Source organism: Winogradskyella sp. SM1960 (assembly GCF_020179375.1).
Lineage (GTDB): Bacteria > Bacteroidota > Bacteroidia > Flavobacteriales > Flavobacteriaceae > Winogradskyella > Winogradskyella marina.
The window spans coordinates 73,031-188,373 of the sequence record NZ_JAICBG010000002.1; the positions used below are offsets into that span (position 1 = coordinate 73,031).

A 115,343-nucleotide genomic window follows, 5' to 3' on the forward strand; every position below is an offset into this window, starting at 1 on the left:
GCTCTCCCCACAAATATTTTTAAAGGTTCGCTTTTGTAAAGTTGTATTTAAAAATTGTTTAGATTGGGTCATCAATCTAGGATTACCGAGTAAAAAGAAGTAATCTAAAATAAACATGAAAATTTGAAATATTGAATACCTTTTCAGAATGTAAAAATTTTGATAGAATGCGAGAGTAGCTCAGTTGGTAGAGCGTCAGCCTTCCAAGCTGAATGTCGCCGGTTCGAACCCGGTCTCTCGCTCTAAAAATTTACGAATTAAGACGCGTGATTTTCACTTCGTAAATCTAATTAATCGGTAATCGTAAATGAAATGCCGGTGTAGCTCAGGGGTAGAGCGTTTCCTTGGTAAGGAAGAGGTCACGAGTTCAATTCTCGTCATTGGCTCTTTTTTCTAAGTTACAAAGTTAGAACAACAATTGAACACTAATAATAATAAGATTAAAATAAATTAAACATGGCAAAGGCAACTTTCGATCGTTCAAAACCACACTTAAATATTGGTACTATTGGACACGTAGATCACGGTAAAACAACTTTAACTGCTGCTATTACTAAAGTATTAGCTGATGCAGGTTATTCAGAAGCAAGATCATTTGATCAAATTGATAATGCTCCAGAAGAAAAAGAAAGAGGTATAACAATTAATACGTCTCACGTAGAATATGCAACATTAAACCGTCATTACGCTCACGTTGACTGTCCAGGTCACGCGGATTACGTAAAGAACATGGTTACAGGTGCTGCTCAAATGGATGGCGCTATTTTAGTTGTTGCTGCAACAGATGGTCCTATGCCACAAACTCGTGAGCATATCTTACTTGGTCGTCAGGTAGGTATTCCTCGTATCGTTGTATTCATGAATAAAGTGGATATGGTTGATGATGAAGAGTTGTTAGAATTAGTTGAAATGGAAATCAGAGATTTATTATCTTTCTACGAATATGATGGAGATAATGGACCTGTAGTAGCTGGTTCTGCATTAGGTGCACTTAACGGTGAGCAAAAATGGGTTGATACAGTATTAGAGTTGATGAACCAAGTTGATGCTTGGATTGAAGAGCCAACTCGTGATATGGACAAGCCTTTCTTAATGCCAATTGAAGATGTATTCTCAATTACTGGTCGTGGTACTGTTGCAACTGGTCGTATTGAAACTGGTGTAGCTAACACAGGTGATCCTGTTGAGATTATCGGTATGGGTGCTGAGAAATTAACATCTACTATTACTGGTATCGAAATGTTCCGTCAAATCTTAGATAGAGGTGAAGCTGGTGATAATGCTGGTATCTTATTAAGAGGTATTGAGAAGTCTCAAATCTCAAGAGGTATGGTAATTACTAAGCCAGGATCTGTAACTCCACACTCTAAATTTAAAGCTGAAGTTTATATCCTTAAGAAAGAAGAAGGTGGTCGTCACACACCATTCCATAATAACTACCGTCCACAGTTCTACGTACGTACAACTGACGTAACAGGAAACATTGCGCTTCCTGATGGAGTTGAAATGGTAATGCCAGGTGATAACTTAACAATTACTGTTGAGTTGATTAACACAATTGCAATGAACGTAGGTTTACGTTTCGCTATCCGTGAAGGTGGTAGAACAGTTGGTGCTGGTCAGGTAACTGAAATTTTAGACTAAACTTTATAGTTAAAATATTTAATTAAGGTGTCTCGATATTTCGGGATGCCTTGATTATTGTTTACGGGTTTAGCTCAGTTGGTAGAGCACTGGTCTCCAAAACCAGGTGTCGTGAGTTCGAGTCTCTCAACCCGTGCAAAAGTATAATTGGATGCGTTTTACATCCGAAATAAAATTATAATCAAATGGCAGGATTAATAACATATATAAAAGAATCGTTCGGCGAGTTAAAGAACAATGTGTCATGGACACCTTGGCCAGAAGCTCAAAGGCTAACTGTAATCGTTGCAGTGTTTTCAATTATTTTTTCGTTAGCTATTTGGGGAGTGGATACTGTTTTTAGTAGAGCAGTAAAATCTTATTTTGATTTTATACACTAACAAATATACAAGAAGAAGATGTCTGAAAAAAAATGGTATGTTGTTAGGGCCGTAAGCGGTCAAGAAAACAAAATTAAAACTTATATTGAAAATGAAATTTCAAGATTAGGTTTAGATGATTTTGTAGATCAAGTATTAGTTCCAACCGAAAAAGTAATTCAAATTCGTAATGGAAAGAAAATAAATAAAGAAAAAGTTTATTTTCCGGGTTACATTATGGTTCAAGCTAATTTAAGTGGTGAGATTCCTCACATTATTAAATCAATCACTAACGTTATTGGTTTTTTAGGTGAAACAAAAGGAGGTGATCCTGTGCCTTTAAGACAATCTGAAGTAAACAGAATGTTAGGTAAAGTAGATGAATTGTCTGTAGAGGCAGATGCAAATGTTGCAATTCCATTTACTAAAGGTGAAACTGTTAAGGTAATCGATGGACCATTTAATGGATTTGATGGAACAATCGAAAAAATTAATGAAGAAAAGCGTAAGCTAGAAGTAATGGTGAAGATTTTTGGAAGAAAGACACCATTAGAATTAAGCTATATGCAAGTAGAAAAAGTATAATAATTGTTACATAAAGAGCGTATTATCTATGCTTCCAATTATAGATAGGCGTAATAAACATTAAGAAATGGCAAAAGAAATAGACAAAGTAGTTAAGCTACAAGTTCGGGGAGGTGCTGCGAATCCATCGCCACCGGTAGGACCCGCTTTAGGTGCCGCTGGAGTTAATATCATGGAGTTCTGTAAGCAATTCAATGCTAGAACACAAGATAAGCAAGGTAAAGTTTTACCTGTTGCAATCTCAGTTTACAAAGACAAATCATTTGATTTTGTAATTAAGACTCCTCCAGCAGCAGTACAATTATTAGAAGCGGCCAAACTAAAGAAAGGATCAGGAGAACCAAACCGACGTAAAGTAGCAAAAGTAACTTGGGATCAAGTTAAAGCGATTGCTGAAGACAAAATGGTAGATTTAAATGCCTTTGAAATCGGATCAGCTATGAAAATGGTTGCCGGTACAGCAAGATCGATGGGTATCACTGTTAAAGGAGGAGAAGCTCCAAACTAAATTTTTAGAAATGGCAAGATTAACAAAGAAGCAAAAAGAAGCAAGAGCAAAGGTTGATAGTAACAAAACTTACTCTTTAGAAGAAGCTTCAGCTTTACTAAAAGAAATTACATACACAAAGTTTGATGCTTCTATCGATTTAGCAATCAGATTAGGTGTAGATCCACGTAAGGCCAATCAGATGGTTCGTGGTGTAGTTTCATTACCACACGGTACAGGTAAAGACATGAAGGTTCTTGCGTTAGTAACACCAGATAAAGAAGCAGAAGCTAAAGAAGCAGGCGCTGATTATGTTGGGTTAGATGAATACTTACAGAAAATTAAAGATGGTTGGACAGACGTTGACGTTATCGTTACTATGCCAAGCATTATGGGTAAGTTAGGACCATTAGGTAGAGTATTAGGACCAAGAGGTCTTATGCCAAACCCTAAGACTGGAACAGTAACTATGGATGTAGCTAAAGCAGTTGCAGAAGTAAAAGCTGGTAAAATTGATTTTAAAGTAGATAAAACAGGTATTGTACATGCACCAATTGGTAAAGCATCGTTTGATACTGATAAGATTATTGGGAACGCTCAAGAATTATTGTCTACAATTATGAAGTTAAAACCAACTGCTTCAAAAGGAACTTATGTAAAGAGCATCTACATGTCTAGTACAATGAGTCCAAGTATAGCAGTTGATACAAAAATAGGATAGTAGTTAAACTTAGAATATTATGACAAGAGAAGAAAAATCCCAAGTAATTGAAGAGTTAACTGCTCAATTAGCAGATAATACAAATATCTATTTAGCAGATATTTCTGGATTAGATGCAGTAGCGACTTCAAATTTAAGAAGAGCATGTTTCAAGTCTAACATTAAGTTAGCTGTAGTTAAGAATACACTTTTAGAAAAAGCAATGGATGCATCGGAAAAAGATTTCGGTGACTTACCATCAACTTTAAAAGGTAATACGTCAGTAATGTATTCTGAAACTGGAAACGCTCCAGCCAAAGTAATTAAAGAATTCCGTAAAAAATCTGAAAAGCCTTTATTAAAAGGTGCTTTCATTGAGGAATCAATATACGTTGGTGACGATTTACTAGATGCCTTAGTTGATATTAAGTCTAGAGAAGAACTGATTGGTGAAATTGTAGGATTACTACAGTCTCCTGCTAAGAATGTTATCTCTGCACTTAAATCAGGTGGAGGAACCATTGCTGGTATCGTTAAAACATTATCTGAAAGAGAAGGATAATATTAGAATTACACAATAGAAAATTATTTATAACACACATTATTAAACAATAGAAAAATGGCAGATTTAAAAGATTTCGCAGAACAATTAGTTAACTTAACAGTAAAAGAAGTTAATGAATTAGCAACAATATTAAAAGATGAGTATGGTATCGAGCCTGCTGCTGCAGCAGTTGCAGTTGCTGCTGGTGGTGCTGGAGGTGGCGAAGCTGCTGAAGAGCAATCAGAATTCGATGTTATCTTAACTGGAGCAGGTGCTTCTAAGTTAGCTGTAGTAAAATTAGTTAAAGAATTAACTGGTTTAGGTTTAAAAGACGCTAAAGGTTTAGTTGATGATGCACCAAGCCCAATTAAGGAAGGTGTTGCAAAAGACGAAGCTGAAGCATTGAAAGCTCAGTTAGAAGAAGCTGGTGCTGAGGTAGAGCTTAAATAAGCTTATCATTCTACATTACAAGGTTTAGGTTTATCCCGCATTTTTTTGCGGGATAAGACTTAGACCATTTTATGTATATAAACGTTATATACATTTTTTAGTTTTTATTTATTAAAATCTCGTTCATCAATGTTAGCAAAAAAGGCTGAAAGAATTAATTTCTCTTCTATTGTAAATAGGACAGATTACCCAGACTTTTTGGATATCCAAATTAAATCCTTTCAGGATTTTTTCCAATTAGAAACAAAGTCAGAAGAAAGAGGTACAGAAGGTTTATACAACACCTTCATGGAGAACTTCCCAATTACAGATACACGTAATCAATTTGTATTAGAATTTTTAGATTACTTTATTGACCCACCAAGATATTCTATAGAAGAATGTATCGAAAGAGGATTAACTTACAGTGTGCCTTTAAAAGCAAGATTGAAGTTGTATTGTACAGATCCAGAACATGAGGATTTCGAAACTATTGTTCAGGATGTATATTTAGGTACTATTCCTTATATGACACCAAGTGGTACATTTTGTATCAATGGTGCAGAACGTGTAGTTGTTTCTCAGTTACACAGATCACCAGGTGTATTCTTTAGCCAGTCTTTCCATGCAAATGGAACCAAGTTATATTCAGCAAGAGTTATTCCTTTTAAAGGATCTTGGATAGAATTTGCTACTGATATCAATCAAGTAATGTATGCTTATATTGATAGAAAGAAAAAATTACCTGTTACAACATTGTTTAGAGCTATCGGTTTTGAACGTGATAAAGACATTTTAGAGATTTTTGACCTTGCTGAAGAAGTTAAGGTTTCAAAATCTGGATTAAAGAAAGTTATCGGTCGTAAGTTAGCGGCACGTGTATTGAATACATGGCACGAGGATTTCGTTGATGAAGATACAGGTGAAGTGGTATCTATTGAGCGTAACGAAATTGTATTAGATCGTGACACTGAAATCGATAAAGATAATATTGAAGAAATTCTTGAAGCAGAAGTAAAAACTATTCTTTTACATAAAGAAAGTGCGCAACAAGGAGATTACGCAATTATTCACAACACATTACAGAAAGATCCAACAAACTCTGAAAAAGAAGCTGTTGAGCACATCTACCGTCAATTACGTAATGCTGAGCCGCCAGATGAGGAAACGGCTCGTGGTATTATTGACAAATTATTCTTTTCTGACCAACGTTACTCTCTTGGTGAAGTAGGTCGTTACAGAATGAACAAGAAATTACAGTTAGATATCGGAATGGACAAACAAGTGTTGACCAAAGAAGATATTATAACGATTATAAAATATTTAATTGAGTTAATTAACTCTAAAGCAGAGATTGATGATATTGACCACTTATCTAACCGTCGTGTACGTACAGTAGGTGAGCAGTTATCTTCTCAGTTTGGTGTTGGTTTAGCTCGTATGGCACGTACTATTCGTGAGCGTATGAACGTTCGTGATAACGAAGTATTTACACCAATCGATTTAATTAATGCAAAGACCTTATCGTCTGTAATAAATTCTTTCTTTGGTACGAATCAGCTATCTCAATTTATGGATCAAACGAATCCTTTGGCAGAGATTACGCATAAGCGTCGTCTTTCAGCTTTAGGACCAGGAGGTTTATCAAGAGAAAGAGCAGGTTTCGAGGTACGTGATGTTCACTATACACACTACGGACGTTTATGTCCTATTGAAACACCAGAAGGACCAAACATTGGTTTAATATCTTCTTTATCTGTATTTGCGAAAGTAAATTCAATGGGCTTCATTGAAACGCCTTACCGTAAAGTTGAGGAAGGTGTTGTAGATATTAAAAATACACCAACATATCTAAGTGCCGAAGAGGAAGAAGATATGTTAATTGCACAAGCAACAATTAATGTTGATGATGATGGTAAAATTTTAGCAGATAAAATTATCTCTCGTCAAGAAGGTGATTTTCCTGTTATCGACCCTGTAAATGTTAACTATACAGATGTCGCACCAAACCAAATTGCATCGATTTCAGCATCTTTAATTCCGTTCTTGGAGCATGATGATGCCAACCGTGCATTAATGGGATCTAACATGATGCGTCAGGCTGTACCATTATTACGTCCTGAAGCACCTATTGTTGGAACTGGTTTAGAGCGTCAAGTAGCGTCAGATTCTAGAGTATTAATTAATGCTGAAGGAGCTGGTACTGTTGAGTATGTAGATGCTCAAAAAATTACTATTAGATATGAACGTACTGAAGAAGCTGCAATGGTTAGCTTTGATAGTGACACAAAAACATATCCATTAGTAAAGTTTAGAAAAACTAACCAAGGAACGTCTATCAACTTAAAACCAATCGTAGAGAAAGGTGATAAAGTTGCAAAAGGACAAGTACTTTGTGAAGGTTATGCCACTGAAAACGGTGAATTAGCACTTGGTAGAAATATGAAAGTAGCCTTTATGCCTTGGAAAGGGTATAACTTTGAGGATGCGATTGTAATTTCTGAAAAAGTAGTTAGAGAAGATGTATTTACATCTATTCATATCGATGAATATTCATTAGAAGTTAGAGATACAAAATTAGGTAATGAAGAATTAACTAATGATATTCCTAACGTTTCTGAAGAAGCAACTAAAGATTTAGATGAAAATGGTATGATTCGCATTGGTGCGGAAATCAAACCAGGTGATATCTTAATTGGTAAGATTACTCCAAAAGGGGAATCAGATCCTACTCCAGAAGAAAAACTTCTTAGAGCTATCTTTGGTGATAAAGCAGGTGATGTAAAAGATGCCTCTTTAAAAGCATCTCCATCATTAAATGGTGTTGTTATCGATAAGAAATTATTTGCAAGAGCACTAAAGGATAAACGTAAGAGAGCTCAAGACAAAGAAGATATCGAAAAGTTAGAAGATGCTTACGATAAAAGATTTGACGATCTTAAGAATATTGTTGTTGAAAAATTATTCAATATTGTTAACGGAAAAACAGCTCAAGGTATTTATAACGATTTAGGTGAAGAAATTATACCTAAAGGTAAAAAGTATACCTTAAAGATGTTAAATGCTGTTGATGATTATACGCACTTAACTTCAGGAAAATGGACAACTGATGACCATACTAATGAACTTGTTGCCGATTTAATCCATAACTATAAGATTAAAGAAAATGATCTTCAAGGATCATTAAGACGTGAGAAGTTTACAATTTCTGTTGGTGATGAACTTCCTGCAGGTATCATTAAATTAGCTAAAGTTTATATCGCTAAGAAACGTAAACTTAAAGTTGGTGATAAAATGGCAGGTCGTCACGGTAACAAAGGTATTGTTGCTCGTATCGTTCGTCAAGAAGATATGCCTTTCCTAGAGGATGGAACGCCTGTTGATATTGTATTAAATCCACTTGGTGTACCGTCTCGTATGAATATTGGTCAAATCTATGAAACTGTTTTAGGTTGGGCTGGTAAAGATTTAGGTAAAAAGTATGCAACGCCAATTTTCGATGGTGCTACTTTAGATCAAATTAATGGCTATACAGATGAAGCAGGTATTCCAAGATTTGGACATACGTATCTTTATGATGGTGGAACAGGAGATCGTTTTGATCAACCAGCAACAGTTGGTGTGATTTATATGATTAAGCTTGGTCACATGATTGACGATAAAATGCACGCACGTTCTATAGGACCGTACTCATTAATTACGCAACAACCATTAGGTGGTAAAGCACAATTTGGTGGACAACGTTTTGGTGAAATGGAAGTTTGGGCACTTGAAGCTTATGGAGCATCAAGTACACTACGTGAGATCTTAACTGTAAAATCAGATGATGTTATTGGTAGAGCAAAAACTTACGAAGCAATCGTTAAGGGTGAGCCAATGCCAGAACCAGGACTACCAGAATCATTCAACGTACTTATGCACGAATTGAAAGGTTTAGGATTAGATATAAGATTGGAGGAATAATTTTGAATAAATTATTCCGTACAGACAAGTCGCGATTTGTCTGTACAACGCGAAAATTTTTCGCAACAATCGAAAAAAACACAGGGCAGTTTGCAAAAACTGCCTAAACAACAAAAATAACATGGCAAGAAGACAAGATAAAAATACAGTTCAGAAATTTAACAAAATTTCTATCGGTTTAGCGTCACCTGAATCTGTTTTAGGAGCATCTCGAGGTGAAGTATTAAAGCCAGAAACTATTAATTATCGAACACACAAACCAGAAAGAGATGGTTTGTTCTGTGAGCGTATTTTTGGTCCTGTAAAGGATTTTGAATGTGCTTGTGGAAAATATAAAAGAATACGTTACAAAGGTATTGTATGTGACCGTTGTGGTGTAGAAGTAACAGAAAAGAAAGTACGTAGAGATCGTGTTGGTCATATTAACTTAGTAGTACCTGTAGCACATATCTGGTATTTCCGTTCGTTACCAAATAAAATAGGTTACCTTCTTGGATTACCATCTAAGAAATTAGATATGATTATCTATTATGAGCGTTATGTGGTTATTCAACCAGGTATTGCTATGAATGCTGAAGGTGAGCCAATTCAAAAAATGGATTTCTTAACGGAAGAAGAATATTTAAATATTCTTGAAACAATTCCTCAAGAAAATCAATATTTAGACGATACAGACCCTAATAAATTCATCGCTAAGATGGGTGCTGAGTGTCTTATCGATTTATTAGCTAGAATTGATTTAGATCAATTATCTTATGATTTAAGACATAAAGCTAATAACGAAACGTCTAAGCAACGTAAAACAGAAGCTTTAAAACGTTTACAAGTTGTTGAAGCGTTTAGAGATTCTAACGAAAATAGAGAGAACAGACCAGAGTGGATGATTATGAAGGCTGTGCCTGTAATTCCACCAGAATTAAGACCATTAGTGCCTTTAGATGGTGGTCGTTTTGCAACCTCTGATTTAAATGATTTATACCGTCGTGTAATTATCCGTAACAACCGTCTTAAAAGATTGGTTGAGATAAAAGCACCAGAAGTTATTTTACGTAATGAAAAACGTATGTTACAAGAATCAGTAGATTCATTATTTGATAACACACGTAAGTCATCTGCAGTAAAAACAGATTCTAATAGACCATTAAAATCATTATCAGATTCACTTAAAGGTAAGCAAGGACGTTTCCGTCAAAACTTACTAGGTAAGCGTGTTGATTATTCTGCACGTTCTGTAATTGTTGTTGGACCAGAATTAAAATTATTCGAATGTGGATTGCCAAAAGATATGGCGGCAGAACTTTATAAGCCTTTCGTAATTAGAAAACTAATTGAAAGAGGTATTGTAAAAACTGTAAAATCTGCAAAGAAAATTATAGATAGAAAAGAACCTGTAGTTTGGGATATATTAGAGAATGTTTTAAAAGGACATCCAGTGCTTTTAAATCGTGCTCCTACGTTACACAGGCTTGGTATTCAGGCTTTTCAACCTAAACTTATTGAAGGTAAAGCAATTCAGTTACACCCATTAGTATGTACGGCCTTTAATGCCGATTTCGATGGTGACCAGATGGCTGTGCATTTACCATTAGGACCAGAAGCTATTCTAGAATGTCAGTTGTTAATGTTGGCTTCACATAATATATTGAACCCAGCAAATGGGTCTCCAGTAACTGTACCTTCTCAGGATATGGTTCTTGGTTTATATTATATGACTAAACTTAAAAAAACAACGTCAGAGGTTATAGTTAAAGGTGAAGGTTTAACATTCTATTCTCCAGAAGAAGTGAATATCGCTTATAATGAGAAGAGAGTTGACCTTAATGCTGGAATTAAAGTAAGAACAACAGATTTTAATGAAGAAGGAGAGTTAACAACTCAAATTATTGAAACTACAGTAGGTCGTGTACTTTTCAACGAAAAAGTACCTGAAGCTGCTGGATATATAAATGAAGTTTTAACTAAAAAATCATTAAGAGAAATTATTCACGGTATTCTTAAAAAGACAAGTGTACCTGAAACAGCTGATTTCTTAGATGAGATTAAAACTTTAGGTTATAAGTTTGCATTCCAAGGTGGATTATCATTTAGTTTAGGTGATATTATTATTCCATCAGAAAAACAAGGAATGATCGATGCTGCTAACAAGCAAGTTGATGGTATTATGGGTAACTATAATATGGGACTTATTACTAATAACGAACGTTATAACCAAGTTATTGATATTTGGACATCTACAAATGCTGAGTTGACAGAATTGTCTATGAAGCGTATCCGAGAAGATCAACAAGGATTTAACTCGGTGTTTATGATGCTAGATTCTGGTGCAAGGGGTTCTAAAGAACAAATTCGTCAGTTAACTGGTATGCGTGGATTAATGGCTAAGCCTAAAAAATCTAATGCAGGTGGTGGTGAAATTATTGAAAATCCAATTCTTTCTAACTTTAAGGAAGGACTTTCAATTTTAGAATACTTTATCTCTACTCACGGTGCACGTAAAGGACTTGCAGATACGGCTCTTAAAACTGCCGATGCTGGTTACTTAACACGTCGTTTAGTAGATGTGTCACAAGATGTAATTGTATACGAAGAAGATTGTGGTACATTGAGAGGTATCGAAGTTTCAGCACTTAAGAAAAACGAAGAAATCGTTGAGAGTTTAGAAGGAAGAATTGTGGGTAGAACATCATTAAATGATGTTTATGATCCATTAACAGAAGAATTATTAGTAGAAGCTGGTGGTCATATTAATGACGCTATTGCTAAGAAAATTGGTGATTCGCCTTTAGATTCTATCGAAGTACGTTCTCCATTATCTTGTGAAGCTAAAAAAGGAATTTGTGTTAGTTGTTACGGTCGTAACCTTGCTACTGGTAAAATGGTACAAAGAGGTGAAGCTGTTGGTGTAGTTGCTGCTCAGTCAATTGGTGAGCCAGGTACTCAGTTAACATTACGTACATTCCACGTAGGTGGTATTGCTGGTAACATTTCTGAAGATAACAAGTTAACAGTTAAGTTTGATGGTATTGCAGAAATCGAAGATTTAAAAACTGTAAAATCTAAAGACAGTGAAGGAAAAGAAGTAGATGTTGTTATTTCTAGAACTTCTGAACTTAAGTTAGTAGATGCTAAAACAGGAATTGTTTTAAGTACAAATAATATCCCTTATGGTTCATTTATTTATGTGAAACCAGGAGATAAATTAAAGAAAAACGATGTAGTGTGTCAATGGGATCCTTATAACGGTGTAATTATATCTGAATTTGCTGGTCAAGTGAAGTATGAAAACATTGAACAAGGGGTTACATATCAAGTAGAGATTGATGAACAAACAGGTTTCCAAGAGAAAGTAATTTCTGAATCTAGAAACAAGAAGTTAATCCCAACCTTATTAATTGTAGATAAGAAAGGAGAAACAATACGTTCATACAATTTACCTGTAGGAGCACACATTATGATTGATGATGGTGATAAAATTGAAATCGGTAAGGTTTTAGTTAAAATACCTCGTAAATCTGCAAAAGCAGGTGATATTACCGGTGGTCTTCCTCGTGTAACAGAATTATTTGAAGCACGTAACCCTTCTAATCCAGCTGTTGTAAGTGAGATTGATGGTGTAGTTTCATTTGGAAAGATTAAACGTGGTAACCGCGAAATTATAATTGAATCTAAATTAGGTGAGGTTAAGAAATACTTAGTTAAATTATCGAATCAAATTCTTGTGCAAGAAAATGATTATGTAAAAGCTGGTATGCCGTTATCTGATGGTTCAATTACACCAAATGATATTCTTAACATTAAAGGCCCATCTGCCGTTCAACAATATTTAGTAAATGAAGTACAAGAAGTATATCGTTTACAAGGTGTGAAAATTAATGATAAGCACTTCGAAGTTGTTGTTAGACAAATGATGCGTAAAGTTAGAATTATAGATTCTGGTGATACTATTTTCTTAGAAAATCAATTAGTTCATAAATCAGATTTCATTGAAGAAAATGATAAGATTTTCGGAATGAAAGTAGTTGAAGATGCTGGTGATTCTGAGAATTTAAAATCAGGTCAAATTGTAACCGTTAGAGCGTTAAGAGATGAAAACTCTAGCTTACGTAGAGAAGATAAGAATCTTGTAACAGCAAGAGATGCTAGTCCTGCGACTGCAACTCCAATATTACAAGGTATTACTAGAGCTTCATTACAAACTAAGTCATTTATTTCAGCCGCATCGTTCCAGGAAACTACAAAGGTTCTTAACGAAGCAGCAGTAAATGGTAAAGTTGATTCACTAGAAGGACTTAAAGAAAATGTAATTGTTGGACATAGAATTCCAGCTGGTACAGGTGTTAGAGAATACGATAACATCATTGTAGGTTCTAGAGAAGAGTTTAATGAAATGATGAAAGCTAAGGAAGAGATGAATTTTAATTAATTCTCTAGTTTTCTTTCAAAATAATAAATGAATTAAAAGCCTTCTTGTATTTTTACATGAAGGCTTTTATAGTTTTAAAAAATAATTAATCAGACTTCCTTCTTTAAGGAAGCGTAAATAAGTTTACGATGGCAGACGAAAAAAAGAACCCAAACAATAAAAAGGGACAAATAAATATAGAATTAGACGAAAAAGTAGCAGAAGGTACCTATTCTAACTTAGCAATAATTAATCACTCGGTTTCAGAATTTGTGGTCGATTTTGTGAGTATTATGCCTGGTACGCCAAAAAGCAAAGTAAAGTCTAGAATAATATTAACGCCACAGCACGCAAAACGATTATTAAAAGCCTTAGGTGAGAATGTGACACGTTTTGAAAACGCCCATGGTGAAATTAAGGATTACGAGCAACCTCCAATTCCACTGAATTTTGGTCCAACCGGTCAAGCTTAATACGGAACTCAATTTTAATTAATTATTGAGTTAAGAGGTTTCTCGAAATATTTTATTACGAGCAACCTCCAATCCCATTGAATTTTGGACCAACAGGCCAAGCTTAGATAGAGTTATATTATATAATACTATTAGATATAAAAAAAACCTTTGAATTATTTGTTCAAAGGTTTTTCTGTTTAGTTCACTATTAAAATTTAAGCCACTTCCTTAGTGTTTAAATGATATTTTAAAGCTCCAGAAGGGCATTTGTTAATCTGCTTGATAATTACATCAGTTTGGGCACCTTCTAAATCAATCCAGGGAATCACAGAGCTTCTGAAAACACTTGATAATTGTTTTGCACAGAATCCTGCATTTGTACAGCAACGAGGTGCATAGGTTACAGTAATCTTACTGTTACTGAAAACGTTTTCGTTATTATCCATAATAAGTAGATTAGTTTGGGGTTAATCTTAATTTTATAGTATTGTTAATGTAGTAAACTTAAATAATATACGACTAAAATACAAAAAACTTCGATAAAGTGCGATGTATTTTAACGTATACATCAAAAATTACCACACTTCTTATTCAAATTCAGAGGTCATATGAAACGTAATACTTGGGTACTTTTGTTGCGTCATTTGTAAAGAAAACATAGAATCTGCTAAAAATACCAATTGATCTTTTTTGTCTCTGGCTAAGAAACGTTGTTTGACACGTAAAAACTCTTTAAATTCTTCACTTTTTTCATCGTCAGTTTCAACCCAACACGCTTTATGCACATTCAAGTTTTCATAAGTACATTTTGCTCCGTACTCATGTTCTAATCGGTATTGAATCACTTCATATTGAAGTGCACCAACTGTTCCTATTACTTTTCTGCCGTTTAAATCTAATGTAAATAATTGCGCAACTCCTTCATCCATCAACTGATCTATACCTTTGTAAAGTTGTTTAGACTTCATTGGGTCTGCATTATTAATGTACCTAAAGTGTTCTGGTGAAAAACTTGGAACACCTTTATAGTTTAATATTTCGCCTTCGGTTAAAGTATCGCCAATTTTAAAACTTCCGGTGTCCTGCAATCCAACAATATCTCCAGGGTATGATATGTCTACGATTTCTTTCTTTTCAGCAAAAAAGGCATTTGGGCTAGAAAATTTTAATTTTTTATTGTGCCTAACATGAAGGTACGGTGTGTTTCTTTTAAATTCTCCCGAAACAATTTTAATAAAAGCTAATCTATTTCGGTGATTGGGATCCATGTTAGCATGAATTTTAAACACGAAACCAGTAAAATTATCTTCTTCAGGTTCTACTAAACGTTCTTCACTATTCTTAGGTCGAGGTTTTGGCGCAATATCTACAAAACAATCTAATAATTCTCTTACACCAAAATTGTTTAATGCCGATCCAAAAAATACAGGTTGTTGCTCACCATTTAAATAGTCTTCTTTATTGAAGTTAGGATAAATACCTTCAACTAACTCTATTTCTTCTCGTAATGTATTTGCGGCTTTTTCACCAACTAGATTATCTAATTCTGAAGATGCTAAATCTGAAACCTCTATAGTTTCTTCAATATCTTTTCGACTATCACCAGAGAATAAATTAATGTTCTTTTCCCAAATGTTGTATATTCCTTTAAAGTCGTAACCCATTCCTATAGGAAAACTTAACGGCACCACTTTTAAACCTAATTTTTGTTCAATTTCATCTAATAGGTCAAAAGCGTCTTTACCTTCTCTATCCATTTTATTAATGAAAACAATCATAGGAATGTTTCGCATTCTACAAACTTCAACCAATTTTTCAGTTTGTTCCTCAACACCTTTGGCGACATCAATTACGACAATTACACTATCTACAGCAGTTAAAGTTCTAAAGGTGTCTTCTGCAAAATCCTTGTGACCAGGAGTATCTAGAATATTAATTTTAATACCATTATATTCAAAAGCTAAAACAGAAGTTGCTACAGAAATCCCACGCTGACGCTCAATTTCCATAAAATCACTGGTTGCACCTTTTTTTATCTTATTACTTTTTACAGCGCCAGCTTCTTGTATCGCTCCACCAAACAGAAGTAGTTTTTCTGTTAATGTTGTTTTACCAGCATCTGGGTGCGAAATGATTCCGAAGGTGCGTCGTCTGTTTATTTCTTTTAAAAAGCTCATAAATTGAATTAAAAAATCGAGTGCAAATATAGGAGTATAATAAGATAAATTATAGTACCGTAATAATTATATAAGCTATTGAAACTATTCTTGAATAAACATTATAACACTTAACAATGAATTAATCTTTTAAATAGGTACATGCAATTCGTTTTGAGAATAATCAAATTTAAAATTTTTAAAAGTTATGTGCAATAATCATTTTCATTTAAAAGAGAAGCCTTAATTCAATTTGATTTCGAGATAACAACTATAATTTTTTGCAGAAGTAATTTAATTACTAATAAAGTGTGTTGTAGCGGGTTGGTCCTGAGAGGTTTATCATGCAGGTTTAAAAATCTTACTAAGGAATAAAAATGTAAGAAAATGACTAACTATAAAATGAAATATTGTCATCAATTAGCCTCGAGCACATAAAACTAATTCTAGTTAGTTTTAAGGTGCTGAATTACATTGGTTGTGTGTGGTGAGAGATGGTTTGCGTTTATTGATTTAAGTAACAAGTCTACTACACACATTATTATTTAATCTGATCTAAAGTTGATATGATTAATTTTCTATAGAATTTGTAGGAAAAAACATCAATTCATAGAGGATTTACCTCTTAAGTGTTAAAATAATATGTATTTCATCTAAAAATCAGGTAGATAAAAAAATTATAACTTTTTTATGTTAAATTTAATTAAATATTCATTGAAACTAGCGTTTTATTGAGGATAATGCTTCGATATGCACTTATTTAACATTAATTAACAAAATAATGGTTGTTTTTTAACAATTACCTTGTGTTACTTTTATTTGTCATTACGACGTTTTTATAGTTATAAAGAAAAATACAAGCGTTAGGTTTTAATGAAATGGTTTATTCAAAAGTATAGACTACTACTGCCTACGATCCCATTTTAGATATTAATCTTATATACCCAAATTATGAATGTACCGAACTATCTTCTAATAAGTTTTAAGAGATTTTACATTCTTGTAAAGTCTTATTTGTCGTTAATCCTTTTAGGGTTGTTGCTATGCTCGTTCTCGAGTAATAAGAATTATATTTCGTCTAATTATTTTGATGATTATTTTAATCCTGTCAATATCCCATGTAATACTGACGTTCCTGTACCTATTACTGAATTAAATTATTCTGATCTTGAAGTAACTTCAAGCACTTCGGGCTTATGTCTTATAGGATGTGGTATTAATAATGAGGACAATTTAATAGATGGAGATGATAGTAATTATACGTCTGTTAATACAGTTGTAGGATTAGGTGTAACTCATACCTTAAAAGTTACAGACAATACTACAGACGAATTTTATTCGGCAGGTAGTTTTGCTGGGTTTTTTATAGAAAATGCTTCTGTTGTTCAAGTCGATTTATTTGATGGAATTGTAATTCGAACGTATTTAAACGGTGTTGAGCAAGAATCAAACACGAGTAGTGCATTAGTGTCAATTAATAGTGATTTATTGGCAGATGATCAATACTATGTTGGTTTTGATACCACACTAGATTTCGATGCGATAGAAATTTCAATATCAAGTTTTTTAGGTGTTGCTTCGTCAACAAGAGTGTTTCACGCTGTAGTTAATAGTTTTTGTGAAGGTCCAGCTTTAGAATGTAATACGCCAACTAGGTTAGCTAAACCTGATTTTCCTGCCAAAATAGTTCAAGAACGCACTGGATTCGGTGGTGCTTTAAGTGTTGGAAATATAAATGAAGCCGACGCGGCAGTAGATTCAAATGCAAATTCATATGCAAGTATAAATTTTGCTTTAGGTGTTTTAGCTTCAGGAAGTTTGTCTATAAAAGATGAATTATCCGATTATCCTGCGATGACCTATGCTGGTTTTGATATTGAGAATTCCTCTGTTTTAAATTTAAACCTATTGGATGGGATTACTATTTCAACCTATTTAGATGGGGCATTTCAAGAGAGTAAAACCGGTAGTTCAGAGCTTTTATCGGTAGATAGTGCACTATTATTATCTGGTTCAGAACGTTCTCAAGTCGGTTTTGTATCTAACCTTCCTTTCGATGAAGTGCAATTGACAATTAACCAAACTGTTTCTTTAGATTTAGGAAGTACTAAAGTCTATGGGTTAATATTAGAGTCATTTTGCGAAGGTGAATTAGAATGTAGTACTTCCACGGTTTTAAACAACCCATCACAACCGGTTATTATTAATAATGGTAACACTGGTGTTGATGGTGTTGCATGTGTTGGTTGTGAGGTTGATGAAGCTTCGAATGTTATTAGTGAAAGTAATTCTGATTTTGCACAGATCAACATTATAGCTGGTGTTGCCAATACGGCCTCAATTTCAGTATTAAATGTATTGGAATCTTACCCAGCAGGATCAAAGGCAGGTTTTGTAATCAGAGATACGAATGATTTACTTGAACTTGATTTGTTAAACTCAATAACACTAACAACATATTTAGATGGTGTGGTTCAAGAATCTCAAACATCTAGTGGTTTACTAGCGCTGGAAGCATTAGGATTCGTAAGTATTACACCTTCTAGTACAGATGGTTTTTATTTAATAGGCTTTGAAACAGCTCTAGAATACGATGAAATACAAATAACTGTTGGCGCTGTAGCTGCAGTAATTAATAGTATAGAGGTTTATGGAAGCTATGTAGATACAACTATACAAGTTGAAGCCACCGTTGTAAATGAATCCACTTTAGGCCTTTCGGATGGAGAGTTGTCTATAACTGTATCTGGCGGAACACCACCATATTCTTATGCGTGGAGTCCGGGAGGTGAAACTTCAGATGCTATTACTGGTTTAGCACCTGGCATATATTCTGTTACCGTGACAGACGCTTTAGACTGTGAGACAACAGCAGAATTTATAGTATATACCGAAGGTGTTCAATACCCAGTGCCTTGTAACACCGAAAACCCTGTCCCAATTACGGCTGCTGGTTTTACGGATTTGAGTATCACTAAAGACACGTCAGGAGTTTGTGTTTTGGGATGTGGTGTAGCAAATGAAAATAATATTATTGATGCGAATGATAGTAATTATGCAACCGTATCGACCGTAGTTGGTTTAGGAGTTACACATACGCTAACAACCACAGATGAAACCGTTGACGAATTTTTTGAAGGTGGTGGTTATGCAGGATACTTAATAGAGAATAGTTCTATTTTACAAGCCGATTTACTAGATGCTATTGTTGTAAAAACGTATTTAGATGGTGTTGAGCAGGAATCACAAACGAGCACATCTTTAGCAGTTATTAATAGTACCTTGTTAGGAGGAGATCAATATTATGTTGGTTTTTATACCACCATGGATTATGATGCTGTGGAGATTTCTATTTCAAGTTTATTGAATGTCCTATCTGATACTCATGTATATCATGCGGTAACCAATAGGTTTTGTGAAGGTCCTGATTTAGCTTGTAATACACCAACAGCATTAACAAAACCAGATTTTCCTGTAAGAATAGTTGAAGAACATACTGGAACAGGAGGTTTGTTAGGTGTGGGTAGTGTTAACAATACAGAAAACCTTTTCGACGCTAATGCCGGTAACTATGCCACTATCGATCTTTTGGCAGGCGTTGCTGCTTCTGCATCGATAGCCGTTAAAGATGAGTTGACGGATTATCCAGCGACAACCTATGCTGGTTTCGATATAGAAAATGCTACCTTATTAAATACGCAATTATTTGACGCAATCACTATAAGCACGTATTTAGATGGTGCACTGGTAGAATCACGAACAGGTACAACAGAATTAGTTCCTGTAAATTCAGGTGTATTACTTACAGGAAATGAAGCCGTAAGAATTGGCTTTGTAACGACGTCTCCTTTTGATGAAGTGCAAATTTCACTATCGCAATTAGTATCTTTAAATTTAGGTAGTACAAGAGTTTATAATATGGTACTCGAAAGATTTTGTCCTGGAACAATTGATTGTGAGTCGCCGTATGTCTTATCTAATCCTAATGATTCTGTGATTATCAATAATAACAGAACAGGAACGGAAGGAATAGCTTGTGTAGCTTGTGAGGTAGATAATTCACAGAACGTAATTTCTGAAGATGGTAGTGATTTTGCTCTTATAAATATAGTTGCAGGTGTTGCTTCAACAGCTTCTATTTCGGTTCAAGATGTGCTTTTAGATTATCCTTCTGGGACGCAAGCAGGATTTGTGATTAGAGATACGAATGATTTGTTGCAAGTAGATCTACTAAATTCTATTACCCTGACCACCTATCTTGATGGTGTTCAGCAAGAACAAAAAACCGCAGGTAATTTATTGGCTTTAGAAGCTCTAGGTTTAATAACTATTACACCTACTACAACCGATGGGTTATATATTGTTGCGTTTAATACTACCATGAGTTTTGATGAAGTTCAAATCACAATTGCATCATTGGCTAGTGTAATTAATTCTATCGAAATCTATGGAGGTTATGTTGATGCGACAAATTCTAATTTGTGTGATACTGCGAATATTGCTGTAATTAAAACGGTAGAATTTAATGATGAAAATGCGGATGGATTTGCTGATGTAGGAGAGACTTTGACTTATAACTTTACAGTAACAAATGAGGGTAGTGTAGATTTATCCACGGTAGTATTAACTGATGCTATGTTGGGAGGTGAATTAACTTTGATTTCTGGCGATACAGATGGTGATAATGAACTCGATGTTGATGAAATATGGTTATATACAGCAAACTATACGTTAACACAAGCTGATGTCGATGCTGGTTCAGTTAGTAATCAAGCCAATATAACATCTATTAATGGCGATGATGGAACAGAAGAAAACGACCTTTCTGATGATGATTCTGTTTTAGAAGATGATTTCACGGTAATTGAATTTCCTCAAAGAGCCGGAATCGCAGTGATAAAAACAGGAGTTTTTAATGATGAAAACAGTGATGGCTACGCCAACCTAGGAGAAACTATCACCTACAGTTTTACGGTGACCAATCAAGGACAAACCACTATAACAGACGTGGTGCTTACAGATGCTATGTTAGGTGGTGAACTTGCGCTAGCATCAGGAGACGATAATGGAGATAACATTTTGGATGTCGATGAAGTTTGGTTGTATGCAGCAAGTTATACTATAACGCAAGCCGATATCGATGCTGGTGTTGTTAGTAACCAAGCCCTCGTTACTGGAACAAGTAGTCTAGATGGATCAACCTTAGAAGATTTATCCGATGATGATACCGTGTTCGAAGATGATATAACAGATACGGAATTGCCATTAGAAGCCGGAATCGCAGTGATAAAAACAGGAATTTTTAATGATGAAAACAGTGATGGCTACGCCAACATAGGAGAAACCATCACTTACAATTTCACAGTGACCAATCAAGGAGAAGACACTATAACAGATGTTGTTCTTACAGATGATATGTTAGGAGGAGAGTTAACATTAGGATCAGGAGACGACAACGGAGATAACATTTTAGATGTCGATGAAGTTTGGTTGTACGCAGCAAGTTATACAATAACACAAGCTGATATCGATGCAGGTGTTGTTAGTAACCAAGCCCTCGTTACTGGAACAAGTAGTCTAGATGGATCAACCTTAGAAGATTTATCTGATGATGATACCGTGTTCGAAGATGATATAACAGATACGGAATTGCCATTAGAAGCCGGAATCGCAGTGATAAAAACAGGAGTTTTTAATGATGAAAACAGTGATGGCTATGCCAACATAGGAGAAACCATTACCTACAATTTCACAGTGACCAATCAAGGACAAGCCACCATAACAGATGTTGTGCTTACAGATGCTATGTTAGGAGGAGAATTAACACTAGCATCGGGAGACGATAATGGGGATAATATCCTAGATGTAGATGAAGTTTGGTTGTATGCAGCAAGTTATACTATTACGCAAGCCGATATTGATGCAGGTGTTGTTAGTAACCAAGCCGTCGTTACCGGAACAAGTAGTCTAGATGGATCAACCTTAGAAGATTTATCCGATGATGATACCGTGTTCGAAGATGATATAACAGATACGGAATTGCCAATAGAAGCCGGAATCGCAGTGATAAAAACAGGAGTTTTTAATGATGAAAACAGTGATGGCTATGCCAACCTAGGAGAAACCATTACCTACAATTTCACAGTTACCAATCAAGGACAAACCACTATAACAGATGTGGTGCTTACAGATGCTATGTTAGGAGGAGAAGTATCACTAGCATCAGGAGACGACAATGGAGATAATATTTTGGATGTCGATGAAATTTGGTTGTATGCAGCAAGTTACACTATTACACAAGCCGATATCGATGCAGGTATAGTGAGTAACCAAGCCCTCGTTACCGGAACAAGCAGTACAGATGGTTCAACCTTAGAAGATTTATCCGATGATGATACGGTGTTCGAAGATGATATTACCGATACCATTTTACCATTAGAAGCCGGAATCGCAGTGATAAAAACAGGAGTTTTTAATGATGAAAACAGTGATGGCTATGCCAGCCTAGGAGAAACCATTACCTACAATTTTACAGTGACCAATCAAGGAGAAGACACTATAACAGATGTTGTTCTTACAGATGATATGTTAGGAGGAGAAGTAACACTAGCATCAGGAGACGACAATGGAGATAACATTTTGGATGTCGATGAAATTTGGTTGTATGCAGCAAGTTACACTATTACACAAGCCGATATCGATGCTGGCGTTGTTAGTAACCAAGCCCTCGTTACCGGAACAAGTAGTACAGATGGTTCTACCTTAGAAGATTTATCTGATGATGATACCGTGTTCGAAGATGATATTACCGATACCATTTTACCATTAGAAGCCGGAATCGCAGTGATAAAAACAGGAATTTTTAATGATGAAAACAGTGATGGCTACGCCAACATAGGAGAAACCATCACTTACAATTTCACAGTGACCAATCAAGGAGAAGACACTATAACAGATGTGGTGCTTACAGATGCTATGTTAGGAGGAGAAGTATCACTAGCATCAGGAGACGATAATGGAGATAACATTTTGGATGTCGATGAAATTTGGTTGTATGCAGCAAATTATACTATTACACAAGCCGATATCGATGCAGGTGTTGTTAGTAACCAAGCCTTCGTTACCGGAACAAGCAGTACAGATGGATCTACCTTAGAAGATTTATCTGATGATGATACGGTGTTCGAAGATGATATTACCGATACCGTACTACCATTAGAAGCCGGAATCGCAGTGATAAAAACAGGAGTTTTTAATGATGAAAACAGTGATGGCTACGCCAACATAGGAGAAACCATTACCTACAATTTCACAGTTACCAATCAAGGACAAGCGACCATAACAGATGTGGTGCTTACAGATGCTATGTTGGGAGGAGAAGTATCACTAGCATCAGGAGACGATAACGGAGATAATATTTTGGATGTCGATGAAGTTTGGTTGTATGCAGCAAGTTATACAATAACACAAGCTGATATCGATACAGGCATGGTAAGTAACCAAGCCCTCGTTACCGGAACAAGCAGTACAGATGGATCTACCTTAGAAGATTTATCTGATGATGATACGGTGTTCGAAGATGATATAACAGATACGGAATTGCCATTAGAAGCCGGAATTGCAGTGATAAAAACAGGATTTTTTAATGATGAAAACAGTGATGACTGTAGTAATGTGGGAGAAACCATTACATATTCATTTACTGTTACAAATGAAGGTAATGTAAGTGTTCGCAATATCGAATTGATAGATGATATGCTTGGTGGAGTTTTAAGTTTAGTTTCAGGAGACGACAATGAGGATGAGGAGTTAGATGTTAACGAAACTTGGATCTATGCTGGTGAATATACACTCACCCAAGCAGATATTGATGCAGGCATGGTGAGTAACCAAGCTGTCCTTTCCGGAGAAAGTAGTCTAGATGGTTCTATTTTAACAGATCTATCAGATGATGATAGTGTTCTAGAAGATGATACTACAATAATGCAACTATGTAATTCCGGTTCTATATCTCTTGAAAAAGTTGGTGAGTTTAATGATGAAAATGGAAATGGTGTTGCAGAAGCAGGAGAGACTTTATCGTATTGGTTTACTGTTTATAATACAGGTGTAACAACTTTATATAATATTAGTATAGACGATCCATTACCAGGTGTACAAATTGAAGGAGGACCAATTATTGAATTAGGACCTAATGACATAGACGACTTTACTTTTATTGCAACCTATACGTTAACAGAGGACGATGTGGAGAATGGAGAAGTTATCAATCAGGCGGTGGTTGAAGGTGAAAATGAAAATGGAATAATCTATACAGATACATCCGATGATCCTAATAATTTGGATGATATAGACTTAAACAATGATAATGAACCAGATGATCCAACAGTTGTAGTCTTACCTCAAGTATTGGGTGCTGAGTTCGAAATATTTAATGGAATTACTCCAGATGGCAATGGTGAGAATGACTTCTTTAGAATTGTTGGTATAGAGGACTATCCAGATAACAATTTGAAAATATATAATCGTTGGGGAATTCTAATCTATGACATGGATAGTTATGGAATCAATGGTAACGAATTTAGAGGGATTTCCGAAGGTCGGAGTACTATAAATAAAGATGAGAAACTACCTACAGGAACTTATTTTTACATACTACGAAGATTTGTTGGAGGTAAAACCTTAACAAATGAAGGATATTTATATATAAAAAATAACTAAACCCTAAAATCTTATGAAATATTATTTTTTATTACTGCTAGTGTTTATTAGTGTGAATTTGAGCTTTGCTCAACAAGACGCACAATACACTCAATATATGTATAACACTCAAGTTATAAACCCTGGATATATAGGGTCAAAAGATGTACTTAACTTTGGTTTGCTATATAGATCTCAATGGGTAGGATTTGAAGGAGCCCCAAAAACAGGAACAATTTCAGTTAGTTCACCAATCGGTGAGCTTAAAAAAATGGGATTAGGGCTGTCTATAGTGAATGATCAAATTGGTCCCGCTATAGAAACTAATATAGTTGCTGATTATTCCTATTCATTAGAGTTTTCTGAAGTTTCAAGATTATCATTTGGCTTAAAAGCGGGAGTGAATTTCTTAGATGTAGATTATACCAAACTCAATATTTATGATACTAATGATGCGCAATTTGATGAAAACATAAATAATAAACTCTATCCTCAAATAGGAGCGGGAATATATTATAATACAGATAAAATGTATGTAGGATTATCCGTGCCTAACTTTCTTAATTCAAAACATTATAATTCAGATAATGTGAATAATATAAATAGCGATGCAATTGCGGTAGAGCGTTTACATTATTTTTTAATTGCTGGATATGTATTTGAGCTTAACGAGAACTTAAAATTTAAACCAGCAACAATGGCTAAGTTAGTTAAGGGATCTCCGCTTCAAGTGGATCTCTCGGCGAATTTCTTAATTCATGATAAACTTACATTAGGTGCAGCATATCGCTTTGATGCGGCAGTTACTGCGATGGCAGGATTCCAAATTTCCAACAGAATATTTATTGGGATGGGGTATGATTATCAAACAACTGATATCGAAACGTATAGTCATGGTTCTTATGAGGTATTTTTTAAGTTCGATGTTTTTAAAAATACTGAACGTATACTAACTCCAAGATTTTTCTAAACTACAACGATTATGAATACACTTATATATAAAAGAATATTATGTTTTTTATCAATCATTTTCTTTGCTACTTCTTTTGCTCAAACAGGAAAAATAGAAAAAGCGAATAGTAAATACGATAAATACCACTTTATCGATGCGCGAGAAATTTATTTAAGCGTTGTAGAAAGTGGATACCGATCTGCCGAAATTTACAGAAAATTAAGTGAGACTTACTACTTTAATAGCGAATATGAAGGAGCATCCAAATGGTATTACAAACTAATAAATGAGTTTCCTAATGATTTAGTCGTTACTGATTATTTTAGGGCGGCACAATGTTTAAAAAGTTCAGGTGAACCCAATGGGGCTGAAAGGTTAATGAAGATTTATAAAGAAAATGGCGGAACGGCATTAACTATAGATTCCTATAAAAATGTTGCAGATACGCTTTTTGAAAAGGGAGTGAGTGATAAATTATTTGAAATAGATAAAATATCGGTAAATACTGAGTTTTCAGATTTTGGCCCAGCATTTTACGGTAATAAAATTGTTTTTGCTTCAAGCGATAATTCTGAAAATGAGTTTGAAGATAAATCTGTAGATCTTGCAGGCTGGGATAAACAACCCTTTTTAGACCTATATCAGGTTGCTGTAGATGACGAGATGAACTTAAAGGAAGCTGAACTTATTAAAGGTGATGTTAATACCAAATACCATGAGTCAACAGCTGTGTTTTCAAACGATGGTAATACCATGTATTTTACAAGAAATAATTTCTTGGATGGAAAGAAAAAAAGAGATAAGGATTTTGTGATTAGGCTTAAAATATACAAGGCTACAAAATCTGGTGATACATGGGGAAATATCAAAGAACTTCCTTTTAATAGTGATAATTATTCCGTGGGTCATCCTGCTTTAAGTGCTAATGAAGATAGGCTTTATTTTGCTTCCGATATGCCAGGGACTGTTGGGATGTCTGATATTTGGTATGTGGATATTTTAGGAGAAGAAAACTACTCAAAACCAGTTAATATGGGTAATGTGATCAATACGGTAGCAAGAGAAACATTTCCTTTTGTAAGTACTGAAGATAATTTATATTTTTCTAGTGATGGTCATTTAGGACTTGGCGGATTAGATATTTTTGTGACTAAATTAATCGAAAACAGCCATGGAGAGATAGCGACGTTTGGAGAGCCTATTAATAGTGTAAAGGACGATTTTAGTTTTATAATTAAAGAAGGTCGAATAGGGTACTTTACCTCAAACAGAGATGGTGAAGAAGGTAGTAAAGGTGATGATATTTATCAAATATGGGAGCGTTGCGAAATTACAATTCAAGGACCAGTGAAAGATGAAGATACCGGTGAAATAATTCCCAATGCGGAAGTAAAGCTATTAGATAGTAGTAATAATGAAATTCAAAGACTTATAACAGGTGATGATGGTCTGTTTACTTTTACTTTAGATTGTAATGAACAATATGTTATAAGAGCAATAAAAGAAGGTTATAATCCTAAGGAGGAAATCTTTGAAACACCAAAGAACCCTAGAGTAATTGAAATGCCGATTGTACTAAATATGCCATTACTCCTTAAAGTTGCTGATCCTTGTCCTCCTAATGATTTAGGTTGTAAATTGACTTTACAGCCTATTTATTTTGATTATGATCAATCTAATATTAGGTTAGATGCAGAAATCGAATTGGCTAAAATTTTGGCGGCATTAAACAAATACCCAGAATTAAAAATTAATATAGAATCGCATACAGATTCTAGAGGTAGAGATTCATATAATTTAAAATTATCACAACGTAGAGCTAAGTCTACATTACAATGGTTGTTAGATAAAGGGATTGCTAAAAATAGATTAACGGCAAAGGGTTATGGTGAATCTCAATTAATAAATGAATGTTCTAATGGTGCAGACTGTAGTGAAGAGCAACATCAATTAAACCGTAGGTCAATGTTTATTATTAAAGAATAATTATTAAATAGTTTTCCGATAAGAAACACCTTGTTTATTTCTGTATATGCAAGGTGTTTTTAGTTTTGTCTATACCTTTTATGAAAACATTAATGTATTTTTAAAGTTTTACTTGGTATTTTTACGGCATGAGAGAAGAGCAAGTCATCTTAGTCGATGAAAATGATAATAAAATTGGTTTAATGCCAAAAATGGAAGCGCATGAAAAAGCACTTTTGCATCGTGCATTTTCCGTATTTGTGTTTAATGATAAGAATGAACTAATGCTTCAGCAACGGGCTTTGCACAAGTATCATACTCCTGGTTTGTGGACGAATACTTGTTGTAGTCATCAACGCGATGGTGAAAGCAATTTAGAAGCTGGTAAGCGACGCTTACAAGAAGAAATGGGCTTTGTTACAGACTTAGAAGAAAAGACCTCATTTATTTATAAAGCACCTTTTGATAATGGATTAACAGAGCATGAGTACGATCATATTATGGTTGGGTATTACAATGCTGCACCTAATATTAATCCAGACGAAGTAGCAAGTTGGAGGTGGATGTCATTAGAAGCTGTAAAAACAGATATTGCAGAAAATCCTCAGATTTATACCGCTTGGTTCAAAATTATTTTTGAAAAATTTTATGAATTCATAAATGTGAATAATCAATAATGAAAGTTACAGTACATAGAAAAGCACATTTTAATGCAGCGCACAGGCTTTATAGAAAGGACTGGAGTTTTGAAAAGAATGAAGCCGTTTTTGGTCTATGTAACAATCCTAATTTTCATGGTCATAATTATGAATTAATAGCAAGTGTTACAGGTGATATTGACCCTGAAACAGGTTATGTTATTGATGTGAAAATTTTGAAAGATATAATTAAAACTGAAGTTGAGGATGCTTTTGATCATAAGAACCTAAATGTTGAAGTTCCTGAATTTAAAGATTTAAATCCTACTGCAGAAAATATTGCTGTAGTCATTTACAATAAGATTAAACCAAAACTGAACCCGAAGTTTCAATTGGAAATTACTCTATACGAAACACCTCGTAATTTTGTAACCTATTCTGGAAATTAAGATAAAAACATGCTATATCCTTTAAAATTTCAACCTATTCTAAAAGACAAAATTTGGGGCGGAGAAAAGTTAAATCAACACTTTAATAAAAACTCTAATTCTAAAAACTTAGGAGAAAGTTGGGAGATAAGTACCGTTCCAAATGATATATCTGTTGTTTCAAACGGGGAATTGAAAGGAGAATCACTTCAGGATTTAGTAAATAATTACAAATCTGCTTTTTTAGGTGAAAAAAACTGGGATCGGTTTGGTAATGAATTTCCATTGCTTATAAAATTTATTGATGCTAAAGAAGATTTGAGTATTCAGTTACATCCTAACGATGAGTTAGCAAAAAAACGACACAATTCATTTGGTAAAACGGAGATGTGGTATGTGATGCAAGCTGATAAGGATGCTAATCTTATAGTAGGTTTTAAAGGTGAGGTTGATAAAGCGACTTATTTGGAGCATTTAGAAAATAATACACTTACTGAAATCTTAAATTTTGATACGGTAAAAGAAGGGGATACCTATTTTATTGAAGCAGGAAGAGTTCACGCTATTGGCGCAGGTGTTTTATTAGCGGAAATTCAACAAACTAGTGATGTGACGTATCGTGTTTACGATTGGGACCGCGTTGATGATGAGGGAAATGGACGTGAGTTACATAACGATATTGCCATAGATGCTTTTGATTTTGAAATGGAAAATGATTTTAGAGTCGGCTATCAAAAAGAAAAGAATGTATCTAATGATATGGTAAGTTGCCCGTTCTTTACAACAAATTTTATGGAGTTAACGTCTAATTTAGATATAGAAAACACGCACGATTCTTTTATGATTTACATGTGTGTAGATGGAGACGTTGAAGTTTCTGTAGCGGGTTCAAGTGAGCGAATTTCTAAAGGTGAAACAATTTTGATTCCGGCAAAAATTAGAAATTTTAAATTAAAATCTAGTTACGGAAAACTTCTAGAAGTGTACGTTTAAAACTTTAGATAAAAAGTAAAATTGCCAATCGAATAACTAAAAGGATTTAGTATTTTTGCGGTTATTATTAAAAATAATTATCATGTCGAATAAAAGAGATTTAAAAAAAGATATCAACTACGTTTTAGGAGATATTATTGAAGCGGTTTACGTTTGGGAATTAACAAATACAGAAAAAGCTACAAAAGAAAGCGAAGCTATTATAGATGAAGCTATAGGAACGTTTGATTCGTTAATTGCACGTGTTAACGATAGAAGTGTTGAAAATAAGAAAGCACACTTTAAAGCGATTAACAATGATCTTGAAACTAAAGGAAGAGATCTTATCGAAAAAATCAACAAATTAAAATAAATTGATTTGCAAATTTAAAAATCTATTTTAAATTTGCGCCAGCTTACCAAAAATAGGTGAGCTAATGTTTTGCCGATGTAGCTCAGCTGGCTAGAGCAGCTGATTTGTAATCAGCAGGTCGTGGGTTCGAGTCCCTCCATCGGCTCTTAATTGAAACTCTAACTATCATAAAGTAGTTAGAGTTTTTTTATTTGATAAAATTACATAGGACGAGAAGTTTATGCTGAGCGCGGCCGAAGTAAGTCCCTCCATCGGCTCTTAATTGAAACTCTAACTATCATAAAGTAGTTAGAGTTTTTTTATTTGATAAAATTACATAGGGCGAGAAGTTTATGCTGAGCGCAGTCGAAGTAAGTCCCTCCATCGGCTCTTAATTGAAACTCTAACTATCATAAAGTAGTTAGAGTTTTTTTATTTGATAAAATTACATAGGGCGAGAAGTTTATGCTGAGCGCAGCCGAAGTAAGTCCCTCCATCGGTTCTAAAAAAATAAAAATCCAATCATTTTAGTATTGATTGGATTTTTTGCTTAAATGTCTAACGTGTAGAATTAAATTCCAAAGGCGTTTGTTTTACTATATTAATTATCAGAATTTCTATTCGAAATAAATTCATTCAATTTTTTACCGTAAAACGAATTTTTAACCTCATTGGTTAGATTGTTATAAATAGAATCGATATAAATTGGATTAGCATTTTGTGCTTTGTAAAGTACTAAATAAGGTGCTATTTCACTGTCCTTATTATTTATAGCATACTGTATGGTATAAGCATATTTACGCTTCATTATTTGGTCTGCTACTTTGTTCAACGAATCTAATTTAATACTATCTTTCTGCTCATGCGCATAAAATCTTTCTTCTATAATATCTAAATTTTTATCATTGTATTTAGACAAAACATCTAAATATTCTTCTAAAAGGGCTTGCTGTTTAGAGCCTTTAATTTCAGAATCATAATTAAACGTCTTTAAGGTTGTTGTAATTTCTGTAACACCTTTATCCGCAAAGAATGGAATGTAATGCTCTTCTCCATCATTTTTAAAAAGTTTTAAATAGAGTAGAAGTGGTTCATCTAAATTGGTGTGTAATGTGAATTCTGGTTGTCCTGTAATAACCATTGAGTCTAAGTCTACAATGCTTGAATCTCCATCTTTTTGAAGATAAACAACTCCTTTTTTTAAGTCTTTAATATGGCCCTTTAAGGTAAAGTTAGCGTTGTTATTTTTGCTACAAGAAACGGCTAATGCTACTACAGCTAAGAGGCTTAGTGTTTTATATAATTTTGTCATGTTTTGCTAAATAATTAGGTGCGCAAATATCTTATAATAGTTTTAATATCGAACTGATCTTGACATTTTATTTTTTGGTAATAGAAAACCATATGAAGAGTTAAAGCTAACTTACAGCTGCTAATTCCATTAATATTGTACAGCCAATAGCCGCAATGGTTCCTACAGCATAGCCAAATACAGCAAGTAAAACTCCAACTGTAGCTAAAGACGGATGGAAAGCTGAGGCAACAATAGGAGCAGAGGCTGCTCCACCAACGTTAGCTTGGCTTCCTACAGCTAAAAAGAAATACGGAGCTTTGATAATTTTAGCAATTAGAATTAATAATAATGCATGAATCGACATCCAAATAACACCAATTGCAATAAGGCCTAAATTATCGAAAATCATGGTTAAATCCATTTTCATACCAATACTAGCTACAAGGATGTATATAAAAACACTACCAAATTTACTTGCACCAGCTCCTTCATAATTTTTTGCTTTTGTATTTGATAAAAGAACAGCAATTATAGTAGCGATACTTATCATCCAAAAGAATTTTGAACCTAAAAAGGTAAATATATTTCGTGTTGTAGGAGAGTCTATTCCTGCTACCATATCTGCAAAAAGAGGTGCTAAATAATTAGCGCTTAAATGCGCAACACTAACGGTTCCGAAAGCAATAGCAGCAATAATCATTATGTCGGTTAAAGATGGATTTCGCTTTACTTTTTCTGAAAAAGAAGACACTTTCTCTTTTAGTTCTTCAATTGAAGACGTATCTGCTTTTAACCATTTATTAATTCGATTTCTTTTTCCGATACCAACAAGTATGATAGCCATCCAAATATTGGCAACCACAATATCTACAAAGACCATCCCACCATATTTAGCTTGGTTGTATCCATAAATCTCTAACATGGCTGTTTGGTTAGCTCCTCCACCAATCCAACTCCCTGCTAAAGTAGAAAGTCCTCTCCATACTGCATCTGGACCAACACCTCCAACGGTTTCTGGCGAAACACTAGCTATTAATAAAATAGCAATAGGTCCACCGATTATAATTCCAATAGTCCCTGTGAAAAACATAACCAAAGCTTTCCAACCTAAATTAAAGACTGCTTTTAAGTCAATACTCAATGTCATTAAAACTAAAGCGGCAGGCAATAAATACCTACTGGCAACATAATATAGATTTGTGCTATGTTCCGTTATAACACCAGTCTCTGAAACGGTTGTCCATTCTGGTGAAATTAATCCAGTGGTTGTTAAAACCGCAGGAACCATATAAGCCATAAATAATCCAGGTACTATTTTATAGAACTTTGACCAAAATCCTGTTTTTATAGATTCTGTTACAAAGACAAAACCTAAGGCTAGCATTAAGAGTCCAAATACAATAGTATCATCAGTAAAAATCGGAGTATTATCCATAGTATAGTTTATTTAGGACTTGCAAAATACAAAAAATTAAAACTAAAAAAGTGACCGTTTCCGATCACTTTTTGTCTTTAGAATTATCTTTTTTCTTGGGTTGCCTATTATGTTCTTTGAGATACTGCATTAACATCCATTCTATCTGACCATTAGTACTACGAAATTCATCTGAAGCCCATTTTTCAATGGCTTTCAGCATATCTTCATTCATTCGTAGTGCAAAAGCTTTCTTTTTAGACATTATAGTTTACTTAATTAAATTTTGTTTTATAGGTGGTTAATATGCGTTCTGCTTCGTTTCGTTTTTGTGTACCAATTAAAAGTTTTTTACCATTTTTTAATTCGAGTTGAATTCCTATATCACCAGAAACGTTTATAGCTTTACCTTTAGATGTATTCCAAAGTATACCTCCTTTTATGCCCCAACCACCATATTCTGATATAGGAGAATAAGTTCTAACATAAGCTTTTTCTATGTCGTTCCATGTTACCACTTTAAAACTCCAATGGAAAGGAAAGAACTTATAATGAATTCCTTTTTCATCAATTCGTGTTTCTAATTTGAACAAAAATATAATTCCTGCCGCTAAAATTATAAAACCAATGCTTGAAGTTAATTCTAAATTAGTATAACTGCTAGGATCTTCAAAGTAAGATAGTAAGATCACACCAACAGGTACCAATAAACTTACAAGTATCAGTACAATTAACCATAGCTGATTAAAGCGTTGTTCTTCTTTAAATATTTTCATTATCTGTTCTTGTCACGTTCAAAAACTACCGTTGCCCAATTCACCGCAATTTGATTTACAACCCATCCTTCACGTGCGTATTGATTCAGGAAATCTTCAAAATTTTGAACGCGGTTTCTAAAACCTAATTTTGGGATAACTACTTTATATTCTTTCATGTTTTAATGGTTTAAAGTTCCGGTGTTTAAAACTGGAGATGCATCTTTATCTCCACAAAGTACAACCATGAGATTACTCACCATAGCAGCTTTGCGTTCTTCATCTAATTCTACCACTTGCTTTTTATTCAGTTCGTCAATTGCCATTTCTACCATACTCACAGCACCTTCTACAATTTTATGTCTAGCAGCGACAATCGCTGTAGCTTGTTGACGCTTTAACATGGCATTTGCAATTTCATTAGCATAAGCTAGGTAGCCAATTCTTGCTTCTAAAACTTCAATTCCAGCAATGGTTAAGCGTTCGTCTATTTCTTTTTCTAACGCATTACTAACTTCATTAACACTAGAACGTAAGGTAATATCTTCGTCAACACCTTCATCTGCAAAATTATCATAAGGATACATACTGGCTAATTTACGAACAGCGGCATCGGTTTGTACACGTACAAAATTTTCATAATTATCGACATCAAATGCGGCTTTGTAGGTATTATGAACACGCCAAACTAAGATGGTACTTATCATAATTGGGTTTCCTAATTTATCATTCACTTTTAAGCGTTCGCTATCAAAATTGCTTGCTCTAAGTGAGATTTTTCGTTTAGTGTAAAACGGATTCACCCAGTAAAAGCCATTCTTTTTAACGGTTCCAACATATTTACCAAATAATAGTAAAACTCTTGAGCCATTAGGTTGTACCATTAAAAACCCAAAGGCTAAAATTAATGCTGCTACAATACCAAATATTGACCAACCTGTTTCTGTAATTGGAATTAATGCAATACTGCCAAAGAACAATATTAAAAATAAAAATAGCATTAGATAGCCATTTGCTGGGACGATGATTTTCTCTTCTTTCATGATTTAAAAAATTTAATTAGTTAATTATCGTTTCAAATCAATATGATATTAAAATGATATCATAAAGATATGATTTAATTTATTAGTATGCAAATAGAATTTTTTGTTACAGTATTAATAAAAGAAATAAAAAAACAAAGTTTGGCACAGGGTTTGCTTAATACTAATTGTAATGATTATTACAACTGTTACATTCTAGTAACAGAACTACAAAGTCGTAACATTACATTGGTTGGTTAGTTAGAAAAAGCATCTCGTGGTTGGGATGCTTTTCATTAGTGTTTAGTTAGTTAAGTGAAAAAAGCATCTCATTCCTATACATTTTAGGCGAGATGCTTTTTTATTTGATGAATTTTAAAGAATGGGTTAAGACGCTATAAACTTCGTTATTCCTGTTATAAGTTCTGGAGAAATAGATCTAAACGATTCGTTATATGATTTTGAATTTTCTAAATCATCACCTTCAATTTCAAAAAGGACGTGATTCATATTTTCTATAAGTAGTAATTCCGCTGTTTTATTAGCGTCTTTTAGTACTTCAGCTTCACTAACTGAAACTTGAAGGTCTTTTGTGCCATTAACAATAAGAATTGGCATGTTTAATTCTTTTATAATTTCAGAGGGATTATGAGACATCCAATTGATCATAAATGGTTGCAAATCGGCATTAAACATGGATGCTAAGGCAACTGGGAAATCAGTTGTAGTTTTACCTTCTTTTAAACTATTAACAACACGTTTGGTGTCTTCATTAAACATTGGTGCTGTTTTAGCGACTTGTTCTATAATAACATCTCCTATGTTATTACCAGCTCCAGCGAGCGAAATAAAACCGTCTGCCTTGTCTTTTGCTGAGAGCATTCCAACTAAACTGCCTTGACTGTGCCCAATGATATATATCTTATTATAAGTGCCTTTTTCTTTAAAGTAATCTAATACATCTGAGGCATCACTCACAAAATCATCGAACATAATATCTTTATCTACGTTGTTTTGATGAATTTGTTTTACTATTCGTTTGTCAAACCTAAAGGTTGCAATACCATTGTGTGTAAGTCCTTCTGCTAACTTTTTTAAGGAATTATTTTTTAGGAAATTTTGATTACCATTTCTATTTGTTGGACCAGAGCCAGCTATAATAATGGCTAAATTAGGTTGGTCATTGTCTTGAGGTGCAAGCAATGTGCCATCTATCCATTTAGAAATAGATATATCTTCTTCGGTATATGTTTTTTCTTGGCTAAGTCCAAGACTGCTAACTAATGATAAAGCGAGAATTAAAAAGAATTTCATATTTAAATATTTTAAGACGTATAAAGTTAATTCATATTGAGCTGAATGCACTAGTTGTTTCACAATTTATACCAATTTTTAGTGTTAATTACGGAAATATACACATTTACAAATGTGTATTTCATCGGTAAAATACATAATTTTGTCGTTAAATGTTAAAATAAAGTGCATTTCATCGATTAAATGTGTTTTTAAGCGTTGCAATTCAAAATGAATTATATATTTGACTCGTACTGAAATTTAGTTTTTAGTTCAATGGATTAATTAATTAATATTTGCCTTATGTTGAGTTGGCTTAGAGACCCTGAATCTACCAACATAGAAAAGCAAATAAACGAAAACCGAGATTGAGGGATCTCGGTTTTTTGTTTTTATAACATCCAATATGTTTTGTGTTAAACGTCGATTTGGGTTTAATTATTATGTTTTGCTCTCTTTTTGTCTTCATAAAATGTAAGTATCTATTGTGAACATCTAAAGCTGAGAATGATGTTTCGCAATTCTAAATTTATACTCTTTTTTTTATTAATTTAGTACTTTATTATGAATTACAAAGCACTACTATACATAGGAAGTTTAATCCTTCTAACGTTAGGATTTCAACAACAGCAAACATTGCCAGAAGGTTTTGTTTATGCTAAATCTGTGATTCCAGATTTAGATGTAGAATTACGTTATTTTTCTGAAAATAATTTTGTTGGAGACACCATTAACGGTTATAAAGCCAATCGTTTAATCGTTACAAAAGGGACTGCTGAGAAACTAAAACTAGTTCAAGAAGAATTACAACAACAAAACCTTTGTCTTAAAGTCTATGATGGTTACCGCCCACAACGTGCTGTAAATCATTTTATAGAATGGGCTCGTGAGTTGAATGATACGGTTAATAAATCTTTATTTTATCCAGAAGTTGAAAAGAAAAACCTATTTAAAGCAGGTTATATTGCATCGCGATCTGGTCACAGTAGAGGAAGTACAGTAGATTTAACCATTACAAATGGCGAAACAGGTGAACCTTTAGATATGGGAAGTCCTTATGATTTCTTCGGAAAAGCATCTTGGATTGCTCATGATGATTTAACCGACGAGCAAAAACAAAACCGTCAGTTATTACAAACTGTTATGTTAAAGCATAATTTTAGAAATTACTCTAAAGAGTGGTGGCATTTTACATTACGTTGGGAACCTTTTCCTAAGACGTATTTTGATTTTGAAGTGGAGTAATTTTTAGACATACATCCAAGCCCAATACATTAATCCAAATTGAAGCGGTATTCGTAAGATTAAAATCCATTTCGGAATTCCGGCAGCTGCTTTTTTGCCAGAAAGCATATAAAAATGTACTAACAGAAAAACGGCTAACATGGCAATAATGCCATAAATAGAAATGGTTTTTAACGCAGGAATGCATAAACCAATACCTAATAAGATTTCGGCTAAGCCACTTAAATAAACCAAAGCTTTGTGACTAGGTAAATATCTAGGCATAATACGCATATACATTTTGGGTTTTACAAAATGCATCACACCGGCAACAATATACATGGCAGCCATGACGTATAGCCCAGTTGGTTCACTCATCTTTAAAAGTTTTGTAAGTTAACCCAATACCGTAATTAAAAAGATTTTTGTCTAATAAACTCGATTTAAACTGATTGCCTTTATCAAATTTCACCCAATTATTTCCACTAATAAACACGCGTTTTATAAAGGTGTTTTTGGATGCAATGTCATCAGTAAATGGTAACAAAGGTCTAAAGTTAGTTGGGATTTTTACGACGCTTCCACCTCTAGATTCAATTTCTTTATACTTTTTATTGGGCAATAATTTTCCTTCTTTATTAGTATAACCTAAAACTTGAAGAGACACAAAGAAGCCATTGTCTGGAATATAAATATTATGGTCATCTACATTTAATTCATAAGCATCACCATCTTTTTCAGTAGCTCTAAACACAATGGTTTCGTTGGTTAAAACGTTACCAGGTACTCCGTTATTGTTACTGTAAAACTTTACTTTAAATAACGTTGAAAATTTCTTCTTTTCACTGTTTCTACGGTTTCGTTTTTCCCAATCTTTAGATTCTAAAGCAATAGGAAAAACAACTTCTTTAAGCTGTTGATCTTTGGTTGTTGTTTTAGGAAAATAGACAGCAATTTCAGATTCTATAGTAGGCAACCAGCAATTGTAATAATCATCGTCTAAAGAAGGTTTTAATTCTTCTTCTTTAAATTTACGATCTAATGTAGTGCCAATAAATACTTCATCTAATTCTGAAGCTTCTGGTTGCAATAATAAGTGATTGGGTAAATTATGAGTGGCAACATTTAAATCTTTAAAACCTAAAGCTGAAATAAATAACGAATCTATATCTGGATATAATTTTTTAGTAAAAACAAACTGACCTTCATCATCAGCAAAAAGACCATTGCCATTTCCAAATGAGACTGTTGCATAGCTCACAGGATATGTTGAAATGCTATCTTTAATAGTAATTTGAGCAAATGCGATTTGCCCAATGAATAAGAAAATAAATAAAATTTTATACATGGTTAAGTTTATAGATTCTAAAGATACATTATTTATAGGCATAAAAAAACGTCTCACTTTGAGACGTTTTTATCTTGTTTACTAATTGGGATAATACCAAAACGGTATAGAAGCTTCAGTTTTAGTTATGGTGTCTAATTTTTTTATTGTTTTTCGATTTACATGTATCATATGTTTACCTTCCTTTAGGTTCTTTATACCTATATACGTTTCAAAGCCTTTTTGCTTTTTTATGGAGGCACCAAGTATAAACTCAGTTGGATACATTGTAGAATCAATGTCAACCGAATAAAGCGTATTAAAAGTTGATATATATTCAATTTTTAATGCATCGGTCATATATTCAGAATGGACTGTACTCATTTCTGAGGTAATACCTCTAATGTCTTCTTCTAATTCTAAACTAGGATTGAATAGAGAAATTTCATCTTCAATATTTTTATCAAAAGCTATAAATACTTTGATGTATGGGTCGCTAATCACTTTACTATTAATAGCGATATTTTCAATAAAATCAGATTTCTCAATAAGCATATCTTCATAGTTAAAGGAATTTGCGATACTGCTTCCTGATGACTCAGTAAAATTAAAATAATTAGATTGGTTATAATATAATGATGTAATCCATATCAATGTGATGTAGATGGGCACTAAAAAGAAACTCAGGCGTTTTCCAAATTTATGGTCGAGAAAATTATAGACTAATGGTCGGTATAAAAACGATAGTGTAATAAAACTAAAACACCAGTAAATGGGAAAATATATTTTGCTTATCCATTTTTTCTTCTTTAAAAAACCGAGAGTTATAAAATCAAAAAAGGTGAGTAGCATTCCTGTTATAAGAAAAACCAAAAGAACAATGCCAAAATAGGTCGATATGTCACTAAAAGAATGATCATCGATAAAAATTGTTAGCACGAAAACAATAGACCCTATCGTAAGCGCAATGGCCAACATATAGAATATAAGTAAAAATGATATAGCAAATATAATACTACAATAGTTTTCTAAACGCCCTATATATCTATCAAAAGAGCCAACTTTATCCTTTAAATACGTATTGAATTTCTTACTATAATTTAAGGTGTCGTAGTCAATATCTCCTGAAACATATCGTAAGCCTAATGCACCGATCCATAAGCCTCGTAAAAGAACATGAAACAATAAGTTAAAAATTAAAATAGAACATGCCGAAAGAGCCACAACTAAAACCATCATAAAAAATGCATTATTCTCATTTTGGGTATGTTGATATGCGATTTCTAAATTAGGATACGCCGAGAATAATCCAAAAATAGCAAAACCAGAAATCAGCAATTCTAATTGCCAACTCTCTTCTTGTAATCGATCTAATAATTTTTTAAACGCAGGTTTCTTGTATTCATCACTCATATGTATTAGTTGGATTGAAATTCAGGTTAAAATTAGACATATTCAGTTAAAATCAATCTTTTTTATCCTATTTTGAAACTCTTTCCAAATTCCTTCGTTTTTAGTAATAGAAACCGCTAATCAATCTAATGCACCAAAAAGAGACTAAACTTATTAATCGTTGCAAAAAAGGAAATGAATTTGCACAAATGCAAGTTTATGATACTTATGCGCAAGCTATGTTTACGATAGCTTGTCGTTATCTAAACGAAGAAGAGGCAAAAGATGCGATGCAAGACGGATTTTTAAAAGCCTTTATTAATATAGATAAATACCAACCAGAAGCCACATTTGGTGCTTGGTTAAAACGAATTATCATTAATCAGTGCTTGGATGTTTTAAAGAAAAATAAGTTAGAATTTAATGATGTTGAAGTTTCGGAACTGCAAATTATAAACGAAGACGATTGGCATTTTGATAGTACAATTACAAAGAAAGAAATTCTATTTGCTATTGAACAATTAAAGGAAAAGTATAGAGTAGTGGTTAAGCTTTATCTCATTGAAGGTTACGACCATGAAGAAATTTCCGAGATATTAGAAATACCAATAAAAACCTCGAGAACACATTTAAGACGCGGCAAATTAAAGTTACAAGATCTCTTAAAACAAAAGTACAATGAAGCGAGATATTAGAAATTTATTTAAAGAGGAAGATGATTTAAAAACGCTTCCGGAAAATCATAGAACTGAATTTTTAGGGAAACTTAAAACGCAAACGAAGAAGAACCCATCGCATAACTGGCTGAAAATTGCAGCTGTTTTACTTATTGCTTTAACGGTAGGAATCGGTTTTTATAATACCACAGAAGAAGAAACTAAAGTGTCGCCAATAGTAGCGCAAATTGAAGCTGTAGAAGCAGAGTATTTAGCCAATATTGAAACAGAGTGGGAGAATTTTATTGCCATTGCAGACGATGACGTTTTAGTAGAACGTTTCAGAAAAAAGTTGAAAGACTTAGATGCCGATTACCAAAATATTTCCATGCAGTTTAAAAACGATGCCAATAACGTTTTGGTGATTGAAGCGTTGATTGAAAATCTTCAAACGCGACTTCAAATTTTAAAAGACATACAAAAACACATCAAAATATTAAATCAAAATAACGAACCGTATGAAACCATTTAAAATTTTAGCGCTGATGCTCATCACGTCAGTTACGGTAAATGCACAACAGCATAAAGTCCATAGTGAAACTTTTACAGCAGATAAAAACACAACGGCCATTTTAAATTTAGATAATGTTACGGTTGCTTTAGAAGAATCTGTAGATGGAAAAGTTCATGTAGATTATATTATGGAATTTGATGGGTATTCAAAAAAAGAAATCAAATCGTTTTTAGAAGAGATAAAAGTAGAAGCTGGTAAGTTTGAAAACCATATATCTCTAAGTGCTAGTAGTAAGAGTAAAATTTCTATGGAAACCTTTGAGTTTAAAACTACAGATGCCATCAGTATAAATCAATCTTTTTTTGAGTCTAAAAAAGATTCTATTTTTCGTAAACCTTTAGATTCATTACGAGCAGAAATAGAACAAAATAATCGCACAATTACAAGTAATTCATTAAAGTATATAAACGACCGTTTTAAAAAGGTAGATAAAAATGGTAAGGTAACTAATTTCAGAAAAGGCGGTATAAAAATGATGAGAAGTCGTTTTGTAATTAAAATTCCACCGTATTTAAAATTAACAGTAAATGCTAAAGAATCGGGACTGTATGTTAGAAATAATTTGAGAAATGAATTAACTGTAACACTAAATGGTGGTACATTAATATCAAAACTAATTTCAAATCCCTATAATAAATTTCAAATTGATAATGCAACTATCGAAGTCCTTGGTATAGATGGTGGTGATTTTGAATTTAAAAACGTAAAAAACGGTAAGATAGGAACTCTAGAAAATGCAAAAATTACTTCAGAATTTTCAAAAGTTGAAATAGGAGAGATTCAACAAAACACAACTATAACAGATTATAATAGTGAATACTGGTTCTACAGTTGGACTAAAGATTTTGGTCGATTTGATTTATATTCAGAGTATTCAAAAGTTCATTTTTTCTATCCAAAGTTAGATTATAGCTTTAAAGTTATTGGTCATAATACAAAAAACTTTATTGGTAAGCATCAAATTAATATGCAACCAACTAGCAATGGAGAGAAGTACCGAATGATGGAAAAAAAATCAAATGGAAAAGGCGATTTTTCAGGTGAAATTTTCTTTGATATTATTCATGGTATTATTTACTCTTACAATGACTCGGTCAAAAAAAAATAATTAAATTATGAAAAGAATTCTAAATATTACTGTTGCAATAGTTTGCTTCAGTGGATTGCTAGCACAACAAAATGAATCTAACTTTGAAACGACTCCAGATTTAAAACTAGAAACTGAGTATGCGTCAGACAACGTAGAAATCAGCGATATTTTAAGTTTTGAAGGTATTGATTACATGAAACTGACATTCTCAGGAGAAGACCTTAGAGGAAAAAGCTACCATTTAACCGTAAAAGAAATTTGGGATGGAAAAATAGTTTCTGATACCACAGTAATAGATAGTAAAAGTTTAGGTTTTAAACAGTTTCAAACGTTGAGCGATTCGGTGTTTAAAATGAGAGTAGTTTCTAAACACACTGACGATAATCAACTAAAAATGACTTTTAAATTTCCAAGGTTTAGCGTCACCAAAAACTACGATGCTATAGATTCCGAAAACTACAGTTTAAGAAATCTAGCAGACGAAAGCAATCTAGAAATCAGCTATAACAAATCGTTTTATCTGTTAGCTTATATTTTACCTTACGAAAGAGAAGATGGCATTTTATCTTGGTGTGATGTAGGATCTTCAGGTAATGACATTGAGAATTGGGGAGCTAAATTTGGAATAAAACACTATCTACTTTTCGAAATGAAATTTGAATAATATACTTTTCTAACTTCTAACTTCTAACTTCTAACTTCTAACTTCTAACTTCTAACTCCTAATACCAACGCTTTTTCTTCTTCTTAGAAGCTTCGCTTTTACGACCTTTCTTATACTTGCTACCTTTCTTTTTGTGAACAATAGGTTTGGCTTTTGGGTCTAAAGGATAAGGATGTTCAGTCTCAACAGGTATTTGAATGTTTATAGCATTCTGAATGGTTTTTACATAACTTTTTTCATCTGCAGAACACATAGAATAAGCTTTTCCAATATGTCCAGCACGACCTGTTCTTCCGATTCTATGCACATAGGTTTCTGGTACGTTTGGCATATCAAAATTTAGCACGTTGTCTAACTCATTTATGTCAATACCACGAGCAGCAACATCAGTGGCAATCAGAACTTTAACGTAACCATTTTTAAATTTATTAAGCGCAGTTTGTCTGTCGCTTTGGTTTTTGTCACCATGAATACTATTTACAGCATATCCATTTTTTAATAAGGTTTGTTCCAATTTATTTACGCCAAATTTGGTACGTCTAAAAATAAGAACATTTCCTTCAATGGTATTTCGCATTAAATGCAAACACAATTCCATTTTGTTACGTTTTGGAACATAATACAACGCTTGACTAACGTCTTTAGTAACAGATTTTGTTGGTGTAACATCAATACGTTCTGGATCTTTGAGAATAGTATTGGCTAAGTGTTCAATTTTATTAGGAATTGTTGCCGAGAATAATAAGGTCTGTTTGTCTTCTGGGCAAAGTCGTTCAATCTTTTTTATGTCATCGATAAAACCCATATCTAGCATTAAATCGGCTTCATCTAAAACAAAAGTTTCAATAAAATCTAAGTTAATGTAATCTTGTTTATGCAAATCGAGTAAGCGACCAGGAGTGGCCACTAAAATATCAATGCCTTTTTTTAATACCTCAATTTGAGGTTCTATTGATGCTCCACCAAAAACAACTAAAGAGGTTAAATTTGTAAACTCAGCATAAGTTTTAAAATTCTGTTGAATTTGTAATGCCAATTCTCGTGTAGGACTTACAATTAACGCTCTAATTTTTTTACCTTTTTTGGGAGCGTCTTGCTTATCAAAAAGCTGTTGTAAAATTGGTAAAGCAAAAGCTGCTGTTTTCCCTGTTCCTGTTTGTGCTGAGACAATGACATCTTTACCCTCCAAAATTGGTGGAATAGCACGTTGTTGTACTAAAGTAGGTTCTATATAACCAGAAGCTGCAACAGCTTTCTGTATGGGTTTTATAAGATGTAAGTCTTTAAATGACATATGATTTTGTATTTATTAAGTTTGTCATTCCTGTGAAAGCAGGAATCCACTTTGTTAAACGTAGCTTGTAGATTCCCTATTACGTAGGGATGGCAAACATACAGACAAAGGTAAATGAATTATTATCATTTTTTGATGTGAAACTCCAGAGGAGTTAAATATTAATAATATGGTGGCTGATTAGTAAATTAAAACTCCAGAGGAGTGACATAATATTTCGCTCCTAAGGAGCTAAAAACCTTAATCCGTTTTTTAAATTATTAATATTTTGCCACGCTGTGGCTACTCTATAATTATGTGTTATTAACGACAACATATAGGTGAAAATAAGTCTGTATTAGAATGTGCCTTTAGGTACATTATATCGGTTTCTTAACTACCAACGTTCTTTAATCCAATCCTTTTGTTCTTGTTCTGTTAAAAACGTCCATGCAATAAATCGACTGATTTTATGGCCTTGACCCATTTCAATAGTTTTTACAGCTGTAGCATTTACTTTATCTAAAATCTTATAGGTTGGTTTTAGAGTTGTTTCTTTTGAAATTAAACTTGTAAACCAGAAACACTGTTTGCCAAAATGTTTGCTTTCGTAAATCATGTCTTTTACAAAACGGGCTTCACCACCTTTGGTCCAGAGTTCGTTATGCTGCCCACCAAAATTTAAAAGCGCTTTATTAGGTCGTTTGCCTTTTAAGTTTTTTTGCTTTTTTAAACTTGCTTTTTGAGCGTCTTCTGCTGACGCATGAAACGGAGGGTTACAAATCGTGAAATCTACTTTTTCTTCAGGTTTTAAAATATCGTAGAAAAAGTTATTCGATTTTTCTTGCTTTCTAATTTCTAAAGTAGATCTTAATTTGTAATTCTTTTGCTCAATATCTTTAGCCGAGATAATTGCAGTTTCATCAGTGTCACTTCCTATAAATGACCAGCCGTATTCATGCTGACCAATAATGGGATAAATACAATTAGCACCAACACCAATATCTAAACCTTTAATCTGATTTCCTTTAGGAATCGTAGTGCCTTCGCCTTTTAAAAGATCGGCAATATTATGAATGTAATCAGCTCTTCCTGGAATTGGAGGACACAAATAATGCTTCGGAATATCCCAATACTCTAATCCGTAATGGTGAATTAACAACGCTTTGTTTAATGCTTTTACAGCTGCTGGGTTAAAAAAATCTACAGAATCGTCACCATATTTATTAGGTGCCACATAAGAAGCTAATTCTGGTGAGCTTTTAATTAGCGCATCAAAATCATAGCGTTTTCTATGTTGACTTCTAGGATGAAGTTCTGATTTTATTTTGGGATGTGATTTTTTCTTTTCCAAGGCTTTATAATTTATGGTGACAAAGGTAATGGAAAAGAAATTGGGTTATTAAAACCTTAGTCTAAATAACCCAATATTTTAAATGAATGTGACATCTAATTAATCTACCTTCTTAAAACGTAGCACTTCGTCACCAGATTCATTATAAAAAGATAAAGTTACCCCTTCTTTCTTATACGTTGAAATTGTATTGAATGCCTTGTCAAAACTATCTGGAATAGCCATATCCATACACATTTTTCGGGTGGAAGCAATGGCACCAAATTCAATTGTTGAAGCGTTTATATTTTTAATTTCACCAGTATAATTATTACAACCATTTGTTCCGGAAGCACGCATTTCAGTGGTGTTTATTTCTAACGTTGGTACATTCTTAGTGCTTTCAATTTGTTCGCCATTAATATGTGTGGTTGCCCAAATATCGTGAATGGCCAATTTTGGATCTTGTTTTTTCTCTAAAACTTTAACTAAATCATATTTTATTGAAGATGCATCCGCTGGAACATTTTCAGAATCTAAAGTGGTTTCTGTAACCTCAATTTTCTGTAAGTAACCAGGTTCAAAATTAAAGCCATTTATAGTGGAGTAGAAAAGGGACCATTCTGCATTTTCGTAATCGTCACTTTTTGTAACTTGAAGACAGGTTGCTTGTCCTGCACCAGCATCACAATCTACTTTGGCGCTATTTACCCAATAGGTTGAGGTTACTTGTTTTGTAGAACCACAAGACGATAGTACTGTAGCTAATATTATAATTGGTAGGTTTTGTAAGAATTTCATTTTTATATTTTGTTTTAGTTGTTTACATCTGTAATTTCAAAAGCCTTGCCATTAAGTCTTGACAAACGTTAAAAATATGTTAGAAAAATTACGTTTAGTTTTCACCAATAATATAGAGATAATCTCCTAAATTATTTTTATAAGTGTTTATAATGTTATCTATTTTTCCGCTATCAATATCTTTTCTTAAACTTGCTAAACCACGTTCTACGTCTTCAAGATTAGCCAATGCACTAAATGAAGAGATACCATGCCTAATACTTTCTTCAAAATATAATTCAGGGTTGTGTTTGCCGCAATACAAGAATTGATCTTTTAAATTTGGATGAATGTCATAGGTTTCAGTTTTTGTGATTTTAATGCCTGAAAAATTCATAGCATTTTCAATACTCTTTAAAGTTGGCATTTGAGCAATTGAAGCTTCCAACATTTTTGGAAAGTAATGGTTTAGCCAATAGCCTTTCATTTGTAGTGGAGTAGACGTGAAAATCACGATTTTACTATTCGGTTTTAGTATATATGCTAATTCCGAAAATGCTCTCATAAGATTAGTCCAATGATGAACAGTTAACGTCGCTATAATGCCATCAACACTATTTTTTGCTAAATCTGTTTTTTCGGCACTGCCTATTTTCCATGCGATATTTTGGTTTTTAGACTGGGCTATTGTCAACATTTCAATAGATGGATCTATTCCAATACACTGATATCCCTTTTTTTCAAGCGCATTGGAATAATTTCCTGTGCCGCAACCAACATCTAAATACACTCCATTTTTATTAGGATCCAAGTGTTTTAATAACTGTTCCGTTAAGTATGGATCTCCTTTACGCGTTTGATTATAATTAACTCCAATAGTATTGTATTTGGTTGACATAAATTCTATTTCATTGCAATTTTATAAAGTTCAAATGTAATACTGTTCTTAACACGGTCTACTCAAAAGTAACAATCAAATCGTCTTGTTTTACCATACTACCTTTAGATAAACTTACCGATTTTATTTTTCCAGATTTGTGAGCCGTAACAGTTGTTTCCATCTTCATAGCTTCAATTATAAACAACGGATCGTTTTCCTTTACGGTTGTACCTTTTTTTACTAAAACTTTGTACAACGACCCTTGTAAAGGTGCTCCAATTTGGTTGGCATCATCTGGATCTATTTTTGTGTTTTCGACCTTAGAAATATTTAATGATGTATCAAAAATTTCAACAAATCGATTTTCTCCATTCACTTTAAAGAACACTGTTCTTACACCTTCATCGTTTGGAATACTAACAGAAAGTAATTTTACAATAATGGTTTTTCCAGGTTCTAAAGTGATAAACGTTTCCTCTTGAAGCTTCATGCCAAAAAAGAAATCTTTGGTTGGGATCAGAGAAATGTTGCCGTACTTTTTATAGTTTTCATGTGCTTTTTCAAACACCTTCGGATATAGCATATACGATAAAAAGTCTTCTATTTCAATAGGTCTGGTAAAGCCTTGTTGGAATTTCTTTTTAAAGGCAGCAAATTCTTTAGTGAAATCTACAGGCTCTAAATGTGAATTTGGTCGATCTGTGTAAGCGTCTTTGTTTCGTAATATAATTTTTTGAAGTTCCTTTGGAAACCCTCCAACAGGTTGCCCTAAATCTCCTTTAAAGAAGTTAATTACCGATTCTGGAAACGATATGGTTTCTCCACGTTCCATCACGTCTTCTGGTGTTAAATTATTGGTGACCATAAAAATGGCCATATCTCCAACCACTTTAGAACTTGGTGTTACTTTTATTAAGTTACCAAACATGGCGTTGACTTTTGCATACATATTCTTTACTTCATTAAAGCGATCTCCTAAACCTAGAGCAATTGCTTGAGGTCTTAAATTTGAATATTGACCACCAGGAATTTCGTGCTGATACACTTCTGCTGTTCCTGCTTTTAATCCAGATTCAAAAGGGTAGTACATTTCGCGTGTATCTTCCCAATAATTAGAAAATAGATTTAAGGTATTCATATCGAAATCATGAGCGCGTTTTTGTCCTTTCATCATTTCTATAATCGCATTAAAATTTGGCTGAGATGTTAATCCTGAAAGTCCACCTAAAGCAACATCAACCACATCAACTCCTGCTTCAATAGCTTTTAAATACGTCGCCGATTGTACCGAAGACGTATCGTGTGTGTGCAATTGTACAGGAATGTTAACGGTGTCTTTTAGCGCACCAACCAATTCTGTCGCAGCATAAGGTTTTAATAAGCCTGCCATATCTTTTATCGCAACCATATGTGCACCTGCATTTTCTAAATCTTTAGCGAGTTGTGTATAATATTTTAGGTTGTATTTGGTCTGTTTTGGGTCGAGGATATCACCTGTGTAACTGATAGCAGCTTGTGCAATTCCTCCGGTTCTATTTCGAACATAATTTATACTTGGCTCCATGGCTTTAACCCAATTTAACGAGTCGAAAATTCTAAAAATATCGACACCGTTTTCCCAAGATTTTTCAACAAATTTTTCAATTAAATTATCCGGATAGGCTTTATAACCCACGGCATTAGAACCACGCAACAACATCTGGAATAAAATATTAGGAACTGCTTTACGTAATTCTCGTAGGCGTGTCCAAGGACTTTCGTGTAAAAAACGATAACACACATCAAAGGTAGCACCTCCCCAAACCTCCATACTAAAGGTGTTGGGATGATTTTTTGCGAAGCTTTCTGCCACTTTAAGCATATCATAACTTCGCATGCGTGTTGCTAAAAGTGATTGATGTGCATCTCGCATTGTGGTGTCTGTATAATGGATTTTGTTATCCTCTTTTAACCACTGACAAAAGGCTTCTGGGCCAAGTTCGGTTAATAAATCTTTTGTGCCCTTTGGAAATGCTTCAGAACGATTATATTTTGGAACTTTAGCAGTTCTGAACACTTTGGTTTTATCAATGTTTTTAACATCTGAATTACCATTAACAATAACTTCTGCTAAGAAATTTACGGCCTTAGTAGCGCGATCTTGAGGTAATTTTATTTGGAATAATGTCGGTGTATTCTGAATGAAATTTACAGTGACTTTTCCGTCTTTAAAAGTTTCATGCTGAATCACATTTTGAAGAAAATGAATGTTAGTTTTTACACCCCTAATTCTAAATTCCTTTAAAGCACGTACCATTTTTCTAACCGCTCCATCCAGTGTTCTACTATGAGCAGACACTTTTACAAGCATAGAATCGAAAAATGGACTTACATTATAACCTTGATAAATACTTCCTGCATCTAAGCGGATGCCCATTCCTGAGGCACTTCTGTAGGTTGTAATATTGCCGTAATCTGGTGTGAAATTATTCTCAGGATCTTCGGTTGTTAACCTACACTGTAAGGCAAAACCATAGGTTGCTAAGGATTCTTGATCATATATTTTTATCTGTTGGTCTGATAACTTATAACCTCCTGCAATAAATATTTGAGTTTTTACCAAATCGATTCCTGTTACCATTTCGGTAACGGTGTGTTCTACTTGAATTCTTGGGTTGACTTCAATAAAATAGATGTTGTCTTGCTCGTCCACTAAAAATTCTACTGTACCAATATTGTTGTAGTTAACTTCAGATGCAATGGAAACTGCATATTTATATAAAGCATCTTTTACGTTTTGAGAAACGTTATGGGAAGGAGCGACTTCTACAACTTTTTGATGGCGTCGTTGTACAGAGCAATCGCGTTCAAATAAATGTCGGATATTTCCGTGTCTATCAGCTACAATTTGGACTTCAATATGTTTAGGGTTTTCAACATATTTTTCTAAAAACATGGTGTCGTCACCAAAAGCATTTAGCGCTTCGTTTTTTGCAGAATCAAAGTGTTGTTCAACGTCTTTGTCATTTCTAACAACACGCATACCACGTCCACCACCACCTGAAGCGGCTTTAAGCATTAATGGGTAGCCAATAGAATTCGCTTCAGAAATTGCGATTTTTAATGAGCTTAAGTTTTTTTTGTTGCTTTCAATAATAGGCACATTACATTTAACAGCAATTTTCTTAGCAGTAATTTTATCACCTAAAGCATCCATAACTTCAGGATCTGGTCCTATAAAGATTAAATCATTTTCTGCACAACGTCTTGCAAATTCTGAATTCTCGGATAAGAAACCATAACCAGGATGAATAGCATCTACATCCTTTTCTTTTGCCAATGCAACGATTTCTTCAATATCTAAATACGGTTTTAAAGGTTCATCGTTTTCACCAATTTGGTACGATTCGTCTGCTTTATTTCTGTGTTGTGAGTAACGATCCTCATACGTGTAAATAGCGACCGTTTTAATATTAAGTTCTGTACAAGCTCGTAAAATTCGGATGGCAATTTCACTTCGGTTTGCAACTAATATTTTTTTGATTTTCATAACAATAGTTTTGTGTTGAATATGTGGTTAAACGCTGAGGTTAATTACTGTTTTGAAGCCATTCAAATTATAGAATTAACTTAAGAATTAGCGTTTTCGTGAAAGTTACATAAATTATTAACCAACTGCTATTAAAAAAATGTTATGTATTGTACGTGCGGTTCTACTTAGTAGGCTTCCAAAATGGCAAGATGCTCCTTTGTAGTTTTTGGTAGTCTTCTGGTAAATCTGTTAACGGTTCTTCTGTAAAAGTGAAGGGCTTATTCGCATCAAAATTCCAATAAGGTTCTTTTAAAATGCCATCAGTAGATGCTATGTGAGATTTCGGAAAGTTAGTCATAGAAAACTGTCCGTCTTTGTTTTTATCGATACCAAATACTTTTAAATCTTTATCTGATGTGTAGGTAAGTGTTAGTTTTAAATTAAGCGCATTTTTGTCTTCAGACTTAAAGAATTCCTTTTCTTTTTTAGGGTAATTTTCGAGTTCTGAACTCCATGGACAATTAGATTGTGTAATTTTTGATAATTCATTCTGAACTTTTAAACTATCACTTTCATTTTGAATAAAGGTTACCAAATTCTCTTGTAAAATGACTATGGTCTTTTCGTTAGGATTAATAGTGACCGTTGTTTTTTCTGCTATGAGACTACTTTGGTTGAAACCAAAAAATGTACCTACAATAAAGAATAATATATTAATAGCTTCCATGGGTTTTTTTATAAAAAATAATTCAGAAATTTTAGAGAATTAATAGTAATATAAGGCTAAATATAGTCATAAAAAAAGCGCGAGTTTTACAACTTGCGCTTCTTTAGCTATTAATCCATTAGGGAAAATGTAGTACAAATTAATTAGGGTTTTGTACTGCAACAAAATTATAAGGTTTAGGACTTATAAAAATTGATGTATGTTAAGAAATGGAAAAAGGCTAAGAATTATATAATTCTTTTCTAATACGGCTTAAACTTTCGGTAGTGATGCCTAAATACGATGCAATATGATAATTCTTCAATTTTTTCTCAATTTCGCTATGAGTATCGAGAAAGGTAAGATACCTATCCTTAGCAGATTGCGACAAATTAACGATAATTCTTTTTTGAAAAGCAGCATAAGCGGCCTCTAATTTACGAATAATGAAGCTTTGTACTTTTGAGATTTCGGTATAGAATAATTCTTTGTCTGCTTTAGTAAGGCTATAAACCGTAGTGTCTTCTAGAGCCTCAAGCGTCATATAAGCTTTAGTATTAGTGAAATAAGAAATATAATCAGTAATCCACCAGTCTTTTATGGCAAATTGAATAGTGTGTTCTTTGCCCGAATCATCCAAGTGAACCGTTCTTAAGCAGCCTTCGTAAATGTAGAGCATCTCATCAGCCACATCGTTTTGCTCAAAAATAATTGTTCCTTTTTTATAATGTTTTTTCTTGAAAACTTTAGAAATATACTTCAGTTCCTCGTTTGAAAATGAGACACCAACAAAAATTTCTTGAAATATGGAATGATTAGATTGCACTGAAATACTAAAATTAAACAGTTAAGGTATAAAATTGTTTTTTAACATGTGGTAATTTTTTTTAGTTTTTGATTTCAAATTATAATTCGGAATTTAGTTTAAGAAAAAAAACCACTTTGAATTAACAAAGTGGTTTAAAGTAAAGAGATTGCCATATTTCGACTTCGCTCAGCACAGGCTAAACTGCGTCCTCACAATGACATATCCAATATTATTTAATCATCTCGTAGCTACGCTTAATAAAATTCGTTAACTCTTCACCTTTTAAAAGGCCTTGAGATAAACGAGCTAAGTCTAAACTTTGTGTAATTAAACGTTCTTGTTTTTTCTTGGTTTTAGTTTCTAAAATCTCACCAACCAATTTAGAGTTTGTGTTTACAATAAGGTTATACATTTCTGGCATATTACCCATTCCAAACATTCCTCCGCCACCACCAGTCTGCTGCATCTCTTTCATTCTGCGCATAAATTCTGGTTGTGTAATAATAAATGGAGAGGCATCACTATCCATAGCTTCTAACTGCACCATAAACTTTTCAGATGGTACAATTTCTTTTAAAATCGTGTCTAATTCTGTTTGTTGGTCTTCCGTTAATTTAGAAATTGCATTTTCCTCTTTCTTAATTAAGTTATCAATATGATCACCATCTACACGAGCAAAAGAAATATTTTCCTTTGTAGTTTCTAATTTCTGAATTAAATGCGGTACAATAGGAGAATCCAATAATAAGACTTCGTATCCTTTAGCTTTAGCCGATTCAATGTAAGAATGTTGCTCGTCTTTATTAGAAGCGTAAAGAATGACTAATTTACCATCTTTATCCGTTTGATTTGCTTTTGTTTTGTTGAACAGCTCTTCGTACGTATAAAACTTACCGTCAACCGTTGGGTATAAAGCGAAAGCATCTGCTTTTTCGAAGAATTTTTCTTCAGACAGCATTCCGTATTCAATTACGATTTTAATATCGTCCCATTTCTTTTCAAAATCTTCTCTGTTAGAGTTGAATAATGATTTCAACTTATCAGCAACTTTACGTGTGATGTAAGATGAAATTTTCTTCACCGCTCCATCAGCTTGTAAATACGAACGCGATACGTTTAATGGAATATCTGGAGAATCAATAACACCACGAAGCATGGTTAAAAACTCAGGTACAATGCCTTCTACATTATCTGTAACAAAGACTTGATTTTGGAATAATTGTATTTTATCCTTTTGAATGTTCATGTCATTCGTCATCTTAGGGAAATACAAGATTCCTGTTAAGTTAAACGGATAATCAACATTTAAATGAATATGGAAAAGCGGCTCTTCAAACTGCATTGGATACAATTCTCTGTAGAAGCCTTTATAATCCTCATCTTCTAATTCCGTTGGTTGTTTTGTCCAAGCCGGATTAGGGTTATTAATGATATTATCTACCGTAATTTGTTTATGAGGCTCAGTCGTTTCTTTACCTTCAGCATCTGTAGTTGTTTCAGGTGTAAAATCTGGATCGTTCACTTCCTTAGTTCCAAATTTAATTGGAATAGGCATAAACTTATTATACTTATTAAGTAATTCTGTAATTCTACCTTCTTCTAAAAATTCAGTTGAATCTTCTGCAATATGAAGGATGATTTCCGTTCCTCTATCTGATTTGTCAGAAGGCTCTAAAGTAAATTCAGGAGACCCATCACAGGTCCAATGTGCAGCATCAGCACCAGTATGAGATTTAGTGATAATTTCAACTTTTTCTGCAACCATAAAAGCAGAATAGAATCCAAGACCAAAGTGTCCAATAATTCCCGAGTCTTTTGCAGTATCTTTATACTTATCTAAGAATTCTTCAGCACCAGAAAAAGCGACTTGGTTAATGTATTTTTCAACTTCTTCGGCTGTCATCCCTAAACCTTGATCAATGATGTGAAGTTTTTTACCTTCTTTATCAATCTTTACTTCAATTTGTGGATTACCGTATTCAGATTTAGACTCCCCAATATTGGCTAAGTGCTTAAATTTAAGTGTCGCATCTGTTGCATTACTGATTAGCTCACGTAAAAAGATTTCGTGATCAGAGTATAAGAACTTTTTAATTAACGGAAAGATATTCTCTACCGATACATTAATACTTCCTTTTGTCATGATATATAAGTTTTTGTATTATTAATTTGAATGTTTAGCTATAGTCAAATAAAATACCAAGATTTAGAATGTGACAAAGTGACATTCTTAAAAAAAAGTTTAAGTTTGTCTAAACAAGCCAAACTACATAACTATGAAAAAAATCTACGTATTACTCTTTATGCTTTTTTATTTTGCCTTTAGTCAGGCTCAAATTGTAGATATTCCTGATGCCAATTTTAAGAGTGCGTTGGTTAATGATATAATTGCAGATTTTGATGGAGATGGCGTTCCAGATGGAGATGTAGATACTAATGATGATGGTGAAATTCAAGTTAGCGAAGCTGAGGCTGTTATATCATTAGAAGTGTCTCAAACTTATTCTACTTCATTAGAAGGCTTAAATAGTTTTGTTAATTTAAAAACATTCTATATGAATTCAGCGTATAATATTTCTAGTATTGAAATAAACGCATTGTCACAACTTGAGAATCTTATAATTACTGGTACAGATTTAATTTCAACTTTAGATTTAAGTGGGAACCCAATGTTAAAAGAATTAAAACTAGCAGGAATTGGTTTAACGAGTTTAGATGTTAGCCAAAATCCAAACTTAGTTTGGTTTGATGCAAGTTCAAATGATTTAAGTGAAATTGATGTATCTAATAATTTATTACTTGAATACCTAGACGTAAGCCTTAATTTAATTGAGAACCTCAATGTGAGCTCGTTAGCTAATTTAGAATCTTTAGGGTGTAATAATAATACTATTTCATCGCTAAATATATTAGGTTGTACTAGTTTAAATCGGTTGGCATGTTTTACAAATCAATTAACAGAATTAGATATTAGTGAAAATCCGAACTTACAGTATTTAACTTGTTATAATAATCAGATAGGGAGTTTAGATTTTTCTTTAAACCCAGAATTGATTGAATTAAAGGCTTCAACAAATCAATTAACTACCTTGGATTTTAGTCAAAACCCAAATTTATCTAAATTAATTGTTGATCATAACAACCTTACTTCTATAAATATAAAAAATGGAGATGCTTTTGATTACCACTGGTCAGAAGCATGGAATACGTTAGTTTTTAGCTCGAATCCAAATTTAGAATACATATGTGCTGATGAAAGTGAAATCTCTAAAATAGTAGCGAGGTTAGATAGTTCTAACATGAATAATTGTACAGTAAGTTCATACTGTACGTTTGTGCCTGGTGGAGAATATTATAGTATAAGTGGAAATAATACCTTAGATCTTGAAAACGACGGTTGCGATATTCTTGATACTTTTTATCCAAATTTAAAATTTGAAGTTTCGAATGATATTAGTATTCATTCGTTAATTAGTGGTAATGATGGTAGTTATTTTTTGCCAGTTTTGGCTGGAAACCATACTATAACACCACAATTTAATGGGTCAAGTTATTTTTCGGTAAGTCCATCTAGTTTAGTTGTAGATTTCCCTTCAGATACAAGTCCAGTTATTCAAGATTTTTGTATTGCACCCAATGGTGATTATAGTGATCTAGAGGTTTATGTTACACCGTTAACTGAGGCTCGTCCAGGATTTGATGCTAATTATAAAATTACATATAAAAATGTAGGAAGTGTTGTGTTGTCTGGTGATGTCACCATGGCTTTTAATGATGATTTAATGGACTTGCTAAGTTCTAACCCTGCACCAGATTCTCAAACTACAGGTCAATTGTTGTGGAATTATACAGACTTACTGCCTTTTGAAAGTAGAAGTGTTTTTTTTAAAATGAATTTAAATACACCAACTGATTCCGAGTTTCCTTTATTTGGTGATGATATTTTAAATTTTGCTGCAGTAATTTCACCAGTAATAGGTGATGAAACGGAAGGTGATAATTCTTTTCAATTGAATCAAGCCATTGTAAATTCTTATGACCCTAATGATATTACTTGCCTTGAAGGTGCTACCATTGAACTAGAGGAAGTTGGAGATTTTCTTCATTACATTATACGTTTTGAAAATACAGGTTCGGCAAGTGCAGTAAATGTTGTAGTTAAAAATAAGTTGAATAGTTTTAAATTAGATGTTGATTCTATGATTCCTCTAGAAGGAAGTCATTCTTTTTATACACGTAGAATAGGTTATGAAACAGTAGAATTTGTTTTTGAAAATATTAACTTACCTTTTGACGATGAGAATAACGACGGGTATGTTGTTTTTAAAATTAAAACTTTGACAAACCTGCAATTGGGTGACTATATTTCAAACAGAGCAGAGATTTATTTCGATTTTAATGCGCCTATTATTACGAATACAGCCATAACCACAGTTGAGGAAAATTTATCTATAGATGAGAATGATTTTAAATCTAAAATTAAATTGTACCCAAATCCAGTCAATGATAATTTATTTGTTGAAAGTAAAAACGGAATTGAATCGATAGCGTTTTATGACATTAATGGAAGATTACTTCAAAATACAGTTTTGATACAGAACAAATTTGAAACGGAATTAAGTTTAGTAAAATTAAATTCAGGTGTTTACTTTGTTGAAATTGTTTCAAAAAAAGGAAAAATCGTTAAGAAAATAATAAAGGAGTAAAAGTGAAGTCTTAGAAGATTAAAAGTATGTGGCAGTAAGATAGTTGTAAAAAGTAAAAGAGCCATTCAAATTCTGAATGACTCTTTTAACCTTTTTAAAAAAGGCTGTTTAATCCTTTATTTTTTCTTGGTTTTCTATTGGTTCTGCGTTTTCAACCTTATTCTTCACATGTTTATCTAACCACTGATCTTGTTCCCAAAGCATGTGCATTATAGATTCTTTTGCTCTATACCCATGACTTTCTTTAGGTAGCATTACTAATCTTACAGGTGCACCTAAGCCTTTTAAGGCATTAAAATAACGTTCACTTTGTAAAGGATACGTACCTGAATTGTTATCTGCAACTCCATGTATTAATAATAAAGGAGTTTTCATTTTATCAGCATGCATAAACGGTGACATGTTGTAATATACTTCTGGTGCATCCCAATAACTGCGTTCTTCACTTTGAAATCCAAAAGGAGTCAATGTTCTGTTGTAAGCTCCACTTCTTGCAATTCCTGCAGCATAAAGGTCTGAGTGCGATAATAAGTTGGCTGTCATAAACGCGCCATAGCTATGGCCACCTACAGCTACTTTCTTCCTGTCAATATAACCAAGATTGTCAACAGCATCAATTGCTGCTTTTCCATTAGCAACTAATTGTGTTCTAAACGAATCGTTTGGCTCATCTTCTCCCTCTCCAACAATAGGGAATGCTGCATCATCTAAAACGACATAACCTTTAGTAATCCAATAAATTGGTGAGCCCCAATATGGATACACAAATTCGTTTGGGTTTGCTGTGCTTTGTGCGGCACTTGCTTTGTCTTTGTATTCACGAGGATAAGCCCATAAAATCATTGGGTACTTTTTTCCCTCTTCGTAATTTAAAGGTAAATAAAGTGTGCCATCTAAATCTAAACCGTCATCTCGTTTATAGTTTATGATGCGTTTATTAACGGATTCTAAACTTTTAAATGGATTTTCAAAAGTAGTAATAGCTGTTAAGTCATTTTTCTTATTAATATTTCTAACATAGTAATTTGGATATTCTGTTTTAGATTCAATTCTTACCAAAATCTCACCTTTTTTCATGTCAATGGCATCATATAAATTTTCGAGCTTGTCTGTATACGGAGATTGATATAAACGCTTGGTTTTGTTGGTTTTTATATTGTAAGCATCAATAAACGGAAATTGTCCTTCTTTAGAATAACCATCTCCCATAAGGTAAAGTTGGTTGCCATTCATCGTTAAGCTATATTCTCCAAATTCATTTTTAGAACTTACAAAATTTCCAGGATCGCTGTAAACGTCTTGGTAGCTACGATCTGTTATAATTTCAGATGTTGCAGTTGAAGGATTAAATAGGTAAGTTTTTGTGTTTCTAGTGTTCCACCAATAATCGTAAGCAATAGCTGTGTTTTCATTTCCCCAACTTATACCAGAAAAACGTTGTTTTGTTTTTAGTATCAGTTTTGGTTCTCCATCAAATGGTGCTTTAACTTGGTAAACAGCATCTCTGTAATCGACTTCAACTTCAGGGTCTCCTTTATCTTGTGCTTCTGCCCAAACTAGTGTAGATGGTTGGTCCGCTCTCCAGTTTAGGTTTCGTTTTCCTGTTCTGGTAGCCATAAACCCTTTAGGTCTTACTTCATCTAACGGAACTTCGTTAACTGTTTTTACTTTATTTCCTGTTGAAGAATAGATTGTGTTTTCGCTAGGAAACCTCGAGTAGGTTACTAAGTATGAAAACGGTCTTTTTATGGTAGTCACCATAATATATTCGCCATTAGGAGAAAAGTTAACACCACGATACATATCTGCAGCTAAAAAGTTTTCAACGTTTCCATTTATAGATACTTTTTTGATTTCGGATCTGGCAAGTTGTTCAAAATTAAATTCATCGTTTGGTGTTTTTAATAAATCTTGATAGGTTCTATTTTGAGCTTTGGCACCATCACTAACAGAAATAGTTGGGCCAGTTGGCACTGCAATATCTGTATCAATTAATGGTTTTCTATCGCTTGGTAACATTTTTACTAATAAATGCTCATTGTCGTTAAACCAACTTATGGTACTTCCCATATTAGCATTTACATTAGCACCTGTAAGTTTTGTTGCTTTGGCTTCTTTGATGTTTAAAACCCATACTTCAACACCTGTTTTAGTCGTGTTTAGACATGCTATCATAGATTCATCTGGCGACCAACGAAAACTAGATAGTCTAGCGTCTTCTGGTAATCCTGAAACTTGTTTGGCATCTTTATCTGATGTTTTTTTTACTTTAAGGTTGGTGTAGTATCTTGTTCTACTTCCAATGTTGGTGACAGGGTTTATACGAAGACCAGCTAATCGTAATTCTGTTTCTGATAACTCAGCGATGGATTTGTACTGATTTCGGTAAAGTAATATCATGTTCTCCCCTTTACTATCAATTTGTACTCCAGGAGCTAAATCTACATCTGCTAATTCTAATATTTCATCAGGTGGTACTTGGTAAGTTAAATTTTGTTGTGCATAGCTATTGGTAAGAAATAGACATACGAAAAGTTGGATTAAAGTTTTCATGTTTTGATTAGATTGATTAAAAAATTCGTAGGTCTCAAGTTAATTAAAAAATAGATTTGAAAATGTGATAAAGATGTTAAAATTAGAAGTTTATATGGATAGATTGAGTTACAGTTTAAAAATCATAAATTTGTGTATATTTAAAACTCTAATTAGGTAACTAAGATTATAGTAAAAAAATAAACTTTAGATGTACAATTCAAAAATAATAGGCTTAGGCAAATACGTGCCAGATAATGTTGTAACCAACGATGATTTATCCAAAATTATGGATACTAATGACGAGTGGATACAAGAACGTACAGGCATAAAAGAACGTCGTTGGGTAGAAAAGGGTAGTGGTGATACAACGGCAACGATGGGCGTAAAAGCCGCTAAAGTTGCCATTGAACGTTCTGGATTAGATAAAGATGATATCGATTTTATCATTTTCGCCACCTTAAGTCCAGATATGTATTTTCCTGGTCCGGGAGTTCAAGTTCAACATGCTTTAGATATAAAGACGGTTGGTGCACTTGATGTTCGTAACCAATGTTCTGGATTTGTCTATGCGATGTCTGTTGCTGATAACTTTATTAAAACAGGGATGTATAAAAATATCTTAGTCATCGGAAGTGAATTACATTCTTTTGGTTTAGATAAAACGACGAGAGGTCGTGGAGTATCTGTAATATTTGGTGATGGTGCAGGAGCTGCAGTTTTAACTAGAGAAGAAGATAATAGTAAAGGTATTTTATCCACACATTTACATTCGCAAGGAGAACACGCTGAAGAATTGGTGTTGGTAGCTCCGGGAATGGGAAAGCGTTGGGTTGATGATATTTTGGCCGATAATGACCCTAATGACGAAAGTTATTTTCCACATATGAATGGTCAGTTTGTATTTAAAAATGCGGTGGTTCGTTTTAGTGAAGTAATTATGGAAGGCCTTATGAAAAACAAATTAGCTGTCGATGATATTGACATGTTAATTCCACACCAGGCAAATTTACGTATTGCACAGTTTATACAAAAGAAGTTTAAGTTGAGTAATGACCAAGTATTTAATAATATTCAGAAATACGGAAATACAACTGCAGCTTCTATTCCAATTGCATTAACTGAAGCTTGGGAAGAAGGAAAAATAAAAGAGGGAGATACGGTTGTATTGGCTGCTTTTGGTAGTGGGTTTACTTGGGGAAGTGTGATTATGAAATGGTAAACAAATCCCTTTGAAAAAAGAGATCTTATATATTTAGCATGTACAAACTATTCGTTTTATTACTCGTATTCATTTGTTCGCAATCAAGTGCATTCGCGCAACAAAATGATATCTACATTAAAGCTGGACTCTTATACGACAGCGAACAAAATGTATTAATAAAGAATAGAGTCATTCATGTTAAAGGCTATACCATACAATCGGTTGGAGCTTTTAATTCTATACCAGAAAATGCTGATATTATAGATTTAACGGAGTATACAGTTCTTCCAGGACTAATTGATGCGCATACACATGTGCTTTTTTCTCAAGATGCCACGGAAGATTTTTCCGAACATAGTATTCATTCTCTAACTATGGAAAGTGATGCCTTAAGAACACTACGAGGCGCAAAAAGAGCAAAATCATATTTAGATGTTGGTATTACGAGTGTAAAGGATCTTGGTAATTCAGGGTTGTTCTTAGATGTTGCCTTGCGAGATGCAATAAACGAAGGCACTATTGAAGGCCCTCGCATTTTCGCTTCAGGACCTATTTTGGCTGCAACTGGCGGACAAATTTATGGAGTATCGCCAAAACATCAAGATCTCATCGATTTAGAATACCGAATTATCAATGGAGTAGAAGATGCTAAAATTGCGGTTAGGGAACATAAGAATCAGAAGGTAGACCTCATTAAAATTTGTGCGGATAACATTCCGAATAATACACATCTGTCCATAGCTGAAATGAAAGCTATTGTAGAAACAGCAAATTCTTATGATCTTAGTGTGGTAGCACATTCTATTACTAATCAATCGGCGTGGAATGCTGTACAAGCAGGTGTCAATGGTATTGAACATGGTTTTAGATTAGCCGATTCAACTTTAACTTTAATGGCTGAAAAAAAGGTCTTTTTGGTGCCCACCGAAAATAGTAGAACCTATATGAACATCTACGGTAAGCTTACTGGTTATGAGGAAGAGGATTTAGATTGGGTTGATAATTATATGCAAATGATGAAGAGCAGACTTACTAGAGCAATACAAAAAGGAGTGACTATAGTAGCAGGTTCTGATAACTATACAGCTATTGGTGGAACTCGAGGTGAATCGTCGCGAGATATGTTTCGTGCATATTTTGAAGCTGGTATGTCTCCTTTAGATATTTTACAATCCGCTACGTACATCTCAGCCCTTAATTTAAATATGGCGAACGATATTGGTGTTATTAAACCGAATGCAAAAGCAGATATTATTGCAGTTAAAGGGGCTATAGAAACTGATTTCATTAATACAGTTGAACACGTTGAATTTGTAATGAAAGATGGACAGGTCTATTTGAATAACCTGGATTAAATCTTACAACTGCCTACTTTTAATTAACCAAATGAAACAAGCTAGTTTATATTACCAGGTAGTATTGGTCTTATGTTGTACTCTTTTTATAACTAGTTGTAAAAATTATTACAATGATGCTATATACTGGATGGATAGCCTAGAACCCCAAACCAATATTGACACTGTTATAAAAAATCAGCCTAAATATATACAAATAGACTGGGATGACCCTGAAAAAATAAGAAATGAGGACAGGTACTATATTGAAAACATAAAAGGTAGTCGTGATCCATTAGGGATGTCGCACATACTTGTTTTTATTAATGATAAATTTGTTAGGCGAGAGTCTCATAAATAGTTTATAATTATCAATTGAACGTACTGTAAATAATAGAAAATAAAAAAGCCCAAACAATTAATCGTTTGGGCTTTTCAGCTATTAACCAACTTAACTAACACTAATGTAAAAATTAATTTACAATAAATATTACTTAAAACTTATTATACCTATAGACGTAAGAAGTTCTATTTTATTTCATGAGATGTTATATTTAACGTGTATTTAACAGAAAATCCGAAACGTAAGTTTCGGGTTTTCTTGACATTACGGTTTGTTATTTTTATAGCTATCAGCAAGTTATGTTGGATGTTGTTAGTTTATAAATCGTTTTAAGATTTATAGACTAATTATTATTCGGTCTTGTTTCTTGGATCTTAAAGCGAAGCGGTCTATAATCTAAACTTAAAACATCCCTCCACCTTCTTTTACATCATTATCACGTTGCTTACGAGACTTAGCTCTATATTTTCCACCTCCAAAACGATACGATAAATTTGCTGATATTTGTTGACTTTCCCAGTTAAAACGTCCGAATTGTGCATAAGGTCTTTCGCTTTCAAACTGTGCGTACATCGTATTGAATATATCATTATAACTTAAGCTAAAGCTCGCTCTGTTTTCCATAAAACTGTAACGCATACCTAAGTTGACCATAAGCATATCATTCATTTCAAATTGAATGTTCTTACTTTTTGCTCTATACATTCCAAAGGCAGAAAAACTTAAACTCTTACTGACTTTAAAGTTGTTGAAAGCTCGTGCACTCCATGCAACGTTATCGACTTCAACAGTATTTAAAACAATGTCTTGATTGCTGTCAAATGATTCTGCGAGACTTTTTTGAGTTTGTGAAAACAAATCGAAACTCGCATTAACACTCCACCATTTTGTTGGACGGTAATTTGAAGAGACTTCCACACCATAAGAGGTGCTGTTGTCAAAATTCATATTCGTCATAATTAAACGATTAATGTCTGTACGATCTATGAGAATAGCTTGTTGTATTTCGTCTTCAATTAGTCTATAAAATACACCAGCTGTCACGCTTCCCTTTTCAAATTGTCTGGTATAATTAGTTTCAATAGAATTAGTGAATTGAGGTCGTAATTCTTGGTTTCCAAACTGAGAAATTAAAGGAGTACTCCATTCTGGTAATGGGTTGACTTGTCCAATTCCAGGGCGATCTATTCGTCTGCTATAACTAAATTGATACGAGTTTTTTTCCGAAGGAGTATAGGTTAAAAAGGCAGAAGGATATAATTGAAAATAATCATTTTCAAACGGAATATTTAAGTCTTCATTTGATTCCAAATCTTGCTTAAAGGCATCAGAATTCACCTTTACTGTTTCGGCTCTAACACCAACTTGGTAACTCCATTTTTCTATTTTATTGCCATACGTTGCATACGCAGAATAAATATCTCTCGCGTAATCAAACTGTGTGGTCGTTGGAATATAATCACCAAATTCATTTTGTTCGCGACTATCTGATTCATAAAATATGCTAGTATCAAATAAACGGGCTTCTAAACCTAATTCTAATTTGGTGGTTTCGGTTAACGGATTTACATAATCTAAGTTGATAGTCGTACTATTTCTATCTGTATCAGTATCTTCAATAAAATTTGGACGTTGAGAACTGTAAAAAATATTGTTGGAGTCACTAATCCCTTCATACGTATTATAGTCAACTTCGAGTTCTATATTATGACCTTCTTCATTAAAATCGTGTTTGTAATTAAAATTGTACTGTTGAGAATCATTCTCTGATTCTCCTGTCATAAATTGCGACTCATTTAGGCTTGGATTGTCTAGATATAAGATTTCAGAATTTACAATAGGCTTACCGGTAAACGTGTTAAGATTGGTGAAAACGGATATGGTGTTCTTATCATCTAAGTAATAGTCTAAACCAACTTTAAATAAGTGCGATTTGTTATTATTTAAAATGTCGAAATTTTGTTGAATTTGTTGGTCAACTCTAGTGAAGCCACCATCATTTGCATTTTTCCGAATGTTATTGCCGTAAGAACCGTAAAAATTAAGCTTTCCGTTTCTATAATTGGCATCGATAGAACTATTGAATTTAGGTTCAATATCATACGCTAATCCAACATTAATGTTTCCATTAAAGCCTAATTGCGTGTTTTTATGAAGTACAATATTTATGATGCCACTCATGCCTTCAGGATTATATTTCGCTGAAGGATTGGTAATTAACTCAATACTTTTTATAGAGGTTGAAGGAATTTGTTTTAGCAATTGCTCTGCCGGAATATTAGATATTTTACCATCTACCATTACACGAACATTCTGGTTGCCACGTAAACTAATAGATCCAGATTGTTGATCTACACTCACCGACGGTAAGTTATTCATAATCTCGCTTGCGGTTGCTCCAGCCGTTTGTAAATCTTTACCAATGGTAATTACTTTTCTATCGACGCGTTGCTGAATGGTAGAAACATCTGCAACAACAGTTACTTCATCTAAGCCTGTAGATTCTTCTTCGAGATTTATATCTCCAAGGTTTGGATTGTAGTTGCCTTTGCCAATAGTGACGTTTTTATCTACCGTTTTAAAACCGACGAATTGGATAGAGACAATAATTTTTCCTTCAGGAATATTTTGAATTTCAAAGGTGCCGTCATCATTCGTAATACCTCCTGTAATTATTTTATTCGCCATATCTTTAATGACGATATTTACGTAAGGTAATGGCTCGTTTAACTGAGCATCAATAACACGTCCTGAGACAGAACCGTTTTTAATATCAGAATTGGAGTTGGGTTGCGCACTTATTATGGTTGATGAGACCATAAGAAGTAGTAATAAGAATTGTTTCATTTTTAATTGGTTTGTTTTTGATTGATTTAACAGTTTGTTATACAGTAGACGACTATATTTATAGTATGTTACTGTTAATATTTTACTTAACACTATTTTAACATTATGAATAAAACAACATTAGTTATCGGAGCATCGTTAAAACCTGAACGTTATTCTAACATTGCTATAAAACGATTACGTAGTTACAATCACCAAGTGAAAGCTATTGGTTTAAAAACAGGAAAAGTTGAAGATGTCACTATAGACACAGAATTAATGCCGTATAAAGGAATAGACACTGTAACATTGTATCTTAATCCGCAACGTCAAAAACCGTATTATGATTATATCATTGGTTTAAATCCTAAGCGTATTATTTTTAATCCTGGTACGGAAAATCCAGAATTTTATAATGTTTTAGCACAGCAAAATATTGATTATGAAGTGGCTTGCACTTTGGTGTTATTAAGCACAGGTCAATATTGAAATACTAAGCTTTCTTCTTTATAAAAAGCAAACCTAAAAACATTAAGAGGCCATTGTAAATTAGTATTTCGAATCCTATTTCGTGACCGTTAAATAATTCTTTAGAATATAAATTTAAAGTATAGGATACCAATGGAGCAGCAATGGCAATTATCCATACCAATTTATCTTTAATTTGAAACTTTGTCATTAAGCCAAAGGCAAACAACCCTAATAATGGACCATACGTATAACCTGCAGCTTTAAAGAGTTCCCAAATTACAGAGACATCTGTAAATATGATATCGAACAATAAGATAACCAAAACGAGTACCACACTAAATCCTATATGTACACGTTTTCTTAAGCTTTTTCTTTTAATTTCTGGTTTGTTTTCAATATCCATAATATCGAAACAGAACGATGTGGTTAAAGACGTTAAAGCAGAATCTGCACTAGAATAAGCGGCAGCAATAAGACCTAGTAAAAAGAATGCTGAGGTAATAATGCCAATTTCAGGAAGCATGGCAATGGTTGGGAATAAATCATCTTTAGTCGCTGTAATGCCATTTGCAGCAGCATATTGTGTTAGCATTAATCCAAGAACTAAGAACAGTATGTTTACAAAAATTAAAACAATACTAAACGTTACCATGTTCTTCTGAGCGTCTTTTAAATTGCGACAGGTTAGGTTTTTTTGCATCATGTCTTGGTCTAAACCAGTCATGGTAATAGTGATGAAAATTCCAGATAAAAAGCTTTTCCAGAAATACTGAGAATCATTCCCATCATCAAAAAAGAAAACTTTACTTAGGTTGCTTTCCTTTGTGTAGGTTATAACATCTCCAATGCTATTTAAATCTAAAGCTGATGCTAAAAACACAATGGTTACAACCACAGAAATCAACATAAATAAAGTCTGAAGCGTATCCGTAAAAATGATGGTTTTAATACCTCCTTTAAAGGTATATAGCCAAATTAAGGCAATGGTAATTATTACGGTTATGGCAAATGGAATATCAAAGAGGTCAAAGACTAAAAGTTGTAATACTTTAGCAACTAAAAACAATCTAAATGCTGCACCAACAGTTCTAGAAATAAGAAAAGCGACAGAACCAGTTTTATAACTAATAATTCCAAAGCGATCACGCAAATACGTGTAAATTGAGGTTAGGTTTAATCTATAATACAGTGGTAATAATACATAGGCGATAATCAAATACCCAAAAAAGTATCCAAAAACCACTTGTAAATATCCAAACTGTTTAGCTTCAATAGCGCCGGGAACCGATATAAAAGTAACGCCAGATAGCGACGCGCCAATCATTCCAAAAGCCACTAAATACCAAGGCGCCGATTTATTCGCTTTAAAAAAAGCAGCATTAGAATCTTCTTTTCCAGTGAAATAGGAAATTAGAATAAGCAATCCGAAGTAACATACAATTAATAATAATATTGCTGTTGGCGACATGATATTTTTGTTTTAGAAATATTATCGAAAAATAGTGTATTTGAAAAAAAGGAGAGGCTTAAAGTCAAAATAATTATGAAAAACTTATTTAAATCCTTTGAAGTTAAACGTTAAATAGACTTTAAAAACATCTATCTTTTTATCTTTAAAAATCTTTACCTTCGCACACATGGAATTTTCATCAAAACTATTAGAGAACGCAGTCAATGAGATGTCGCAATTACCAGGTATTGGTAAGCGTACAGCATTGCGATTGGTGTTACATATGTTGCGACAACCAGAAAATCAAACGTTTCAATTAGCAGACGCTTTGTCTAAGGTGCGACGCGATATTAATTTTTGTAAATCGTGCCATAATATAAGTGATACTGTTTTGTGTGAAATATGTTCAAACCCAAATCGTAACAGTGAATTAATCTGTGTCGTTGAAGATATCAGAGACGTTATGGCTGTAGAAAACACCAGTTCTTTTAAAGGCTTATATCATGTTTTAGGTGGAAAAATATCTCCAATGGATGGTATTGGTCCTCAAGATTTGAATATTTCTTCATTAATCGAAAAAGTAAAATCAGGCGACGTAAAAGAGTTAATTTTTGCTATGAGTCCGACAATGGAAGGTGATACAACAAATTTTTATATCTTCAGGCAAATACAAGATTATAACGTTGCAACATCTACCATTGCAAGAGGAGTTGCAGCTGGTAACGAATTAGAATATACAGACGAAATTACCTTAGGCCGTAGTATTTTAGATCGTGTACCTTTTGAGGCCTCTTTAAAATCTTAGATGAAATTATCCGTCATCATACTCAATTATAATGTGCGTTACTTTTTAGAGTTATGTCTAAAAAGCGTTGAAGCTGCCATTGCTAATATTGATGCAGAAATTATTGTCATAGATAATAATTCGCCAGATGATAGTTGCGATATGGTAAAGCAATTATTTCCTGCTGTAAAATTGATAGAAAACAAAGAGAATTTAGGCTTTTCAAAAGGAAATAATATTGGTGTGGCTAAAGCTAAAGGAGACTATTTGTGTATCCTAAATCCAGATACGGTAGTGGCCGAAGATACATTTACCAAACTAATTAAATTTACAGATTCTAAAGACAATTTGGGTATTGTAGGTTGTCAGCTTATCGATGGAAAAGGCAAATTTTTGCCAGAAAGCAAACGCAACATTCCAACACCAAAAGTATCTCTAAAAAAAGTACTTGGTAGCACAAATGATTATTATGCCAATCATCTCAGTTCTGAAGACACCGGAAAAGTAGATGTTTTGGTTGGTGCTTTTATGTGGCTAAAAAAAGAAGTTTACGAAGCTGTTGGCGGCTTCGATGAAGACTATTTTATGTATGGAGAAGATATTGATTTGTCTTATAAAATTGTAAAAGCAGGTTATGATAACTTCTATTTTGGAAACACCACAGTGATTCATTATAAGGGTGAAAGCACTTTAAAAGATTCTAAATACGCGAAGCGCTTTTATGGAGCCATGCAGATATTTTATAAAAAACATTTTAAACAGAATCTAATATTTAATGCTGTAGTTTGGATAGGAATTAAAATAGCACAGTTTATGCGAAAGAATCCTGAAGAAGAAGATGTAACCTTGAATAAGTGTTATTTGTATTCAAACGATTTTGATACAGTGGAACAATTGCCAAAACCTTTGCAAAGTGAAGCTACAATACAAGATAATGTTGAATCTAATAGTATGATTGTGTACGATTTTGAACTGCTAAAAGCGTCGATTGTAATGGCAGATATGAAACAAAAATCGAAGCAAGAAAATATTGTCTTTAGATTTCTTTTAAAAAACAGTAAATTTATCATCGGAAGTGATAGTGCTACCAATAGAGGCGAAGTGCTTCATTTTTAGTATGTATTTATTGAATAAAAATCAGTAAAACAGCGATTTTTTTAGTAATTTTGCATGCGATTAGCAAATAACGACCTACAAATTATAGATATGGCAAAGTTTGAACTTAAGTTACCTAAGATGGGAGAGAGTGTTGCGGAAGCAACCATAACCTCATGGCTTAAAGATGTTGGAGATACTATTGAAGCAGATGAAGCTGTTTTAGAAATAGCGACGGATAAAGTAGATAGTGAAGTGCCGAGTGAAGTCGATGGTGTTTTAGTTGAAAAACTATTCGAAGTTGATGATGTTGTGCAAGTCGGACAAACAATAGCAGTAATAGAAACAGAAGGTGGTGAAACCGTTGAGGTAAAAGCACCTGCTGCAGAAGCAGAGCCTGTTGCTGAGCCTGCGGCTCCAAAAGTAGTAGCAGACGTTGCACAAACTGTTGTGGCAGCAAAAGAATCTGTTGAGCCTGTAGTGTCTACAGAAGATCGATTTTATTCTCCATTAGTAAAAAATATAGCGAAACAAGAAGGAATATCTCAAGCAGAATTAGATAGCATTTCAGGAACAGGTAAAGACAACCGCGTTACTAAAAATGATATCAAAGCGTATTTAGAATCGCGTAGTTCTGCACCAAGTCCTGCTCAAAAATCAGAACCTGTTTCAGCAACAAAATCTGAAGACACTAAAACATTAGATACTGAGCGCCGTGAAAACTCAATAGAAGCACCGAAAGCGGTTGTTGCTCCGGCAAAAGACAAGTCTAAAGAAGATAAGTCTGCTGCAAAGTCAATTGAAGTTTCGGGAGGAGATGAGATTATAGAAATGACCAGAATGGGGAAACTCATTTCAAAATATATGGTCGATTCAGTTCAGACTTCTGCACACGTTCAATCGTTTATAGAAGCTGATGTAACGAATATCTGGAATTGGAGAAAGAAAGTGAAAAACGACTTTATTAAACGAGAAGGTGAAAACTTAACCTTCACTCCAATTTTTATGGAAGCTGTAACTAAGGCTTTAAAAGAGTTTCCAATGATGAATATTTCCGTTCAAGGAGATAAAATCATTAAAAAGAAAGCGATTAACGTTGGTATGGCAGCAGCTTTACCAGATGGAAATTTAATTGTTCCTGTGATTAAAAATGCAGATCAGTTAAATTTATACGGAATGGTAAAACGTGTAAACGATTTAGCTGGAAGAGCAAGAGAAAATAAATTAAGTCCAGATGATATACAAGGTGGAACATATACCGTAACTAACGTTGGTACCTTTGGTAGCATTATGGGTACACCAATTATAAATCAACCTCAAGTTGGTATTTTAGCCTTAGGTGCAATCAGAAAAACACCTGCAGTTATTGAGGGGCCAGAAGGAGATTATATTGGTATTCGTTTTAAAATGTACTTATCGCACTCGTACGATCATAGAGTCGTTAACGGAGCACTTGGTGGACAGTTTGTAAAAGCGGTTAAAGATTATTTAGAAGGTTGGGACATGGATAGAGAAATATAATGACACCAAAAACGCCAATTACTAATAAAACGAAATCCAAACTTATTAAAGTAGGAGAAGTTGTATTGTATTGGGTCGGTGGAATTATTCTTATTTCAATTGTTTCTCTTGTAATTTATTATCTCGTAAAACTTGTTTTGTACGTTATAACGTAGAAACTATAATATAGAAATAAATGAAAAGCACAGTTGTAAAGCTGTGCTTTTTTTATGAGACTGTCAATATTAAAGTAATTTATAATTCCCGTGTTTCAACAAAGCCATCCCAACGTCGCATATAATCAATAAACTTAGTGCTCAAACCTTCGGCTCTCAAATAACTTTCACTAACAGGTGTTTTAATGGGAATAAAATTAGGATTCTCAATAACCTGTTTTGGAAAATCATGATGCAAAATACCAGAACGTCCAACCGTAACAAAATCAACTCCTGAGTCTAATACCTTTTTTACGTCGGTACCTGTGCTTATTTTACCGGCAACTGTGAGTTTTACATTTTTATAATCGAGCTCTAATATATGTTCTAATAAATTCTTTTGACTTTCTGGGTATTCTTCTGGCGTTTTAAAACAATCCCAAAGTGATAGATCTAATAAATCAATTACGTTGCTGTCAATCAGTTGTTGAGAAATCAATTTTATTTCAGATAATTTCATACCAAACCTTTCGGGTGATAACCTAACTCCCAATAAAAACGCTGGGCCACATTGGTTTCTGATTTCAGTTACAATTTCGAATAATAGTCTTGAGCGATTTTCAAGGGATCCACCATAATCGTCGTTTCGTTTATTTATGTCTGAGCTTAAAAATTGCGTTAAAATATAACCATGAGCGCCATGAACTTCAACACCATCATAACCACAATGTTTTGCTCTTAAAGCAGCGTTTATGAAGTCGTCCTTAAGTTGAATTATTTCTTCTAAAGTTAAAGCTCTAGCATTGTGCTTTTTGCTATCCGAAGGACAGACGGCTTTTTGCATTATAACGTCTTTTGGAGAACGCATGCCTGCATGATGCAATTGAATAACGGCTAAACTGCCTTCAGCTTTTATGGCATTAGCGAGTTTGGTATGGCCTTCAATTAAATCATCCGAAAATATACCTAACTGTCCTGAAAATCCTTTTCCAATTTCTTGCACATGCGAAGCACAAGTCATTACTAATCCAAACTGACCTTTGGCACGCATGGTAAGCCAATGAAATTCGTCGTCAGAAAGTTGCCCATCATCATGACTTTGCTCATTGGTCAATGGAGCTAACATAAAACGGTTTTTTAGTGTTGCTCCACACTTAAATGTAATAGGGGTTTGGGGTTTGTTACTCATAACATTTATGTAAATTTTATAATAGCGAATTTCGGTTAATAATTTAAGATTATAAAATTATAAGTCAAATAGCTCTGCAAAGGTTTCTTATGCCTAGCAGGTCAGTTTAAAAGAATCTAATTACCTTTGTGAAAAACAATTATTCATGCAACTCAATCTCAGTAAACCTATCTGTTTTTTCGATTTAGAAACCACAGGAATCAATATCTCTAAAGATAGAATCGTGGAAATTTCCATTCTTAAAGTGTTTCCAGATGGAAAGGAAGTTGCTAAAACATGGGTTGTAAATCCTGAAATGCCAATACCTGCTGAAGTCACAGCTATTCATGGAATTTCAGATGCTGATGTTGCCGACAAACCAACATTTAAGGAATTGTCTAAGGAAATTTATAACCTTATTAAAGATTCAGATTTAGGTGGCTTTAATTCTAATCGCTTCGATATTCCGTTATTAGCTGAAGAATTGTTAAGAGCAGAAGTTGATTTTGATATGAAGAATACGCAATCGGTCGATGTGCAAACTATTTTTCATAAAATGGAACAACGTACACTGGTAGCGGCTTACAAATTCTATTGTGATAAAAATTTGGAGGATGCACATAGTGCGGAAGCAGATACAAAAGCCACTTACGAAGTTTTAAAAGCACAATTAGATCGTTACGAGAATTTAGAAAACGATACTAAATTTTTAGCAGAATTTAGCTCACGTAAAAAGTTTGCAGATTTTGCAGGCTTCTTAGTTTTTAATAAAGAAGGTGAAGAGTGTTTTTCATTCGGAAAGCATAAAGGAAAACGTGTCTTAGATGTCTTAGAAAAAGAACCTGGTTATTTTGGTTGGTTGTTAAATGCTGATTTTCCACTTTACACCAAGAAAGTTTTGACAGCGATTAAGTTGCGTCAGTTTAATAATAAGCTTGATTAATAATTAATGCCGCGCAAAGTCGCAAAGTCGCAGAGTCGCAAAGTTTCGAGGAATTAATTAATACACTAATTTCCTGTAGAGTAGGTTTTGCGCTGTTGTGAGAGAAAAAAAAGAAAAACAAAATATGAAATTTCCACCTCTTTCTCTGTGCATCTTCGTGTGAACTCAGTGAATCTCAGTGGAACAGTTCTCAAGAGAGAAGTTAAAATAAGAAAAATAGAGTTAAAATTAATAAGATTCCTGCCTTCGCAGGAATGACAGAAATATGAAACTAATCTGCATAGGTCGCAATTACACCGACCACATAAAAGAACTCGAAAACGAAAAACCAACAGATCCTGTCGTGTTTTTAAAACCAGATACGTCAATTTTGTTGAAGAAACAGCCGTTTTTTATTCCAGATTTTTCTGATGATGTCCATTACGAAGTTGAGGTTTTGGTAAAAATCAATAAAGTTGGAAAATATATAGACAGAAAGTTTGCACATAAATATTATGATGAAATAGGACTCGGTATCGATTTTACAGCACGAGACCTTCAGGCGCAATTAAAAGCAAAAGGCTTACCTTGGGAAAAAGCCAAAGCCTTTGATGGTGCTGCTGTCGTTGGGAAATGGTTGCCAAAAACAAGATTTCAAAGTATAGACAATATTAACTTCAGTTTAAAGAAAAATGATGCGATTGTTCAAAACGGAAATACAGAGTTAATGCTCTGGAAAATCGATGAGATCATAGAATATGTGTCTAAATATTTTACTTTAAAAATTGGAGATATTATATTTACAGGCACTCCAGCAGGAGTAGGAAAAGTTTTTGCTGAAGATCAATTAAAAGGTTATCTTGAAAACGAAGAAATGTTTTCAATAAAAATTAAGTAAATGTCACAACATTATAAATTACACCGTGTACGAGAAATGGCTGATAACGACGAAGATTTCGTTGCAGCATTAGCAGCCGCCTTTTTAGAAGAAGTGCCAGAGGATGCTGAGCGTCTTAGAACGGCAGTACCAGCTAAAAACTATAAAGAAGTTTACCAAGCCGCACATAAAATGAAACCCACTGTAGATTTATTTGAACTCGGTGTACTAGATACATTAATTGAAATACAAGATTGGGGAAAGTTTGAACAAACAGACAAAAACGTAGACGAACAATTGACAACAGTGTTAACTGCAGTTGATAACGCTGTAGCTGAAATTAAAGCCGATTTCGGACTTTAAACAATTTAGAAATGCAAGCTGAAATTATAACTATCGGAGATGAGATTCTCATTGGGCAGATTGTAGATACAAATTCTGCTTTTCTTGGTAAGGAACTTAATAAGTATGGCATTTCAATCTATCAGATTACTTCTGTTCAAGATGAAAAATCGCATATTCTTAAAGCTTTAAAAGAAGCCGAAGAAAATGCAGATATCATTATTATTACTGGAGGATTAGGGCCAACTAAAGACGATATTACCAAACATACTATTTGCGAATATTTCAATGATACTTTAGTAGAAGACAAATCTGTTTTGGCGAATGTAGAGCAGATATTTTCAAAATATAGTTCATCACCACTATTAGAAGTAAATAAACAACAAGCCTTAGTACCATCTAAAGCCCAAGTGCTAATGAACCATAACGGAACAGCACCAGGTATGTGGATGGAAAAAAATGGAAAAGTGTTTGTGTCGCTTCCAGGCGTTCCTTATGAGATGAAAGCTTTAATAACCGAGCAAGTACTTCCTAAGTTAAGGGAACAATTCAAATTTCCATATATAATGCACAAAACAATCTTAACCTATGGTTTAGGAGAAAGTGCATTAGCAGAACGTATAGAAAAGTGGGAAGATCACTTACCTGTTTTTATAAAGTTGGCTTATTTGCCAAGTTTGGGTCGCGTACGATTGCGATTATCGGGTAAAGCAGCAGAAAAATTTATCTTAGCGACAGAAATCCAAAATCAAATAAATTTATTGTTACCACAGATTGAAGATATTTTTGTGGGCTACGAGGAGGACGAATCAATTGAAGCTGTCATTGGTAGACAGCTAACAGAAGCAGGACAAACTATAGCCATTGCGGAAAGTTGCACAGGCGGAAGAATCGCAGAAGCTTTAACGGCAAATGCTGGAGCTTCAGCTTTCTTTAAAGGTAGCGTTGTAACTTATGCAACAGCATCTAAAGTGAAAATTTTAAATGTTTCTGAAGCGGATATCAAAACGCATTCTGTCGTTAGTAAGCAGGTCGCAGAAGCGATGGCAAAAAATGTAAGAACACTTTTCGATACAGATTATGCCATAAGTACAACAGGTAATGCAGGACCAGCAAAAGGTGATTCAGATGCAGAAGTGGGAACCGTTTGGATTGCCATAGCCACAAAAGACCGTGTGTATTCTGAAGTTTTTAACTTTGGGAATCATCGCGAAAAAGTCATTGGTAGGGCTACAAATAAGGCTTTTGAAATGTTAAAGAAATATTTTTTGAAAAAGTAGACTTTTATATTTGCTGAAATGTAAAGTTTTATTAAATTTGCACCCTGTTTAAAATATCCATGTTCGGATATTCAATTTTTATTGTGATGTAATTAAGGGAATTCCTTAAAAAAAGAACAAGAAAAATTAGCAGAGAATTAATTATAGACCTAAAGAAAGAAAACAATGTCAAGAGTTTGTGAACTTACTGGGAAAAAAGCGATGGTTGGAAACAATGTTTCTCACGCTATGAATAAAACGAAACGCAAGTTTGATGCAAACTTGATTAAAAAGCGTTTTTACATTCCTTCAGAAGATAAGTGGGTAACATTAAAAGTTTCTGCATCTGCATTAAAGACTATCAATAAAATTGGTATCGATGCAATGTTAAAAGAAGCTAAAGCAAAAGGATTTTACAAATAATAGCGTTAACGCTTAAGTCAATTTACAATGGCAAAAAGAGGAAATAGAATACAAGTTATCTTAGAGTGCACAGAGCACAAGACTTCTGGTAAACCAGGAACTTCAAGATATATTACAACGAAGAATAAGAAGAATACACCTGAGCGTATGGAGATTAAGAAATTTAATCCTATCCTTAAGCGTATGACAGTTCATAAAGAAATTAAATAATTAGGAAACATGGCAAAGAAATCAGTAGCGTCTTTACAGACAGGATCAAAGCGTTTGACAAAAGCGATTAAAATGGTGAAATCACCAAAAACTGGAGCTTACATGTTCGTAGAATCAGTAATGGCACCAGAATTTGTCAATGACTTTTTTAATAAGAAATAAGCTGAAATTATTTTACAGCTATAACTAAACTGCTTTCATATGAAAGCAGTTTTTTTTTGGAATACTTTGATTTAAAAGTCACAGCGTAACTGAATTAAATCAGTTAGTAGAACAAAACTGGCGGTTATTGCAGGAACTTAATTATAGTAAACAAAAATTCAATTATATTTGAAAACACATGACAACTTAGCATTAAGTTGTTAAAGGCAAGATTGTTGTATTGAGTTTGTAATAGACTTATAATTTCTACAAAGGTTTTGAAAACTTGAAGAATATGAATAAGTATAAACGACTTAATGCCTAAACGATAAACAACCAAAGATCAAAATGAGTTTTTTTAAAAAAATATTCTCTTCTGAAAAGAAAGAAACCTTAGACAAGGGATTAGAAAAATCCAAAACGTCTTTTTTTACAAAACTAAATAAAGCCGTTGCCGGAAAATCTAAAGTAGATGATGACGTTCTAGATAATCTTGAAGAAATATTGGTCACTAGCGATGTTGGTGTCAATACCACTTTAAAAGTAATAGAACGCATTGAAGAACGCGTTGCTAAAGATAAATATTTAGGAACATCTGAACTTAATCAAATATTAAGAGAAGAAATTGCCGCCTTATTGTCAGAAACTAAATCTGGCGAAGAAACCGAATACACCATTCCAGAATTACCAAAACAAGCTGATGGGTCTAAAACACCTTATGTACTTATGGTAGTTGGTGTTAATGGTGTCGGTAAAACAACAACAATTGGTAAACTGGCTTATCAGTTTAAAAAGAAAGGTTTAAACGTGGTTCTTGGGGCTGCAGATACTTTTAGGGCAGCAGCAATAGACCAATTACAAGTTTGGGCAGATCGTGTAGAAATTCCAATGATTAAACAAAAAATGGGATCAGATCCTGCGTCTGTGGCTTTTGATGCGGTAAAATCTGGCGTCAACCAAGATGCAGATGTCATTATTATCGATACAGCTGGTCGTTTGCATAATAAAGTCAACTTAATGAACGAGCTGACAAAAGTAAAACGTGTGATGCAAAAAGTTATTGGAGATGCACCTCACGATGTTTTATTGGTTTTAGATGGCTCAACAGGTCAGAATGCGTTTGAACAAGCCAAGCAATTTACTGCAGCTACCGAAGTGACCTCATTAGCCGTAACCAAATTAGATGGTACAGCAAAAGGTGGAGTTGTGATTGGTATTAGCGATCAATTCCAAATTCCTGTAAAATATATTGGAGTAGGTGAAGGTATTGAAGATTTACAAGTCTTTAATAAATATGAATTTGTCGATTCTTTTTTTAAATAGTCAGTTTTTACAAAAAAAATAGAAACTCTAATTTATATTTTTATACAGGTGATATTTCTTCTAGGAAGCTCACATACCAATTTTCCGTTATTAGCTTGACCACTTGATGAAATTGTAAATATCTTTCTAAGGTTCATTGTCTTTGTTTTTTTGGTATTTTTATAAAAAACACTACCCATGCGAAATAGCTTTTATTTTTTAATTTTCTGTTTAATTGTTTCATGTAAATATTCAAAATCTTCCAATTCGCAAACAGCGACAGAAGCTTCAAAAATAAAAAATGATACTTTAGAGTTTGAAAAATCATCTGAATTGAGCGCTATTTCCACAGAAGATTTTAGAGATTTTAAAGTATTAGATTCAAAATATTTAAGTAAGGCAACTATTTGGAGTGCTATAAATCAGCAAATGGAAGACTTTACTGAAGAAGACTACAATCGATTAAAGCCTCTTATTCTAGAAAAATCCATCACCGAGCTTCAAGTAAGTAGAACTAGAAATCTATTTTCTTATGAAGAATTAACTAAATTTTATTTATATCGAATCAGGAAATTTGATAGAGAAAATCCATTAGCCTTAAATTCTGTTATTGCCATTAATCCACATGTAATAGCACAATCACAGTTGAAAGATAAAGCATTTTTAGATACAAGATCTAAGCATCCCATATTTGGAATGCCAATTTTATTAAAAGACAATATTAATGCTTCTCATATGGCAACTACAGCAGGAGCTGTGGCTTTAAAGGATAATTTTACTGGGGATGCTTTCATCGTAAAACAATTAAAATCAAAGGACGCCTTAATTTTAGGTAAAGCTAATCTTAGCGAGTGGGCCTATTACTTCTGTGGAGATTGTCCAAGTGGGTATTCTGCAATAGGAGGACAGACTTTAAATCCCTATGGAAGGCGTATTATAGATACTGGTGGTTCTAGTTCTGGAAGTGGTGTCTCAGTGGCTGCTAATTTTTGTGCAGCTGCTATTGGAAGCGAAACCGCAGGTTCTATCTTATCTCCTGCCAGTCAAAATTCAGTTGTAGGTTTAAAACCAACTGTAGGATTGGTAAGTCGTACTGGTATTGTTCCAATTTCATCTACTTTAGATACCGCAGGACCAATCACAAAATCTGTAAGAGATGCAGGCATCGTTCTCGATGCCATAAGTAGCTTTGATACATTAGATACTAAATCTGTTGGTTTAGATAAATGGCAAGGTTACTTTACCCAACCACCTTTGTCCGCGCTAAAAGGCAAACGTTTTGGTGCACCTATACGCTTATTAAAAGATTCATTGTACAAGCAAGCTATAAAAGTTTTAAGAGAACAAGGTGCAGAAATTGTTGAGATTGAAGAAGAGAAATTAGGACTTCCTAATTTTATAAGATTACTTAATATTGACATGAAAAAGGATCTACCTGCGTATTTAAGTAATTACGCTGACTCCGCTATTACATTGAGAACTGTAAACGATGTTATATTGTTTAATCTTAAAGACTCTGTGAACACTATGCCTTATGGTCAGAAATTGTTTGAGGGTATTACAAATGATAAAGGAGATGACGTATTCTTGGCACGTATAAAAGACACCTTACAAACAAATGGTAAAGCGTATTTCTCGGTGCCTATGCGTACTTTTAATTTAGATGGCTTTTTGTCAATCAATAATTACCATGCAGCTTTTGCGGCTGTAGCTGAATATCCTGCATTAACCGTTCCTATGGGATATGATGAAAGCGGTGTGCCAAAAGGATTAACTTTTATTGCAGAGCCATTTCAAGAAAAACTATTAATAGATTGTGCAATTCTATATGAAGAAGCCACAAAGGAACGAGTGGCGCCTAAAGATTATAACTAATTAATCAATGCATTAATCTTAATCCAATGTTCATTGTCAAAGTTAGACAGTGCAAAATTATCATCGTCGGCAGCTTGGCCCATTCTAATAATGACTAATTTTTTACTTGGTACCACATAAATTTTTTGATCATTTTTACCCAACGCAGCATACATGTCATTTGGAGCATCAGGAATAAGAGCTCCAGGAAATTCCAGTTGACTTTGAGGTAGGTGATAAGACGGTTTGCCATTTAACCACCACATATAACCATAAGCTAAATTAACATTCTGAGATGTGTGTGTGGCAGCAGCTATATAGTTTTCACTAACAATTTGGTCATCTTCCCATTTACCATTCGCATACGTTAATAAACCAAATCTAGCCATGCTTCTTGTATCACTAAAATAAACACTTAAGCCAGCAAGATCTATCCAACTTCCAGACATTCCTATTTTATTTCTTAGACTGGTGTTAAAGTAATCATTCCAAGTACTATTGCTAGCCTCAGCTACAATATCTTGTAATTTTACATAGACATTGTGATATGCCCATCGACTACCTGCATCTGCTACATACTGTAAATTACCAGATGAAACATCGTCGCCTAAGGTATCATCTAAACCAGAGGTCATAGATAATAAGTTTTTAGAAGTAATTAGGTTCTCTTTTTCTAAAGGAGCACTTGTCCAACCTGTACCCAAGTAATCTGAAACTTTATTTTCAATATCTAATAAGCCATTGTCTTCTGCAATACCAGTAACTGCGGATGTTAAAGTTTTTCCGGCACTTGCCCAATACCAAGAGGTTGAAATTGTGTGACCATTGAAATATTGTTCTTCAACAATTTTGCCATCGTGAAGTATCATAAAGCTTTTCGTGTTTTTTTCTTCAAGAAAATCTAACAAAGGTTGAAGTTGGTCTTCATTCCAATTCAAATCTGAAATTGATTTAGTTTCCCATGTGTCAGAATTTATAGGTGGAAAATAAATAGTTTCTGGTTCTGGGTCATTAGGAGTTGTGTCATCTTCGGTAGAACAAGAAAAGCTAAACACAAGACCTAAAATTAAAAGGTAGAAATAGGTAGGCTTCATGATTTGGTTTTTTAATAAGACTATAAAAATAGTAAAAAGTTTAATCTCAGGACTCAAAAATCAATAATCACAAATCATTCCGTATCTTTGCAAACTGATTTACAAAAAGCATGAGAACCAAGACAATAAAAAAGAATAAAATTAACGTCATTACTTTAGGCTGTAGTAAAAATGTTTACGATAGTGAAGTCCTAATGGGACAGTTGAAAGCTAGTGGCAAAGACGTCGTTCACGAGCAAGAAGGTAATGTCGTGGTGATTAATACATGTGGTTTTATCAATAATGCCAAAGAAGAAAGTGTGAATACCATTTTGGAATTCATGAAGAAAAAGGAAGAAGGAGAAGTTGATAAGGTTTTTGTAACGGGCTGTTTAAGTGAACGCTATAAACCAGATTTGCAAAAGGAAATACCAAATGTAGATCAGTATTTTGGTACTACAGAATTACCAGGTTTATTAAAAGCTTTAGGGGCAGATTATAAGCACGAACTTATTGGAGAGCGTTTAACAACGACTCCGAAAAATTATGCTTATCTTAAAATTGCTGAAGGTTGCGATCGTCCGTGTAGTTTTTGTGCTATTCCTTTAATGCGAGGCAAACATAAAAGTACGCCAATTGAAGAATTAGTGACCGAAGCTGAAAAATTGGCGGCCAATGGTGTTAAAGAATTAATTTTAATTGCTCAAGATTTAACCTATTACGGTTTAGATATTTACAAAAAACGAAACCTTGCTGAATTGTTAGAAAACTTAGTTAAGGTGGAAGGCATTGAATGGATTCGTTTACACTATGCGTTTCCGACCGGATTTCCGATGGATGTGCTAGACATTATGAAACGCGAACCTAAAATATGTAATTATTTAGATATTCCATTACAACATATTTCAGATTCAATTTTGAAAAGTATGCGTCGCGGAACTACGGAAGCAAAAACAACGAAATTGCTTAAAGATTTCAGAGAAAAAGTTCCTGAAATGGCCATTAGAACAACACTTATTGCTGGTTACCCTGGTGAAACGCAAGAAGATTTTGAATTGCTTAGAGATTGGGTAAAAGAAATGCGTTTTGAGCGTTTAGGTTGTTTTACCTATTCGCATGAAGAAAATACACATGCTTATAACCTAGAAGACGATGTTCCTGAAGACGTAAAAATGGAACGTGTTAATGAGATTATGGAAATTCAATCTCAGATTTCTTGGGAATTAAATCAAGCTAAAATAGGACAGGAGTTTAGAGTTGTTATCGACAGAAAAGAAGGTAATTATTTTGTTGGAAGAACCGAATTTGATTCACCTGATGTTGATAATGAAGTTTTAATTGATGCGACTAGTACCTATTTAAAAACAGGTGAATTTGCAACTATTAAAGTGATTGAAGCAGAAGATTTTGACCTTTATGGAGAAGTAGTTCCAACTACAATTTAAGTCATAGACTTTAAAAGAAAATTAGGCCTTAAAGGCTTGTAAATATAATAAGCCATTGATATACTTAAGTGTATCAATGGCTTATTTGTTTTAAATAACGTTGTCAGGCCAATGCAGTGGATGTTCGCCGCTAAATCCTAATTTAGGTAATTCATTTATTTGACTCATTTCTGCACTCGTCAACTCAAAATCAAATAATTTTATATTGTCTTCAATCCGTTCATTGGTTGTAGATTTCGGAATCACAATCACGTCATGCTGAATGATCCATCGCAGACAAACCTTGGCTACAGATGTGTTGTGTGTATTAGCGATTTTCTTTAATGTTTCATTTTCAAAAACCTTGCCTCTAGCTAATGGCGACCACGATTCAACTGTAATGTTTTGCTTTTTGCAATAATCTACTAAGTCCTGTTGCCAATAGCCAGGATGAAACTCAATTTGATTTACGGCTGGTTTCACGTTAGAAGTTTTAGATAAAGCTTCGAGATGTTCTTCAAAAAAATTGCTGACACCTATGGATTTTATTTTTCCTTCCGCTTGTAATTCTTCCATGGCTTTCCAAGCGTCAGCATTTGCTTTTTGCCAATTGTCATAATTTTTAGCGTTAGCTGGCCAATGGATGAGATAAAGATCTATATAATCTAAATCCAATCTGTTTAGGGAGTTTTCAAATTCCTGTTTAGCCTCGTCATAACTTAAGTGTTCACGCCATAATTTCGTGGTAACAAAAATCTCATCTCGTGCAATACCACTTGCTTTTATGCCTTTGCCAACGGCTACTTCATTGCCATAAATTGCTGCTGTATCTATTGATCTATAGCCTTTTAATAGGGCATGTTTCACTGCGTCAATGCCTTCTTGCTCTGTGGCTTTAAAAGTTCCAAAACCTACTAGAGGCATAGTATTACCATCATTTAATTTAAGATTTTTCATAATATAAGCTTTAGTGTTTTTATCTATCGTTCCGTATGTTATATGATACCAAATCTAAATCGAATATGCAATCTTAAAACCACTAAACCAATTACGTGGCATGCCAGGATAATAATATCGCGGTTCAGAATTGCCAAATCCAATAGCATTTATAAGTACAGACGATGCGTAATGTTCATCCGTGAAATTATTAATTCCGGTGTTGATTTCAATAGAAAAATGATCCGAAAGTTTACTTCTATAGGATAATTTTGTGTTGAACACCGTATAGTCATCAGAGTACAAGGTGTTGGCATCGTTGAGCGGCATGTCCCCAACATGTAGAAAATTAGTGTTTAAAATAAAATTTTTATACCCAAAATGAACACCGCCATTCACTTTGGTATCAGGAACTCCAGTTAATTTATTGCCAGAATAATCGGTTTGGTTATCTACAAAATCAATAAATCGGTTGTCGGTAATTTCGGCATTTAAATAAGGTGCGAGCGTGAAACTGTTTTCAAATATTTGAGTATAAGAAACAGAAAGCTCAATCCCTTTATGTTCGGTCTGTCCGGCATTCCGACCAATGTACTGGTCATTGCCTATACGGTCTGCTACCAATAAATTTTGAATGTCTAATAAGTAAGCTGAAAGCTGAAATTTTAATTTTCGATCTAATAAAAATACTTCGGTACCTAGTTCATAATTGATACCTGTTTCTGGTCCTAAGTCAGGATTTATGACACCTTCTGGCGTAAGCGTTTCTTCAATGGATGGATAATTAAAACCACGACTTACATTAGCATAAGCGTTTACATTCGGTGTAAATTGATATAAAAGATTCAAATTTGGTGCGATTATAGGATCAAAATCACGATCGGCATTTAGATTGTTTACGCCAACATTAAAGTCGTCCTTAAACTTGTACTTCGTCGTGTTAAAATTTACACCGAATTGTGCTTTTAATTTTTCGGAAAATGGAAGCGTTACCGTGGCAAACGCATTGAGGTTATTTCGATTTTCTACATTATCACTCAGTAATAGCCCTTCTAAACTTCCGTTGCCGTTATTGTCTTCATACCGATTTTCAATAGTTTTCCAATTGTATTCGTCGGTATATATTTCAGCTCCAAAACTGAGATCTCCATTATTATTTAGAAACTTAAAATCTTTTGCGAAAAGCGTTCGGGCACCATAACCATTAGTGTATTCATCTAAAATATTAAAAGGTCGTGGTTCATAATGATCTAAATAAGTGTAGAATAGGGAAGTGGTATTACTGAAATTATCAGAAAAACGGTGTGTATAATTCAGTCCGGCCAGGATCTGCTGATTATCCTCATAACCTTGAGCTGCATTCCATGTAAAAGCAGCTTGGGATGGATCTTCTTCAAAGGCGGTTTTACTAATGGAACTTGGGATTTGCGCAAAATAATCCGTGTAATTTAATAAAACACCGATGTCATTTTTGTCATCCATTTTATAATTGGCCGTTAATAATAAGGCATGGCGATCATAATTGTTGTTATCACGAAATCCATCAGTTTCTAAATGGTCGTAGTTCAGGTTTAGCGCCACCTTTTCATTTGCCGTAGCGAAAGACATATTGTTTTTTATAAGTCCATAACTTCCAAGGGTTAGATTGGTTTTAACATAGGTTTCCCCTTTTGCTGCTTGTTTTGAGTTGAGTAAAAGTGTGCCTCCCAAATTGGTGCCATATTGCGTAACTTTTGGTCCTTTTACTATTTCCAAGTTTTCAATATCCTCAGGATCAAAAGCATCAATAGCTGTGTCACCTGTACCATTTGTAATAGGTATACCATTGAAATAAGCGCGAATTTTATTGGTGCCGTAAAGTGTACGCGAGCCAACACCACGAATCACAATTCTATTAGTATTCAGTGCTCCACTTTGAATATAAACACCTGGTGTTTCATTAATTGCTGATACCAAATCTACTGGACTATATGCTTCAATTTTTTGTACGGAAATCTTTTCTGTTGGAATAATAACACGACTTTCCTTTTGATAGGTTGATGAGATGATGACTTCTTCAAGATTTAAGGATTGATCTAAAAGGGACAGCTTGAAAACCGAGTTACTTTCTGATAACCTTACTGTTTTGAGATAATAATTAGCATGCTTTAAATTAATTTCTAATGGTAGTCGATAGGTTTTAGCTAACGTAAAAACACCTTCGGAATTAGTTTTAGAAATTATTTCATTATTTAAAAGAATGTGAACGCCAGATATGCCAGCATCTGAATTGTCAGTGACACGACCAGTGATATTTTGAGAATGTAATATATTATTTACGGCAATTAAGATTACAATCGCTAATATTTTAACTGTCATAAATTTCATGAAATAGAAAATGAAAATTTTTCTAAAAATAAAGATTTAGAAAAGGCTTTTATAACTGAAATGGATTCTTATTATAATCTTAACATCTATATGCAGATTTATTCGTGAAAAATCTATTTTAGAGTGAATAATGCTGAACTTGAATCTTTGGTGAAAGACGTTCAGTAATAATTATTCAGCTAGCTTATAAGCTTCTTTCATCCATCCAATCAATTCCGCATCAACCGCTTCAATAGAAGTAATTTGAACGCGATGTGTACACATCGTCCCAAAAGGACCTGAATTACCAAGTCTTTCTGTTGTAGGTTTGTTAGGTAATTTTAGTCCTAAATCAATTCGCGTTTTGGTAGCGGGCTTTATGAGAACAAATTGACGTTTTCTTATAACGCTTACGCTTGTTTTCTTTGGTGTGATAGTTACATCGTTGCCAAAGGTTTTTACTACCGAAATCAATTTTTCGTAAATAGGAAAGAGTAGGTCTTTGCCCTTATATTGGTTAGCAACTAAATCGGCTTCGGAGTTGTTTTCTTCTTTAGACAGCGTTACTATAGTATTAGCAAAACCATGAGTGACACCATGTTCTTTTTTTAGGAAATTGACACCTTCAGAATGTTTTGCAAAGGCCTTTGCTTTTAAGATTTTCTTCCATTGTTCCAAAGACTTGCCTGTTTTCTCTGGCATATTATTAATCATGGTTTGTAGTGCCTTTTCCATAATACAGAATTTAAATATGTTGATCTATTAGTATAGCATTTCCATCGGGATCTAAAACCACAAAACTTGCTGGTCCAGAAGTTGTGGCATCGGCTTCGTGTTCTAGTTTTATATTTTTACTTTTTAAATGTTCTTGAATAGTCCTTACATCATCAAAATTTTCAAGGGTATTGGCATTTTGATCCCAACCAGGATTGAACGTCAAAATATTATTTTCAAACATCCCTTGGAAAAGGCCTACGAGTGATTCTTCATTTTTCATTATGAGGTAATTTTTTTCCAAATCACCTGCAAAAACAGAAAATCCTAAGGTTTCATAAAATGCTTTTGAAGCTTTAATATCTTTTACAGCAAGACTAATTGAGAAGGCGCCTAATTTCATAGTAGTTAGCTTTAAATGTTGATTAAAGATAACTAAAGTTTTATTATTAACTTAAAATTCAGCTTCAATCATTTCTTTGTTTGCCATGGCGCCAGCAACAGTTCCTGCAGCAACGGCGTGTGAAACGGCACGAAAAGGACTTGCATTGTCTCCACAAGCAAAACTATTTTCTGCCGTCGTTTTTTGAAACATATCTACTTTTATATGGCCTTGTTCTGTGAATTCACAGCCCAATTGCTCTGGGATGTTAGAATGTTGTTTAAACGCTGGTCTTGCATAAATGGCTTTAAGTTGAAAGTTGGTTTGGTCGGTAAAAACGATGTCTTTAAGATGACCATTCTTGTGATGTAAAGCACTAATTTCTTTTTCTATAATTTTAATATTATGTGTCTTAATTTTCTCGGTTTGTTGTGGTGTTAATGTTGATTTTCCATTAGTAAATATGGTAAGCTTTTTGGTCCAATTTATAATGAGTTGCGCATAGTGAAAAGCAATATCACCATTGGCTAGAATGCCTGTTTGCTCACGCTTAACTTCATAACCATGACAATATGGGCAATGTATAACTGAAATGCCCCAACATTCAGAAAATCCTTTTATGTTTGGCATTATATCCTTTACACCAGTAGCAAAAATGAGTTTTTTTGCTGTAAATTTATCATTATTCTGCGTTGTGATTTCAAATCCTTCAGGTGTTTTTGTAGCACTTGTAGCAAATCCATTATGGAATTTAACCGTGGCGTATTGCTCTACTTGAAGTTTGGCACTTGTGGCAATTTCGTTTGGTGTTTTACCGTCTTGTGTTATAAAATTATGCGAATGTGGTGTCTGACTATTGCAGGGGTTGCCGCTATCTATTATTAATACCTCTCTTAAGGCTCTACCTAAAGTCATTGCTGCTGAAAGCCCCGAATAGCTACCTCCAATTATAATTATGTCATATGTGTTTTTAGTTGTCATAGGCTCTAATTTTGAAAATTTAAGTAAAGGAAAAGGTAAAGCTAAAGCCGTCAATGTAAAACTGCTTTGTTTTATAAATGTTCGCCGTGTAAAGTTTCTTTTCATTTTTGTTTATTGAGCGATTAGGTTTAAAAACTCATTCCGGATTGTAGGTTCTGAAAAGCGGCCACCATACTCATAAGTTGTCGTGAAACTACTTTGGTCTTTTATACCTCTTGAAGATTCACAACGATGTTTTACAATTTTGGAAACAATAACATCTTAAGCATCTACATGCAATGGCGTTTTTATACTTGCAGCAAAATGATTATCCCCTTCAATTTCAATTTGACTTTTAGTTTTCATACGTCTAGCATTTTCCATATTTTCCTTATTATTTAGAACAATATTTCATATTATATAAATGCCCAAGAATAATTAACCCTGAAGAAAGAAACATGGTGTATTCAAAAACTTCAGCTTGGTCTTCTAATAACATTGAAATAACAAAGCCAGTAAATGCTAACCATAAAAAGATGCTAACAGGTTTTAAAAAACGTCCATTTGTGGCTTTATAAATTGAGAAAAAGGCAATAAAGATAAATAGATACGCGATGATTGGATTGCTGATAAACCCCATACCCATAGTCAGTAATGCTGGTACGGCTAAACAATGTACAATGCATAGTAATGCACTAAAAGCGCCCAATTTGTCTGCCCAGTTTATTTGTTTTGTTTGAATCATTTTAGTTTAAATTTGGTGTCATAATATTTCTGAAATTTTAATTGTTTTATACTCATAAGTAACTAAAGGATTGTTGTTTCAACAAGCTAAGTATCTTGAAATAGATTTATATTGTTAATCGAATAGACATCGCTATTGAGCTCGCCCATATCGTTCACACTTCCTGTATCAAAAAAAATGCTTAATAGGATTACAGGACGTTGTTTATGTTAGTCACTATTAGATAGTGTAGCATTATATTCTAAGTATTTTTCTTTATCGACTTTAATGTTATTCCAAATCTCAAAAACCTTGAGTTCATTGCGTTTATCTACGCTTTCCTGAATGTTATTTCGGTAGGTTTCATAATCATTGTAATGCGTGTTGCTGAGTTGATTTAGTTTATTTTGAAAATAGCTTATCGGATTAAACCAGTAGGTTTTAGAAATTAATTTGTTTTTGGATTTGTTTTCTTCTTCGATACTTTTGGTTGCCTTTTTCATTTCAACATTAATTAAAGCACTTGTAGATAAACGTCTTAAACGACTTACCGTAATATTTTCTTGAGCCACTTTGGTGTCTTTTAAATTTGGATATAATTGGAAAAGTTGTTCATCAATTTTGTCAATCGATTGTGCATTTATCTCACTTTTTGTGTCTCTACTTACATCAATAAGGTCTACCATTAAATTGGTTGGTTTTTCAATAGTAATCCATTGTTGTACGGTCGCTGGAATAATAAAAGCAAAGAGCAACCAAACGCCAATCATTTGTAGGGTGTTTGAAACGGTGTTTTTACCGTATTTCAGAATTAAAAAGTAAATAATTACCCAAAAGAAAAGATATAGTGTTACCCACAGAAAGATGTTGCCAAATATATTTTCTGAGTTAAAAACATTGGTAAGCGTGGCACCATAAAGCATTACACCAAACAAAACCAATAAAAGTAATACTGTGTAAAACGCGGTTCTAGATAGTAGCCACCAATTTTTTGAGCCGGTTTGTACAAAGACTAGTGGTAAAAATCCGTGCTCTGCTTCTTGACCTTTAATATTGTAAAGTAATACGAGCAATAAAAGTGGTAAAAGAAATAAGATGACAAATGAAAAATCTAAAGTACCGGACTGAATACGTTCTGGATTCGAAATTTCGTTGGTCATATCGGCATCATAAGGACTACTTGAAGTACGTATGGCTTTATAAAAACCATACTGTTCGGTTTGCCCAATATTGTAAACTAAGGCTGGCGATGGTTTTTTAAAATGATAGGTTGGTGTATGCCAAAGCGCCCAAAATGGTGATGTAACATCAATCCATGGTCGATTTTCTGGTCCTTTTTGATTGTTTTCAAAATATGATAACGTAGTTGCTTTTTGGATTTCTGCTTCTTTGTTTATCCTTTCGATTTCTGAATTTTGCTTTTCATATAAATCCGCACCATTCTGTAAACCATAGATACTTGCTATAATAAAAAGTAACACGGCCACAATTTTAAAAGGGCTACCTACAAAATGTTTCCATTCGTATAAAAATATAGTTAAGTTTCTCATACCATTTTTATTTTTTTAGTTCCGAAAACAATCATAGTTAGGACTAAAATTGTCCATAAAATCATTAATGCAACATCCAAAATATAATTGGATAGCACTGCGGAAATTTGTGTGGGTTTATAATCAAAATCAGGAATAGATTTAAAAAAAGCATTATCCTCTTTCCAGCTCCAATCACCAGTTTTTGAGCCACCAAAAGTTTGTTTGTCGTTCAACATTTTAATAAAATCCCTTCGGTAATTTTCTACTTGTAATAAAAACTCTTGATGGTGTAAATTGTCGCTTGCCATAAAACCCATACTCGTATTTTGTAGCGAAATAAATGGATTTACAATACCACCTAATTGAAAACTTTGTTTCTGTTTTTGCAATACGGAACGGTTATTTCCAAAATGTTTGTCCCATACACTGTTACCATAATCTTCGTCGGCTTGCATTCGCATACCATCAAAGTTTATAGGTAATTGGGATAGGCTATCTACACCGTATTTCTTAAGTACTTTTTCTTTTAAAGCTAAACTTCTTTTATCGCTAGGGTTGTGGCCATCGAGACCTTTTGAACGGTCTTCTTTCATAGCGGTTTGAAATTCATTTCTACTAGGAAGTTCATGCCATTTCTCTACTGAACTCATTAAAATGTTAGGCAAAAATATGGTCCAGATAATCCAAATACCGAGCATAGAGGTTAAGGCAAGCGTTGCATTTTGCCAACGTGCAGAGAAAAACACGGTGAGGCCGCTAATAATAAAATAGTATAGACCATAGGATAGAAAGAATAAACCTGTTCTGGCTAAAATATCAGCGGTTAAGCTTTGTGAGTTTAATATACCATAAACAATGAGTATAAAAATTAGTAGAAGTACACCATAGAGCCATACAGAAAATGTTTTGGCTAAAATAATTTGTAACCGTTTAGCTCCTTGTAGTACGAGTAATTTAAGTCTTCCACTTTGTTTTTCATTGCTAACGGAATTAAAGGCTAAAAAAACTAATAATAGAGGAACGATATATTGCAGTAATAGTGCGGGTTTTAATTTTCCGAATCGAGATACGGCTTGCATTTGGGAAGCTTCAGAATGTGTAATTTCATTTTGAACATGGCCTTCAACTCTAAGTACATTTCCGGTAACACTGTTAACGCCTTCATCGAGACTGCTTAGTAAATTAGAGGGTTTAAATATAAAGGTACCATAATGTGCTGCGCTATGTGGATTCATTTCGTCAATACTTACCCATTGTTGACGTACGTGATCTGTAGCATTTTGATGCGTTTGTTCTTGTTTCTGAGTTTGGTAATTCCCTAGAAAAACAGAGAGCAACAGAATTGAAGTAAAAGCAATACTTATTCCTAAAAAGATACGACTACGGACTAAGAATCGCCATTCGTTTTTTATAATTTGAAACATACGATTATAATTAGTTTTGCATAAATTTTAAGTATAGTGTCTCTAGTTCATTAGCACTTACATCTTTACTGTTGAGCTCTTTTACTAGAATTCCTTTTTTTAAGATACCAATACGGTTACAGACTTCGCGTACTCTAAAAATATCGTGAGAAGCCATGATAATAGTCGCACCTTCAGAAGCGAGTTTTTGCAGTAACAAAGAAAGTTCGTTACTCGCTAAAGGGTCTAAGCCACTCGCAGGTTCATCTAGTAAATACACTTTAGCTTTTTTTGCATAGGCAATAGCAATGCCTACTTTTTGTCGCATACCTTTAGAATAACCGCTCACCTTTTTAAGATGGGCATCACTTGCTAAACCACATGAGGTCAAATAATCTTCAAGTTCGGTTTTAGAATAGTTTAATCCTGCGAGTTTACAGAAGTAATCTAAATTTTCTAAGCCCGATAAATAAGGATAGAGATTGACATTCTCGGGAATATAGCCAATAAGCTTTCTGGTTTCTTGGGCATTTTTACTCGTGTCTAAAGCGTTTATAGATACTTTTCCTGAATCGGGATTAAGAAACCCTAAGAGCATATTAATAGTCGTAGATTTCCCTGCGCCATTAGCACCTAAGAGACCTAAAATCTCTCCTTTTTTAACCTCTAAGTTTAAATTTTGAACGGCAAAATCACCTTTAAAGGATTTACTAACATCTTGTATTTGTATCATAAAATTGTTCTTAATGCAACTGAGTCGCAAAACTAGAAGATTTATTTTGTAATTGCAACTTAATTGCATTAAATTTGTTTTATGGGAATTATTAGAAAAACAAAAGCTGTAACGACAGTTTTACAAATTTTTGAACAGAAAAAGGAGGCGCAATCCGTTGTTCACCTGATTGAGCTTGTAAAAGATAAGATGAATAAAACGACCGTGTATCGTATTTTAGATCGTCTTGAAGCAGATGGAATTATTCACTCGTTTAATGGAAAAGATGGTTTAAAATGGTATGCGAAGTGTAAGGGCTGTTCTGCTGAACATCATACAGATAAACACCCACATTTTCAATGCACTGAATGTGACAAGGTGGAGTGTTTATCAGTAGAAATTAAAATTCCTACCATAAAAAATCACGACGTAGCGTCTACAAATATTTTATTAACAGGACGTTGTGAGGTTTGTAGTGTCTGAGTGTGGTTGAAATATGCTTCAACTAGGTCTAATTGAAACTGTTTTTCAACTAAAAAGTATTTTAAGGTATTGAATGTTTTGATTTTCAATACCTTAAAATGTAATTTATGTTAGTTAAGTAACTCGGCATCACCAAATCCTAATTCTTTTAATTTACTTAATTGGGTTTTTGCATCTCCAACAATCACATAAATCATTTGGTTAGGGTTGATGTATTTTTCAACTAGTGCTTTTACGTCATCAACACTTAAATCTTTTACAATCGATTGGCGTTGTTTTGCATAGTCGTCGGCATAACCATTATTACTAATATTGCTCAACATATTTAATTTAGATCCTAAGGTTTCAAATGCACGAGCACTACTTTTTAAGGTAAACCCTTTTGTGATTTCTAAATCACTTTCATTATAATTGCTACCGTAACTTTCTAAAATATCTTTAACCAAAGCGGCAGATTCATAGGTAACGTTAGTACGAACAGAACTGCCTATTGAGAATTCTCCAGAGTTAGCATCTCCATCAAACCTAGAACTAATACCATACGTATAGCCTTTAGATTCGCGTAATTCTTGTGTTAATTGTGAAGCAAAACTACCTCCTCCTAAGCGGTAATTCATTACAGTTGCAGCATAATAATCAGGATCTGTGGTTTTTAATGATGGATATCCAAAAGCGAAAACCGATTGTTTTGCTCCTGGTACATCATAAAAATATACTTTAGAAGTTTCTGGTGTTATAGCTTGTGGTAATTTTGGAATCGTAACATCTTTAGATTCCCAAGTAGTGTTAATGGTTTCCAAAGCCGAAATCACTTCGTTCTCTGAAATTGAACCAACAACATGTACATTCGTTAGTTTAGGCGTTAACTTGGTTGCATAGAAATTTTGTAAATCTGAAATAGTAATTGCATTCACTGAAGCTTCTGTTCCACGATTGTTATATGCTAAAATATTGTTTTCACCATAAAGTAACTTTGAAAATTCATTATTAGCGATACTGTTTGGGTTGGCTTGTTGACGTTGAATTCCACTTATTGTACTTTGCTTTAGCAAATTAAATTCGTCTTCGTCCCAACGTGGTTCTAACAGAATTTCAGTGACTAAAGCCATAGTGGCATCAAAATGTTTAGCTAAGGTGGTTCCAGAAATGGTGACACTATTATCCGTTGCATAACTGTAAATTTGAGCTCCCAAACTTTCAATTGCGTTTTCTAATGCTTCAGGTGTTTTGTTTTTTGTGCCTTTGGTCATTAAATTTGCCATAAGGTTAGATACTCCAACTTTATCGGTGTTTTCTAAGAGTAGACCACCTTTTATTTCTAATTCAAACTCAACTAACGGAACTTCTGTGTTTTCAATACCAAACACTTTAATGCCAGAATCTAAGTTGCGTTTCCATACTTCAGGAATTATCAAATCTGGACTTTTTCCATATTCTGGTTCAACAGAGCGATCAAAACTACTTGGTGTGTTTTCGTATGCTGCGATTAAGCTAGCATCAAAAGTGTCTTCAGCTCCTTCCACAATTTCTTCTTCTACAACAATGGCATGCTGAGAATTATCTAATACCAAATTCATTTGGTCTTTAGGTACAAAACTAGTAGCAATTAGTTTTTGATCTTTAATATATGTATTGTAAACACGCATAACATCGTCTGGTGTTACGGCTAAAATATTTTTTACATCTTGATTAATAAATCCTGGGTCACCTGCAAAAATTTCGTATTGCGCTAGCTGAAACCCTTTACCTAAAACACTAGATAGTCCTCTGTAAAAGTTGGTTTCCTGTCCGGCTTTAATACGATTTAAATCTGTTTCAGAAATACCATTCATTTCAAAATCTCTAAAGCCGAGATTTATCGCGTCTGCTACTGTATTTAAGTTGGTTTTGTCGAAAGCTGTTACACTTAACATTAATTGTCCTGCAATTTCAGATGAACTTTGATACATCCTCACATTGCTTGTTAGCTGTTGGTTTTCAACCAATACTTTATTTAAAGGTGCTTTTTTGCCTTCAGTTAAGTATTGCGATAATACGCTAAGTGCATACGTATCTGGATGATATTCATAAACCGTTGGCCAAGTCATCGATAATCTTGGTGCTCTTGCAAAATTATCTTCATAAAATAAACGCTTAGACGATTTTAAAGTTACTGGTTGCTTTTCCATTTTAGGAATGTCTTCACCTCTTGGAATTTCATCAAAATACTTTTTCACCCATGCTTTGGTTTGTGCTACATCAATATCTCCAGCAATAGTTAAAGTGACGTTATTTGGTACATACCAACGCTTATAAAATTCTTTTACATCGTCTAAAGTTGCGTTTTGCAAATCTTCTAATGAGCCAATGACTTCCCAACTGTATGGATGTCCTTCAGGATATAAATTACTATTAATAACGCTAGAATTAAAACCATAAGGCTGGTTGTCTACACGTTGACGTTTTTCGTTTTTAACGACTTGTTTTTCTTTTGCTAAAACGGGTTCAGTAACGGTGTTTATAAAATAACCGAGTTTGTCTGCCTCTGCCCAAATCATCTTTTCTAAAGCATCTATTGGTACCGTTTGAAAATAATTAGTACGATCGCGACTCGTAGAACCATTAGCGCCAGAACCTCCAATACGCGCACTCATTTGGTCTAATCCACCTTTTCCTAAATTTTCAGATTCTAAAAATAGAAGGTGCTCAAATAAATGTGCAAAACCTGTTCTACCTGTTTTTTCACGTGCAGAACCAACATGTGCCGTTAATGCAACAGCTGCTACAGGATCTGATTTGTCTACATGAAGAATAACTTGTAAGCCATTGTCTAACGTGAATTTTTCAAATTCTACTTTAAATTCTGGTTCAGTTTCTTTGACTTCGTTTTGTTTACAAGATGATATTGTAAAGAGCACAAGTAAAGCTAGAACTATGGAATTAATGTTTTTCATAATTATGTATTTGAATGATGATGATTTATACTATAGCAGGTTGAATGCTATCTGAATATTTTTTTAAATTGATATTAGTTCTTCTGTATTTTGAAAACGGCACCCGACTTTTTTAACACTAATGATACTTCATAAATATTACTATTAATTATAGCATTCGTTTATTACCTCAGGTTTTTAAGCGCTTCAATAATAGCATCTGGCTCAGAGCGTGTTCTGTAGTCTACATTGACATAATTCCATTTAACGACACCGTCAGTTCCTATAATGAATGTCGCCGGAATTGGTAGCACACTAGCATTACCATTATTGATTTTTTTAAGATCGAGTTGCCTATCTATGCGCATGTGATCTAATAAAAACTCAGGAACCTCCCAGGCAACACCATATTGTGAAGCCACTTTTGCATCTTGATCAGACAACACTGTAAATTCCATAGTATTGATGTCGTTGTCTGTCATGGATTCATCAGGCACTTCAGGACTAATAGCAATCAGCGTGGCTCCTAATTTCTTAATATCCTCTAATTTAGCTTGCAAAGCTCTTAGTTGTAAATTGCAATACGGACACCAACTACCACGATAAAATGTCAGAACAACGGGTCCTGTTTTTAGCAAATTAGATAATGAAATTAATTGGCCTAACGGATTAGGTAATTCAAAATCTAAGGCTTTGTCTCCTATTTTGAGTGCGTCAGCTCCTTGTTCAAAAGCTTTGGCTTTTTCAATGACTTCATCAACCCCTTTCATAAAGTAAGGTTTTGCTTTTCTTCCAGCCGCGATCTTAGCGTCAGTTTGTTCTTTTAATGTTTTCATGAATTGTATTTAAAATTATAATTCGTAAGCATTGTTATTTACCATAAAAATTGAATTCACTAAAAACAACTTTCCGTTTTCCCAGAAACTTCTAAATAGCGTGTTATCTACCATATAAATAAAGCTGCCACTTCCCATACGTTCTTCGCCAAAAACTAAAGTTTGGTCTAAGTTTTTAACGGCATCTTTTCCTGCAAATCCCGAAAACACTTTGGTATTATTTAAGTAAGCCACGTTATAACCACTGTCTAATAAACTGTAGGCTGAACTTCCTAGTTTTAAGGTGAAATAATTGTCGTCATAACCAAAAGCCATAGGATGTGTGTTATCTACTTTGGCATTGAAAATAGCTCCAGTAATTAAGTTGTTACTGTATTCGCGTTCCCGATCGGCATAAGCGGTTAGGTTGTCTTTCTTTTCGTCGGCATCGTCAGATGTTTTATAATTTAAGCTAAAACCATCTTTAGCAGCAAAACTTCGTAAAGCACCATCAACAGCAATAACTTTACCTCCAGCACGAACCCAATCCTTCAGTTTAGTCATGTTACTATCGTTAAAAACTTTTCTATAATTACCATTCGGAAGAATCAACACATTATACCTATTTAAATTAGTGCTACCAAAATCATCTGTGTTTATAGATGTTAACGGGTAATGTAATTGTTGCTCAAAGAAATGCCAGATTTCACCATAACTTAAAGACCGTGTGCCTTCACCAGAAAGAATTGCCACCTTTTGCTTGTTCACTAATTTAATGTCTGGCGAACCAATATCTGGTGTGATTTGTGAAAACCCTGAATAGATTTCAGTTAAGGGTTGTGCTTGCTCTTGGGCAATAGTATTTAATGTTTCCAGAAATTTTGGAATATGTTTATTATCTCCTTTTGTAATAATTAATGAGCCGCGTTCAAATTTTGTGTTATTTGACGTGAATGGTTTTTCTGTAAATCGCACCTTGAAATCATGCTTTAATAACTCAGCTAAAAACTGCGCATCATCCATAGAATCCCATTTACTAACATACCCATAAGCGTCTGATAATGTTTGCAATGCTGCACGTCCTAAAAGTTTTGCACTCGGAATTTTTGTTGTGCTCGCTACGGCTTCTAATCCATAAGCATATGGTAGCGACCATGCTGTAATGTCGTAAGTTAACGAGTCTGAAAGTTTAGCATTTGGCTCAAATAATGCTTTTACCATTTTGCCTTTTGGTTGATCGGAATGCACTACAACAGCTTTGCCATCAACGTTTAATGTACCTTGGTTTCCTGTGCTATAATTAATACCCGAAACTTTAGACGTTGTTGGGTTTTCGAAGGTAATTTGGTGTTTACTTAACAATGCTTTTAAGCTATTTAATTTGTCTTGATTGCCTTTTAAAACGTAACTTTTATATTTTAAGTCGGAATTATTAAAGAATTTAGCGAACTCAGTATGTAATTGTTTAGCATGTTTTGAAGCCATTTCAACCGTAGAAAGTCCAGTAGTTGTATGATGTGTTAAGCGATCTACTAAGGTTAAAATGTGCCCTTCGTCATTTAAGATACCTAAACCAGCCATGCCATGACCAGCTTGTTCGTAGGTCATTCCCATAGCTCCCATAAAGGTTGGATACGTATCTCCATAACTCGGATAAAATAAATCGAAACGCTCTCTGGTAAAAAACAACCAACCTTCAGCATCAAAATATTTAGCGTGATTTTTTCCGATTTCGGTTTGAAAATCGCGCTGCCAATCGGTAATAATGTCATGAAACGGTTCTGCCGCAGGTGCAAAATAATACGGTTCGTTAATGCCTTGTTCATGAAAATCGACATGCACATGAGGCATCCATTGGTTATAAACATCTATACGTTGTTGCGTTTCTACTTGCGTCGCCCAAACCCAGTCTCTGTTGAGGTCAAAAAGATAGTGATTTGGTCGTCCTCCTGGCCAAGGTTCGTTGTGTTCACTTGCTTGTGGATCAGTATCGTATAACTCATTTTTAGTTTCATTATACCAATTAACATAACGATCACGACCATCTGGATTTACTGAAGGGTCTATAATTACAACCGTGTTTTTAAGTAAATCTTGCTTTTCGGTTAGTAACTCATACAGCGTTTGCATTGCGGCTTCTGAACTCGATGCTTCATTACCATGCACATTATAACTTAACCAAACAATAGCAATGTCATTTCCTGATGATTCACCTTCTAAAAGCCCCGTATTTTTTAAATTATTTTCACGAATCGTTTCGAGATTTTTAATGTTTTCTTCGCTAGAAATAAATGCTAAATACAGATCTCTACGTTCGTTTGTTGTGCCATATTTTTTCAATTTTATTTGGTTAGGAACTTGCTTTTTAACGGTTTTAAAGTAATCGATAATTTGGTGGTTTCGGCTAAATTGTGTGCCAATATCGTAACCTAAAAAGTCACTTGGAGATGAAATGGTTTGAGCAGTTAATAAGGTGAAGCTACCAAAAACGACTAGGAGAACTGAAATAAATTTTTGCATTTAATATTTTTTTGTTTGAAAGCTAGTAAAGATAGTTAGTGAAATTGAATTAACTAAAAATTAGTAATTAAAATATTGAAGAGCCTTATATTTACGTCATAATTTAAGATTTGTATGCCAACCGACTATATTCCTTTTAGAGAAACAAATTATTTCTCAGATTTTATTTGTGATTATTTAGATGAAAAAACAGTGTTGAAAGACTTTTATCATCGTTTTCCGAATTTAGAAAACTTTAAAGCACAAATTGAAGAAAAACGTTTGTCGGTTCGAGCGCAGTCGAGAACTATATTGGTAGAACGACTGAAATCACAATACAAAAATCTCAACACCTCAGAATTAACCACTAAAAATATAGACAACCTAAATTCTGAAAACACTTTTACCATCACTACAGGTCATCAACTAAACTTATTCACAGGACCGCTTTATTTTCTGTATAAAATTGTTTCAACAATAAATCTCACAAAACAATTAAAGGAAAACTATCCGGAATATAATTTTGTACCCATGTATTGGATGGCTTCAGAGGATCATGATTTTGAGGAAATTAATTATTTCAATTTTAAAGGTAAAAAGATACAATGGAACTCTAATCAAACTGGTGCTGTTGGTCATTTTAATACCGAAGGATTAGATGCTGTTTTCGATGTAATTTCATCAGAATTTGGTGCTGGGAAAAACGCAGAACAATTAAAAATCTGGTTTAAAGACGCTTATCTAAACCACGATAATTTGGCAGATGCGACCCGTTATTTAGCAAACCAATTATTCGGTGACCATGGTTTAGTTATTCTTGATGCGGATGATAGCGAATTGAAACGCTTATTTATTCCACAGATGAAAAAAGAAATAGTGGAACAAACAGCGTTCAAAACCGTTTCAGAAACCAATAAAAAACTTGAAGATTTAGAATTGAAAATTCAAGTGAATCCTAGAGAGATAAACTTGTTTTATATTAAGGATGGATTGCGAGAACGCATTGTTGAGAGTGATGGTGTATATGCTGTTTTAGAGACAAATATTACTTGGACGGAGAACGAAATACTAAAACACCTCGATGAATATCCAGAGCGTTTTTCGCCAAACGTCATTATGCGACCATTATATCAAGAAGTTATTTTACCAAACCTGTGTTATATTGGCGGTGGAGGAGAAATGATTTATTGGCTGCAATTAAAGTCTAATTTTGAAGCGCAACAGGTCACGTTTCCAATGTTATTACTTCGAAATTCAGTCTTGGTAAAATCTGAAAAACAAACTTTAAAACTCAATAACCTTAACATTTCAAACAACGATTTATTTCTAGATAGACATGCTTTTATTAACAAGAAAGTTCGTAAAATTTCGAATATTGATATTGATTTTTCAGAGCAAATTCAACATTTAGAAACACAGTTCAAACAGCTTTTTGAGTTAGCTGAACAAACCGATAAATCATTTGTAGGCGCTGTAAAATCTCAAGAAGTAAAACAAATAAAAGGCTTAAAGCACCTTGAGAAACGCTTGTTAAAAGCGCAAAAAAGAAAATTAGCGGATCAGATAGAACGTTGCACAACACTGCAAGAGCAATTATTTCCTAATCAAAGTTTACAAGAACGAAACACTAATTTCTCGGAATTATACTTAGAATATGGAAATCAGCTAATTCCTGAACTTATGACATCTTTAGAACCCTTAAAAGGTGAATTCTTAATTCTAAATTTAAAATAATCCATGCATAAAATTGATATAGAACTTGTTGAAATGACATTAGATGTCATGAAATACGTTATCGGTCGTGTGTCTGCGACAGAACATCAAATAGGAAAACCAAAAAGATCTGAAGAATTAAAAACTACGGTTGGAGAGACAGTAACGGCAAAAGGAGTAGGAGGTGAATATGCTTTTAATTTATGGAAACAGCATTTGGCAAGCGCCAATGTTCCTGTAGACCACCCTCGTAACTTAGCGTTTGTACCGGCATCACCAACAAAAGCTGCTATTATGTTCGATCTTATAACATCAGCATCAAGTATTCATGGGGCGTATTGGATGGAAGGAGCAGGAGGTATCTTTTGTGAAAACGAAGCTATGGAATGGATAGTATCTCTAACAGGTTTACCAGAAGGCGCCTTTGGAGTGTTTACAAGTGGTGGTACAGCAGCTAATTTATCTGCCCTTGTAACAGCACGGGAACACTGGCGAGAAAATCCAGAATTTAAGCGTGAAAAGGGGTTGATTATTACATCGATTGGAGCACATTCGTCCATAAAAGCCATGGCAAAAGTGGCAGATGTTGATATAGTTTTGGTTGATTCTGAAGAACATTTAACGGGAGACGCACTGCAAGAAACCATCGCAACGCTAACCGAACACCAACGAAAATGTTTGTTTGCCGTTGTGGCAACAGGAGGTACTACTAATGCAGGTATTATAGATGATTTAGAAAGTATAGCAAGAGTTTGCGAAGACCAAAATTTATGGTTTCATGTTGATGCCGCTTATGGAGGTGGAGCTTTAGTGGCGGATTCTGTTCGTCATTTATTTAATGGCATCGAAAAAGCAGACAGTATTACTATAGATCCTCATAAATGGATGTTTTCACCTTACGATTGTGGTGCTGTTATTTATAAAGATATGGAGTTGGCAAAAAATGCGCATTCACAGCAAGGTTCATATCTTGAAATTTTTAAAGATGAAGGTGCTCACGGTTTTAATCCGACCGATTATCAAATTCAACTCACAAGACGTGTCAGAGGTTTACCGTTATGGTTTTCATTAGCTACACACGGAACAGATCGTTATAAAGAAGCTGTAGAACGTGGTTTAGAATTGGCACAAATTGCGGGAAGACTCATTGAAGCACATCCAGATTTAGAATTGGTTAGGGAACCAAGTTTATCTTGTGTGCTTTACAGAAGAATAGGGTGGGAACCTGAAGATTATACGCATTGGACCTATGAAAATCACGAAAAAGGATTCGCTTTAGTCACTCCGACTAAATGGAAAAATGGTGATACATACGAAACCTGTTCTCGTTTTTGTTTTATAAACCCTGATACAACAGAAAAAGATATTGTGATGATTTTGGAGTCCATGGAATAAGTGTTTTTTAGAATTTAGCGACTAACTAAAAATATTAACACGCTTCATTGAATTTTTGTTTATTTCGCATTTATACCTGAAAAATAATAGAGTAAAATTAGGTAGTAGTTTTCCTAACGTAATTTATTGTTTTTTTAGTATTCTTTTCATTTTTAGACGTAATAAACCATCTGTTTACTTGATGAATAGATGGTTTGTCGATTAAAATAGCAGTTTAACTCTATTACGTTTTTATTACGTGATAAACGCTTTTATTTGCTATGCTATTAATGAAAAAATCTTTTTAAATGAATTTTCTTTCCATCAAGAAAAGCAAGATTTCTATTTTGTTTTTCGGACTATCTATTTTTACTATTTTAGGTGTTTCACCTTATTTTTTTGGACCAGGCCTTACGCAACCGGAATCTGTAGGGACATTTTTAAATGGAAATTTTCCAGATGTAACGGCGTCTGCGAATCCATATCAACCAGCGTTTCCAAATCTTACATTTAATTCGCCTTTAACATTTACTACGGTTCCAAATAGTAACATGTTGATTGTTGGTCAGCAAAATGGTGAAATTTATTCGTTTGAGAATGATAATACAGTCACAACAAAAAACCTCGTCGCAGATTTATCCAACGAAGTTGGAGTGGTTTGGGATGGTGGATTTTTAGGCTTAGAAATTCATCCTGAATTTGGTACACCAGGTAAAAATTATTTTTATACTTACTATACGTCCAAAGATGAAAATGGTAATGATAATCCAGATTATTTCGAGACTGGTTTTGGTTGTTACCAAGAGGATTATTGGGGCGGTTTTCTTTACTTAAGACGGTATGAAGTCAATCCAACTACTCTTACAGTTGTCCCAGGAACAGAACTAACGATGATTAAGATGAGAATGTTTGGCAGTAGTCATCGTGGAGGAGCCTTAGAGTTTGGTGATGATGGGTTTTTATACCTAACGACAGGAGAGCAGTCTGCTTTTACAAAGCCACAAAATATTACAACTAACTTAGATGGAGGTGTTTTACGTTTAGATGTTAATGAAGACCCAACAAAAAGTCATGATCCTATTAGAACCTTAAATAATGAAAATGGGTACTGGGATATACCAAATGAAGGAGGTAATTTATATGCTGATGAAATTTCGGGTGTAGGTTATGGTATTCCAAATGATAATCCATTCTTAAGTCCTTTAGGTGATAATTTTGAAGAATATTACAGCATAGGGCATAGGAATCCTCATAGAATGAGCAAAGATGCACTAACCGGTATTATGTACATAGGAGAAGTTGGTGCTGGCACACATGAAGAAGTTAATGTACTTAGCGCAGGTAAGAATTACGGATGGCCTGTTTATGAAGGTAATGTTGCAGGACCTGGTGCAAATTGTGGTGGAGTAGATGCTGGCATGTATAATAATATGTCTAATGAAGGTCCTTTAGTTGCCTTTCCGCGTGCTGAAGCTAATGCCTTAATGGGTGGATTTGTATATAGAGGAACAGATATGCCAGAATATTATGGTAAATATATATGTGCAGATTACGGAATAGGTGAAGAAATTTGGGCTGTTGATATAAACACAGGAGCTTATGAACTTATTACAGAATTTTCACCAACAAACATTATATCTTTTGGAGAGGATAATCAAGGTGAACTTTATTTATTAAGTCAAGGTAATAATGTTTCGCTATATAAAATGACTCAAGTCATTGGATCTCCACTTGATAATGTACCTGAATTACTTTCTGAGACAGGAGCATTTCAAGATTTAACAACCTTAACTCCAAGTTCTGGAGTGTTACCATACGAGTTGGTGGAATCATTTTGGTCAGACGGAGCAGAGAAAAAGCGATGGATGGTAATACCTAATGATGGTACTCATGATACTCCAGAGGAGAAAATTAGTTTTTCTGAAGATGGAGATTGGGAGTTTCCAGTTGGTTCAGTACTTATAAAACATTTTGAATTGCCCATAGATGATGCAAACCCTAATGTAACAAAACGCTTAGAAACGAGGTTTTCAATTAAGGCGAGTACAGGTGATTTTTATTTTTTAACCTATAAGTGGAATAGTGCAGGAACAGAAGCTGTTTTATTAGATTCTGGGGTATCTGAGGATATTGCGATTGCGACAACGAGCGGATCATCAAGATATCAAACATGGACTTATCCAGGCACACAAGATTGTATTGCTTGTCATAATCCTGCGACCAATGGATCAATAGGGCCTAGGACTCGATTTTTAAATTCAAATATCACCTACCCACAAACAGAAACTAATGCCAATCAATTGGTGACTTTAAGTCATTTAGGTATTTTAGATGAATCCATTGATGATAATACCGTTTTAGCATACCAAACTCATAAGGCTATAGATGATCCTAATGCTAGTTTAGATGAAAGAGCAAGATCTTATTTAGATAACAACTGTGCTTATTGTCATAGACCTGGAGGCACAGGTGAAAGAGCTCAATTTGATTTAAGATTATCTAATTCTTTAGTAGATACAGGTCTTATGTATGCAGGAACTAATGAACCTGTAGACGGTTTAGATAGAATAGTTATTGCAGGTGATGCAGAAAATTCGATACTTTTTCATAGAATTGAAAGTGTTGATCAAACAGTTGAGATGCCTCCTATCGCTAAAAATGTAGCAGATCAGGCAGGAGTAGATCTTATTGAAGAATGGATTAACCAACTAGATCCTAATTATGAGGATCCTACAATTGATGCTTGTACATATACAATTACAAATGTAGGAAGTGGACTGGTAATGGATATAGCTGGTGTGTCTCAAGCTAATGGTGCCAATGTGCAACAATGGACTTTTATAGCTGGTGGAAATCAATTAAATCAACAGTTCATCGTAGAACCCGATGGGAACGGATATTATACTATTAAAGCAGTTCATAGTGATAAATTCTTAGACGTTCAAGGTGCAGGACAAGCTTCAGGAACTAATGTGATTCAATATCAAGGGAATGGGACAGATGCCCAATTATATTCATTTGAATTTCTTGGAAATAATCAATATGCCATAAAAAGTAAAACAAATAACCTTTATTTAGGTATAGAGAATGGTTCACTTAACAATGGTGGAAGTATTAAGACTTATGCAGATGATGGTTCTGATTTTTTTAAATGGACATTTACAGCGTTTGAAATCCCAGTAACAGGAGTAACTATATTAGAAGAAACGGCAATAGTTGCTACAGGAGGTAACCTTACTTTAACAGCTTCTGTCTTACCTAGTGGTGCTTGCGATCAAAATTTAATATGGTCTTCTAGTGACGAAACAATTGCTTTAGTGGATGAAACAGGATATGTAACAGGAGTAGCTGAAGGTGTAGCTACTATAACCGCAACTACTGTTGAAGGCGGTTTTACAGATTCTACTCTTATAGAAGTTTATGATAATGTTCCGATTAGCACCTCTGTTTTTACGATTACTAATGTAGGAAGTAGTTTAGTAATGGATGTTGCAAATGGATCTCAAGCTAATACTACAGATATTGTTCAGAAGCCAGGTACTTTAAGTGATAATCAGAAATTTATAGTTGCACCTGATGGAAATGGTTATTATACGATAAAACCCGTACATAGTAATAAAAATGTAGACGTTCAAGGTGCGGGACAAGCTGATGGCACTAATCTAATACAACACGAGGAGAACGGTACAGATGCGCAATTGTTTTCAATTATATACCTTGGTAACGATATGTATGCTATACAGAGCAAAGTTAATAATCTTTATGTTGGAATAGAGAACAATTCATTGGTTGATGGAGCTAGTATTAAAACTTATGCTAATGATGGTTCTGATTTTTTTAAATGGGGACTTACAGATTTAAGTACAACTTATACATTTGATGGTAATAATGGTTGGTTGCCAAGTGACCCTAACGGGACTGCTACAATATATGATGAAATTATAGTTGAATCTGGTAATGCTATAATATCTTCGAATACGACATCTGATATTATAAACGTTAATCCAGGGGCTGCACTTACAATAAACAATGGCGTAACTTTAACAACAAATACAACCACTTTAAATTCAACTTCACAAACGTATGCTAGTTTAATAGTTGACGGTATAATTGAAGGAACCGTAAAATATGAGCGCTATGTTAACGCTAACTCTGGTGGAAATGACCTTATTTCACCACCATTATCTGGCGAAACATGGGAAGACTTTTTATTGTCAGATAATAATGCCGCAGATATTTTAAATGACGGAAACAATAATCCAAGAACCTATTTATTTGGACCTTTTGATAAAACAGCAGATAGTTATCTATTGTATACCGATGCTGATATAACAACTTTAGAAAGTGGTACAGGTTATAGAGCAGGTACGGTTGCAGGAACTAATTTAACTTTTACAGGAGAAGTCCCAACAACAGAAGTTACAGTAGATATTAGAAATACTGGAGCGACTTACCCAGATTGGAATTTAATAGGAAACCCATATCCGTCTTATTTAGATATGGAATTATTTTTAAATTATGTTTTAGATAATGGAACGAATCCTGTAACAACGAACTTAAGTATATTAGAAGATATCTCTGGTATATATGGTTATGATGGAGATGCATCTGATGGTTGGTCGGTTATTACATTGGCTAATGCATCAGAAAAATTAATGACACCAGGCCAAGGTTTCTTTGTGGCAGCCAATGCCACATATCAAGATACTTACGATATTACTTTTGATCCATCTATGCGAGCAACGGGTACAGATGATGATTTTATAGCGGGTCGTAGTGTTAATGTCTTAACCTTTTTAAAGCTTAATGCGAGTACAGCTACTAACAGTTATGGTACTGAGTTTTATTTTAATGCGAATGCAAGTCGAGGTATAGACCCTGGATACGATGGTAAAATATTAGGAAATGTTGCACCAAACTTTGCAATTTATTCACATCTAGTAGAAGGTGATGCAGAGCTTCCCATAGCATTACAAGCGCTAAATCCGTCAGATTTAACAAATACAATAATTCCATTGGGTGTTAATTCAAATCAAGGAGAGCAACTTACATTTAGTATCAACGAAAGTTCTTTGCCTAATGATGTTAACGTATATTTAGAAGACAATGTAGCTCATACGGTTACTTTATTAAATTCTGGTGATTACACGTTAACGCCAAACATGGATTTAAATGGAACAGGTCGCTTCTATCTTCGTTTATCATCGTCTGTGTTATCATTAGAAGACAATGATTTCAATTCATTACAGATTTTTAGCACAACTAATCCAAAATCAATAGTGATTAAAGGAGTGCTTAATGCTGCCACAGAAGTTAATCTTTATGATATTCATGGTCGTGTAGTGTTAAAAAAATCTATAAATCACTTAAACTTAGTAAATACTATTGATGTTTCGAGAATAGGAACTGGAGTATATTTTGTTAAAGTGTTTAATGATAGTCAAGTTAAAACACAAAAGCTTATTATTAGATAGGTCTTAATAAATCAATATTAAAAAGCTGCCTTTATTAAAGGTAGCTTTTTTTTTATCTTATTATTAAGTATCTAAGATGCTCTAAAATCTTTAAAAGCGATAATATTTTTAAGGTTATAACACCTTATTTCATAGGTCATTATCAATGCTGTAAATCGATTTTACGGTTCAAAAGAAGTATAGACGCCTGATAAACAGGTAGTTTGTCGGTTAAAAGCACCGTTTGTCTTGCTGAAAGGCAAGTTTTAATTTTTAGTGATTAATTTGTATTGCTATTAATTAACTCTTCAAACAATGAATCTTAAAATTAAAAAAAACAAGATTTCCTTGGGGCTTATAGGGATTTCAATTGTTGCCATTATAGGTATGGCTCCGTATTTTTTTGGACCAGGATTAACTCAACCTGAAGCGGTTGGGGCATTTTTAAACGGAAGTTTTCCAGATGTAACAGCATCTTCAAATCCGTATCAACCTGTTTTTTCAAATATGACATTTAACTCGCCGCTAACATTTACTGCAGTTCCCAATAGTGATAAATTGGTAGTAGGTCAGCAAAACGGTGAAATTTATTGGTTTGAGAATGACAATACTGTTCCCACAAAAAACCTTTTAGCCGATCTATCAAATGACGTTGGAGTAGTTTGGGATGGTGGATTTTTAGGTTTAGAAATACACCCTGAATTTGGTACACCAGGTAAAAATTATTTTTACATGTACTACACTTCTAAAGATGAGAATGGTAATGATTATCCGAATGCTTTTGTAAGTGGTTTTGGTTGTTATCAAGAAGATTATTGGGGAGGATTTCTGTATTTAAAACGATTTGAAGTCGACCCAATAACATTTACACTTGATTTAAGTTCAGAATTAACCATGCTTAAACTAAGGATGTTTAGTTCTACTCATCGAGGTGGAGCCTTAGAGTTTGGTGATGATGGGTTTTTGTACTTATCTACAGGTGAACAATCTGCTTATAGTAAATCACAAAATATAACGACCAATTTAGATGGTGGTGTTTTACGTATAGATGTGGATCAAGACCCAACCAAAAGTCATGATCCAATTAGAACATTAGATACTGGCCGTTTTGCTGATGAAATTTCTGGTGTAGGCTATGGTATTCCAAATGATAATCCATTTTTAAGTCCTACAGGTTTAAACTTTGAAGAATATTATACCATTGGTAACAGAAATCCACATAGAATGACTAAAGATGCATTAACTGGTACAATGTATATTGGAGAAATTGGTGAGGGTACGCACGAGGAGATTAATGTAGTTAGTAAAGGTAAGAATTATGGATGGCCAGTTTACGAAGGTAATGTCGCCGGACCTAGACCAAATTGTCCGGGGCCAGATAGCGGTATGTATAACAATATGCCACACGAAGCTCCTTTAGTTGCTTTTCCACGTTCGGAAGCTAATGCTTTAATGGGAGGTTATGTGTATCGAGGCACAAATATGCCAGAATTTTATGGCATGTATATCTGCGCAGACTATGGGTTAGGTAAAGAAATTTGGGCTGTTGACACTACAACAGGTGTATTCAACCTTATAACAAATTTCGCACCTGTGGCACCACATGAAAATACTAATATTATATCTTTTGGAGAAGATAACCAAGGGGAACTCTATTTGTTAACCCAAGGAAATAATGTGCCTTTATATAAATTAACTCAGGTAAATGAGTCACCATTTGATGACGTGCCTCAGCTACTCTCAGAAACAGGTGCATTTCAAGACTTAACGACATTAACACCAAATTCTGGGGTTTTACCATATGACTTAGTAGAATCATTTTGGTCCGACGGAGCAGAGAAACAGCGATGGATGGTAATACCTAATGATGGATCACATGATACTCCACAAGAAAAAATTAGTTTTTCAGAAGATGGCGATTGGGAGTTTCCAATTGGTTCAGTTCTTATAAAACATTTTGAATTGCCAATAGATGATGCAAACCCTAATATTACAAAGCGTTTAGAAACTCGATTTTCGGTTAAAGCAAGTTCAGGTAGTTTTTATTTTTTAACCTATAAGTGGAATAGTGCAGGCACAGATGCTGTTTTATTAGATTCTGGTTTGGACGAAAATATTGAGATCACCACAACGAGTGGCTCTTCAAGATATCAAACCTGGTCATATCCAAGTACGCAAGACTGTATTGCTTGTCATAATCCTGCGACTAAAGGAACATTAGGGCCACGAACTAGGAATTTAAATTCTAATTTCACGTATCCTCAAACTTCAATTAATGCTAATCAATTAGTGACCTTAAGCCATTTAGGAATCCTAGACGAAATCATTGATGATAATACTGTATTAGGATATCAGACGCATAAAGCTATAGATGATCCTAATGCTAGTTTAGATGAAAGAGCAAGATCTTATCTAGATAATAATTGTGCTTATTGTCATAGACCTGGTGGATCAGGAGATAGAGCACAATTTGATTTAAGATTATCTAACACTTTAGTGGAAACAGGTCTTATGTACGCAGGAACAAATTCACCTGTTGATGGTTTGGATAAAATAGTAATTGCAGGTGATGCTGATAATTCTATACTTTTTCATAGAATGGAAAGCGTAGATCAAACTGTAGCAATGCCTCCTATTGCTAAAAACGTAGTAGATCAACCAGGTGTAGATCTTATTGAAGAATGGATAAACCAACTAGATCCTAATTTTGAAAACCCTACAATAGAAGCTTGTACTTATATTGTGACAAATGTAGCTACAGGATTGGTAATGGATATTGAAGCTGTGTCTCAAGCGAATTCAGCAGATGTTCATCAATGGCAATATGTAGGAGGTGCAAATCAGCAATTTGTTGTAGAACCAGATGGAAATAATTACCATACGTTTAAAGCAGTTCATAGTGATAAATTTATAGATGTAGCAGGGCAAGGACAAGCCCCAGGAACGAATCTAATACAGTACGAAGGGAATGGTACTGATGCGCAGTTGTTTTCTTTAGATTATTTAGGAAATAATGAGTATGCTATAAAAAGTAAAGCAAATGATCTTTACCTTGGTATAGAGAACAACTCAACAGTAAATGGTGGTAGCATTAAGACCTACGAGTATAATGGCTCTGATTTTTTTAAATGGACATTTACAAAGTTAATTCCTGTAACTGGGATAACAGTATTAGAGGAGTCAGAAACACTTCTTGAAGGAGAAAACATTACTTTAGTTGCTACTGTATTGCCTGAAACTGCTTGTGATCAAAACGTGGTATGGTCTTCAAGTGACGAGACTGTTGCTACAGTAGATGCTGTTGGGAATGTAACAGGAATTGCGGGAGGTGTTGCTACAATTACTGGAACAACTTCTGAAGGTGGATTTACAGACTCTTCCGAGATCACAGTGCTACCGTACGATTGTAATGGTGTAATAATAGATCACACCGACCCTGTAGGTACAGGTACTATTCTTGCAAGAGCTGAAATTAATGAAGCAGAAAACAGATTTAAGGCTTTTGATAATAAAAAAACAGAGACTGATTTTAGTAAGTGGTTAGATGATGGTGGAAATCCAACTGTAGCTAACCCAAGTTATATCTCAATTGAATTTAATGACCCGAAATGGGTGAATAGATTAATTATTACAAGTGCTAATGACGAGCCAAATAGAGATCCAGAAGATTTTAAATTATTAGGATCCAATGGTGGAAACTATACAGAAATAAATAGTTGGACAGGAGTACAGTTCCCTAATAGATATCAGTCTATTGAATTTGTGTTTGCCAATGAAACGGCTTATGATACGTATCGATTAGAAATCACAAAAAACGGTGGTGATCCTGAAGGCATGACGCAATTAGCAGAGATAGAGTTAATTGGCTGTAGCGCAATACCTGGCATTACTTACACCTTTAATAATGGTATCTGGTCACCAAGTGATCCTAATGGAGTAGCTAACGTAAATGATGAGATTATTGTTGAGGCTGGTAATGCTGTTTTATCAGCTAATATGATATGCAATTCGCTAACAGTAAATCCAGGAGCCGCGCTTACCATAGATAATGGTGTAACATTAACAACGAATACAGCAACTTTAAATTCCACATCGCAATTGTACTCTAGTTTAATTAATGATGGTACCATCGTAGGAACCGTAAAATATGAGCGATATGTTAACGCTAACTCTGGTGGAAATGACCTTATTTCACCACCATTATCTGGCGAAACATGGGAAGACTTTTTATTGTCAGATAATAATGCCGCAGATATTTTAAATGACGGAAACAATAATCCAAGAACCTATTTATTTGGACCTTTTGATAAAACAGCAGATAGTTATCTAATGTATAGTGATGCTGATATAACAACTTTAGAAAGTGGTACAGGTTATAGAGCAGGTACGGTTGCAGGAACTAATTTAACCTTTACAGGAGATGTCCCAACAACAGAAGTTACAGTAGATATTAGAAATACTGGAGCGACTTACCCAGATTGGAATTTAATAGGAAACCCATATCCGTCTTATTTAGATATGGAATTATTTTTAAATCATGTTTTAGATAATGGAACGAATCCTGTAACAACGAACTTAAGTATATTAGAAGATATCTCTGGTATATATGGTTATGATGGGGATGCATCTGATGGTTGGTCGGTGATTACATTGGCTAATGCATCAGAAAAATTAATGACACCAGGCCAAGGTTTCTTTGTGGCAGCCAATGCCACATATCAAGATACTTACGATATTACTTTTGATCCATCAATGCGAGCAACAGGTTCAGATGATGATTTTATAGCAGGCCGTAGTGCTAATGTCTTAACCTTTTTAAAGCTTAATGCGAGTACAGCTACTAACAGTTATGGTACTGAGTTTTATTTTAATGCGAATGCAAGTCGAGGTATAGACCCTGGATACGATGGTAAAATATTAGGAAATGTTGCACCAAACTTTGCAATTTACTCACATCTAGTAGAAGGTGATGCAGAGCTTCCCATAGCATTACAAGCGCTAAATCCGTCAGATTTAACAAATACAATAATTCCATTGGGTGTTAATTCAAATCAAGGAGAGCAACTTACATTTAGTATAGACGAAAGTACTTTGCCTAATGATGTTAACGTATATTTAGAAGACAATGTAGCTCATACGGTTACTTTATTAAATTCTGGTGATTACACGTTAACGCCAAACATGGATTTAAATGGAACAGGTCGCTTCTATCTTCGTTTTTCAAATTCGGTGTTATCCATAATAGATAATGAACTAAATAGTTTACAGATTTTTAGCACAACCAATCCAAAATCAATAGTGATTAAAGGAGTGCTTAATACTGCTACAACTATTAATTTATATGATATTCATGGTCGATTAGTGTTAAATCAATCCATAAATCACCTCAATGACACAAACACTATTGATGTTTCAAGAGTTGGAACAGGAGTATATTTTGTAAAGGTATTTAATGATCATCAAATGAAAACACAAAAACTTATCATTAGGTAAGCTATAATAGCTGTATCATACTATCGAAAAGCTGTCTTTTTAAAAAGGGCAGCTTTTTTTATTTGTGAGGGTTAATTAAAGTGAGACGACAACGCTAGGCTGAATTTACATCTAGTGTACAAACACCGTTTAATACATCTCAACAGCTTCAAAAGAAAATTAATCTAAAAAATCGGAAATCATAAATCGTAATTCGTAAATCCTTACTATTTTTGCGCATGCAACACAACAAAGTCCTAATATTAGATTTCGGATCGCAATACACACAGCTTATTGCGCGCAGAGTTAGAGAGTTAAACATCTATTGCGAAATACATCCTTACAACAAAATTCCTTCAGACTCAGATAGCTTTAAAGCTGTTATTTTATCTGGTAGTCCAAACTCGGTAAGAGGAGAAGCAGTGCTTCACCCTGACTTAGATAGCATTAGAGGAAAAAAACCAATGCTAGCCGTTTGTTACGGAGCTCAATATTTAGCGCATTTTTCAGGAGGTGAAGTTGCGGAATCCAATACAAGAGAATACGGTAGAGCGAATTTAAGCTTTGTAAAATCTGACGAAGAATTCTTAGAAAATATACACGCAGGCAGCCAAGTTTGGATGAGCCATAGTGATACCATCAAACAATTACCAACAGGAGGTGTACTTTTAGCAAGTACCAATGATGTTGAAAATGCCGCCTATAAAATTGAGGGAGAACAAACATACGCCATTCAATTTCATCCTGAAGTTTACCACAGTACAGATGGACATCAGCTTTTAAATAACTTTTTAATTAAAATTGCTAAGGTTGAACAAGATTGGACACCACAATCTTTTGTTCAAGAAACCGTTGATAGTCTTAAGGAACAGTTAGGAAACGATAAGGTTGTTTTAGGGTTATCAGGAGGAGTAGATTCTTCGGTAGCAGCCATGTTATTGCATAAAGCAATTGGAAAAAACCTCTATTGTATTTTTGTAAATAACGGTTTATTACGTAAAAATGAATTTGAAGATGTTCTGCACCAATACGAAGGTATGGGACTAAATGTTAAAGGAGTTGATGCTTCGGCACGCTTTTTGGATGCTTTAGCAGGACTGAGTGATCCAGAGCTTAAAAGAAAAGCAATAGGTCGTGTGTTTATTGAAGTTTTTGATGATGAAGCACATTTAATACAGGACGTAAAATGGTTAGCTCAAGGCACTATTTATCCAGATGTGATAGAAAGTGTTTCTGCGACAGGTGGTCCAAGTGCAACGATAAAAAGTCATCATAATGTTGGTGGATTACCAGATTTCATGAAGCTTAAAGTGGTAGAGCCGCTTAAAGCTTTATTTAAAGATGAAGTTAGACGAGTTGGTGCGTCTATGAATATGGATAAACAACTATTAGGGCGTCATCCATTTCCTGGGCCAGGATTGGCAATTCGGATTCTTGGAGATCTAACCGCAGAAAAAGTGCGTATATTACAAGAGGTAGATGCTATTTTTATTAATAACCTACGGTCTTGGAATTTGTACGATAAAGTATGGCAAGCAGGAGCTATGTTGCTACCAGTAAATAGTGTTGGAGTCATGGGAGATGAACGTACTTATGAAAAATGTGTAGCTTTAAGAGCTGTAGAAAGTACAGATGGAATGACGGCAGATTGGGTAAATTTACCCTATGAGTTTCTGCAAAAAACGTCAAACGAAATTATAAATAAAGTAAAAGGTGTAAATAGAGTTGTCTATGATATTAGCTCAAAACCACCTGCTACTATTGAGTGGGAATAAATAAAGGACTAAGTGCAAGTTGAATTTGAAGCGTAGTTTGAAGTAAAATAGAATACATGAAAAATATCTTAACCATAATTTTAATTGCTTTTACAATAGGGCTTAGTGCCCAAGGTTATATTGAACATACTGTTAAACCAGGTGAAACAATTGAAAGTATAGCTAAAGGCTATTTAGTAACCGTAGATGATATTTTTGCGTTAAACCCTGATGCCAAACGTAAGTTTCAACCTAATACAGTCTTAATCATTCCAAACTCTAAAGTTAAAAACGACGCTATTGTAGAAGATAGTAGAGAATTAGTTGGCTATAAAAACCATAGGGTAAAACGAAAAGAAACCTTATACGGATTGTCTCAAGAATACGGTGTTTCTGAAGAGGAGATTAAAAAGGCAAACCGCTCGTTGTACTCTGAAAACCTTAAAAAAGGGGATAGAATTAGAATTCCTCGTTTTAGAACAATTGTTTCGCAACAAACTTTAACAAATACAGTTAAAAAATATACGGTTCAACCTAAAGAAGGAAAGTGGAGAATTGCCTATAAATTCGGAATTACTGTTGCAGATTTAGAAGCATTAAATCCATTTATGAATGAAACAATTCAACCAGGAGATGAGCTAAACGTACCTAATATTAACGATAAAGAAGAAAAACAAGTAGAAGCAACTTCTGGTTATTATGAAGTTTTGCCAAAAGAAGGTTTTTTTAGATTAAAAGTAAAGTTGAATTTAACCAAAGCGGAGTTAGAAGCACTAAATCCTGAGTTGAAGGAAACAGGTTTAAAAGCTGGAATGATTTTAAAAGTGCCAGCAGGAGTTGCACCTACAGAAGAATTAGAAACTGTTGAGAGCACTAATTTAAAAAGTAACTTAACTAATTTTAAGACTAAAAAAATAGCCTTAATGATGCCGTATCGTCTCGACAGAATTGATGTCGATGCTGTAGACGAAACAAAAGAGATGATAAAAGATAATCGATTATTATCTACAGTATTAGACTTTCATGTCGGAGTTAAGATGGCCTTAGATTCTGCAAAGCAATTAGGGATTTCTACAGATTTAAAGGTTTTTGATACACGCTATCATATTTCGAAAACAGCAGAAATATTAGCAGAGAATGATTTCTCTGATTATGATGCAGTGATTGGACCCATGGAAGAAAATAGTTTTAATCGTGTTGCAATGACATTAAAAGCAGATAATGTGCCCGTAATTGCAGCAATGAGTAAACCAAAACAAGTTTACACTAATGTGTTTCAGACCTTACCAGACGAAAAGTTGTTAAGTAAAGTGATGACAGATTTTGTGAAAGCAGATAGTTTAAAAACTAAAGTGGTTATCATTTCAGATCATGCACATAAAACAAGTAGTGAAGCTTTGCAAAAGGTATTTCCTAACTCTAAATTGATTTTAACGCAAAAAGATAAAAAAGATAAATCAAAAGATGGGTACTTTATTTACCATGCTAATTTAAAGAATGTATTTTCTGAAGGTAGAACATTTGTGTTTCTAGAAACAGATAATTCGTCTTTAGCGTCGAGTGTAGTTAGTATGTTAAATGCTTTAGCGGTAAATAAAACTGAAATTATTTTAGCAACATTAAACAAAGGAAAGGCGTTTGATAAGGATGTAGATAACAATAATTTATCAAACCTCAAATTTCATTACCCTTCAGTACATAAAGACTTTGATGGAACAAGATCTAATGGTTTTGTTGAGACCTACAGAAAAGAATATGGAATAGCACCAAGTAAATATGTAGCACGCGGCTTTGATATTACTTTAGACCTTTTAATGCGTTTGGCTACTGCTGATAATTTATATGACGCTTCAATAAACACTATACAAACGGAATACATAGAAAATAAATTTAGATATAATAAAATTCCATTTGGTGGCTATATTAATGAAGCTGTTTATATTGTAAAATACGATGACCTTAAAATTGTGAAGGCAGATTAATATCTTTTAATCGACCATTAATAGTTATTTCCTAGCCTTATATCGCATTTAGTAT

Annotated in this window: 83 protein-coding genes and 4 tRNA genes; 50 read left to right on the top strand and 37 right to left on the bottom strand. The window is 34.0% G+C overall.

What is annotated here, in order from left to right; all coding sequences use genetic code 11:
• Positions 1-169: 169 nt before the first annotated feature.
• The 13 genes from K1X16_RS06335 to K1X16_RS06395 all read left to right on the top strand — a co-directional run bounded on the left by K1X16_RS06335 (position 170) and on the right by K1X16_RS06395 (position 13,586).
• Positions 170-242 (top strand) — tRNA-Gly (locus K1X16_RS06335).
• 72 nt (positions 243-314) lie between these two features.
• A tRNA-Thr gene (locus K1X16_RS06340) sits at positions 315-386 on the top strand.
• Positions 387-456: 70 nt separating this feature from the next.
• Entirely contained in the window at positions 457-1,644 is a 1,188-nt protein-coding gene (tuf, locus tag K1X16_RS06345; protein WP_195872727.1) for an elongation factor Tu, read from the top strand.
• 63 nt (positions 1,645-1,707) lie between these two features.
• Positions 1,708-1,780, top strand: a tRNA-Trp gene (locus tag K1X16_RS06350).
• 49 nt (positions 1,781-1,829) lie between these two features.
• Positions 1,830-2,024: a preprotein translocase subunit SecE gene (secE, locus tag K1X16_RS06355; RefSeq protein WP_195872726.1), complete on the top strand. Its 195-nt coding sequence runs from the start codon at positions 1,830-1,832 to the stop codon at positions 2,022-2,024.
• Positions 2,025-2,042: 18 nt separating this feature from the next.
• Positions 2,043-2,588, top strand: coding sequence for a transcription termination/antitermination protein NusG (nusG, locus tag K1X16_RS06360; RefSeq protein ID WP_195872725.1), 546 nt, complete (start codon positions 2,043-2,045; stop codon positions 2,586-2,588).
• Between the two features lie 67 nt (positions 2,589-2,655).
• A complete protein-coding gene (rplK, locus tag K1X16_RS06365; protein ID WP_195872724.1) occupies positions 2,656-3,096 on the top strand; it encodes a 50S ribosomal protein L11 in 441 nt (146 codons plus the stop codon).
• Between the two features lie 10 nt (positions 3,097-3,106).
• Positions 3,107-3,796, top strand: a complete 690-nt coding sequence (rplA, locus tag K1X16_RS06370) for a 50S ribosomal protein L1 (protein ID WP_195872723.1) — start codon at positions 3,107-3,109, stop codon at positions 3,794-3,796.
• 19 nt (positions 3,797-3,815) lie between these two features.
• On the top strand, positions 3,816-4,337 hold the full coding sequence (gene rplJ / locus K1X16_RS06375; RefSeq protein ID WP_195872722.1) for a 50S ribosomal protein L10: 522 nt from the start codon (positions 3,816-3,818) through the stop codon (positions 4,335-4,337).
• 57 nt (positions 4,338-4,394) lie between these two features.
• A complete protein-coding gene (rplL, locus tag K1X16_RS06380) occupies positions 4,395-4,769 on the top strand; it encodes a 50S ribosomal protein L7/L12 (protein ID WP_195872721.1) in 375 nt (124 codons plus the stop codon).
• A 129-nt stretch (positions 4,770-4,898) separates the two neighbouring features.
• Positions 4,899-8,711, top strand: coding sequence for a DNA-directed RNA polymerase subunit beta (rpoB, locus tag K1X16_RS06385; protein WP_195872720.1), 3,813 nt, complete (start codon positions 4,899-4,901; stop codon positions 8,709-8,711).
• Between the two features lie 121 nt (positions 8,712-8,832).
• Positions 8,833-13,134, top strand: coding sequence for a DNA-directed RNA polymerase subunit beta' (gene rpoC / locus K1X16_RS06390; protein WP_195872719.1), 4,302 nt, complete (start codon positions 8,833-8,835; stop codon positions 13,132-13,134).
• Between the two features lie 128 nt (positions 13,135-13,262).
• Positions 13,263-13,586, top strand: coding sequence for a DUF3467 domain-containing protein (locus tag K1X16_RS06395; RefSeq protein WP_225035463.1), 324 nt, complete (start codon positions 13,263-13,265; stop codon positions 13,584-13,586).
• A gap of 197 nt (positions 13,587-13,783) precedes the next feature.
• On the opposite strand, the gene K1X16_RS06400 is transcribed toward K1X16_RS06395, so the two are convergent.
• A complete protein-coding gene (locus K1X16_RS06400) occupies positions 13,784-14,014 on the bottom strand; it encodes a (4Fe-4S)-binding protein (RefSeq protein ID WP_195872717.1) in 231 nt (76 codons plus the stop codon).
• A gap of 141 nt (positions 14,015-14,155) precedes the next feature.
• Positions 14,156-15,745, bottom strand: coding sequence for a peptide chain release factor 3 (locus K1X16_RS06405; protein ID WP_225035464.1), 1,590 nt, complete (start codon positions 15,743-15,745; stop codon positions 14,156-14,158).
• A 930-nt stretch (positions 15,746-16,675) separates the two neighbouring features.
• On the opposite strand from K1X16_RS06405, the gene K1X16_RS06410 reads away from it, so the two are divergent.
• From K1X16_RS06410 to K1X16_RS06445, 8 genes are all read left to right on the top strand, one after another.
• Positions 16,676-24,445 (top strand): gliding motility-associated C-terminal domain-containing protein, encoded by a 7,770-nt coding sequence (locus tag K1X16_RS06410; protein ID WP_225035465.1) that lies wholly within the window; start codon positions 16,676-16,678, stop codon positions 24,443-24,445.
• A gap of 13 nt (positions 24,446-24,458) precedes the next feature.
• The gene (locus tag K1X16_RS06415) at positions 24,459-25,394 is read left to right on the top strand and encodes a type IX secretion system membrane protein PorP/SprF (RefSeq protein ID WP_195872351.1); all 936 of its coding nucleotides are present in this window, start codon (positions 24,459-24,461) and stop codon (positions 25,392-25,394) included.
• A gap of 12 nt (positions 25,395-25,406) precedes the next feature.
• Complete coding sequence (locus tag K1X16_RS06420) at positions 25,407-27,362, top strand: OmpA family protein (RefSeq protein ID WP_225035466.1); 1,956 nt, start codon at positions 25,407-25,409, stop codon at positions 27,360-27,362.
• A 128-nt stretch (positions 27,363-27,490) separates the two neighbouring features.
• Positions 27,491-28,018: an isopentenyl-diphosphate Delta-isomerase gene (gene idi, locus K1X16_RS06425; protein WP_225035467.1), complete on the top strand. Its 528-nt coding sequence runs from the start codon at positions 27,491-27,493 to the stop codon at positions 28,016-28,018.
• Positions 28,018-28,428: a 6-pyruvoyl trahydropterin synthase family protein gene (locus K1X16_RS06430; RefSeq protein WP_225035468.1), complete on the top strand. Its 411-nt coding sequence runs from the start codon at positions 28,018-28,020 to the stop codon at positions 28,426-28,428. Before idi ends, K1X16_RS06430 begins: the two co-directional genes overlap by 1 nt.
• 9 nt (positions 28,429-28,437) lie before the next feature.
• Entirely contained in the window at positions 28,438-29,400 is a 963-nt protein-coding gene (locus K1X16_RS06435; RefSeq protein ID WP_225035469.1) for a type I phosphomannose isomerase catalytic subunit, read from the top strand.
• Between the two features lie 82 nt (positions 29,401-29,482).
• Positions 29,483-29,752, top strand: coding sequence for a hypothetical protein (locus K1X16_RS06440; RefSeq protein WP_195872356.1), 270 nt, complete (start codon positions 29,483-29,485; stop codon positions 29,750-29,752).
• A gap of 71 nt (positions 29,753-29,823) precedes the next feature.
• Positions 29,824-29,897 (top strand) — tRNA-Thr (locus K1X16_RS06445).
• A gap of 435 nt (positions 29,898-30,332) precedes the next feature.
• On the opposite strand, the gene K1X16_RS06450 is transcribed toward K1X16_RS06445, so the two are convergent.
• The 7 genes from K1X16_RS06450 to K1X16_RS06480 form a co-directional block, all read right to left on the bottom strand.
• Positions 30,333-31,043, bottom strand: a complete 711-nt coding sequence (locus K1X16_RS06450; RefSeq protein ID WP_225035470.1) for a DUF4369 domain-containing protein — start codon at positions 31,041-31,043, stop codon at positions 30,333-30,335.
• Between the two features lie 106 nt (positions 31,044-31,149).
• The gene (locus tag K1X16_RS06455) at positions 31,150-32,460 is read right to left on the bottom strand and encodes a DUF819 domain-containing protein (RefSeq protein ID WP_225035471.1); all 1,311 of its coding nucleotides are present in this window, start codon (positions 32,458-32,460) and stop codon (positions 31,150-31,152) included.
• Positions 32,461-32,524: 64 nt separating this feature from the next.
• Entirely contained in the window at positions 32,525-32,704 is a 180-nt protein-coding gene (locus tag K1X16_RS06460) for an Arc family DNA-binding protein (RefSeq protein WP_195872359.1), read from the bottom strand.
• Positions 32,705-32,714: 10 nt separating this feature from the next.
• A complete protein-coding gene (locus K1X16_RS06465) occupies positions 32,715-33,215 on the bottom strand; it encodes a hypothetical protein (protein WP_225035472.1) in 501 nt (166 codons plus the stop codon).
• On the bottom strand, positions 33,215-33,373 hold the full coding sequence (locus tag K1X16_RS06470; protein WP_225035473.1) for a DUF4177 domain-containing protein: 159 nt from the start codon (positions 33,371-33,373) through the stop codon (positions 33,215-33,217). Before K1X16_RS06470 ends, K1X16_RS06465 begins: the two co-directional genes overlap by 1 nt.
• A 3-nt stretch (positions 33,374-33,376) precedes the next feature.
• On the bottom strand, positions 33,377-34,237 hold the full coding sequence (locus K1X16_RS06475; RefSeq protein WP_195872362.1) for an SPFH domain-containing protein: 861 nt from the start codon (positions 34,235-34,237) through the stop codon (positions 33,377-33,379).
• A 366-nt stretch (positions 34,238-34,603) separates the two neighbouring features.
• Positions 34,604-35,530, bottom strand: coding sequence for an alpha/beta hydrolase family protein (locus tag K1X16_RS06480; protein WP_225035474.1), 927 nt, complete (start codon positions 35,528-35,530; stop codon positions 34,604-34,606).
• A 543-nt stretch (positions 35,531-36,073) separates the two neighbouring features.
• On the opposite strand from K1X16_RS06480, the gene K1X16_RS06485 reads away from it, so the two are divergent.
• Positions 36,074-36,754 (top strand): M15 family metallopeptidase, encoded by a 681-nt coding sequence (locus K1X16_RS06485; protein WP_195872364.1) that lies wholly within the window; start codon positions 36,074-36,076, stop codon positions 36,752-36,754.
• Between the two features lie 3 nt (positions 36,755-36,757).
• Here the strand turns inward: K1X16_RS06485 and K1X16_RS06490 are convergent, their stop codons facing one another.
• Genes K1X16_RS06490 through K1X16_RS06500 form a run of 3 tightly spaced genes read right to left on the bottom strand, consistent with a single transcriptional unit; the run spans position 36,758 to position 39,473 of the window.
• Complete coding sequence (locus K1X16_RS06490) at positions 36,758-37,111, bottom strand: MauE/DoxX family redox-associated membrane protein (RefSeq protein ID WP_225035475.1); 354 nt, start codon at positions 37,109-37,111, stop codon at positions 36,758-36,760.
• Positions 37,104-38,138 (bottom strand): hypothetical protein, encoded by a 1,035-nt coding sequence (locus K1X16_RS06495; protein WP_225035476.1) that lies wholly within the window; start codon positions 38,136-38,138, stop codon positions 37,104-37,106. Before K1X16_RS06495 ends, K1X16_RS06490 begins: the two co-directional genes overlap by 8 nt.
• A gap of 24 nt (positions 38,139-38,162) precedes the next feature.
• Positions 38,163-39,473, bottom strand: a complete 1,311-nt coding sequence (locus K1X16_RS06500) for a hypothetical protein (RefSeq protein ID WP_225035477.1) — start codon at positions 39,471-39,473, stop codon at positions 38,163-38,165.
• A gap of 128 nt (positions 39,474-39,601) precedes the next feature.
• On the opposite strand from K1X16_RS06500, the gene K1X16_RS06505 reads away from it, so the two are divergent.
• Genes K1X16_RS06505 through K1X16_RS06520 form a run of 4 tightly spaced genes read left to right on the top strand, consistent with a single transcriptional unit; the run spans position 39,602 to position 42,436 of the window.
• Entirely contained in the window at positions 39,602-40,147 is a 546-nt protein-coding gene (locus K1X16_RS06505; RefSeq protein ID WP_225035478.1) for an RNA polymerase sigma factor, read from the top strand.
• On the top strand, positions 40,131-40,640 hold the full coding sequence (locus K1X16_RS06510) for a hypothetical protein (RefSeq protein WP_225035479.1): 510 nt from the start codon (positions 40,131-40,133) through the stop codon (positions 40,638-40,640). The genes K1X16_RS06505 and K1X16_RS06510 overlap by 17 nt, the downstream gene beginning before the upstream one ends.
• On the top strand, positions 40,627-41,790 hold the full coding sequence (locus K1X16_RS06515; RefSeq protein ID WP_225035480.1) for a hypothetical protein: 1,164 nt from the start codon (positions 40,627-40,629) through the stop codon (positions 41,788-41,790). The genes K1X16_RS06510 and K1X16_RS06515 overlap by 14 nt, the downstream gene beginning before the upstream one ends.
• A 7-nt stretch (positions 41,791-41,797) precedes the next feature.
• Entirely contained in the window at positions 41,798-42,436 is a 639-nt protein-coding gene (locus K1X16_RS06520; protein ID WP_225035481.1) for a hypothetical protein, read from the top strand.
• A 58-nt stretch (positions 42,437-42,494) separates the two neighbouring features.
• Here K1X16_RS06520 and K1X16_RS06525 read toward each other — a convergent pair whose 3' ends face one another.
• From K1X16_RS06525 to htpG, 8 genes are all read right to left on the bottom strand, one after another.
• Entirely contained in the window at positions 42,495-43,730 is a 1,236-nt protein-coding gene (locus tag K1X16_RS06525) for a DEAD/DEAH box helicase (protein WP_225035482.1), read from the bottom strand.
• Positions 43,731-44,106: 376 nt separating this feature from the next.
• A complete protein-coding gene (gene rlmF / locus K1X16_RS06530; RefSeq protein WP_225035483.1) occupies positions 44,107-45,063 on the bottom strand; it encodes a 23S rRNA (adenine(1618)-N(6))-methyltransferase RlmF in 957 nt (318 codons plus the stop codon).
• Positions 45,064-45,162: 99 nt separating this feature from the next.
• The gene (locus K1X16_RS06535) at positions 45,163-45,843 is read right to left on the bottom strand and encodes a DUF4377 domain-containing protein (RefSeq protein WP_225035484.1); all 681 of its coding nucleotides are present in this window, start codon (positions 45,841-45,843) and stop codon (positions 45,163-45,165) included.
• A 94-nt stretch (positions 45,844-45,937) separates the two neighbouring features.
• Positions 45,938-46,720: a class I SAM-dependent methyltransferase gene (locus K1X16_RS06540; protein WP_225035485.1), complete on the bottom strand. Its 783-nt coding sequence runs from the start codon at positions 46,718-46,720 to the stop codon at positions 45,938-45,940.
• Between the two features lie 58 nt (positions 46,721-46,778).
• Positions 46,779-50,231, bottom strand: a complete 3,453-nt coding sequence (locus K1X16_RS06545) for a pyruvate carboxylase (RefSeq protein ID WP_225035486.1) — start codon at positions 50,229-50,231, stop codon at positions 46,779-46,781.
• 163 nt (positions 50,232-50,394) lie between these two features.
• Positions 50,395-50,940, bottom strand: a complete 546-nt coding sequence (locus K1X16_RS06550; protein WP_225035487.1) for a hypothetical protein — start codon at positions 50,938-50,940, stop codon at positions 50,395-50,397.
• A 220-nt stretch (positions 50,941-51,160) separates the two neighbouring features.
• Positions 51,161-51,745 (bottom strand): Crp/Fnr family transcriptional regulator, encoded by a 585-nt coding sequence (locus K1X16_RS06555; protein ID WP_195872373.1) that lies wholly within the window; start codon positions 51,743-51,745, stop codon positions 51,161-51,163.
• 211 nt (positions 51,746-51,956) lie between these two features.
• The gene (htpG, locus tag K1X16_RS06560) at positions 51,957-53,870 is read right to left on the bottom strand and encodes a molecular chaperone HtpG (protein WP_225035488.1); all 1,914 of its coding nucleotides are present in this window, start codon (positions 53,868-53,870) and stop codon (positions 51,957-51,959) included.
• 133 nt (positions 53,871-54,003) lie between these two features.
• Between htpG and K1X16_RS06565 the strand changes: the two genes are divergently transcribed.
• On the top strand, positions 54,004-56,433 hold the full coding sequence (locus tag K1X16_RS06565; RefSeq protein WP_225035489.1) for a T9SS type A sorting domain-containing protein: 2,430 nt from the start codon (positions 54,004-54,006) through the stop codon (positions 56,431-56,433).
• Positions 56,434-56,541: 108 nt separating this feature from the next.
• Here K1X16_RS06565 and K1X16_RS06570 read toward each other — a convergent pair whose 3' ends face one another.
• A complete protein-coding gene (locus K1X16_RS06570; protein WP_225035490.1) occupies positions 56,542-58,986 on the bottom strand; it encodes an alpha/beta hydrolase family protein in 2,445 nt (814 codons plus the stop codon).
• Between the two features lie 190 nt (positions 58,987-59,176).
• On the opposite strand from K1X16_RS06570, the gene K1X16_RS06575 reads away from it, so the two are divergent.
• Both K1X16_RS06575 and K1X16_RS06580 read left to right on the top strand, forming a co-directional pair.
• Positions 59,177-60,187 (top strand): 3-oxoacyl-ACP synthase III family protein, encoded by a 1,011-nt coding sequence (locus tag K1X16_RS06575; protein ID WP_225035491.1) that lies wholly within the window; start codon positions 59,177-59,179, stop codon positions 60,185-60,187.
• A 38-nt stretch (positions 60,188-60,225) separates the two neighbouring features.
• On the top strand, positions 60,226-61,524 hold the full coding sequence (locus K1X16_RS06580; RefSeq protein ID WP_225035492.1) for a metal-dependent hydrolase family protein: 1,299 nt from the start codon (positions 60,226-60,228) through the stop codon (positions 61,522-61,524).
• 724 nt (positions 61,525-62,248) lie between these two features.
• On the opposite strand, the gene K1X16_RS06585 is transcribed toward K1X16_RS06580, so the two are convergent.
• Positions 62,249-64,693 carry an outer membrane beta-barrel family protein gene (locus K1X16_RS06585; RefSeq protein WP_225035493.1) on the bottom strand — a complete coding sequence of 815 codons (2,445 nt, stop codon included), beginning with the start codon at positions 64,691-64,693 and terminating at the stop codon, positions 62,249-62,251.
• Between the two features lie 105 nt (positions 64,694-64,798).
• Between K1X16_RS06585 and K1X16_RS06590 the strand changes: the two genes are divergently transcribed.
• On the top strand, positions 64,799-65,161 hold the full coding sequence (locus K1X16_RS06590) for a CoA-binding protein (RefSeq protein ID WP_195872380.1): 363 nt from the start codon (positions 64,799-64,801) through the stop codon (positions 65,159-65,161).
• Positions 65,162-65,165: 4 nt separating this feature from the next.
• On the opposite strand, the gene K1X16_RS06595 is transcribed toward K1X16_RS06590, so the two are convergent.
• On the bottom strand, positions 65,166-66,611 hold the full coding sequence (locus K1X16_RS06595; RefSeq protein ID WP_225035494.1) for a sodium:solute symporter: 1,446 nt from the start codon (positions 66,609-66,611) through the stop codon (positions 65,166-65,168).
• Between the two features lie 169 nt (positions 66,612-66,780).
• Here K1X16_RS06595 and recR point away from each other — a divergent pair, with 169 nt between their 5' ends.
• From recR to K1X16_RS06610, 3 genes are all read left to right on the top strand, one after another.
• Complete coding sequence (recR, locus tag K1X16_RS06600) at positions 66,781-67,398, top strand: recombination mediator RecR (protein WP_225035495.1); 618 nt, start codon at positions 66,781-66,783, stop codon at positions 67,396-67,398.
• Entirely contained in the window at positions 67,399-68,493 is a 1,095-nt protein-coding gene (locus K1X16_RS06605) for a glycosyltransferase family 2 protein (RefSeq protein WP_225035496.1), read from the top strand.
• A 90-nt stretch (positions 68,494-68,583) separates the two neighbouring features.
• The gene (locus tag K1X16_RS06610; protein ID WP_225035821.1) at positions 68,584-69,993 is read left to right on the top strand and encodes a dihydrolipoamide acetyltransferase family protein; all 1,410 of its coding nucleotides are present in this window, start codon (positions 68,584-68,586) and stop codon (positions 69,991-69,993) included.
• A 234-nt stretch (positions 69,994-70,227) separates the two neighbouring features.
• Here K1X16_RS06610 and K1X16_RS06615 read toward each other — a convergent pair whose 3' ends face one another.
• On the bottom strand, positions 70,228-71,316 hold the full coding sequence (locus tag K1X16_RS06615; protein ID WP_225035497.1) for an NADH:flavin oxidoreductase: 1,089 nt from the start codon (positions 71,314-71,316) through the stop codon (positions 70,228-70,230).
• Between the two features lie 145 nt (positions 71,317-71,461).
• Between K1X16_RS06615 and K1X16_RS06620 the strand changes: the two genes are divergently transcribed.
• From K1X16_RS06620 to K1X16_RS06660, 9 genes are all read left to right on the top strand, one after another.
• Positions 71,462-72,238 carry a 3'-5' exonuclease gene (locus tag K1X16_RS06620; RefSeq protein WP_225035498.1) on the top strand — a complete coding sequence of 259 codons (777 nt, stop codon included), beginning with the start codon at positions 71,462-71,464 and terminating at the stop codon, positions 72,236-72,238.
• A gap of 265 nt (positions 72,239-72,503) precedes the next feature.
• Positions 72,504-73,115 carry a fumarylacetoacetate hydrolase family protein gene (locus tag K1X16_RS06625; RefSeq protein ID WP_195872386.1) on the top strand — a complete coding sequence of 204 codons (612 nt, stop codon included), beginning with the start codon at positions 72,504-72,506 and terminating at the stop codon, positions 73,113-73,115.
• Entirely contained in the window at positions 73,116-73,457 is a 342-nt protein-coding gene (locus K1X16_RS06630) for an Hpt domain-containing protein (protein WP_225035499.1), read from the top strand. It begins immediately after the preceding gene.
• Positions 73,458-73,468: 11 nt separating this feature from the next.
• Positions 73,469-74,716 (top strand): competence/damage-inducible protein A, encoded by a 1,248-nt coding sequence (locus K1X16_RS06635; protein WP_225035500.1) that lies wholly within the window; start codon positions 73,469-73,471, stop codon positions 74,714-74,716.
• A 165-nt stretch (positions 74,717-74,881) separates the two neighbouring features.
• Complete coding sequence (gene rpmB / locus K1X16_RS06640) at positions 74,882-75,118, top strand: 50S ribosomal protein L28 (protein WP_195872389.1); 237 nt, start codon at positions 74,882-74,884, stop codon at positions 75,116-75,118.
• Between the two features lie 27 nt (positions 75,119-75,145).
• Positions 75,146-75,328, top strand: a complete 183-nt coding sequence (gene rpmG / locus K1X16_RS06645) for a 50S ribosomal protein L33 (protein WP_195872390.1) — start codon at positions 75,146-75,148, stop codon at positions 75,326-75,328.
• Positions 75,329-75,337: 9 nt separating this feature from the next.
• Positions 75,338-75,490: a DUF4295 domain-containing protein gene (locus tag K1X16_RS06650; RefSeq protein ID WP_195872391.1), complete on the top strand. Its 153-nt coding sequence runs from the start codon at positions 75,338-75,340 to the stop codon at positions 75,488-75,490.
• Between the two features lie 327 nt (positions 75,491-75,817).
• A complete protein-coding gene (gene ftsY, locus K1X16_RS06655; RefSeq protein WP_195872392.1) occupies positions 75,818-76,792 on the top strand; it encodes a signal recognition particle-docking protein FtsY in 975 nt (324 codons plus the stop codon).
• 177 nt (positions 76,793-76,969) lie between these two features.
• Positions 76,970-78,646, top strand: coding sequence for an amidase family protein (locus tag K1X16_RS06660; protein WP_225035501.1), 1,677 nt, complete (start codon positions 76,970-76,972; stop codon positions 78,644-78,646).
• On the opposite strand, the gene K1X16_RS06665 is transcribed toward K1X16_RS06660, so the two are convergent.
• A complete protein-coding gene (locus K1X16_RS06665) occupies positions 78,643-79,719 on the bottom strand; it encodes a serine hydrolase domain-containing protein (RefSeq protein ID WP_225035502.1) in 1,077 nt (358 codons plus the stop codon). The genes K1X16_RS06660 and K1X16_RS06665 overlap by 4 nt on opposite strands.
• 110 nt (positions 79,720-79,829) lie before the next feature.
• Here K1X16_RS06665 and rimO point away from each other — a divergent pair, with 110 nt between their 5' ends.
• Positions 79,830-81,143 (top strand): 30S ribosomal protein S12 methylthiotransferase RimO, encoded by a 1,314-nt coding sequence (gene rimO, locus K1X16_RS06670; RefSeq protein WP_195872395.1) that lies wholly within the window; start codon positions 79,830-79,832, stop codon positions 81,141-81,143.
• 90 nt (positions 81,144-81,233) lie between these two features.
• Here the strand turns inward: rimO and K1X16_RS06675 are convergent, their stop codons facing one another.
• The 9 genes from K1X16_RS06675 to K1X16_RS06720 form a co-directional block, all read right to left on the bottom strand.
• Positions 81,234-82,079: an aldo/keto reductase gene (locus tag K1X16_RS06675; RefSeq protein ID WP_225035503.1), complete on the bottom strand. Its 846-nt coding sequence runs from the start codon at positions 82,077-82,079 to the stop codon at positions 81,234-81,236.
• A 54-nt stretch (positions 82,080-82,133) separates the two neighbouring features.
• On the bottom strand, positions 82,134-84,416 hold the full coding sequence (locus K1X16_RS06680) for a TonB-dependent receptor (protein ID WP_225035504.1): 2,283 nt from the start codon (positions 84,414-84,416) through the stop codon (positions 82,134-82,136).
• A gap of 180 nt (positions 84,417-84,596) precedes the next feature.
• Positions 84,597-85,139 carry a DUF4287 domain-containing protein gene (locus tag K1X16_RS06685; protein WP_225035505.1) on the bottom strand — a complete coding sequence of 181 codons (543 nt, stop codon included), beginning with the start codon at positions 85,137-85,139 and terminating at the stop codon, positions 84,597-84,599.
• A gap of 10 nt (positions 85,140-85,149) precedes the next feature.
• The gene (locus K1X16_RS06690; RefSeq protein WP_225035506.1) at positions 85,150-85,521 is read right to left on the bottom strand and encodes a VOC family protein; all 372 of its coding nucleotides are present in this window, start codon (positions 85,519-85,521) and stop codon (positions 85,150-85,152) included.
• A gap of 51 nt (positions 85,522-85,572) precedes the next feature.
• Positions 85,573-86,481 (bottom strand): NAD(P)/FAD-dependent oxidoreductase, encoded by a 909-nt coding sequence (locus tag K1X16_RS06695; protein ID WP_225035507.1) that lies wholly within the window; start codon positions 86,479-86,481, stop codon positions 85,573-85,575.
• Positions 86,482-86,854: 373 nt separating this feature from the next.
• Positions 86,855-87,205 carry a MerC domain-containing protein gene (locus K1X16_RS06705; RefSeq protein ID WP_195872401.1) on the bottom strand — a complete coding sequence of 117 codons (351 nt, stop codon included), beginning with the start codon at positions 87,203-87,205 and terminating at the stop codon, positions 86,855-86,857.
• Between the two features lie 209 nt (positions 87,206-87,414).
• Complete coding sequence (locus K1X16_RS06710; protein ID WP_225035508.1) at positions 87,415-88,734, bottom strand: hypothetical protein; 1,320 nt, start codon at positions 88,732-88,734, stop codon at positions 87,415-87,417.
• Complete coding sequence (locus K1X16_RS06715) at positions 88,731-90,140, bottom strand: ABC transporter permease (protein ID WP_225035509.1); 1,410 nt, start codon at positions 90,138-90,140, stop codon at positions 88,731-88,733. The genes K1X16_RS06710 and K1X16_RS06715 overlap by 4 nt, the downstream gene beginning before the upstream one ends.
• Positions 90,141-90,150: 10 nt before the next feature.
• A complete protein-coding gene (locus K1X16_RS06720; protein WP_225035510.1) occupies positions 90,151-90,852 on the bottom strand; it encodes an ABC transporter ATP-binding protein in 702 nt (233 codons plus the stop codon).
• An 81-nt stretch (positions 90,853-90,933) separates the two neighbouring features.
• Between K1X16_RS06720 and K1X16_RS06725 the strand changes: the two genes are divergently transcribed.
• Complete coding sequence (locus tag K1X16_RS06725; RefSeq protein WP_225035511.1) at positions 90,934-91,314, top strand: Fur family transcriptional regulator; 381 nt, start codon at positions 90,934-90,936, stop codon at positions 91,312-91,314.
• A 110-nt stretch (positions 91,315-91,424) separates the two neighbouring features.
• On the opposite strand, the gene K1X16_RS06730 is transcribed toward K1X16_RS06725, so the two are convergent.
• The 3 genes from K1X16_RS06730 to K1X16_RS06740 form a co-directional block, all read right to left on the bottom strand.
• Positions 91,425-94,247 (bottom strand): M16 family metallopeptidase, encoded by a 2,823-nt coding sequence (locus K1X16_RS06730; protein ID WP_225035512.1) that lies wholly within the window; start codon positions 94,245-94,247, stop codon positions 91,425-91,427.
• Positions 94,248-94,411: 164 nt separating this feature from the next.
• Positions 94,412-95,062 (bottom strand): peroxiredoxin-like family protein, encoded by a 651-nt coding sequence (locus tag K1X16_RS06735; RefSeq protein WP_225035513.1) that lies wholly within the window; start codon positions 95,060-95,062, stop codon positions 94,412-94,414.
• 15 nt (positions 95,063-95,077) lie between these two features.
• Positions 95,078-97,561: a M14 family metallopeptidase gene (locus K1X16_RS06740; protein ID WP_225035514.1), complete on the bottom strand. Its 2,484-nt coding sequence runs from the start codon at positions 97,559-97,561 to the stop codon at positions 95,078-95,080.
• 114 nt (positions 97,562-97,675) lie between these two features.
• Between K1X16_RS06740 and bshC the strand changes: the two genes are divergently transcribed.
• The 6 genes from bshC (at position 97,676) to K1X16_RS06770 (ending at position 115,288) form a co-directional block, all read left to right on the top strand.
• Entirely contained in the window at positions 97,676-99,274 is a 1,599-nt protein-coding gene (gene bshC / locus K1X16_RS06745) for a bacillithiol biosynthesis cysteine-adding enzyme BshC (protein WP_225035515.1), read from the top strand.
• Positions 99,275-99,277: 3 nt separating this feature from the next.
• On the top strand, positions 99,278-100,648 hold the full coding sequence (locus K1X16_RS06750; protein ID WP_195872410.1) for a pyridoxal phosphate-dependent decarboxylase family protein: 1,371 nt from the start codon (positions 99,278-99,280) through the stop codon (positions 100,646-100,648).
• Between the two features lie 287 nt (positions 100,649-100,935).
• Positions 100,936-106,101 (top strand): RICIN domain-containing protein, encoded by a 5,166-nt coding sequence (locus K1X16_RS06755; RefSeq protein ID WP_225035516.1) that lies wholly within the window; start codon positions 100,936-100,938, stop codon positions 106,099-106,101.
• A gap of 294 nt (positions 106,102-106,395) precedes the next feature.
• Positions 106,396-111,573 carry a PQQ-dependent sugar dehydrogenase gene (locus tag K1X16_RS06760; RefSeq protein WP_225035517.1) on the top strand — a complete coding sequence of 1,726 codons (5,178 nt, stop codon included), beginning with the start codon at positions 106,396-106,398 and terminating at the stop codon, positions 111,571-111,573.
• 218 nt (positions 111,574-111,791) lie between these two features.
• Positions 111,792-113,327, top strand: coding sequence for a glutamine-hydrolyzing GMP synthase (guaA, locus tag K1X16_RS06765; RefSeq protein WP_195872190.1), 1,536 nt, complete (start codon positions 111,792-111,794; stop codon positions 113,325-113,327).
• A gap of 56 nt (positions 113,328-113,383) precedes the next feature.
• Positions 113,384-115,288 carry a LysM peptidoglycan-binding domain-containing protein gene (locus K1X16_RS06770; RefSeq protein ID WP_225035518.1) on the top strand — a complete coding sequence of 635 codons (1,905 nt, stop codon included), beginning with the start codon at positions 113,384-113,386 and terminating at the stop codon, positions 115,286-115,288.
• Positions 115,289-115,343 lie beyond the last annotated feature (55 nt).

What these genes read in the sequence shown, in the direction of transcription:
- K1X16_RS06570 (WP_225035490.1), bottom strand. Translation starts at nt 58,986, where the DNA reads ATGAAAACTTTAATCCAACTTTTCGTATGTCTATTTCTTACCAATAGC.
- K1X16_RS06755 (WP_225035516.1), top strand. Translation starts at nt 100,936, where the DNA reads ATGAATTTTCTTTCCATCAAGAAAAGCAAGATTTCTATTTTGTTTTTC.
- K1X16_RS06620 (WP_225035498.1), top strand. Translation starts at nt 71,462, where the DNA reads ATGCAACTCAATCTCAGTAAACCTATCTGTTTTTTCGATTTAGAAACC.
- K1X16_RS06455 (WP_225035471.1), bottom strand. Translation starts at nt 32,460, where the DNA reads ATGGATAATACTCCGATTTTTACTGATGATACTATTGTATTTGGACTC.
- rplL (WP_195872721.1), top strand. Translation starts at nt 4,395, where the DNA reads ATGGCAGATTTAAAAGATTTCGCAGAACAATTAGTTAACTTAACAGTA.
- K1X16_RS06735 (WP_225035513.1), bottom strand. Translation starts at nt 95,062, where the DNA reads ATGAAAACATTAAAAGAACAAACTGACGCTAAGATCGCGGCTGGAAGA.
- K1X16_RS06440 (WP_195872356.1), top strand. Translation starts at nt 29,483, where the DNA reads ATGTCGAATAAAAGAGATTTAAAAAAAGATATCAACTACGTTTTAGGA.
- K1X16_RS06475 (WP_195872362.1), bottom strand. Translation starts at nt 34,237, where the DNA reads ATGAAAGAAGAGAAAATCATCGTCCCAGCAAATGGCTATCTAATGCTA.
- K1X16_RS06705 (WP_195872401.1), bottom strand. Translation starts at nt 87,205, where the DNA reads ATGATTCAAACAAAACAAATAAACTGGGCAGACAAATTGGGCGCTTTT.
- K1X16_RS06450 (WP_225035470.1), bottom strand. Translation starts at nt 31,043, where the DNA reads ATGACAAAATTATATAAAACACTAAGCCTCTTAGCTGTAGTAGCATTA.
- K1X16_RS06730 (WP_225035512.1), bottom strand. Translation starts at nt 94,247, where the DNA reads ATGAAAAACATTAATTCCATAGTTCTAGCTTTACTTGTGCTCTTTACA.
- K1X16_RS06430 (WP_225035468.1), top strand. Translation starts at nt 28,018, where the DNA reads ATGAAAGTTACAGTACATAGAAAAGCACATTTTAATGCAGCGCACAGG.
- K1X16_RS06715 (WP_225035509.1), bottom strand. Translation starts at nt 90,140, where the DNA reads ATGTTTCAAATTATAAAAAACGAATGGCGATTCTTAGTCCGTAGTCGT.
- K1X16_RS06485 (WP_195872364.1), top strand. Translation starts at nt 36,074, where the DNA reads ATGAATTACAAAGCACTACTATACATAGGAAGTTTAATCCTTCTAACG.
- K1X16_RS06610 (WP_225035821.1), top strand. Translation starts at nt 68,584, where the DNA reads ATGGCAAAGTTTGAACTTAAGTTACCTAAGATGGGAGAGAGTGTTGCG.
- guaA (WP_195872190.1), top strand. Translation starts at nt 111,792, where the DNA reads ATGCAACACAACAAAGTCCTAATATTAGATTTCGGATCGCAATACACA.
- K1X16_RS06465 (WP_225035472.1), bottom strand. Translation starts at nt 33,215, where the DNA reads ATGAAAATATTTAAAGAAGAACAACGCTTTAATCAGCTATGGTTAATT.
- K1X16_RS06545 (WP_225035486.1), bottom strand. Translation starts at nt 50,231, where the DNA reads ATGAAAATCAAAAAAATATTAGTTGCAAACCGAAGTGAAATTGCCATC.
- K1X16_RS06515 (WP_225035480.1), top strand. Translation starts at nt 40,627, where the DNA reads ATGAAACCATTTAAAATTTTAGCGCTGATGCTCATCACGTCAGTTACG.
- K1X16_RS06435 (WP_225035469.1), top strand. Translation starts at nt 28,438, where the DNA reads ATGCTATATCCTTTAAAATTTCAACCTATTCTAAAAGACAAAATTTGG.
- K1X16_RS06525 (WP_225035482.1), bottom strand. Translation starts at nt 43,730, where the DNA reads ATGTCATTTAAAGACTTACATCTTATAAAACCCATACAGAAAGCTGTT.
- K1X16_RS06675 (WP_225035503.1), bottom strand. Translation starts at nt 82,079, where the DNA reads ATGAAAAATCTTAAATTAAATGATGGTAATACTATGCCTCTAGTAGGT.
- idi (WP_225035467.1), top strand. Translation starts at nt 27,491, where the DNA reads ATGAGAGAAGAGCAAGTCATCTTAGTCGATGAAAATGATAATAAAATT.
- rplJ (WP_195872722.1), top strand. Translation starts at nt 3,816, where the DNA reads ATGACAAGAGAAGAAAAATCCCAAGTAATTGAAGAGTTAACTGCTCAA.
- K1X16_RS06585 (WP_225035493.1), bottom strand. Translation starts at nt 64,693, where the DNA reads ATGAAACAATTCTTATTACTACTTCTTATGGTCTCATCAACCATAATA.
- K1X16_RS06420 (WP_225035466.1), top strand. Translation starts at nt 25,407, where the DNA reads ATGAATACACTTATATATAAAAGAATATTATGTTTTTTATCAATCATT.
- K1X16_RS06410 (WP_225035465.1), top strand. Translation starts at nt 16,676, where the DNA reads ATGAATGTACCGAACTATCTTCTAATAAGTTTTAAGAGATTTTACATT.
- htpG (WP_225035488.1), bottom strand. Translation starts at nt 53,870, where the DNA reads ATGACAAAAGGAAGTATTAATGTATCGGTAGAGAATATCTTTCCGTTA.
- recR (WP_225035495.1), top strand. Translation starts at nt 66,781, where the DNA reads ATGGAATTTTCATCAAAACTATTAGAGAACGCAGTCAATGAGATGTCG.
- K1X16_RS06680 (WP_225035504.1), bottom strand. Translation starts at nt 84,416, where the DNA reads ATGACAGTTAAAATATTAGCGATTGTAATCTTAATTGCCGTAAATAAT.
- K1X16_RS06740 (WP_225035514.1), bottom strand. Translation starts at nt 97,561, where the DNA reads ATGCAAAAATTTATTTCAGTTCTCCTAGTCGTTTTTGGTAGCTTCACC.
- K1X16_RS06400 (WP_195872717.1), bottom strand. Translation starts at nt 14,014, where the DNA reads ATGGATAATAACGAAAACGTTTTCAGTAACAGTAAGATTACTGTAACC.
- K1X16_RS06685 (WP_225035505.1), bottom strand. Translation starts at nt 85,139, where the DNA reads ATGGAAAAGGCACTACAAACCATGATTAATAATATGCCAGAGAAAACA.
- K1X16_RS06650 (WP_195872391.1), top strand. Translation starts at nt 75,338, where the DNA reads ATGGCAAAGAAATCAGTAGCGTCTTTACAGACAGGATCAAAGCGTTTG.
- K1X16_RS06595 (WP_225035494.1), bottom strand. Translation starts at nt 66,611, where the DNA reads ATGTCGCCAACAGCAATATTATTATTAATTGTATGTTACTTCGGATTG.
- K1X16_RS06405 (WP_225035464.1), bottom strand. Translation starts at nt 15,745, where the DNA reads ATGAGCTTTTTAAAAGAAATAAACAGACGACGCACCTTCGGAATCATT.
- K1X16_RS06695 (WP_225035507.1), bottom strand. Translation starts at nt 86,481, where the DNA reads ATGACAACTAAAAACACATATGACATAATTATAATTGGAGGTAGCTAT.
- K1X16_RS06565 (WP_225035489.1), top strand. Translation starts at nt 54,004, where the DNA reads ATGAAAAAAATCTACGTATTACTCTTTATGCTTTTTTATTTTGCCTTT.
- K1X16_RS06760 (WP_225035517.1), top strand. Translation starts at nt 106,396, where the DNA reads ATGAATCTTAAAATTAAAAAAAACAAGATTTCCTTGGGGCTTATAGGG.
- K1X16_RS06575 (WP_225035491.1), top strand. Translation starts at nt 59,177, where the DNA reads ATGTACAATTCAAAAATAATAGGCTTAGGCAAATACGTGCCAGATAAT.
- nusG (WP_195872725.1), top strand. Translation starts at nt 2,043, where the DNA reads ATGTCTGAAAAAAAATGGTATGTTGTTAGGGCCGTAAGCGGTCAAGAA.
- K1X16_RS06550 (WP_225035487.1), bottom strand. Translation starts at nt 50,940, where the DNA reads ATGGAAGCTATTAATATATTATTCTTTATTGTAGGTACATTTTTTGGT.
- K1X16_RS06415 (WP_195872351.1), top strand. Translation starts at nt 24,459, where the DNA reads ATGAAATATTATTTTTTATTACTGCTAGTGTTTATTAGTGTGAATTTG.
- K1X16_RS06725 (WP_225035511.1), top strand. Translation starts at nt 90,934, where the DNA reads ATGGGAATTATTAGAAAAACAAAAGCTGTAACGACAGTTTTACAAATT.
- ftsY (WP_195872392.1), top strand. Translation starts at nt 75,818, where the DNA reads ATGAGTTTTTTTAAAAAAATATTCTCTTCTGAAAAGAAAGAAACCTTA.
- K1X16_RS06520 (WP_225035481.1), top strand. Translation starts at nt 41,798, where the DNA reads ATGAAAAGAATTCTAAATATTACTGTTGCAATAGTTTGCTTCAGTGGA.
- K1X16_RS06635 (WP_225035500.1), top strand. Translation starts at nt 73,469, where the DNA reads ATGCAAGCTGAAATTATAACTATCGGAGATGAGATTCTCATTGGGCAG.
- K1X16_RS06590 (WP_195872380.1), top strand. Translation starts at nt 64,799, where the DNA reads ATGAATAAAACAACATTAGTTATCGGAGCATCGTTAAAACCTGAACGT.
- K1X16_RS06750 (WP_195872410.1), top strand. Translation starts at nt 99,278, where the DNA reads ATGCATAAAATTGATATAGAACTTGTTGAAATGACATTAGATGTCATG.
- bshC (WP_225035515.1), top strand. Translation starts at nt 97,676, where the DNA reads ATGCCAACCGACTATATTCCTTTTAGAGAAACAAATTATTTCTCAGAT.
- K1X16_RS06660 (WP_225035501.1), top strand. Translation starts at nt 76,970, where the DNA reads ATGCGAAATAGCTTTTATTTTTTAATTTTCTGTTTAATTGTTTCATGT.
- K1X16_RS06470 (WP_225035473.1), bottom strand. Translation starts at nt 33,373, where the DNA reads ATGAAAGAATATAAAGTAGTTATCCCAAAATTAGGTTTTAGAAACCGC.
- K1X16_RS06460 (WP_195872359.1), bottom strand. Translation starts at nt 32,704, where the DNA reads ATGTCTAAAAAGAAAGCTTTTGCACTACGAATGAATGAAGATATGCTG.
- K1X16_RS06535 (WP_225035484.1), bottom strand. Translation starts at nt 45,843, where the DNA reads ATGAAATTCTTACAAAACCTACCAATTATAATATTAGCTACAGTACTA.
- secE (WP_195872726.1), top strand. Translation starts at nt 1,830, where the DNA reads ATGGCAGGATTAATAACATATATAAAAGAATCGTTCGGCGAGTTAAAG.
- rplK (WP_195872724.1), top strand. Translation starts at nt 2,656, where the DNA reads ATGGCAAAAGAAATAGACAAAGTAGTTAAGCTACAAGTTCGGGGAGGT.
- K1X16_RS06480 (WP_225035474.1), bottom strand. Translation starts at nt 35,530, where the DNA reads ATGAAATTCTTTTTAATTCTCGCTTTATCATTAGTTAGCAGTCTTGGA.
- K1X16_RS06625 (WP_195872386.1), top strand. Translation starts at nt 72,504, where the DNA reads ATGAAACTAATCTGCATAGGTCGCAATTACACCGACCACATAAAAGAA.
- K1X16_RS06720 (WP_225035510.1), bottom strand. Translation starts at nt 90,852, where the DNA reads ATGATACAAATACAAGATGTTAGTAAATCCTTTAAAGGTGATTTTGCC.
- K1X16_RS06510 (WP_225035479.1), top strand. Translation starts at nt 40,131, where the DNA reads ATGAAGCGAGATATTAGAAATTTATTTAAAGAGGAAGATGATTTAAAA.
- K1X16_RS06395 (WP_225035463.1), top strand. Translation starts at nt 13,263, where the DNA reads ATGGCAGACGAAAAAAAGAACCCAAACAATAAAAAGGGACAAATAAAT.
- tuf (WP_195872727.1), top strand. Translation starts at nt 457, where the DNA reads ATGGCAAAGGCAACTTTCGATCGTTCAAAACCACACTTAAATATTGGT.
- K1X16_RS06580 (WP_225035492.1), top strand. Translation starts at nt 60,226, where the DNA reads ATGTACAAACTATTCGTTTTATTACTCGTATTCATTTGTTCGCAATCA.
- rpoC (WP_195872719.1), top strand. Translation starts at nt 8,833, where the DNA reads ATGGCAAGAAGACAAGATAAAAATACAGTTCAGAAATTTAACAAAATT.
- K1X16_RS06710 (WP_225035508.1), bottom strand. Translation starts at nt 88,734, where the DNA reads ATGAGAAACTTAACTATATTTTTATACGAATGGAAACATTTTGTAGGT.
- K1X16_RS06500 (WP_225035477.1), bottom strand. Translation starts at nt 39,473, where the DNA reads ATGAGTGATGAATACAAGAAACCTGCGTTTAAAAAATTATTAGATCGA.
- rplA (WP_195872723.1), top strand. Translation starts at nt 3,107, where the DNA reads ATGGCAAGATTAACAAAGAAGCAAAAAGAAGCAAGAGCAAAGGTTGAT.
- K1X16_RS06605 (WP_225035496.1), top strand. Translation starts at nt 67,399, where the DNA reads ATGAAATTATCCGTCATCATACTCAATTATAATGTGCGTTACTTTTTA.
- rimO (WP_195872395.1), top strand. Translation starts at nt 79,830, where the DNA reads ATGAGAACCAAGACAATAAAAAAGAATAAAATTAACGTCATTACTTTA.
- K1X16_RS06615 (WP_225035497.1), bottom strand. Translation starts at nt 71,316, where the DNA reads ATGAGTAACAAACCCCAAACCCCTATTACATTTAAGTGTGGAGCAACA.
- K1X16_RS06540 (WP_225035485.1), bottom strand. Translation starts at nt 46,720, where the DNA reads ATGTCAACCAAATACAATACTATTGGAGTTAATTATAATCAAACGCGT.
- K1X16_RS06505 (WP_225035478.1), top strand. Translation starts at nt 39,602, where the DNA reads ATGCACCAAAAAGAGACTAAACTTATTAATCGTTGCAAAAAAGGAAAT.
- rpmG (WP_195872390.1), top strand. Translation starts at nt 75,146, where the DNA reads ATGGCAAAAAGAGGAAATAGAATACAAGTTATCTTAGAGTGCACAGAG.
- K1X16_RS06770 (WP_225035518.1), top strand. Translation starts at nt 113,384, where the DNA reads ATGAAAAATATCTTAACCATAATTTTAATTGCTTTTACAATAGGGCTT.
- rpoB (WP_195872720.1), top strand. Translation starts at nt 4,899, where the DNA reads ATGTTAGCAAAAAAGGCTGAAAGAATTAATTTCTCTTCTATTGTAAAT.
- K1X16_RS06490 (WP_225035475.1), bottom strand. Translation starts at nt 37,111, where the DNA reads ATGAGTGAACCAACTGGGCTATACGTCATGGCTGCCATGTATATTGTT.
- K1X16_RS06690 (WP_225035506.1), bottom strand. Translation starts at nt 85,521, where the DNA reads ATGAAATTAGGCGCCTTCTCAATTAGTCTTGCTGTAAAAGATATTAAA.
- K1X16_RS06630 (WP_225035499.1), top strand. Translation starts at nt 73,116, where the DNA reads ATGTCACAACATTATAAATTACACCGTGTACGAGAAATGGCTGATAAC.
- K1X16_RS06665 (WP_225035502.1), bottom strand. Translation starts at nt 79,719, where the DNA reads ATGAAGCCTACCTATTTCTACCTTTTAATTTTAGGTCTTGTGTTTAGC.
- rpmB (WP_195872389.1), top strand. Translation starts at nt 74,882, where the DNA reads ATGTCAAGAGTTTGTGAACTTACTGGGAAAAAAGCGATGGTTGGAAAC.